General features: G+C 42.8%; 101 protein-coding genes, 3 tRNA genes and 1 pseudogene (2 of these 105 cut by a window edge). 49 read left to right on the top strand and 56 right to left on the bottom strand.

Annotation, left to right across the window (positions count from 1 at the left end; all coding sequences use genetic code 11):
• A protein-coding gene (locus FTU95_RS00775) for an META and DUF4377 domain-containing protein (RefSeq protein WP_218944588.1) crosses the window boundary here: on the top strand, positions 1–704 show its 3' portion. 70 nt of this gene lie to the left of the window's left edge; 704 of the gene's 774 nt are visible here — the last part of the coding sequence; its start codon lies beyond the left edge, outside the window; its stop codon occupies positions 702–704.
• 65 nt (positions 705–769) lie between these two features.
• Here the strand turns inward: FTU95_RS00775 and gdhA are convergent, their stop codons facing one another.
• Positions 770–2113 (bottom strand): NADP-specific glutamate dehydrogenase, encoded by a 1344-nt coding sequence (gene gdhA / locus FTU95_RS00770; protein WP_005096336.1) that lies wholly within the window; start codon positions 2111–2113, stop codon positions 770–772.
• 347 nt (positions 2114–2460) lie between these two features.
• Here gdhA and FTU95_RS00765 point away from each other — a divergent pair, with 347 nt between their 5' ends.
• Both FTU95_RS00765 and nth read left to right on the top strand, forming a co-directional pair.
• On the top strand, positions 2461–3252 hold the full coding sequence (locus tag FTU95_RS00765) for an RnfABCDGE type electron transport complex subunit B (protein WP_005096333.1): 792 nt from the start codon (positions 2461–2463) through the stop codon (positions 3250–3252).
• A gap of 4 nt (positions 3253–3256) precedes the next feature.
• Complete coding sequence (nth, locus tag FTU95_RS00760) at positions 3257–3970, top strand: endonuclease III (RefSeq protein ID WP_100328794.1); 714 nt, start codon at positions 3257–3259, stop codon at positions 3968–3970.
• Between the two features lie 117 nt (positions 3971–4087).
• Here nth and FTU95_RS00755 read toward each other — a convergent pair whose 3' ends face one another.
• From FTU95_RS00755 to FTU95_RS00740, 4 genes are all read right to left on the bottom strand, one after another.
• The gene (locus tag FTU95_RS00755; protein WP_100534398.1) at positions 4088–4303 is read right to left on the bottom strand and encodes a hypothetical protein; all 216 of its coding nucleotides are present in this window, start codon (positions 4301–4303) and stop codon (positions 4088–4090) included.
• 86 nt (positions 4304–4389) lie between these two features.
• Complete coding sequence (gene adk, locus FTU95_RS00750; protein WP_005096329.1) at positions 4390–5049, bottom strand: adenylate kinase; 660 nt, start codon at positions 5047–5049, stop codon at positions 4390–4392.
• A 75-nt stretch (positions 5050–5124) separates the two neighbouring features.
• Complete coding sequence (locus tag FTU95_RS00745; RefSeq protein WP_005096327.1) at positions 5125–6441, bottom strand: hypothetical protein; 1317 nt, start codon at positions 6439–6441, stop codon at positions 5125–5127.
• A gap of 65 nt (positions 6442–6506) precedes the next feature.
• Entirely contained in the window at positions 6507–7025 is a 519-nt protein-coding gene (locus FTU95_RS00740; protein WP_005096326.1) for a hypothetical protein, read from the bottom strand.
• A 238-nt stretch (positions 7026–7263) separates the two neighbouring features.
• On the opposite strand from FTU95_RS00740, the gene mrdA reads away from it, so the two are divergent.
• Positions 7264–9315, top strand: a complete 2052-nt coding sequence (mrdA, locus tag FTU95_RS00735; RefSeq protein ID WP_005171906.1) for a penicillin-binding protein 2 — start codon at positions 7264–7266, stop codon at positions 9313–9315.
• A gap of 1 nt (position 9316) precedes the next feature.
• Positions 9317–9874, top strand: coding sequence for a 16S rRNA (guanine(966)-N(2))-methyltransferase RsmD (gene rsmD / locus FTU95_RS00730; protein WP_180077232.1), 558 nt, complete (start codon positions 9317–9319; stop codon positions 9872–9874).
• Positions 9875–9966: 92 nt separating this feature from the next.
• Here the strand turns inward: rsmD and FTU95_RS00725 are convergent, their stop codons facing one another.
• Complete coding sequence (locus tag FTU95_RS00725; protein ID WP_005171910.1) at positions 9967–10185, bottom strand: hypothetical protein; 219 nt, start codon at positions 10183–10185, stop codon at positions 9967–9969.
• Positions 10186–10430: 245 nt separating this feature from the next.
• Between FTU95_RS00725 and FTU95_RS00720 the strand changes: the two genes are divergently transcribed.
• The 3 genes from FTU95_RS00720 (at position 10431) to FTU95_RS00710 (ending at position 12481) form a co-directional block, all read left to right on the top strand.
• The gene (locus tag FTU95_RS00720; protein WP_005171912.1) at positions 10431–11165 is read left to right on the top strand and encodes a sulfite exporter TauE/SafE family protein; all 735 of its coding nucleotides are present in this window, start codon (positions 10431–10433) and stop codon (positions 11163–11165) included.
• Between the two features lie 99 nt (positions 11166–11264).
• Positions 11265–12026, top strand: coding sequence for a 3-oxoacyl-ACP reductase (locus FTU95_RS00715; RefSeq protein ID WP_180077230.1), 762 nt, complete (start codon positions 11265–11267; stop codon positions 12024–12026).
• A 134-nt stretch (positions 12027–12160) separates the two neighbouring features.
• On the top strand, positions 12161–12481 hold the full coding sequence (locus tag FTU95_RS00710; RefSeq protein ID WP_005096317.1) for a hypothetical protein: 321 nt from the start codon (positions 12161–12163) through the stop codon (positions 12479–12481).
• A 78-nt stretch (positions 12482–12559) separates the two neighbouring features.
• On the opposite strand, the gene FTU95_RS00705 is transcribed toward FTU95_RS00710, so the two are convergent.
• Positions 12560–13108 carry a 1-acyl-sn-glycerol-3-phosphate acyltransferase gene (locus tag FTU95_RS00705; RefSeq protein WP_180077454.1) on the bottom strand — a complete coding sequence of 183 codons (549 nt, stop codon included), beginning with the start codon at positions 13106–13108 and terminating at the stop codon, positions 12560–12562.
• A 440-nt stretch (positions 13109–13548) separates the two neighbouring features.
• Between FTU95_RS00705 and FTU95_RS00700 the strand changes: the two genes are divergently transcribed.
• On the top strand, positions 13549–13842 hold the full coding sequence (locus FTU95_RS00700) for a hypothetical protein (protein ID WP_159516440.1): 294 nt from the start codon (positions 13549–13551) through the stop codon (positions 13840–13842).
• A 170-nt stretch (positions 13843–14012) separates the two neighbouring features.
• On the opposite strand, the gene FTU95_RS00695 is transcribed toward FTU95_RS00700, so the two are convergent.
• Positions 14013–15167, bottom strand: coding sequence for a LuxR C-terminal-related transcriptional regulator (locus FTU95_RS00695; RefSeq protein ID WP_180049624.1), 1155 nt, complete (start codon positions 15165–15167; stop codon positions 14013–14015).
• Between the two features lie 230 nt (positions 15168–15397).
• On the opposite strand from FTU95_RS00695, the gene FTU95_RS00690 reads away from it, so the two are divergent.
• Entirely contained in the window at positions 15398–15892 is a 495-nt protein-coding gene (locus tag FTU95_RS00690) for a copper resistance protein NlpE (protein WP_005096313.1), read from the top strand.
• A gap of 67 nt (positions 15893–15959) precedes the next feature.
• Here the strand turns inward: FTU95_RS00690 and FTU95_RS00685 are convergent, their stop codons facing one another.
• A complete protein-coding gene (locus FTU95_RS00685; protein WP_180077228.1) occupies positions 15960–17651 on the bottom strand; it encodes a YadA-like family protein in 1692 nt (563 codons plus the stop codon).
• A gap of 523 nt (positions 17652–18174) precedes the next feature.
• On the opposite strand from FTU95_RS00685, the gene FTU95_RS00680 reads away from it, so the two are divergent.
• On the top strand, positions 18175–18552 hold the full coding sequence (locus FTU95_RS00680; protein WP_180077226.1) for a hypothetical protein: 378 nt from the start codon (positions 18175–18177) through the stop codon (positions 18550–18552).
• Positions 18553–18982: 430 nt separating this feature from the next.
• Here the strand turns inward: FTU95_RS00680 and groL are convergent, their stop codons facing one another.
• The 4 genes from groL to FTU95_RS00660 form a co-directional block, all read right to left on the bottom strand.
• Complete coding sequence (gene groL, locus FTU95_RS00675) at positions 18983–20617, bottom strand: chaperonin GroEL (protein ID WP_005096312.1); 1635 nt, start codon at positions 20615–20617, stop codon at positions 18983–18985.
• A 66-nt stretch (positions 20618–20683) separates the two neighbouring features.
• Positions 20684–20971, bottom strand: a complete 288-nt coding sequence (groES, locus tag FTU95_RS00670) for a co-chaperone GroES (protein WP_005096311.1) — start codon at positions 20969–20971, stop codon at positions 20684–20686.
• Positions 20972–21139: 168 nt separating this feature from the next.
• Positions 21140–21916 (bottom strand): metallophosphoesterase, encoded by a 777-nt coding sequence (locus FTU95_RS00665; RefSeq protein ID WP_005096310.1) that lies wholly within the window; start codon positions 21914–21916, stop codon positions 21140–21142.
• Positions 21897–22835 (bottom strand): diacylglycerol kinase family protein, encoded by a 939-nt coding sequence (locus FTU95_RS00660; protein ID WP_180077224.1) that lies wholly within the window; start codon positions 22833–22835, stop codon positions 21897–21899. Before FTU95_RS00660 ends, FTU95_RS00665 begins: the two co-directional genes overlap by 20 nt.
• 415 nt (positions 22836–23250) lie before the next feature.
• Between FTU95_RS00660 and FTU95_RS00655 the strand changes: the two genes are divergently transcribed.
• Both FTU95_RS00655 and FTU95_RS00650 read left to right on the top strand, forming a co-directional pair.
• Positions 23251–25080 carry a phosphoenolpyruvate carboxykinase (GTP) gene (locus tag FTU95_RS00655; protein WP_005096308.1) on the top strand — a complete coding sequence of 610 codons (1830 nt, stop codon included), beginning with the start codon at positions 23251–23253 and terminating at the stop codon, positions 25078–25080.
• Positions 25081–25225: 145 nt separating this feature from the next.
• A complete protein-coding gene (locus FTU95_RS00650; protein WP_180077222.1) occupies positions 25226–25648 on the top strand; it encodes a hypothetical protein in 423 nt (140 codons plus the stop codon).
• A 61-nt stretch (positions 25649–25709) separates the two neighbouring features.
• On the opposite strand, the gene FTU95_RS00645 is transcribed toward FTU95_RS00650, so the two are convergent.
• Together FTU95_RS00645 and folD are read right to left on the bottom strand one after the other, a co-directional pair.
• A complete protein-coding gene (locus FTU95_RS00645; RefSeq protein ID WP_180077220.1) occupies positions 25710–26378 on the bottom strand; it encodes a methyltransferase in 669 nt (222 codons plus the stop codon).
• 135 nt (positions 26379–26513) lie between these two features.
• The gene (folD, locus tag FTU95_RS00640; RefSeq protein ID WP_180077218.1) at positions 26514–27362 is read right to left on the bottom strand and encodes a bifunctional methylenetetrahydrofolate dehydrogenase/methenyltetrahydrofolate cyclohydrolase FolD; all 849 of its coding nucleotides are present in this window, start codon (positions 27360–27362) and stop codon (positions 26514–26516) included.
• Positions 27363–27515: 153 nt separating this feature from the next.
• On the opposite strand from folD, the gene FTU95_RS00635 reads away from it, so the two are divergent.
• Positions 27516–27589, top strand: a tRNA-Cys gene (locus tag FTU95_RS00635).
• Positions 27590–27599: 10 nt separating this feature from the next.
• Positions 27600–27685 (top strand) — tRNA-Leu (locus tag FTU95_RS00630).
• 152 nt (positions 27686–27837) lie between these two features.
• Here the strand turns inward: FTU95_RS00630 and FTU95_RS00625 are convergent.
• From FTU95_RS00625 to FTU95_RS00615, 3 genes are all read right to left on the bottom strand, one after another.
• Positions 27838–28740 (bottom strand): YafY family protein, encoded by a 903-nt coding sequence (locus FTU95_RS00625; protein ID WP_100328807.1) that lies wholly within the window; start codon positions 28738–28740, stop codon positions 27838–27840.
• A gap of 153 nt (positions 28741–28893) precedes the next feature.
• On the bottom strand, positions 28894–29097 hold the full coding sequence (locus tag FTU95_RS00620; RefSeq protein WP_159516433.1) for a hypothetical protein: 204 nt from the start codon (positions 29095–29097) through the stop codon (positions 28894–28896).
• 213 nt (positions 29098–29310) lie between these two features.
• Complete coding sequence (locus FTU95_RS00615) at positions 29311–30303, bottom strand: NAD(P)H-quinone oxidoreductase (RefSeq protein WP_180077216.1); 993 nt, start codon at positions 30301–30303, stop codon at positions 29311–29313.
• 127 nt (positions 30304–30430) lie between these two features.
• Here FTU95_RS00615 and FTU95_RS00610 point away from each other — a divergent pair, with 127 nt between their 5' ends.
• Entirely contained in the window at positions 30431–30775 is a 345-nt protein-coding gene (locus FTU95_RS00610; protein ID WP_005171940.1) for a co-chaperone YbbN, read from the top strand.
• A gap of 76 nt (positions 30776–30851) precedes the next feature.
• On the opposite strand, the gene FTU95_RS00605 is transcribed toward FTU95_RS00610, so the two are convergent.
• From FTU95_RS00605 to cysD, 3 genes are all read right to left on the bottom strand, one after another.
• Positions 30852–31121 (bottom strand): hypothetical protein, encoded by a 270-nt coding sequence (locus FTU95_RS00605; RefSeq protein ID WP_005171942.1) that lies wholly within the window; start codon positions 31119–31121, stop codon positions 30852–30854.
• A 145-nt stretch (positions 31122–31266) separates the two neighbouring features.
• Entirely contained in the window at positions 31267–32883 is a 1617-nt protein-coding gene (gene cysN / locus FTU95_RS00600) for a sulfate adenylyltransferase subunit CysN (protein WP_180077214.1), read from the bottom strand.
• Positions 32884–33021: 138 nt separating this feature from the next.
• Positions 33022–33936: a sulfate adenylyltransferase subunit CysD gene (gene cysD, locus FTU95_RS00595; protein WP_005096294.1), complete on the bottom strand. Its 915-nt coding sequence runs from the start codon at positions 33934–33936 to the stop codon at positions 33022–33024.
• 311 nt (positions 33937–34247) lie between these two features.
• On the opposite strand from cysD, the gene FTU95_RS00590 reads away from it, so the two are divergent.
• The 3 genes from FTU95_RS00590 (at position 34248) to FTU95_RS00580 (ending at position 37478) form a co-directional block, all read left to right on the top strand.
• Complete coding sequence (locus FTU95_RS00590; RefSeq protein ID WP_005096293.1) at positions 34248–34790, top strand: hypothetical protein; 543 nt, start codon at positions 34248–34250, stop codon at positions 34788–34790.
• Between the two features lie 308 nt (positions 34791–35098).
• On the top strand, positions 35099–35734 hold the full coding sequence (locus FTU95_RS00585; protein WP_005096292.1) for a YqiJ family protein: 636 nt from the start codon (positions 35099–35101) through the stop codon (positions 35732–35734).
• Positions 35735–35771: 37 nt separating this feature from the next.
• A complete protein-coding gene (locus FTU95_RS00580; RefSeq protein WP_005096291.1) occupies positions 35772–37478 on the top strand; it encodes a flotillin family protein in 1707 nt (568 codons plus the stop codon).
• A 64-nt stretch (positions 37479–37542) separates the two neighbouring features.
• Here FTU95_RS00580 and sucD read toward each other — a convergent pair whose 3' ends face one another.
• The 9 genes from sucD to sdhC all read right to left on the bottom strand — a co-directional run bounded on the left by sucD (position 37543) and on the right by sdhC (position 49587).
• Positions 37543–38433: a succinate--CoA ligase subunit alpha gene (gene sucD / locus FTU95_RS00575; RefSeq protein ID WP_005096290.1), complete on the bottom strand. Its 891-nt coding sequence runs from the start codon at positions 38431–38433 to the stop codon at positions 37543–37545.
• A 12-nt stretch (positions 38434–38445) separates the two neighbouring features.
• Positions 38446–39612, bottom strand: coding sequence for an ADP-forming succinate--CoA ligase subunit beta (sucC, locus tag FTU95_RS00570; RefSeq protein WP_005096289.1), 1167 nt, complete (start codon positions 39610–39612; stop codon positions 38446–38448).
• Between the two features lie 172 nt (positions 39613–39784).
• Positions 39785–41215: a dihydrolipoyl dehydrogenase gene (lpdA, locus tag FTU95_RS00565; RefSeq protein ID WP_005096288.1), complete on the bottom strand. Its 1431-nt coding sequence runs from the start codon at positions 41213–41215 to the stop codon at positions 39785–39787.
• A 95-nt stretch (positions 41216–41310) separates the two neighbouring features.
• The gene (odhB, locus tag FTU95_RS00560) at positions 41311–42525 is read right to left on the bottom strand and encodes a 2-oxoglutarate dehydrogenase complex dihydrolipoyllysine-residue succinyltransferase (protein ID WP_180077212.1); all 1215 of its coding nucleotides are present in this window, start codon (positions 42523–42525) and stop codon (positions 41311–41313) included.
• Positions 42526–42543: 18 nt separating this feature from the next.
• Positions 42544–45366 (bottom strand): 2-oxoglutarate dehydrogenase E1 component, encoded by a 2823-nt coding sequence (locus tag FTU95_RS00555; RefSeq protein WP_005096285.1) that lies wholly within the window; start codon positions 45364–45366, stop codon positions 42544–42546.
• An 821-nt stretch (positions 45367–46187) separates the two neighbouring features.
• Complete coding sequence (locus FTU95_RS00550) at positions 46188–46898, bottom strand: succinate dehydrogenase iron-sulfur subunit (RefSeq protein ID WP_005171970.1); 711 nt, start codon at positions 46896–46898, stop codon at positions 46188–46190.
• Positions 46899–46912: 14 nt separating this feature from the next.
• Positions 46913–48811, bottom strand: a complete 1899-nt coding sequence (sdhA, locus tag FTU95_RS00545) for a succinate dehydrogenase flavoprotein subunit (protein ID WP_005171973.1) — start codon at positions 48809–48811, stop codon at positions 46913–46915.
• Positions 48812–48823: 12 nt separating this feature from the next.
• Positions 48824–49189 (bottom strand): succinate dehydrogenase, hydrophobic membrane anchor protein, encoded by a 366-nt coding sequence (gene sdhD, locus FTU95_RS00540; RefSeq protein WP_005096282.1) that lies wholly within the window; start codon positions 49187–49189, stop codon positions 48824–48826.
• Positions 49189–49587 carry a succinate dehydrogenase, cytochrome b556 subunit gene (gene sdhC, locus FTU95_RS00535; protein WP_074383085.1) on the bottom strand — a complete coding sequence of 133 codons (399 nt, stop codon included), beginning with the start codon at positions 49585–49587 and terminating at the stop codon, positions 49189–49191. The genes sdhD and sdhC overlap by 1 nt, the downstream gene beginning before the upstream one ends.
• 1008 nt (positions 49588–50595) lie before the next feature.
• Between sdhC and gltA the strand changes: the two genes are divergently transcribed.
• The 3 genes from gltA (at position 50596) to FTU95_RS00520 (ending at position 54523) form a co-directional block, all read left to right on the top strand.
• The gene (gene gltA, locus FTU95_RS00530) at positions 50596–51870 is read left to right on the top strand and encodes a citrate synthase (protein WP_005096279.1); all 1275 of its coding nucleotides are present in this window, start codon (positions 50596–50598) and stop codon (positions 51868–51870) included.
• A gap of 151 nt (positions 51871–52021) precedes the next feature.
• Positions 52022–52525, top strand: coding sequence for a hypothetical protein (locus FTU95_RS00525; RefSeq protein WP_074383086.1), 504 nt, complete (start codon positions 52022–52024; stop codon positions 52523–52525).
• A 372-nt stretch (positions 52526–52897) separates the two neighbouring features.
• The gene (locus tag FTU95_RS00520) at positions 52898–54523 is read left to right on the top strand and encodes an NAD+ synthase (protein ID WP_180077210.1); all 1626 of its coding nucleotides are present in this window, start codon (positions 52898–52900) and stop codon (positions 54521–54523) included.
• A 215-nt stretch (positions 54524–54738) separates the two neighbouring features.
• Here the strand turns inward: FTU95_RS00520 and FTU95_RS00515 are convergent.
• Positions 54739–54815, bottom strand: a tRNA-Met gene (locus FTU95_RS00515).
• A gap of 176 nt (positions 54816–54991) precedes the next feature.
• Here FTU95_RS00515 and FTU95_RS00510 point away from each other — a divergent pair.
• Together FTU95_RS00510 and FTU95_RS00505 are read left to right on the top strand one after the other, a co-directional pair.
• Entirely contained in the window at positions 54992–55396 is a 405-nt protein-coding gene (locus FTU95_RS00510; protein WP_005096274.1) for a hypothetical protein, read from the top strand.
• 240 nt (positions 55397–55636) lie between these two features.
• The gene (locus FTU95_RS00505) at positions 55637–56077 is read left to right on the top strand and encodes a universal stress protein (protein ID WP_005096273.1); all 441 of its coding nucleotides are present in this window, start codon (positions 55637–55639) and stop codon (positions 56075–56077) included.
• 53 nt (positions 56078–56130) lie between these two features.
• Here the strand turns inward: FTU95_RS00505 and FTU95_RS00500 are convergent, their stop codons facing one another.
• Both FTU95_RS00500 and FTU95_RS00495 read right to left on the bottom strand, forming a co-directional pair.
• Positions 56131–56427 carry an MGMT family protein gene (locus tag FTU95_RS00500; protein ID WP_100357308.1) on the bottom strand — a complete coding sequence of 99 codons (297 nt, stop codon included), beginning with the start codon at positions 56425–56427 and terminating at the stop codon, positions 56131–56133.
• Positions 56428–56625: 198 nt separating this feature from the next.
• Entirely contained in the window at positions 56626–58125 is a 1500-nt protein-coding gene (locus tag FTU95_RS00495) for a sodium:proton antiporter (RefSeq protein ID WP_180077208.1), read from the bottom strand.
• 229 nt (positions 58126–58354) lie between these two features.
• Here FTU95_RS00495 and FTU95_RS00490 point away from each other — a divergent pair, with 229 nt between their 5' ends.
• The gene (locus FTU95_RS00490; RefSeq protein ID WP_180077206.1) at positions 58355–58909 is read left to right on the top strand and encodes a hypothetical protein; all 555 of its coding nucleotides are present in this window, start codon (positions 58355–58357) and stop codon (positions 58907–58909) included.
• Between the two features lie 35 nt (positions 58910–58944).
• On the opposite strand, the gene FTU95_RS00485 is transcribed toward FTU95_RS00490, so the two are convergent.
• Complete coding sequence (locus tag FTU95_RS00485; protein WP_180077204.1) at positions 58945–59850, bottom strand: neutral zinc metallopeptidase; 906 nt, start codon at positions 59848–59850, stop codon at positions 58945–58947.
• Between the two features lie 48 nt (positions 59851–59898).
• Complete coding sequence (locus FTU95_RS00480) at positions 59899–60825, bottom strand: DUF808 domain-containing protein (protein ID WP_074383090.1); 927 nt, start codon at positions 60823–60825, stop codon at positions 59899–59901.
• Between the two features lie 189 nt (positions 60826–61014).
• Between FTU95_RS00480 and trpS the strand changes: the two genes are divergently transcribed.
• The gene (trpS, locus tag FTU95_RS00475) at positions 61015–62028 is read left to right on the top strand and encodes a tryptophan--tRNA ligase (RefSeq protein WP_005172000.1); all 1014 of its coding nucleotides are present in this window, start codon (positions 61015–61017) and stop codon (positions 62026–62028) included.
• Positions 62029–62380: 352 nt separating this feature from the next.
• Here the strand turns inward: trpS and lysS are convergent, their stop codons facing one another.
• Positions 62381–63910 carry a lysine--tRNA ligase gene (gene lysS / locus FTU95_RS00470; RefSeq protein ID WP_005172002.1) on the bottom strand — a complete coding sequence of 510 codons (1530 nt, stop codon included), beginning with the start codon at positions 63908–63910 and terminating at the stop codon, positions 62381–62383.
• A gap of 382 nt (positions 63911–64292) precedes the next feature.
• On the opposite strand from lysS, the gene FTU95_RS00465 reads away from it, so the two are divergent.
• On the top strand, positions 64293–64787 hold the full coding sequence (locus FTU95_RS00465; RefSeq protein ID WP_180072016.1) for a YqiA/YcfP family alpha/beta fold hydrolase: 495 nt from the start codon (positions 64293–64295) through the stop codon (positions 64785–64787).
• Positions 64788–65147: 360 nt separating this feature from the next.
• On the opposite strand, the gene FTU95_RS00460 is transcribed toward FTU95_RS00465, so the two are convergent.
• Positions 65148–65690 (bottom strand): adenine phosphoribosyltransferase, encoded by a 543-nt coding sequence (locus FTU95_RS00460; RefSeq protein WP_005096259.1) that lies wholly within the window; start codon positions 65688–65690, stop codon positions 65148–65150.
• Between the two features lie 488 nt (positions 65691–66178).
• Here FTU95_RS00460 and rubA point away from each other — a divergent pair, with 488 nt between their 5' ends.
• The 5 genes from rubA to FTU95_RS00435 all read left to right on the top strand — a co-directional run bounded on the left by rubA (position 66179) and on the right by FTU95_RS00435 (position 70380).
• Positions 66179–66343 carry a rubredoxin RubA gene (gene rubA / locus FTU95_RS00455; RefSeq protein WP_005096258.1) on the top strand — a complete coding sequence of 55 codons (165 nt, stop codon included), beginning with the start codon at positions 66179–66181 and terminating at the stop codon, positions 66341–66343.
• Between the two features lie 98 nt (positions 66344–66441).
• Positions 66442–67620, top strand: coding sequence for a rubredoxin reductase RubB (rubB, locus tag FTU95_RS00450; protein ID WP_159516428.1), 1179 nt, complete (start codon positions 66442–66444; stop codon positions 67618–67620).
• Positions 67621–67677: 57 nt separating this feature from the next.
• Positions 67678–68616: an esterase EstB gene (gene estB / locus FTU95_RS00445; RefSeq protein ID WP_005172008.1), complete on the top strand. Its 939-nt coding sequence runs from the start codon at positions 67678–67680 to the stop codon at positions 68614–68616.
• Positions 68617–68629: 13 nt separating this feature from the next.
• Positions 68630–69538: a LysR family transcriptional regulator OxyR gene (oxyR, locus tag FTU95_RS00440; protein ID WP_005172010.1), complete on the top strand. Its 909-nt coding sequence runs from the start codon at positions 68630–68632 to the stop codon at positions 69536–69538.
• 254 nt (positions 69539–69792) lie between these two features.
• Positions 69793–70380, top strand: coding sequence for a response regulator (locus FTU95_RS00435; RefSeq protein WP_180077202.1), 588 nt, complete (start codon positions 69793–69795; stop codon positions 70378–70380).
• Between the two features lie 61 nt (positions 70381–70441).
• On the opposite strand, the gene ppk1 is transcribed toward FTU95_RS00435, so the two are convergent.
• Entirely contained in the window at positions 70442–72523 is a 2082-nt protein-coding gene (gene ppk1, locus FTU95_RS00430) for a polyphosphate kinase 1 (RefSeq protein ID WP_100355284.1), read from the bottom strand.
• Between the two features lie 111 nt (positions 72524–72634).
• A complete protein-coding gene (mtgA, locus tag FTU95_RS00425; RefSeq protein WP_005096252.1) occupies positions 72635–73309 on the bottom strand; it encodes a monofunctional biosynthetic peptidoglycan transglycosylase in 675 nt (224 codons plus the stop codon).
• Positions 73310–73387: 78 nt separating this feature from the next.
• Here mtgA and FTU95_RS00420 point away from each other — a divergent pair, with 78 nt between their 5' ends.
• Positions 73388–74206 carry a rhomboid family intramembrane serine protease gene (locus FTU95_RS00420; RefSeq protein WP_005096251.1) on the top strand — a complete coding sequence of 273 codons (819 nt, stop codon included), beginning with the start codon at positions 73388–73390 and terminating at the stop codon, positions 74204–74206.
• Positions 74207–74257: 51 nt separating this feature from the next.
• Here the strand turns inward: FTU95_RS00420 and FTU95_RS00415 are convergent, their stop codons facing one another.
• Complete coding sequence (locus FTU95_RS00415; RefSeq protein WP_180077200.1) at positions 74258–76750, bottom strand: ABC transporter permease; 2493 nt, start codon at positions 76748–76750, stop codon at positions 74258–74260.
• 1 nt (position 76751) lies between these two features.
• A complete protein-coding gene (locus tag FTU95_RS00410) occupies positions 76752–77477 on the bottom strand; it encodes an ABC transporter ATP-binding protein (protein WP_180077198.1) in 726 nt (241 codons plus the stop codon).
• A gap of 11 nt (positions 77478–77488) precedes the next feature.
• Here FTU95_RS00410 and FTU95_RS00405 point away from each other — a divergent pair, with 11 nt between their 5' ends.
• On the top strand, positions 77489–78118 hold the full coding sequence (locus tag FTU95_RS00405) for an arylesterase (RefSeq protein ID WP_100355288.1): 630 nt from the start codon (positions 77489–77491) through the stop codon (positions 78116–78118).
• Between the two features lie 43 nt (positions 78119–78161).
• On the opposite strand, the gene FTU95_RS00400 is transcribed toward FTU95_RS00405, so the two are convergent.
• On the bottom strand, positions 78162–78776 hold the full coding sequence (locus FTU95_RS00400; protein WP_005096244.1) for a carbonic anhydrase: 615 nt from the start codon (positions 78774–78776) through the stop codon (positions 78162–78164).
• Between the two features lie 257 nt (positions 78777–79033).
• Between FTU95_RS00400 and FTU95_RS14950 the strand changes: the two genes are divergently transcribed.
• The 3 genes from FTU95_RS14950 to FTU95_RS00390 are packed head-to-tail and all read left to right on the top strand — an operon-like array spanning position 79034 to position 81139.
• Positions 79034–79171: a hypothetical protein gene (locus tag FTU95_RS14950; protein WP_257220083.1), complete on the top strand. Its 138-nt coding sequence runs from the start codon at positions 79034–79036 to the stop codon at positions 79169–79171.
• Complete coding sequence (locus FTU95_RS00395; protein WP_257220082.1) at positions 79146–80123, top strand: alpha/beta fold hydrolase; 978 nt, start codon at positions 79146–79148, stop codon at positions 80121–80123. The genes FTU95_RS14950 and FTU95_RS00395 overlap by 26 nt, the downstream gene beginning before the upstream one ends.
• Positions 80124–80137: 14 nt before the next feature.
• Positions 80138–81139 (top strand): hypothetical protein, encoded by a 1002-nt coding sequence (locus FTU95_RS00390; RefSeq protein WP_180077196.1) that lies wholly within the window; start codon positions 80138–80140, stop codon positions 81137–81139.
• A gap of 38 nt (positions 81140–81177) precedes the next feature.
• Here FTU95_RS00390 and FTU95_RS00385 read toward each other — a convergent pair whose 3' ends face one another.
• Together FTU95_RS00385 and nfuA are read right to left on the bottom strand one after the other, a co-directional pair.
• Positions 81178–83277 (bottom strand): TonB-dependent receptor domain-containing protein, encoded by a 2100-nt coding sequence (locus tag FTU95_RS00385; RefSeq protein WP_180077194.1) that lies wholly within the window; start codon positions 83275–83277, stop codon positions 81178–81180.
• Between the two features lie 193 nt (positions 83278–83470).
• Entirely contained in the window at positions 83471–84109 is a 639-nt protein-coding gene (gene nfuA, locus FTU95_RS00380; protein ID WP_005096238.1) for a Fe-S biogenesis protein NfuA, read from the bottom strand.
• Positions 84110–84268: 159 nt separating this feature from the next.
• Here nfuA and FTU95_RS00375 point away from each other — a divergent pair, with 159 nt between their 5' ends.
• Both FTU95_RS00375 and FTU95_RS00370 read left to right on the top strand, forming a co-directional pair.
• Positions 84269–84886 carry a rhomboid family intramembrane serine protease gene (locus FTU95_RS00375; protein WP_180077192.1) on the top strand — a complete coding sequence of 206 codons (618 nt, stop codon included), beginning with the start codon at positions 84269–84271 and terminating at the stop codon, positions 84884–84886.
• A 219-nt stretch (positions 84887–85105) separates the two neighbouring features.
• Positions 85106–86647, top strand: a complete 1542-nt coding sequence (locus FTU95_RS00370) for a hypothetical protein (RefSeq protein ID WP_180077182.1) — start codon at positions 85106–85108, stop codon at positions 86645–86647.
• A gap of 151 nt (positions 86648–86798) precedes the next feature.
• On the opposite strand, the gene FTU95_RS00365 is transcribed toward FTU95_RS00370, so the two are convergent.
• Complete coding sequence (locus FTU95_RS00365; protein ID WP_180077172.1) at positions 86799–88418, bottom strand: inorganic phosphate transporter; 1620 nt, start codon at positions 88416–88418, stop codon at positions 86799–86801.
• Between the two features lie 532 nt (positions 88419–88950).
• On the opposite strand from FTU95_RS00365, the gene metH reads away from it, so the two are divergent.
• Positions 88951–92637 (top strand): methionine synthase, encoded by a 3687-nt coding sequence (gene metH, locus FTU95_RS00360; RefSeq protein WP_180077170.1) that lies wholly within the window; start codon positions 88951–88953, stop codon positions 92635–92637.
• Between the two features lie 211 nt (positions 92638–92848).
• Here the strand turns inward: metH and FTU95_RS00355 are convergent, their stop codons facing one another.
• Complete coding sequence (locus tag FTU95_RS00355) at positions 92849–94108, bottom strand: RES domain-containing protein (RefSeq protein WP_100328830.1); 1260 nt, start codon at positions 94106–94108, stop codon at positions 92849–92851.
• A 299-nt stretch (positions 94109–94407) separates the two neighbouring features.
• On the opposite strand from FTU95_RS00355, the gene dhaK reads away from it, so the two are divergent.
• On the top strand, positions 94408–96138 hold the full coding sequence (gene dhaK / locus FTU95_RS00350; RefSeq protein WP_180077168.1) for a dihydroxyacetone kinase subunit DhaK: 1731 nt from the start codon (positions 94408–94410) through the stop codon (positions 96136–96138).
• A gap of 89 nt (positions 96139–96227) precedes the next feature.
• Here dhaK and FTU95_RS00345 read toward each other — a convergent pair whose 3' ends face one another.
• The 3 genes from FTU95_RS00345 to FTU95_RS00335 all read right to left on the bottom strand — a co-directional run bounded on the left by FTU95_RS00345 (position 96228) and on the right by FTU95_RS00335 (position 99219).
• On the bottom strand, positions 96228–97502 hold the full coding sequence (locus FTU95_RS00345; protein WP_034608631.1) for a glutaminase: 1275 nt from the start codon (positions 97500–97502) through the stop codon (positions 96228–96230).
• Between the two features lie 218 nt (positions 97503–97720).
• On the bottom strand, positions 97721–98527 hold the full coding sequence (locus tag FTU95_RS00340; RefSeq protein WP_074383104.1) for an SDR family oxidoreductase: 807 nt from the start codon (positions 98525–98527) through the stop codon (positions 97721–97723).
• Positions 98528–98547: 20 nt separating this feature from the next.
• Positions 98548–99219, bottom strand: coding sequence for a hypothetical protein (locus FTU95_RS00335; RefSeq protein WP_100534430.1), 672 nt, complete (start codon positions 99217–99219; stop codon positions 98548–98550).
• Between the two features lie 174 nt (positions 99220–99393).
• Here FTU95_RS00335 and FTU95_RS00330 point away from each other — a divergent pair, with 174 nt between their 5' ends.
• Positions 99394–102288, top strand: a complete 2895-nt coding sequence (locus FTU95_RS00330) for a valine--tRNA ligase (RefSeq protein WP_180077166.1) — start codon at positions 99394–99396, stop codon at positions 102286–102288.
• A 47-nt stretch (positions 102289–102335) separates the two neighbouring features.
• Here FTU95_RS00330 and FTU95_RS14945 read toward each other — a convergent pair whose 3' ends face one another.
• From FTU95_RS14945 to FTU95_RS00315, 3 genes and pseudogenes are all read right to left on the bottom strand, one after another.
• Positions 102336–103463, bottom strand: coding sequence for a hypothetical protein (locus FTU95_RS14945; RefSeq protein WP_228151034.1), 1128 nt, complete (start codon positions 103461–103463; stop codon positions 102336–102338).
• Between the two features lie 227 nt (positions 103464–103690).
• Positions 103691–103887 (bottom strand): annotated as a pseudogene (locus FTU95_RS00320) (endonuclease domain-containing protein); the annotation flags it as partial.
• Between the two features lie 103 nt (positions 103888–103990).
• Complete coding sequence (locus tag FTU95_RS00315) at positions 103991–105034, bottom strand: molecular chaperone DnaJ (protein WP_180000645.1); 1044 nt, start codon at positions 105032–105034, stop codon at positions 103991–103993.
• Positions 105035–105196: 162 nt separating this feature from the next.
• Between FTU95_RS00315 and FTU95_RS00310 the strand changes: the two genes are divergently transcribed.
• Positions 105197–105733, top strand: a complete 537-nt coding sequence (locus FTU95_RS00310; protein WP_100357276.1) for a hypothetical protein — start codon at positions 105197–105199, stop codon at positions 105731–105733.
• 50 nt (positions 105734–105783) lie between these two features.
• Here FTU95_RS00310 and FTU95_RS00305 read toward each other — a convergent pair whose 3' ends face one another.
• Positions 105784–106500: a carbonic anhydrase family protein gene (locus FTU95_RS00305; protein ID WP_180000647.1), complete on the bottom strand. Its 717-nt coding sequence runs from the start codon at positions 106498–106500 to the stop codon at positions 105784–105786.
• Positions 106501–106936: 436 nt separating this feature from the next.
• Here FTU95_RS00305 and FTU95_RS00300 point away from each other — a divergent pair, with 436 nt between their 5' ends.
• Positions 106937–107614 carry a DUF421 domain-containing protein gene (locus tag FTU95_RS00300; RefSeq protein WP_180000288.1) on the top strand — a complete coding sequence of 226 codons (678 nt, stop codon included), beginning with the start codon at positions 106937–106939 and terminating at the stop codon, positions 107612–107614.
• Position 107615: 1 nt separating this feature from the next.
• On the opposite strand, the gene FTU95_RS00295 is transcribed toward FTU95_RS00300, so the two are convergent.
• From FTU95_RS00295 to FTU95_RS00285, 3 genes are all read right to left on the bottom strand, one after another.
• Positions 107616–108317, bottom strand: a complete 702-nt coding sequence (locus FTU95_RS00295; RefSeq protein ID WP_180077157.1) for an HAD family hydrolase — start codon at positions 108315–108317, stop codon at positions 107616–107618.
• Positions 108318–108517: 200 nt separating this feature from the next.
• On the bottom strand, positions 108518–109825 hold the full coding sequence (locus FTU95_RS00290) for a DcaP family trimeric outer membrane transporter (RefSeq protein ID WP_180077155.1): 1308 nt from the start codon (positions 109823–109825) through the stop codon (positions 108518–108520).
• A 345-nt stretch (positions 109826–110170) separates the two neighbouring features.
• Positions 110171–111427 carry an MFS transporter gene (locus FTU95_RS00285; RefSeq protein WP_180077153.1) on the bottom strand — a complete coding sequence of 419 codons (1257 nt, stop codon included), beginning with the start codon at positions 111425–111427 and terminating at the stop codon, positions 110171–110173.
• A 132-nt stretch (positions 111428–111559) separates the two neighbouring features.
• Between FTU95_RS00285 and FTU95_RS00280 the strand changes: the two genes are divergently transcribed.
• The 5 genes from FTU95_RS00280 to putP form a co-directional block, all read left to right on the top strand.
• Positions 111560–112189 (top strand): 1-acyl-sn-glycerol-3-phosphate acyltransferase, encoded by a 630-nt coding sequence (locus tag FTU95_RS00280; protein ID WP_180077151.1) that lies wholly within the window; start codon positions 111560–111562, stop codon positions 112187–112189.
• Between the two features lie 63 nt (positions 112190–112252).
• Positions 112253–113170 carry a patatin-like phospholipase family protein gene (locus tag FTU95_RS00275; protein ID WP_180077149.1) on the top strand — a complete coding sequence of 306 codons (918 nt, stop codon included), beginning with the start codon at positions 112253–112255 and terminating at the stop codon, positions 113168–113170.
• A 102-nt stretch (positions 113171–113272) separates the two neighbouring features.
• Positions 113273–113746 (top strand): NfeD family protein, encoded by a 474-nt coding sequence (locus FTU95_RS00270; protein WP_005104688.1) that lies wholly within the window; start codon positions 113273–113275, stop codon positions 113744–113746.
• Between the two features lie 12 nt (positions 113747–113758).
• Positions 113759–114616 carry an SPFH domain-containing protein gene (locus tag FTU95_RS00265; protein WP_005096199.1) on the top strand — a complete coding sequence of 286 codons (858 nt, stop codon included), beginning with the start codon at positions 113759–113761 and terminating at the stop codon, positions 114614–114616.
• Between the two features lie 213 nt (positions 114617–114829).
• A protein-coding gene (gene putP, locus FTU95_RS00260) for a sodium/proline symporter PutP (protein WP_180077147.1) crosses the window boundary here: on the top strand, positions 114830–115343 show its 5' portion. The gene runs 977 nt beyond the window's last position; the window shows 514 of its 1491 coding nt (coding positions 1–514); it begins with the start codon at positions 114830–114832; the stop codon falls past the right edge of the window.

Here is a 115343-nt window from a genome sequence, read left to right as displayed (position 1 = left end):
AGCAGGCTGGAGATCGTACAGTGGCCACCCTACAACAAAAAAGTGCAAATCAGCTTCTTTCTACCTACCACTGGCAACTAGATCGCGGGCTGGAACGACCAATCGTGCTCAGTTTCGATGCTCAAGGCCGCCTGAGCGCCGTGACGGGCTGCAATGGACTCAGTACAAACTGGTCAGTGAAAGATAATATTATCAGCACCAGCGAAGTCATAGGAACCGAAATGGCCTGCGATACCGCACTGATGCAACAGGAACGCTTTGTCAGCCAGCTTTTACAAAAACGTGCAATTCCTTTTGCGCTCAATACCACGAACCTTGACCAGCCGACCCTAACGCTTTCCGCTGCCGATGGTCAAAAATATGAATTTACCGGGAAAATGACTCCGGAAACCAGATATCAGGGGCAAGCTGAAACAATTTTTCTGGAAATTTCCCCAGATACCAAATCATGTACCGGTGTGGCTCAGCAAAGCTGCTTGCAAGTCAAACAGGTTAAATATGATCAAAACGGTCTGAAGACCCAGGTCGATAAGGACTGGACATTATTCTATGACCAGATTGAAGGTTTTCAGCATTCACCGAATGAACGCCAGATTATTCGGCTAAAACGTTTTGAAATTAAGAACCCTGCGGCAGATCAATCTAAATATGCTTATATTTATGACATGGCAGTCGAGCGCGAAGCCGTGAAAGGTTCATTATAAAATATCTATCCATAAAAAAACCGAGGCTATGGCCTCGGTTTTTTTAAAGCGACACTCAATCAGACTTAGAATACGCCTTGAGCAAGCATTGCATCAGCCACTTTTACGAAGCCTGCAATGTTGGCACCGTCTACATAGTTCACAGTACCGTCTTCTTTGGTACCGAATTTTACGCAGTTACGGTGAATTTCTTTCATGATCGCATGTAAGCGCTCATCAACTTCCTCAAAGGTCCAGCCTAAACGCAATGCATTTTGCGACATTTCCAGACCAGAAGTGGCAACACCACCTGCATTTGATGCTTTACCTGGCGCATAAAGCGTTTTCGCTTCAACGAATTTCTCTACAGCAGCCAAGGTTGAAGGCATGTTTGCACCTTCAGCGACACAGATCACGCCATTTGCGAGAAGCTTTTCAGCATCCTCCGCATCCAGTTCGTTTTGAGTCGCGCATGGCAGTGCGATATCACATGGAATACCCCAAGGACGTTGTCCTTCCAGATATTCAAAACCATGTTTAGAGGCAAATTCTGAAATACGACCCCGTTTTACGTTTTTAAGTTCCATCACTTCAGCAAGCAATGCTTCAGTGAAACCGTCTTTGACGTGAACCGTACCCGCAGAGTCAGAAAGTGAAACCACTTTCGCGCCCAGATACAACGCTTTGTCAGCAGCATATTGCGCAACGTTACCAGAACCTGAAATTGCGACAACTTTGTCTTTGAAGCTTTCGCCACGAGACTTGAGCATTTCCTCAGCGAAATACACAGTACCGTAACCCGTTGCTTCCGGACGCGCCAATGAACCACCGAAGGTTAAACCTTTACCGGTGAATACACATGCAGTGTCGTTACTTAATTTTTTCATCATGCCGGCCATATAGCCCACTTCACGACCGCCCACACCAATATCACCTGCAGGGATATCTGTGTTCGCACCCAGGTGACGATATAGCTCGATCATTAAAGCTTGGCAGAAACGCATGATTTCGCCTTCTGATTTGCCTTTAGGGTCAAAATCAGAACCGCCTTTACCACCACCCATAGGAAGTGTGGTTAAAGCATTTTTAAATGTTTGCTCAAAGCCTAAGAATTTTAGGATTGAAAGATTCACGGAAGGGTGGAAACGCATACCACCTTTAAATGGACCGATCGCTGAGTTGTATTGTACGCGGAACGCACGGTTTACCTGAGTTTGACCTTGGTCATCTACCCAAGAAACTCGGAACTGGATCGCACGTTCTGGCTCAACTAGACGTTCTAGCAAACCATGTGCTGCGTATTGTGGATTCTTTTGAATGAATGGCCACAAACTGGTCATCACTTCTTCGACAGCTTGAAGAAATTCTGGTTGGTGTGCATCACGTGATTTTACGTAATCTAGGAACTCATTAAGTGTGTTGTATTTCAACGCTTAATCCTCAGCAGAAAATGGATCAAAATTGGTCAAATTTACAATCAATGTTAAATTTTGGCGCAAAATATTAAATATCTTTTGTAACTAATCTACAATACTTTTTTTGAAAATACTTTAAAATTAATTTGATAACAAATATTTATATTGATTATGAATATTTTTTCTATGTCAGGAAATGCCAATTGAATCAAGGCTTAGATTCAGATTTATGCTTAATAATAAAGCATAACTTGACCTTTAATTGCGCACGACTTAGGAGTTTAAAAATATGTTAAAATGCATAACTCGACATATTTTGTTTCACTTACTGCAAAGCTCAGCATGAGCAGCTCTGGTTATTCATGAATTCGCCAACTTCTCTGGTCCAATCGATTGATGCTTTACTCCCTCAAACCCAATGTGGACTCTGTGGTCATCGTGACGGATGTTTACCTTATGCCCAGTCGATTGCTGAGGGTGAAAATGCCAATAAATGTGTACCAGGCGGACAGCCTGTTGCCGATGCTTTGGCTGCATTATTAAATCGTCCTGAACTTGTGGCAGAAGAAAGTGTCTGGCCCATTCAAGCCGACGGTCGCCCGCAGCGCATCAAAGCCGTAATTCGTGAAGATGAATGTATAGGCTGTACCAAATGTATTAGCGCCTGCCCGGTCGATGCGATTATTGGCGCCGGCAAACTGATGCATACCATTCTGACCGATTTGTGTACTGGTTGCGAACTGTGCATTCCACCGTGTCCGGTTGACTGTATCGATCTGGTCGAAGACCCACAGCCTTTGCCGACTGAAGCACAGCGTATTGCTGAACAGGACGATTTACGTCAGCGCTATTATGCGCATATCCAGCGTGAAGAAAAACGCCGTACTGACCGTAAGGGCCCAGTCGTCCGTGCAGAAATCAATACTGCCCTGTTTGCCCAGTTCTCTGCTTTAAATGAGCAGCTTCCTGTGATTGGAGTTGTGAATAAGCCGGCGAATACTCCGATTACGCTAGATTCTAAAACCACGATTGAACTGGCAAAACTACGCACCCAAATTAAAAAGCTGGAAAAACAGCTTTCGGTTCGTGAAGATGCCAGCAAACGCCTGCAACTGACAGAATTAGCTGAAAAATTACAGACCTTACAGGGATAAGTACATGACCACTGCGAGCACAAAACCTGTAAAAAACATGACCAAAAAACAGATTCAGACCTTTTTTGAACGCCTGCGTGAACAGCGCCCCAATCCGAAAACCGAGCTGAATTATGCCAATCCCTTTGAATTACTGGTCGCCGTGACTCTGTCTGCCCAAGCCACCGATGTCAGCGTGAATAAGGCCACGGACAAACTGTTTCCAGTCGCCAATACACCGGAAACGATTTATGCGCTTGGTGTGGATGGTTTAAAGGAATATATCAAGACCATTGGTTTATATAACTCAAAAGCAGTCAACGTAATTAAAGCCTGTGAGATGCTGATTCAGAAGCACAACAGCGTGGTACCGGATAATCGTGCGGATCTGGAAGCCTTGCCGGGTGTGGGACGCAAAACGGCCAATGTGGTGCTGAATACTGCCTTTGGTCAACCGACCATGGCGGTGGATACACATATTTTCCGGGTTGGTAACCGTACCGGATTGGCTACAGGTAAAAATGTGCTTGAAGTTGAGCATCGACTGGTCAAAGTGATTCCGAAAGAATTTATCATTGATTCTCATCACTGGCTGATTTTACATGGCCGTTATTGCTGTATTGCCCGTAAACCGAAATGTCATGAATGTGTGGTCGCCGATGTGTGTAACTGGCCTGATCGTTTTGAATTTGGTGCAGCGCGCGCAATTGCAGTGAAGAATATCGCTATTTCTGAATAGAATTGCAGAACTAAACTAAGACCGAAAAAAAGGTGATCAATACCTCACCTTTTCTACAATTTTCAACATACCGCTTTTATTTAAAACTGGACTCAGCTTCCACTAAAGCATGCCGAATTATTTATTCTGATCGTGTTCAGCCTGTTCCTGTTCTTTTTTGCGCTGTTCAAGCTCCGCCTGCAATTTCGGGTGCAACTGGCGTTGTGGATGCTTGGCTGCATTTTCTGCACGTTCTTCCTGACGTACTTTATTCAGTATTTTAAAACTCATATAGAACAGACCCACCAACACTGCCAGAAATATAATCATTAACACCAACACGCCAAATTTCATAGCCACAGCACCTGTTCAAATACGCAATAAAAAAGAGCCCTAATATGACTTAGGGCTCTTCGATTGTCAAAATCATCGTTAGCCGATTATTTTGCTTGATCCAGAATCGCGAAAAGCTCAGTCTGAACCTGATCGATTGGACGCAGACCGTTTAACTTGTTGTAAGTCGGTGCATTTTCACCTGATGCTGCACGGCCCTGATAGAAGCCCACCAGTTGCTCAGTTTCAGTATGGTAAGAACCTAAACGCTTACGAATTGTCGCTTCCAGATCATCTGGACGCTGAACCAGATCTTCACCCGTTTCGTCATCTTTACCTTCCACTTTTGGCGGGTTGTAAACGATGTGATACACACGGCCAGATGCCGGGTGCTGACGACGGCCAGAAAGACGTTGTACGATCTCTTCATCTGGAACATCGATTTCAATCACGTGATCGATGTTGATACCTTCGTTTTCTAAAGCCTCTGCTTGAGGAATGGTACGCGGGAAACCATCAAAAATACAGCCATTTACACAATCAGGTTGCGCAATACGCTCTTTGACCAGACCAATGATCAACTCATCAGAAACCAAACCGCCATTGTCCATGACACTTTTAGCTTGTAGACCTAATTCAGTTCCTTCACGAATTGCAGCACGGAGCATATCACCGGTTGAAATTTGTGGGATATTGTAGCGCTTACAGATCAACTGAGCTTGTGTACCTTTACCTGCTCCAGGTGGTCCGAGTAAGATAATGCGCATATATAAACATCCTCATTTAAACAATATGTATGACGCCACGACCACAATCGCCCGATTGTGTCCCCCGGCATCTCATTATAAGAAAGCCACAAACAAATGGATTAAACCCGCGACAAAACCGGTTACCCCACCCAATAAAATCAGAATCCATTCATCTTCCTGAAATGCAGGACGTAACAGATTCTGAAACTCCTTCGGAGTCAACTCGCGTATGCGGTCTCTAAACATTTGATAGATTTTCTGTGCACGGCTCGCATTAAATGCTGGGTCGCATACAGGCACCATCGTAATTTCAATCGAGCGATCGATCAAGTCCGTCTTGAGTTTTGCATACTCTTTTGGCCCTAAAGACAGCTGTAAAGAGGTCCGAACCAGGGGTGTTTCCATAATTTCATTAATATGACGTTTGACAATGCGGCGGGTTTTGTCTTTTTTCCCGCCATACATCATCTCGGTCATGATCGATTTTAACGTAATCAGATCTTCTGTGACTACACTTGCGAAAACATCAGAGACTTCATCCTGACGTTTCATAAATGCGCCTTGTATGTTATAGGTGCCAATACGCGGAATGACAGGTTTAATCCATGGAAACTTGCGACTTGTGGTACGGCTAAAGAATTGCGGGTACTTTACCGGGTGCGGATAGAGCGGGTTGAATACCATCCAGATTGCAATCCAGTTGGTCAAAAAGCCCCAGATGGCAGCCCAGAACGGAACAGTCCAGTGCCAAGGCACCACGAACCAGACAATCATCTGGAAAATACCAAAGAACATGCCGATGAGTGCACTGATATGCCAAATAAAATTGATTTCTTTTTGGCCCACTTTCAGAAACATGCGCACCATTAACCGACGGTCACCTTCCATCTGGCTGACCACCATTTCACGCATATCGACAAGTGACTCGACGTTCATGGTCAGCTCGGTCACCAATTCACGCAAAATTGCCGGCATTTGTTTTTGTGCCTGTGCATAAATTCTGCGTTTGATGGCAAAAGGCAGGTTTTCCCAAAGGACTGCATTACGATCCATCATCACTTCATCAATCAGATGTTCCAGTTCAAAACCAACCTGTTCACCAATGATCCGTGCCATATCATCTGGATCCATGGCCTCTAAAAATTCGCGGATGGAACCTAGTTTAGACAAAGTGTTATCGGTAATAATGCCTGAAATACGGCCAGCTTTGCGTGGCACGATCCCCTGCCAGCCGACAGGTACAGGACCGAGATGGACACCCCAAAAATTGATCGGATAAAACACCATTTTCAGTGCCATCCAGACGTGAGCCCACGTTACAAATGCGGTCACCGGAATAATGCTGAGCACGGCCCAAAAATCCGGGCGATTCACAAAGGTTTGCCACAATTCGTTGACGTACTCAAGCATGCATAAGTTCCATATTTAATTTTTTGTTCACAGAATACACATATTTATAAGGTCAAATATTTTGTCTATAAACCGATACTTAAAGTATAGGAAAATTGTAGTCGCGGTTCAGTTTCGGCCACCACACGACCATTTCGATCTTCAAATTTCTCTCCGGCACCAATGCCGACACTAAAACTGCTGATTCGCTCTGAACTCAACAAAACATAGGCCAAATCAATTCCAGCACCTAAGCGGGCCTTGTATTCATTGTCGACGCGTTTGCTTTCAATATGACCCGCATAGCCTCCGACATAATACCCATTTTTATCCTTGCCGGTCAGATGCGCAGGATAACGAAAGCCTACTTGTCCCCCTATCGTTCGATCATCATCCAGAAAAACCCCACCTTTCACATAAGCAATCCCATAAGGATTAACCCATTCAGTATTTAAATGTACCAGCTTCCGGGTAAAACCAGCCCCAACATTAAAGGCTTTTGCCTGAGTCGCTTCTACTTTATCTGCAGTATTATTGATTTGATCATGTGCATAGGCCCCGTTCGCCCACAATGCAAACGCCAACAAAGGGTAAACCTTGTTCATTCCTTCACCATCTTCCTTAATTATAGTTTTTGGTATAGTCCTATTTTTATTCGATTTTACTGTATCAGAATTATCACAACTCTTATATACAGCACTTTACAATTTTCATGTCTGCAAAGTCAAAGCTTAAAGGAACTGATCGTAATGGCAGTTTTTCATTATCAAATCAAGTCCAGTTGCGTTAGAATATTCCACTTTGATTCTTTCCTCCTTTCCTCAGGTCTCAAGTCGATCGCGTATGAAGCAGCACTTTCCTTTAAAAAATGCACAACAAGAAAAGCGCATCTATCGTAGTCGAGTATGGATTTCTGTTGGAATCGTCATCTTTTTTATGCTGCTGCTGGTCAGCCGCTATGCTTATTTACAACTCTTTAATTTCGAGACCTTCAGTACCGCTTCTGACCAAAACCGGATTCGTCTGCAACCTCTGCCTCCAGCGCGCGGTTATATTTATGACCGTAACGGCGTATTGCTGGCCGATAACTACCCGGTTTTTACCGCAACTTTAAGCCGCGCCGATGTGCAGGATATTGACCAGACTTTGGAACGTCTGAAGCCTATTCTGGAGCTGACCGAAGAAGATATTGAACGCTTCCAAAGCCGGATCAAAACAGCACGTAGAACCGAACGGGTTTCGATCAAGCTCAACCTGAATGAAAATGATATTGCCCGTTTTAGCGAGGTCAAATATCAGTTTCCGGGCGTGAATATTGAAACCCAGATGACCCGCTATTATCCGCATGGCGACCTGTTTGCCCATGTGATTGGTTATGTGGGCCGGATTAATGACAAAGAACTCAAAGCCATTGACAAGGATCTGTATGCCGGGACCAACCTGATCGGGAAAATTGGGGTAGAAAAATCCTATGAAGAACTTCTGCATGGGGTGCCAGGAAATGAATCGGTAGAAGCGGATGCTTTTGGTAATGTGCTACGGCATTTGGGCCGTAAGGATCCGGTGCGCGGTAATGATCTGTTCTTGTCACTGGATTATGGTTTGCAGGTGGTGGCTTCAGAGCAACTGGCTGGACGCCGTGGTGCGATTGTGGCGATGAATCCGAAAACTGGGGAAATTCTGGCGCTGGTTTCCAGCCCAAGTTTCAATCCAAATCTGTTTGTGACCGGTATCAGTCATAAAGATTATAGTGATCTGCGTGATAATCTGGATCAACCTTTATACAACCGCGCCGTGCAAGGGGTTTATCCTCCTGGTTCAACCATTAAACCGATGTTTGCATTGGGCGGCCTGCATTATGGTCTGGTGGACTGGGATACCACTATTTCTGATCCGGGCTATTTCAGTCTGCCGGGCGATAGTCACCGCTTCCGTGACCATAAAAAATCCGGGCATGGCGCAGTCAACATGCACAAAGCTCAGGTCGTTTCTTGTGATACTTATTTCTATGTCATGTCCTACCGCATGGGCATTGAGAAAATGAACACCTGGATGCGTCAGTTTGGTTTTGGTGAAAAAACCGGCGTGGATTTACCAAGTGAAAGCTCAGGATTGTACCCGAACCCGGAATGGAAGATGCGTACCCGTAACGCCAAATGGTTACGTGGTGAAACTATTTCGGTGAGTATCGGTCAGGGGGCTTTCACTTCAACGCCGTTACAACTGGCCATGGCAACGGCCATTACCGCCAACCATGGCAATAAAGTCATTCCGCATGTGTTACGTGAAAGTCGCGGTGCCAAAACGTTCAAGGTACATAATGGTACCCACGGCAAAATCGATTTTAATGGTCAGGAAGAAGACTGGATCAAGATGCGTGATGCCATGGTCGACGTGATTCAATCTGGTACAGGCCGAGGCATCAAAAGTGGCTTACAATATTCCATTGCAGGTAAAACTGGTACAGCTCAGGTGAAGAGCATTGCTCAAGGCAAGCGTTATAATGAATCCTTATTGACCGACCGTCAGCTGGATCATGGCCTGTTTGTCGGTTTTGCACCTGCTGAAAATCCTGAAATTGCGATTGCGGTCATTCTGGAAAATGGTCGTGGCGGTAGTGCAGCCACTGTGCTGGCTCGTCCGATTTTTGATTATTGGTTGCTGCATAAAGATAAGAAGCCGGTACGCCCGCAAGGTCATCAGCTCAGTGGTGGTCTGATGACAGCCGGAATCAAGCCTGCTGAATTGCCAAGTGGTGCAGGCATGTTGAGTCAAGATGCAGCAACTGTAGCTCCAGCCAATATTCAGCCACCAGATCCTGCCACCAATCCATCTGCAAATGCAGCTGCTCCAGCTGTAGCGCCTCCTGCTCCCACACCGGTAGAACGAGACTAAAATGAAAAACCAACTTCGAATTATTGGGGGTGACTGGAAACGTCGTCAACTACCTTTTGCCAGCATTGAGGGTTTACGCCCGACGCCTGATCGAGTACGCGAAACCCTGTTTAACTGGCTTATGTGGGACGTACAAAATGCACAGGTTTTGGACATTTGTGCAGGATCTGGTGCCTTGGCTTTTGAAGCCTTATCGCGTGGTGCGGCCTCAGTCGTCATGATTGAACCAGATCGTACTCAGGCACAATTCCTGACCCAGAATCTTGAACTTTTACAAGTCACCAAAGCACGCGCCCAATTGAAAATAGCAACGGCGCAGCAAGCTTTAACCAGCCTGCAAACACAATTTGATCTGGTTTTTCTCGATCCACCGTATAGCCTGAACTTATGGGAAGAGCTGGCATTACAGGCAGATCATCTGGTGAAAAATAATGCTTATATTTATGTGGAAGCAGACCGTGATCTACAGTCGCTTAAATTACCAGTGTCATGGCGACTCATTAAAAATACCAAAGCCGGCACAGTGCGTGCAGGGCTTTATCAAAAAAGTGTTTCTTAAATAAAGTCACAATTAAGACCCATTAAAAAAGGATTCCGCGATGGAATCCTTTTTTGTCAATAATAGTCAAACTGAAAGATGCGAGAATCATTTTAGTCACGATCACGGCGCCAATCACGGTTGTCACCTCTGTCACGCTTCCAATCCCGATGATCTCTATGCTCCCGATTTTTCCAGTCACGATCCTTGTGGTCTCGATCATAATGTCCGTTGCGATCCCGGTGATCACGAGAACCATCATCCCATGGATCAACCACACAACCAGTTAATGACACTGCCAATACAGAAAGTAAAATCGCTTTTTTAATCATGTCCCTAATCTCTTTACTGCACCCTATCAGTATCAGGCGAGTTCATGGAGACTAAACGAACTCATTGTTGCTCTGTTGTAGTGATTTATGCATTTTTTATGCAGGAATAAAAAACTCATTCCTTATTTTCGCTTTAATATTTTACGCACATTTGAACTTTAATTTGCATAAATACAGCTAACTAAAAGCTTGGCTTTTGCCCTGATCTTTAGAATACTGCTGCCTTTCCTTCTGACCTGACCTTTATGACCTGGCTGTTATTTATTCTTGGTGCAATGGTCGCTGGTTTCGTACAGGGGCTGACCGGTTTTGCCTTTGCCCTGATTGCCATGTCATTCTGGGTCTGGGTATTGGCTCCGCAACTGGCAGCGCCCTTGCTGGTATTTGCTTCCATCTGGAGTCATTTAATTTCACTGACGCAGGAACAGAAGCCACCCATATTATCTAAACAGTGGCTACTGCCTTATTTAGTGGCGGGTCTGATTGGCGTACCGCTCGGCACTTACCTGCTGCACATCATTCAAGCTGATACATTTAAATTAGTTTTGGGCATTTTTCTGGTGCTCTGGTCTCCGCTGATGCTGCTCAATCCACAAATCAAAACCATTCAGCGCTCGGGAAAAATAGCCGACAGTAGTATCGGATTGATGGGTGGAATATTAGGCGGACTTGGTGGTTTTTGTGGAGCCGTCCCTTCAGCATGGGTGATGTTGAAACAACTCCCGAAAGCCCAGCAACGCTATATCTTGAGGCATTTTAATTTTGCAGTTCAGGTCTTCGCACTCGGTACCTATCTATGGCAAGGTATGATCGATCAAAGTCATTTACCCTATATGGCAGTGTTAATAGTTTTTGTCAGTATTCCGGCCATTTTAGGGGCAAAACTCTTCTATAAAATTTCTGAACTGCTGTTTAAACGTATTATCCTAAGTTTGCTGTTCAGCGCCGGCTGTTTTCTTATAGCGTCCCAATTCATTTAAGCCCAATCTCATGCAGAGTTGGTTTACTTTGCCTCAGGCTTGAATCCGCTGACATAACTGCTATGTTAGGGCCAATATTTCGTAATATAGATCATCATTATGCAGATTCGTGATCAGATTGTTCTCGTTACCGGCGGAGCACGTGGCTTGGGTTTGGCGATTACTCAAGCCCTATTGGCAGAAGGTGCTCGCGTCGTCGTCAATTATCATAGCAGTCAGCAAACCGCCGAACAGCTTGCGCAGCAGTATCCCGAGCAGGTCTTTATTTATCAGGCCGATGTCACTCAGGCTGATCAGGTACGGACTTTATTTGCTGCTGCAAAAAAGCATTTCGGGGAAGCGATTCATGCGGTCGTCAATAATGCGCTGATTCAGTTTGAATTTAATGGGGATGATCGTCCTAAGGTTGAAGATTTAACTTGGGAGACCATGTCGCGTCAATTCAGTGGTGCAGTACAGGCCGCCCTCAATACCACGCAAGCCGCACTGGACGATATGAAGCATGCGGGTTTTGGCCGGATCGTCAATATCGGCACAAACTTGGTGCAAAATCCGGTGGTTCCTTATCATGACTATACCGCAGCAAAAGCGGCTTTACTGGCCTTTACCCGCACTACGGCGCAGGATTTGGGACAATATGGTATTAATGTCAATATGCTCTCTGGCGGCCTGTTACAAACCACATATGCCAGTAAAGCCACACCAGACTTTGTTTTTGATCTGATTGCTCAATCAACTCCTTTACGCCGCGTGATAACACCGGAGGAGTTTTCTGCTGCAATCCTGATGTTTTTATCGCCTTATTCACGTGCCGTGACCGGACAAAACCTGATTGTGGATGGCGGCTTGGTTAAAGGTTAACTGACCAGAGAATAGACCGGGATTTTTAGATTCTATTGTTCTATTTTTTGACCATCTGGTAGATTAAAAAGGTTTTGTGACCGGATTTTACTTCTACAATACGGTGTTCCCATAAAACCTTTTGTCTATTTTCTATGAAATTTATCACGACATTGCTCAGTACCCTATTGCTGGCAGGTTGTATGTCTAGCGATCTGAAAAAATCGGAACAGCTGCTGCAAAATTTCCAGTGCTCCCAGATCGAGATGTCACAGATGTCGCATACCAGCATGACCGATTATTATCAGCATTCGCTCTATAGCACAAAATCCAAGGCCGAAGCGTATATCGAGCATTATCACCAAGGTGAAAAATTATTTGATATTCCGTTATCGGAAGTTGTGCAACAGCAATATGAGCTGTATAAAAGTGCCTGTCAAAGCCTCGGTGGAATTTTACCCGCTTCTGAAAACTAAGTAGTATTTGTCTGATATTCTTAATTCTTAGGCAATAAAAAAGCAGGGAAAATACCCTGCTCTTTTTACAACGCAATTTTAATTCTGATAATAACGCTGATCGACACTGAAACATTCAGGGAATTTTGGCTGAATATCTGCATAAAATGCCATGATTTCCCCCATATCTTTTTCATAATCCCCTGTCGGATAAACAATTTTACCTACACCAGTTTTTTTCTTAGCATAGTCCATATAAGCCAAAGCAATCGGTACACCCGCATTGATCGCAACATGATAAAAACCGGTTTTCCACTGTTCCTGTTTGGCACGCGTTGCTTCTGGTGTGACCAGCATGACCAGTTTGGGATGGGTCTTAAATAAATCCGTCATCACCTGTACCATGCTCGGACGCGGTTCACCCGGCTGCTTAGGTCGACGGTCAATCCCGATTCCGCCCATCGCCCGTACAAAAGGCCCCAATGGAAATTTCATATAACTGTCTTTAATGGTTAAGCGAACATTCACACCTAACGCTTTCAAAGCCAGACGCGCATAGAGTGCATCCCAGTTACTGGTATGAGGAGCAGCAATCATGACACATTGCTCTAAATCTAGTGGCCAGTGATTATCAATTTCCCAACCCATCATGTTCAGACTTTGTTCTGCTAACTTCTCAAACACCTTATGCACCAGTTCTATTCAAATCTGCGCAGATTCTAGCAATCTAAGCAAATATAGATAGTGCAAATTGCACAACAAATAACCAATTAATCTATATTTGTATAATTAGATTTTTCAAATAAAAAATGAATTAAACACTTATACATTTCAACTTAATTTACCCATCAAGCAGCACTCAGGTTTGACTACCTCGCTCCATCAACGATGATTGTGAAATAAATTCAAGAGCTTATTCACTAAAATGCTCCTACCCTCCTCATTTTGGGATATGGCAAAACATCACGTCTTTTTATACTTCCCTGACATTATAATTTCAGCAAGATTCTGATGAAAAAGACTTTAATTTGTCTTGCTTTAACGGGGTTAATCACGGCATGTGGCGGTTCGGACAATGATTAAGCCATATGAAAATATTCTTCGACAGCACTCAATTAAAAATTTCGGAAGCCCAAAATCCAGATGAAAGTGCAATTTTTACGAAAATTACCCTTCATAATTCGGGAATTATAGGTGCCTGGAGCTCAGGTTCGGGTAAACAATTATTCGTTTTCAAGGCAAATCATACATATACGCTAGTTGATGCTATCGGGCATGATCAAGTCGAAGCTGGAGACACATCTTGTAGTGGAGCGGGAATCGAATATGGTAACTACCAGATCCGAGATAGTAAATTATTTGTAGATTGTTCAGATCATTGATACCAACGGTTGTACAGGTCTTTCCGAGACTCATGCACATTTAGGTTTGTTAGGTACAATTGATGCTATTACCCTCACATTGACGGGAAGTGGCGAAGGTGGTTTTACACTCTCTCGACTCAACTAAAATAAAATCAACTCAGATAATCCCATCAGAAGATGGCGTTATCTTAATCAATATGTTCAAACTGAATCGTACATCCCATTAATAAGTGCATCAGCTCAATTTGTGAGGTGCAGTTGGTCTTTTCATAAATATTTTTAAAATAGGTGCGAACTGAACTTAGGGTAATACCACATTGCTCTGCAATATCTTCCAGCTTATAGCCATTAATTAACAATTCACATAAATCAAACTCTCGCTTTGACAGATGGTAGCACTGCTGTAGATAAGCTCTGGACAGTGAGTAATGCTGGTTCTTGTCGGTCATAAATAATGCAATCTGGTGCTGATCCGCTTGTAAAAGCTGCATATTTCTTAATTTTTTAAACGGCACGATTGTGAGCATTAATTGAGACCCTGTACTATCACTCAGTGCCAAGACTCCACCGACCTCAGCCTGAACCGTTGTAGCATCCAGTAAAGCACTTTCTAACAACTGATCAAGACGTGCCTGCTGAGAAGGATGGGTTTTTAGATGATTATGTCTATCCAGATCCAGACATGAACTTTGCTGAATCATCTGCTGTGCAACAGGATTGGAATAGCTTAAACACAAGTTTTGATCAAGCAGCACAATCCCTGTTTTTAAACCCTCCAATAGCGTATACAAGTTTAAATTATCTTGTTGAATCAAGCTGATTTGTCGGTGAATTTGTAAAGCCCGGCGTAAATGAATACTGATTCGTCGGAGAAAATCCAGCTCTGCCTGTTCAAAAGGCTGCACCTCAGGCGCACGATGGATACCGAGTACGGCCCAGCGATAATGACCTTGATCGAGCAACACGCCTGCCAGATAGCAGACACCTGTTGGCTTTAAACATTTTTCATAAAATACATAATGATCCGTACCGGGCCGCTCTGCATAATGCTGACAATTCTGATTTAGCGCATCCCCCATCTCAATATCATTCCATAAGGGCATATGGAGCTTCATATCAATCACTCTGATACGCTCATCCTGATAGGCAGCCAAACTTTCATTCGGGATATTATACGTGTGAACAAAATCATAGCCTGGATTAAGCTGATCCAGACCGGTAAAGATTGCACTCTTACTTTTAGTGTAGCTCACGATATCTTCGATCACCTCCAGCCACAAAGCTGGCAATAATGCAGCATCATAAATTTTTGCAATAAGATTATTTTCTTGTTCTAATTTCATTGCTGCCTCATTTTTTATAGTTCTTTCTTAATCATAGCGCCAAGCAGCCCTTGGTGAAACGACATAAAATACCTTTAATATTTTATGAAAATCCCTGAAGTCTATTGATTGATGAATAACTTTGATCTGATTCACCTAATGAATCAAACTTTAACAAGATTGCTCTATTTATCTATACAGACTGCTTTTTAATGTAATTAGCTAACAAATAAATCCATAGGATCAAAACAATGAAGAAATTTATATTCACCGCTGCGATGGCAGTCGCTATTTCATCAACGTTGACAGCATGTTCAAAACAGAATGACAATGAGCCAATGAATCATAATGCACCATCCAGCCCAGCGATGACGGAGCAAAATAACCCCGGTACCAATCTGACTCGGGCTGATAGCGCAGAGACCTCATTAGATTGGGCAGGTGAATATGAAGGTGTATTTCCTTGTGCCGACTGTGAAGGCATTAAAGTCGAGTTACAGCTTAATTCAGATAAGACTTATGAACTGAGTGAAGAATATTTAGGGAAAGCTAATAATAATGAATTTGAACTCAAAGGCAGTTTTAGTTTTGATCCTCAGGATCCATCACTCATCACATTAGATAACAAAGCTGAAAACCGTAAATTCTTTGTTGGCGAAAATTTTATCGAAGCACGTGATGTTGAATCAGGTAAAAAAATTGAGAGTAATTTAAATTACAAATTAGTTAAAAAGTCTTCATCATAATTTTGTAAAGACATAAAAAACCCCCGCATATTGCGGGGATTTTTTTATAGCTCAGTATAAGGAGTAATTACTTACCGCCAAATACGTATGATACACCTACACGGCCACCAACTTCGTTACCGCCAGCGAAACCAAGAGCAGCACTTACAGAAGTACGGCCATCAGCAAACACGCTTGCAACACCTAGAGCACCAGCAGACTCACCTTCATAGTGACCTACACCGCCAAATACAGCGAATTGACCAGCACCGATGTTAGGAATTTGTTGTTGAGCAGCTAATGCAATTGCCACACCACGGTAAGCAGTTTTTTCTACGTCATCAACACGTGAATTCAACTGATCTACACGGCTATTTAATTGACCAGCTGTAGTGTTGAATTGAGTCAAACGAGAATCAACTTCAGTAATTTTGGCATCGATTGCTTTATTAGCATCAGCAACTGCAGTATCAACAGTAGAAGTAATGCTTTGGCCATTTACAAGGAAACCAGCAGCATCGATTGTACCAGTAGTTTTGATACCATCTGCTGTAATAGTGGTTTTAGCATCTGTGGTACCATTTGCATCGGTTGTAGATTTTTTAACTTCTAAACCATACACATTACCGCCTTCTGAATCAGTAGCGATAATACCAGTTTCTACACTTTGAGACTTAGTTGTAGTTGGACCATTTGTACCAACCTGGAAATCTGTACCTGCTGGAATTACACCTGCAGATGCATTGGTATCACTACCACCCACTAAAATTTGACCAGCATTGTCAAAAGATTGTACCGATTCACCGTAAACAGTTTTGGTAGCACCTACAAATGCTGTTGAATTAATTTGGTTTGTAACACCACCAAATAAGCCTGAAGCTGCGCCAGCACCTACTAATGTAAGGTTTTCGATTGAGTCGGCAGTTGTTTCAGTAAGTTTCTTATCAGCAGAAACTGAATAATATTTACCATTAAACTCAATAATTTGTGCATCACGAACACCAGCTTCACTAATTGTACCATAAGCTTTTAGCGGTGTAGTATCTACAGCTGTGCCACCAACAATTTGCTGTGATGTCAAAGTACCTGTTTCATAATTAATAGAAACATCACCATTCAAATTTTCTGGGTTAACTTTAATTAATGTTAAACCATGTGCATTAAGTGCAGTCTCAGCAACAGTAGTTGTACCATTTGCAGCAACAAGCACCTCTGTTGAAACTAGACCAAGGTTGTTACCATTCGAACCGTCAAAAGCACCTACAGAAAGATTTTGGAATTTACCATTGCCAACAATAGAGCTATCTGCTTCTTGCAATAAACCATCAATCGGTTGCTCATCACCTTCGATTTCGCTGGTTACGTTACCAGAAAATTGAACTTCATCGCCTATTACAGTTGTATTAGAAGATAATGAATATTCCCAAGTATGAGCTTCACCTGCAATTACTTCTGTAAGTTGAGGTTGTTCAGGACCACCGACAATAGTTTCAGTACCTACTAAACCACCACGTACAAACGTATAACCTTCTGCCTTAATAGTTGCAACTGACTGATTTGCTAATTCATTAAATTTATAGTCAGTAGTAGAACCATCAATTAAGTCACGTGTATAAACTTTGTTACCAATTGCATATACATAAGTTGGCTCTGTCGCACCTTCTTCAGTGAATGCATACTGATCGACAACTTGCTCACCTTTTTTTGGCTCAGCCGCATTCGCCATTGTGAATGAAGCTAAAGTTAAAGCAGCTGCTAAAAGAGTCTTTTGAAATTTCATGTAAATTTCCTTCAATTTTTATAAAAAGACTGGTCTACCCTAGGATTGATGTAAACCAGCAAAACTGAGTTGAATGTCTGGTTGTTCTGGAGACTGCCATCCACTACCTGCCGCTGCTAGAGCGGACCTGAGGCAATAATATACAAAACGAAACAAAGATATCAATCAATATTTGATTTATTTTTAAATTTAAAATTGATTTTAAGGGTGAAAATAATATGAAATTAACTTAAGATTTTGTTTTAAATAGCAATTTAAGAAATAAAAAATGATAAAGTAACCTTGATTAATTAACAGATTGATTACCTGATATTTGTATTAAGCTAAACTAAACATAAAATATAGAAACAAATAATAATTACAAATAATTACAACAAGATAGGCTAAAAAACTTTGTTACAATTGAAATATGAGTCGAGTTTTCTTAAAATTATGCTCTTAAAATCATTGTAGTATTTTTAAATACATTTTTAAGATAAAACTTATAAAGTGTATGATGAGATAGAAAGAGAGAACTTAATTTATGAGCAATCAACAAGAAAAAAAATTATTTGCTGAACGATTGAAACAAGCTTTACTGGATGCTGCACACCCTATTAGCCCTACTTTTTTATCTAGGGAATTCAATCACCGTTATGACGGCAGCCCAATTTCAGTACAATCTGCAAATAACTGGTTATTAGGTAAGGCCATCCCTAGCCAAGATAAACTTTCTATTTTAGCAATCTGGCTAAATGTATCTAATCAATGGCTAAGATTTGGAGACCAGGATATTAGTCCGAGTGCTCAGATTTCAGAACATGATATTGGAGATCTAGACTATTATCTGAAGTTTCGCGCTTTAAAAAATCATCATAAAGATATCATTAAAAAGTTGATTGATGAGTTAAATCAATTGTAATTTTTATGCGTGAAATAAGCTAAAATTTTTTTATGCTCATGCTCATACCTCTGTAAACGATCTTCATATTCCTTTAATTTTCGGTATAAAGACTTTAATTCACATTTACTAATCAATACCAGTTCAGAATGATCCTCTGAACTTTTCCCCTCATTATTTATAACTGTACTGTTCATATAGCCGCACATCAATTATATTTTGATTAAATCATAAATCAAAAATTTATATATTCCAAGATCAAATGTTACAAAAATAAACATTAATCAATTTTTTAATAAAAAATGATACCCTGTTTGCATTTTTTAATCTAGATCAAACTTATGTCTCAAATTTTACTCTATTTTTTATTGAAATCGTACTTTTTTATCAAGAAATAAAAAAAATCCCTACCTGAGGTAGGGATTTTTCAAGATCAAATGATCAACATGAATTACATCATGCCGCCCATTCCACCCATGCCGCCCATATCAGGCATTGCAGGTTTGTCTTCCGGGATATCAGTGATCATACATTCAGTTGTCAGCATTAAAGCAGCCACAGAAGCAGCATGCTCAAGTGCAGAACGCGTTACTTTTGCCGGGTCAAGAATACCCATTTCAAGCATATCGCCATAAACACCAGTTGCAGCGTTATAGCCGAAGTTGCCTTCGCCATTTTTCACAGCGTTGATTACGACTGAAGGTTCATCACCTGCATTCGATACGATTTGACGAAGTGGTGCTTCGATTGCACGACGAAGGATGTTGATACCTACATTTTGGTCATCATTCGCGCCAGTTACGTTATCCAATACTTTCGCTGCACGTACAAGTGCAACACCACCACCTGCAACCACACCTTCTTCAACCGCAGCACGCGTTGCATGAAGGGCATCATCTACACGGTCTTTCTTCTCTTTCATTTCAACTTCAGTCGCAGCACCGATTTTGATCACTGCAACACCGCCTGCCAATTTAGCAACACGTTCTTGAAGTTTTTCTTTGTCATATTCAGACGTAGATTCTTCAATTTGCGCACGGATTTGCTGAACACGTTCAGAAATTTGACCTGCATTACCCGCACCATCCACAATCACTGTGTTTTCTTTAGATACAGTCACTTTATGTGCAGTACCTAAATGTTCAAGTGCAGTTTGATCTAGCTGCATGCCAATTTCTTCAGAAATCACCGTACCGCCAGTCAAGATCGCAATGTCTTGCAGCATCGCTTTACGACGATCACCAAAACCAGGTGCTTTAACTGCACATACTTTGATGATGCCGCGCATGTTGTTGACAACCAAAGTTGCCAACGCTTCGCCTTCAACATCTTCAGCGATGATCAAAAGCGGTTTACCTGTTTTCGCAACAGCTTCAAGTACAGTGATCAATTCACGAATGTTGCTGATTTTTTTGTCAACCAGAAGAATGAACGGATTTTCAAGCTCCGCAGTTAACGTGTCTTGCTTGTTTGCGAAGTATGGCGAGATGTAACCGCGGTCAAACTGCATACCCTCTACCACATCTAGAGAATCTTCAAAGCCTGAACCTTCTTCTACAGTGATGACGCCTTCTTTGCCCACTTTTTCCATTGCTTGCGCAATCAGTTTACCTACAGTGGTGTCAGAGTTTGCAGAGATCGAACCGACTTGTTCAATCGCTTTAGAATCAGACGCAGGTTGAGCAGTTGCTTTAATTTCAGCAACCAAAGATTTAACAGCGATATCGATACCGCGTTTCAAGTCCATTGGGTTCATACCCGCTGTAACGGACTTGATGCCTTCGTTCAAAATTGCTTGAGCCAATACAGTTGCAGTGGTTGTACCGTCACCTGCGATGTCATTGGTTTTTGAAGAAACTTCTCGAACCAGCTGAGCACCCATATTTTCGAATTTATCTTTTAGGGTGATTTCTTTGGCAACCGTTACACCATCTTTGGTGATGTGTGGCGCACCGAAAGAACGGTCGATCACAACGTTACGGCCTTTAGGACCTAGTGTTACTTTCACTGCATCTGCAAGGATATTCACACCAGCAATCATTTTGCTGCGCGCTGAATCACCAAATTTTACGTCTTTAGCTGACATTTTTGACTCCAAATACTTTTAATATCTTTTAAATTCTGATGAACATAAGACGACTTTAAACGGAAATTAAGCAAATACCGCTAAAATGTCAGATTCTTTCATAATAAGAAGTTCTTCGCCGTCAACTTTCACAGTTGTACCCGCATACGTACCGAACAATACTTTATCGCCAACTTTTACATCTAGCGCACGTACACCATTGTCAGTGATTTGACCATTACCTACAGCAATGATTTCACCTTGAGCTGGTTTTTCTGCAGCAGAACCAGGAAGTAAAATACCGCCAGCTGTTTTAGTTTCTTCTTCAACACGACGAATAACAACGCGGTCATGTAATGGACGAATGTTGCTCATATTTAACTCCATCAGACTAAGTCTTTTTTAGGTCACTGATGACGACTTAATTATTCCATGGGTCATCATCAAAAATTTTTGATGTCACTTTTATGGAGATGGAATAAAACGCTTCAAGGGCAAAAATGAAAAAAAATTGCTTTTTTTTAACGAATACTGATTTTTCGTCTATTTATTCAACATATCAGGCTTTAACAGAAAGGACTGGGTCACATCATCGAATAAATACTGGGAAATTTTTCCTGATGCATCAATCAGATTAAAACTATTTGGCTCTTTTTTATGTAGCCGATGCGAGGCTGAAGTACCTGCATGTACATCATAAACAGGATGATCTGCCCCCAACTCAAAGATCAGGTTCAAATCATAAACCGCAGGTTGATGCAGATGTCCATGCAAGACTGCAAACAGGCCATGTGCTGCCCAAGCCTCTAAAGCAATTTTGGCCATCAATGGACTATCCTTAAAACCGCGCTTATTTTGAAAAGGCACATAGAACGGTTGATGGCTGACAATAATTTTTAATTTGGAAGAAGGCGCTTGGCCTAATTTCCGATCAATACGCTGAATCTGCTCAAGCGATAAATGCCCTTTGGTGTGATAGCGGCGCCGGATTGAGTTCACCCCCACCAGATAAAAGTTGTCTGTTTCAAGTGTGGGTTCAAGTTCACCAAAAAAAAGCTGATAACGGGTAAATGGATTGAACAGCCGATTCCACAAATGATAGAGCGGAATATCATGATTACCCGGAATTACCAGATAAGGTGTCTCAAGCTGATCTAAAAACCGCTTACAGGCCAAAAACTGACTTAAACGTGCGCGTTGGGTCAGATCACCACTGACGACGACCGCTTCCAGAGGATGAGTCTGACAGAACTGTCGAATTGCCTCTAAACACTCGGGTTTTTCTGTCCCAAAATGCAGATCAGACAGATGCAGGATCATGCGGCACCCTTACACTCAGGCTGTTTTTTAAAACAGAAATATTGAGGGGCGGCGCCATTTCTACGATTTCGCCATCAATCGCCACCATCAATTTCTTGGATCTAGATTCGATACGGACTTGATCGGCAGCAAAACTGTAAACATCCGAAGCCTGATCAATCTTGCCACGAACCAACTGATACACAAGCTTAAATAAAGTTAGCTTATCACTTTTAGAAACCACTACTCCTGCGACTTTACCCTGCTCTGCTGCTTTGGCAATCTGCATTTTCATATCTGCCAGTTGCAAGGGATTGTTGCCAAAAAAGATCAGGGGTGTTTTTACCGGATATTTCTTGTGATCTACCCAGATTTCCAGTTTCAGTTCCTTACGGTCGCGAATCAGCACATCCAGTGCGGAAGTATAGGCATGTAACGGCAATCGACCAAACCGCCGGTTATAATCTTCACGTTTTTTGATAAATAAGGGATACAGGCCCAAACTGGCATTATTCAGATAAATATCCTGATTAATTTGGGCTACATTGATACGTTTAGATTGTCCCGTGGCAATCACTTTAGCGGCTTCAATTAAATCCAGGGGAATATCTAATAATTTGGCTACATAATTAAAAGTACCCAAGGGTAAAATTCCGACAGAAATTTGCGTATTTAATAAATGCTTGGCGACTGTATTTAAAGTACCATCCCCACCTGCTGCCACCACGATGCCTGCTTCATCCGACGCTAAATGTCGTGTCAACACCTCCGCCATAACATGATCAAATTGCTGTGAATCATTGATTTCATAGGCTTTAGTCTGATAACCTTGCGCTGAAAATATTTCAGTCAGTTGTTCATAGATCCCTTCTGGCCCTTGTATGCGAAAACCAGCATTATGATTATAAATAAGCGATAAGGGTTTAGATTGATTAGACATTTTTCGCACAACTTTATGAAGCCTATTGGCATTTTGTCCAATTCATAGACAATTAACAGTAGCTTTATGTAAAATTCAAATGGCAACCATTTATTTAATCAATAACGAATATGAGACGTGCTATAAAATTAATAAATTGATTTTATTAATAATTTTTAAAATAAATACCAACCATAATTAAAATAAATAACCAAGGTAATTCAAATATTTAGTTTTATCTTATTGTTTTCATTATATTTAAAAATAAAATAGCATTATATACCAAAAGAAATCTAGTGCTTCTTTGGTCTTATTTTTTTTATCATTTTATGCTTTAATACAGCCACTTTTTTTCATATATCATCCGGGCAACATTTTTATTGCTCGGATTGTACTTTGTACATCCTTTTTGTACACATTTGAGATAGGCCTCACCATGACCCAAGTGAACGCACCAGAATTCGTTCGTCACCCTAAGCTTATTGCTTGGGTGGAAGAGATTGCTAAATTAACAAAACCAGCAAAAATTGAATGGTGTGACGGTAGCGCAGAAGAATATCAACGTTATATCGACTTGATGATCGCTAACGGCACAATGCAAGCACTGAATCAAGAAACTCATCCTGGTTCTTATCTTGCGAATTCTGATCCTTCTGACGTTGCTCGTGTTGAAGGTCGTACTTACATTTGCTCTGAAAACAAAGAAGACGCTGGCGCAACCAACAACTGGGAAGCACCTGCTGAAATGCGCGCTCGCCTCAACGGTTTGTTTGATGGTTCTATGAAAGGTCGTACTTTGTACGTTGTGCCTTTCTCTATGGGTCCTTTAGGTTCTCATATTGCACATATCGGTATCGAATTAACAGATTCTCCTTACGTTGCTGTAAGCATGTCTAAAATGGCTCGCATGGGTAAAGCTGTTTATGACGTTCTAGGTACTGATGGCGAATACGTTCCATGTGTACATACTGTGGGCGCTCCGCTAGAACAAGGCGAAAAAGACGTTGCATGGCCTTGCAACCCTGAAAAATACATCGTGCATTATCCAGAAACTCGTGAGATCTGGTCTTACGGTTCTGGTTACGGCGGTAACGCATTGCTTGGTAAAAAATGCCTGGCTTTACGTATTGCATCATTTATGGGTCGTCAACAAGGCTGGTTAGCTGAACACATGCTGATCCTTGGCGTAACGAATCCACAAGGTGAAAAACACTACATCGCAGCTGCATTCCCGTCTGCATGTGGTAAAACAAACTTCGCGATGTTGATTCCACCAGCGGGCTACGAAGGCTGGAAAATTGAAACTGTAGGTGACGATATTGCTTGGATCAAACCAGGTGAAGATGGTCGCTTATATGCCATCAACCCTGAAGCTGGTTTCTTCGGTGTAGCGCCTGGTACAAATACCAAGACCAACCCGAACTGTATGGCAACATTAACTAAAGATGTGATCTATACCAACGTTGCTGTAACTGACAACGGCGAAGTATGGTGGGAAGGTCTTTCTAAAGAAGTACCTGCTAACCTGACCAACTGGAAAGGTCAACCTCACACTGGCGAAGAAAAAGCTGCGCATCCAAATGCTCGCTTCACTGTTGCTGCTGGTCAATGCCCTTCGATTGACGCTGACTGGGAAAATCCAGCAGGTGTTCCAATTTCTGCGTTCATCTTCGGTGGTCGCCGCGCGGACACAGTGCCTCTAATTTCAGAAGCATTTGACTGGGTTGATGGTGTTTACAAAGCTGCAACCATGGGCTCTGAAACCACCGCTGCTGCTGTTGGTCAACAAGGTATTGTTCGTCGTGACCCGTTCGCAATGCTTCCTTTCGCTGGCTACAACATGGCGGATTACTTCACGCACTGGTTAGAAATGGGCGAGCAAGTTGCTGAGAAAGCTGAAGCTGCTGGCAACAAACTTCCTGGGATCTATAACGTGAACTGGTTCCGTCGTGACGCTGAAGGCAACTTCGTATGGCCTGGTTTCGGTCAAAACATGCGCGTTCTTGAGTGGATCATTGACCGCTGTGAAGGTCGTGCAACTGCTGTTGACACACCAATTGGCCGCGTTCCAACTTATGAACAGTTGAACTGGACTGGTTCTGACTTTACTAAAGAACAATTTGACCTTGTGACTGCTCAAGATAAAGATCAATGGATCAAAGAACTTGAAAGCCACACTGAATTGTTCGACAAACTTGGTGGTCGTTTGCCAGAAGCGTTAAAACAACGTCAAGCAGAATTAATTGCTGCGGTTAAATCTGCTTAATTGCTGATTTGATTCAAAAAAGGTCGCGTAAGCGGCCTTTTTTATTAAATGGATAAACAATTGATCACAATTGACCACAATTGACCAGAGCAGCAGTTGAAGCAAACTATGGCATAATTAGCGCAAGACTTTAGGAACTATAAAGATGAAAAGAACAACAGTCATTTTAGCTCTGGCTGCAAGCAGCTTCATGTTGAGTGCGTGTCAGACTGCACCACATCAGTTCAACGGAAAAAGTGGCTATGAAATTCTGGAACGTTCAGGCAATACAGCAACCTTGAGCTATACGCTTTCAGGACGGCCTAATCAGGATGAAAGAAGATTACAGGCAGCCTGTCAACAGACTTTGGGCGGTTCAAAAACCTATAATATTCAGATTTTAAGCACTAATGAAATTTCTAATCCACTTGCGGAGCAGGAACAATATGGCCGCCAATTAGGTAATAGCCGCACGCAAATCAGCTTAAGCAATACCCCAGATCTATATAATAGCGAGAATCTCGGTGCACGCGAAGCCTTAGACGCCCGCCCAACCACGATGCGTGTCATTCGTTATACTTGTTCTTAATATCCGATATATTCAAAGCAACACAATAAAAAGGGCTTATTGCCCTTTTTATTTTTCAAATTCAACGTGTTTTATAAAAATTGACATTACGAAATTCTGGTGATTCATCCAGGTCTGGCCAGGTCGTCGCGCTACGTTCATCCAGCTTTATATACTTTGGATGACTAAAATTTTTGACTCGACTGTCTGCTACCCATACTTCAGGTGCGAATTTTAAAAATTCATCCAGGAAGAAACGGTTGCATTGATCATAGAGCACATCTGCGGCTAACAGAATATCTAGCTGCTCTGCCTTATACAGATCATCCAAATATTCAAGCTCGACACTATTCAGCTCTGCATTGGCACGACATGCATCCAGACTGATCTGGTCGATATCACAGCAAATCACCCGTTTTGCGCCTGCCATTTTCGCTGCGATCGCCACTACACCCGAACCCGCACCAAAATCCAGTACCACCTTGTCTTTGACATGCTGTGGTTCAGCCAATAGCCATTGAGCCATAGACAAGCCAGACGCCCAACAAAAGATCCAATACGGCGTATCATTCCAGATACGACGAATCACTTCATCATCGAGTTTATCTGTTGGAAATACCGGTGGAATGAGCCATAAAGAAATAGGCGTATCGGGAAGCTGCTGCGCCTGTAATTCACAATGTGGAATCACATCATGTAAGGCTTTTAGCAGATGCTGAGGGGCTTTAGGCAATTGAAAGGTACAGCTCATTGGGTTTTCTTTTAATTTATATCTATATATTCAAAAAATCCCCCCCAACCCCTCTTTAGGAAAGAGGGGAACTTCCATCTAAAAATTGATGATTAGCTTTCCTTCTTTGAAAAAGGAGGGTCAGGGAGGATTTAATTAACCAAGCGCTTTTTCAGCAGCTTCTACCGTTTGACGAATCAAAGTGGTGATGGTCATTGGCCCTACACCACCCGGAACCGGAGTATAAGCAGACGCAATGTCCTCAATGCCTTGCAACTGGATATCACCTACCCCACCGCCATCCCGTGGATGGAAACCAGCATCAACAACCACCGCGCCTGATTTGATCCAGTCTTTTTGAATCAGTTCAGCTTTACCTACTGCACCGACAATAATGTCAGCTTGCTTAACAAAGCTTGCAAGATCTTGAGTACGTGAATGGCAAATGGTTACGGTTGCATTCGCTTCTAGCAGCATCGCAGCCATTGGTTTACCCAAAATTGCAGAACGACCTACAACCACCGCATGTTTACCAGCGATTTCGATGTTGTTTTCTTTCAAAATGGTCATAATCCCAGCAGGCGTCGCTGAACCATAGGCTGCTTCGCCCATTGCCATACGACCGTAGCCCAGACAAGTCACACCATCTACGTCTTTTTCAAGCGAAATTGCATCAAAACAGGCACGTTCATCAATTTGAGCCGGAACCGGGTGTTGAAGCAGAATCCCGTGCACATCTGGATTGGCATTTAACTTTTCAATTTCAGCCAATAATTCTTCAGTGGTGGTTTCTTTAGGAAGTTCCACTTTGAGTGAATCCATACCAACACGGCGGCAGGCATTACCTTTCATGCGAACATAAGTTGCAGATGCGCCATCGTCACCTACCAAAATCGTCGCAAGAATTGGAGTACGACCTGATTTTGCTTTCAGCGCTTCTACGCGAGTAAACAAGTCAGCTTCAATTTGCTTCGCCAATGCACGACCGTCTAGAACTAATGCCACGGCACTTCTCCCAAGTGTTGATATGAATCAATTTTGCACATTCTACATGAATAATTTAAATATTTTCCGCCAGATGATGTTTTTATGCGCATACAGATGAATACACTATTGTTTTTTTTTCTGAGCTTGATAATATACGCATCAACAAGACGCGGCGGGGTGGCAGAGTGGTCATGCAGCGGACTGCAACTCCGTGGACGCCGGTTCGATTCCGACCTCCGCCTCCATCTTGTTAAAGCCCGAGTGGTGAAATCGGTAGACACAGGGGATTTAAAATCCCCCGCCCACAAAGCGTGCCAGTTCGAGTCTGGCCTCGGGCACCATTCTTCTACTATAGAAAGATGGTGCAAATAAAGAACCCAGCGAAAGCTGGTTTTTTTATGCCTGTAATTTAGTAAATCAAAAAAATAAGTAAATTAAATTTCCATTTAAAGCATGATCATTAATTAAGCTACCCTGCTCTACTTTCTCAATATCATCCAGCAGTGCGCAAATATCCCTGCAAATCCTGTTCCAGTTTCTGCTGAAAATGAATCGGCTCAATAATTTTCACATAAGGCAACCAGTAACGCACCAAAGGCAATAACTGCATTTCGTGACGGATCTGGCAACTGATGAACAACTCTCCAGCCTCGGTTTCCTGCTCGATCTGCTGTTCTGGAAATAAATGGCGTTCTTTAAAAAATACCGCAACTTCAGGTTGCACCTTGATTAAAACCTGCTGTTTTTGCCGCCCAAACCAGATGCTGTCTTCATCTGCCAACATTTTCAGCACTTCAGGATCATGCTCAAAGCTCTCCTCCTCAGAAACCAGGTTGAGCTGTTGCAACTGGCTCAAGCGATAGGTGCGCAGCTTGTCGTGATCTACCCCCGCCAGATACCAGATGCCATGATGGTGAATCAAACGATAAGGCTGAATGATCCGCAATTGATCGGCATAAAGTAATTCAATCTGCTGACGTTTATAGATTGCACCTGCCAGCAGCTTGAAATGCTCGGCAAACTGTTTGGCATCTTCAAAATGATAGCCTTTGGCAGAAAAAACCAGATTGGCGCGATCATCCAGCAATTCACGTAAAAAGGACATATCTAGTGCGGGATACAGCTCACTGATCCCGGAAAGCTGGGCAAAGGTCTGAATATCCTGCAACTTGAACCGCCCCAAATAAGAGGGATCCAGATAATATCGTTTCTGTTGATCTTGGCGTAAAGGCAGATAAGAGTTTAATCGGTCAAAATCACGTTCAATGGTGCGGCTACTGACCTGAAATTCTGCAGCTAGCTCTGCAGCCCGGAGTTGATATCCGACATTTAATTTGGTCAAAATTCTGGCTAAACGCTCTGCAAGACGCTCATGTGTTGAAGCTGGGCGCTTCATAAATCCCCACTTAATACATTCACATGTACTTATTTATCGCTAGATACTTAATGATTATACTAAATACCAATAAGTGAATCATATTAGGATAAAGTCTAAGATATTCTTTTACCTCAGATCTTGACCCTTTATTCATCCCAAAAATACAAGACCTTATTTGGATTTTCTGGATGCTTTCTTGCTTAAAGGACGATTCTGGAGCGTTAATCTTTCCATATAACGCTCCAGATGCAGCATCGCTCGATACATTTTATGTAACTCTGCCCAACTCATGCTTCCGCGAATAATCATTTTATGAATACGATGCAATGCTTTTAAACTATGTTTTGAACTATATACTATTGGAATAATTTTCATCTTATTTTCCCTCTCACATTCATGTGAATGTTGAACCAATTAGTCGGAATTATCGATAGATGCAATTTACGTAGCATTCTTGACAGGTTGTGTCGAACAGTTAACATTTTTTAATTTTTATTCAAAATTTTATATATTTATTTGTAATAAGATTTTACTCAAAATTAAAAAAGCCAGTAAAATTACTGGCTTTTTTAAATCATTTATCTCGTATTAAATAATTTCAACCACAACTTTACCCACATGTTCTCCCGTATCCATTGCGGCATGGGCATCTTGAATTTGATCAAACTTAAACGTTTTATAGATCATCGGCAAACATTCGCCTTTTGCCCATAATGGTGCAATCTGCTCTTTCAGACCTTGTGCAATTTCCGCTTTTTCAGCGGTGCTTCGTGCTCGCATGGTCGAACCGGTAATGGTCAGACGTTTCATCATGATAGGACCTAAATTAACCTCTTTGGCTTTACGACCGCCCAAAAAGGCGATATACACCAGACGTCCATCACGACGCAGCAAACTCAGGTTCCGCTCTAAATATGGCCCACCCACCATATCCAGAATGACATCGACCCCGCCATTGTCAGTTGCTTCATTAATCACTTGCTCAAAGTCTTGCGTTTTATAGTTAATCGCATAAGTTAACTCTGAAATAGCTGCAACCTTGTCATCCGTACCGACAGTCGCAAAGCTTTTGATTCCGAGTGCTTTACATAACATTAAAGCAGTAGTGCCAATGCCGCTGCTCCCGCCATGAATCAGCACGGTTTCGCCTGCTTTGGCCTGCCCCATCTGGAACACATTGGCCCACACGGTAAAAAAGGTTTCAGGAATGGCTGCCGCCTGTGTAAAGCTTACACCTTCCGGAATATTCAAGGTCTGGCTTTCTGGTACGACACAATATTCTGCATAACCGCCACCATTGGTCAGGCCACAGACTTTATCACCAACTTTAAACTGGCTTACCTCAGTACCGACTGCAATCACTTCACCCGCGACTTCAAGACCCGGGACTGGTGTTACGCCTTTCGGCATTGGATACAAACCTTGACGTTGCAAAATATCTGGACGGTTAATTCCGAAAGCATGGACTTTCACCAGAACTTCATCTGCTTTGGCTTCGGGGATTGCAACCGTTTCATAAGCTAATTTATCGATATCGCCCGGTTCTGTAATAATGACCTGTTGCATGGTTGCTTGTGACATATATTTCCCTGCTTATTGAATATTCAAGATACTTGGCTTTATTTGAACATAGTTAAGCTGAGGAATGAAGCCAAGTCGGACTTATGTATAATCAAGTCACTATTCAAAAAATTGATAGGAGATGGATATGAGCGAGATCATTGAGTATAACGAAAATAATTATAGTAATTTTGAATGGTTCGAAGGTTTTGCAGTCATTCGCTTTTATGCCGAATGGTGTAAGCCTTGTATTCAGAATTTTCCGGTCTTTAATGAACTGGCAGCGCAATATGCTGAAAGCAAGCCCGAAATCAAATTTGGCAAAGTAAATATCGACCAATCTCCAGTATTAACCTTGCGCTATCATGTTTATGGTCTACCTTCTACGCTGATTTTTAAAAATGGCACAATCATTAAAAGGATTGCTGGCGCAAAAAGTCTAACGGAGATAAAGACGATTCTATCTCAATCCCTAACTGATTTTTCTGAATAATTGAAGCATACATATCTGAAGATAAACTGTAGAGAAAATTTCGTTTTTACCCCTCGGTAAAATCCGGACTTGGTAATTAACCACGGCTTTTATACTCTTTGACCATCCGATCACTGACATCTTCCGGATAACACAAAGGTGCATGCCCACCCGCCCGATTATATGCACTACGTTTACCACAGCGACTGCCATTACTGGCCGTATTGTAAGGACATGGACAATTCCCCGGATAACGATCAATCGACTGCTGGATAATTTTTTGCTTAATTGCATCTGTACTGGTCGCCTGTTTAGCGTCCACCCCAAAAGCCAAACACAACCCGATTAAAATAAATATTTTTTTCATAAACACCCCTCAATATTTGTATTATATCGAGAAGAAATTTAAGTGAAAGTTCAACATTCACACGGCTGCACATTATTTACATACTTAAAAAGTATCCAAATAAAAAAAAACCGCTTTACAGCGGTTTTTTTAAATCGACTCAGTCTTATAATCGAACCAATTCTACAATTTTCTCAGCAAGCTCTTCGACTGCTTCCACAATTAAAGTGGTGTCCGTACCTTCAGCAGTATCGGTAATCACCACCACACCTGTTTCACGAAGCAATGCAACTTGTGCAGCATCAAGACCCGCTCTGGCAATTGCCACGATGCCTTGCTGAATCAGTAAACTTTCAAGTGCCTGAGCATTTTCCAAAGCTTTTGCCGAGACAGTCAGCGCAGCAGGTTTTTGCCCCAAACGCGCAGCACGCACTTCAGCAGTCACAGGCTCATCATGTGCAGACCATTCAACTGATTCTTCCACCATACCTGCACCAATCGTCACGTTATTTAAACGATCAATGAAGATAAATGAACCGGTATAACGGCTGTCTTGATAACGGTCAAAGACCACGGGCGCATCAAATTCAACAGTCACATTGGCAATCGCATTCAGCTCAAGATTTTCGACCTGAACTTTCTCCAATGTGTTGACGTTGGTACGGTAATGAATCGCTGTCACTTTTGCAGGAACAGTCTGTGTACCAATCTTAATGTTGTACAGCTTGCCAATCACCAGCGCTTGATCCGACATCCACACCACAGTCGCTTGAACTGAACGAGAAATATTTGGAACCGCTTGATCGGCACGAATTAACACGTTACCACGTGAAATATCAATTTCATCGTTGAGCGTTAAAGTCACAGCTTGACCTGCAACAGCACGTTCAAGGTTGCCATCAAAAGTAACGATTTCTTTTACTGTTGATGATTTACCTGATGGTAAAGCCGTTACGGTATCGCCAACGTTGATATCACCAAGTGCGATCGTGCCGCAGAAACCACGGAAATCGAGGTTTGGACGGTTGACATATTGCACTGGGAAACGAAAATCTGCTTTTGCCGAAGTACGGTTAATTTCTACCGACTCAAGCGTACCCATTAACGTTTCACCGGTGTACCACGGCGTATTGGCGGACTTGTTCACCACGTTATCGCCATTCAATGCAGAAATTGGCGTAAAGATGATGTTCGATGGTTTGCGATCGCCCAACTGCGCAACGAATGCTGCATATTCTGCCCGAATTTCATTGAAGCGGGCTTCAGAGAAGTCCACCAGGTCCATCTTGTTGATCGCAACAACAATATTTTTAATACCAAGTAAGCTTGCAATAAAGGTATGACGACGGGTTTGAGTTTGCACACCATAACGCGCATCAATCAAGATAATCGCAAGGTCGCAGGTCGATGCACCTGTTGCCATGTTACGGGTGTACTGCTCATGTCCCGGAGTATCGGCAATGATGAACTTACGCTTTTCAGTCGAGAAATAACGATAGGCGACATCAATGGTAATGCCCTGCTCACGTTCTGCCTGCAGACCATCTACCAGAAGTGCCAAGTCAGGTGCATCGCCTGTGGTACCGACTTTTTTCGAGTCACGGGTGACGGCTTGCAATTGATCTTCATAAATCAATTTTGAATCGTAAAGCAGTCGACCAATTAGAGTCGATTTACCATCATCTACGTTACCGCAAGTCAGGAAACGCAACAGGTCTTTATTTTCATGTTGTTTCAAATAGCCCAAAATATCTTGGCTAATCAGTTCTGATTGATGAGACATTGCCCAAAGCTCCACATATTCTTTAGAAATCGGTTTTGAATCCCTCTAAATCTCCCTTTATAAAAGGGAGACTTCCTCCACTTTTAAGCCCCTCTTTCTCAAAGAGGGGTTTGGGGAGATTTTTAGGGGGAGATTAAATTAGAAGTAGCCTTCCTGCTTCTTCTTCTCCATCGAGCCTGCTTCATCATGGTCAATCATACGACCCTGACGCTCAGAGCTGGTTGCCAAGAGCATTTCTTGGATAATTTCCGGCAAGGTATCTGCAGTTGATTCAACTGCACCTGTTAATGGATAACAACCTAAAGTACGGAAACGTACCGATTTCATTTGTGGAACTTCACCTTCTTTTAAAGGCATACGTTCGTCATCAACCATAATAAGTGTACCGCTACGCTCAACCACAGGACGTTCTGCAGCCAGGTAAAGTGGCACAAGTGGAATACTTTCCAAATAGATGTATTGCCAGATATCCAACTCGGTCCAGTTTGATAACGGGAATACACGAATACTTTCACCTTGATTCACTTTACCGTTGTAAAGGTTCCAAAGTTCAGGGCGTTGGTTTTTGGGATCCCAACGATGTTTATCATCACGGAATGAATAGACACGCTCTTTGGCACGAGATTTTTCTTCATCACGGCGCGCACCACCAAAAGCAGCATCAAACTTGTATTTATTTAAGGCTTGTTTTAAACCTTGGGTCTTCATGATGTCAGTATATTTTGAACTACCATGATCGAAAGGATTGATGCCTGCCTCGACTCCTTCTTTGTTTTGATGCACGATCAAATCAAAACCATGTTTTTTTGCCATGTTGTCACGGAAAGCAATCATGTCTTTAAATTTCCAACCCGTGTCTACATGCAGTAGCGGGAATGGAAGTTTGGCTGGATAAAACGCTTTCAGTGCAAGATGCAGCATGACTGCTGAATCTTTACCAATGGAATAAAGCATGACTGGATTTTCAAATTCAGCTGCTACTTCACGGATAATATGAATACTCTCAGCTTCAAGCTGTTTGAGATGAGTAAGTCTTTCCTCATTTAACGACATGGACAACACCAGCTTAGAAAAACGTGTACTTATGACACTTTTGAAAATTTATATTCATTATAGTGATTTACTTATCTTAGCCATTGCTTGTTTTATGATATTGATATATCAAAAGCTCATATAAAAATTCACTAATAACAAATATCAGTTTTTATGAATCAATAATGAACGTCACCACATCTGACTATTTTTGCTGTATTAATTTTTAAAATCACCCATAAAAGTATAGATAAATAATCTAAAGTAGTGGTTTCCAAGATGCTGAAAAATTAATAGAGTAGGCTAAATTCTCCCTTTGATATATTTTGCTTATGGCTTATAGCGCTTTTGATCTCTCCACTCTAAAAACTCGCCTGGAACAAGCAGAGCTTGCAGGTTACATTTATCAGCATCAACAACACATTTTAGTCTTACAAGAACCTTTCAGTGAAGACGGCAAGCCTTTAAATATCTATTTGCAACATGAATTGACTGCCGACCAGATCGGATTACAGTTTGGTCTGCGTTTGCAAGAAGGTCATTGGGAATTCTTATTGGGTGTGACGTATAGCAACCAGAATGCAGCTTATGAAATCGGTGCGGGTAATCTTAAAGGTGATCAAAAAGCCTTTAACTTACTCTATGCATTTTACAATTACCCTAAAGCATTCTATCTGGTGGCATTGCCTTTAACCAGCAATAGCCAGATGCTGGAGCAGACTTTGGGACAGCAACTTTTCAGTCAGCCGGATCTGCATTTTCTGGATACTGCGATCAAGGTGAACCCGATGGGTGAACAGATCACATGGATAAAAAACTATATTCTGCAACAGACTCTGGATATGAAAGTCCGGATTCAGACTGCCTTACTCTAAGTCTTTAAGAAAGAAATATAGAGATACTAAGGCACAGTATTTCTATATTTCTCAGAAAAACCAATCCACACAACCTTAAAATTTACACAACATATTGAAAATAATTAATTTTTTAGCAGATCCTAAATAAACTTATAGTTTACTATTAACTTTAATAGTTCAATAATTATTAAATACATAATATATTCAATCCTTGTTTATAAGGTTTTTTGTTATTTTTTTGCATACAAAATTAATAATTACTGCTATCGTTATAGCATCAGAGGCTTCCTTACACTTTTCCTAAAACATAATTATAGAGATAAAAAATGTGGGAACTGTTTACTCATCCGTCAAATATCGTATTTAGTATCAGCCTGAGTCTGATGCTGATGTTTGCTGCACTGGAATGCATATTACTGCTGCTCGGTGGCGGCTCGCAGAATATGTTAGAACAGTTTTTGCCTGAAGACCCCCTGCAACCAGAAATTAATCCAGATCAACATCCCGGCTTTTTCACCAAAGTATTTGACTGGTTATATCTGGGACGTCTGCCTTTATTTATCTGGCTCATCATTTTTCTGACCAGTTATGGCCTGAGTGGCTTATTGATTCAGGGAATATTTGAACGCCTGACCAGCCAGCTCTTCAATGTATGGCTAATTTCCCCAGCCTGTCTGTTTCTGTGTATGCCGATAGTGCGCTGGCTTGCCATGGCTGCCAGCAAGCTTATGCCTCAAGATGAAACTTCTGCCATTTATAGTGACGAGCTTATTGGGCGTACCGCAATCATTATTCTGGGTGATGCCAAAGTCAACTCTCCTGCACAAGCCAAAGTCCGGGATCAGCATGGCCAGACCCATTATGTTTTAGTCGAACCAGAAACCAATCAAATTTTAAATCAAGGTCAGAATGTCGTACTGACCCATAAAACCAAAAATGGCTTTCAAGCCACTGCACTCTAATTTTATTCAGCCAGAACCAAACTGAGACTTTATAACAATGTTAACTTTTGATTTATATAATATTTTAATTATTTCTGGAATTATTTTTGCAGCACTGGTGACCTTCGGTCTCATCATTGCGCGCCTATACCGCCGCTCCAGTAAAGAAATCTCCTTTGTGCGTACCGGTTGGGGTGGTGAAAAAGTGATTTTGGGTGGAGGAGCAATCGTGCTCCCAGTCTTGCATGAAATCATTCAAGTCAATATGAACACCCTGCGTCTTGAAGTGCGCCGTGCAGATGATCAGGCACTGATTACCCGTGACCGTATGCGCGTGGATGTCATGGCCGAATTCTATGTGCGGGTCAAACCTACTGCTGATTCAATTGCAACAGCTGCACAAACGCTCGGGCAAAAGACCATGTCACCGAATGAATTAAAAAATCTGGTCGAAGGCAAATTTGTCGATTCACTACGCGCAGTAGCAGCAGAAATGGCCATGGAAGAACTGCATGAAAAACGGGTCGACTTTGTACAAAAAGTACAGCAAGTGGTTTCAGAAGATTTGCATAAAAATGGTCTGGAATTGGAAACCGTTTCCCTGACTGGCCTGGATCAAACTGGATTTAAATATTTCAATCCACAAAATGCCTTTGATGCTGAAGGCTTGACCAAGCTCACTGAAACCATTGAAGATCGTCGTCGCAAGCGAAATCATATCGAGCAGGATACCGACCTGGCGATCAAAACTAAAAATCTGGAAGCAGAACAGGCGCGCCTGCAAATCATTCGTGAAGAAGAATATGCCAAGCTGCAACAGGAACGCGAAATTGCCATTCGCCGTGCCGAGCAACTGGCTGAAATTTCTGCTCAGGAAGCCGGTAAAAAACGTGAAGCAGAAGAAGCACAAATTGCTGCTGAACGAGAAGTCGACCTCAAGCGTATTTTAGCGGCCCGTGATGTAGAAAATGAGAATATCCAAAAAGCGCAGCTGATTCAAAAAGCCCAAGTCGAACAAAAGAAAACTATTGAGCTGGCCGAACAGGATCGTGCCATTGCCATTGCAGAAAAATCTCGCGCCGAATCTGAAGCCAAAGCGCAAGCCGATCAGGCACGTGCACAAGCGGTAAAAGCGGAAGAAGAAGTCATCACTGTACGCCAAATCCAGCAGGCAGAGCGTCAAAAAGCGGTTGAGCTGGTCGCAGCCAAAGAACACGCGGAAAAAGATGCAATTGCGATTACGGTTGCCGCTGAAGCCGGAAAACAAGCCGCAGCAGATGATGCCGAAGCAGTACGTATTGCTGCTGAAGCTGAAGCCGAAAAGGTTCGTCTTAAGGCCAAAGGTGAAGCGGACGCAAAAATTCTACTGGCTCAGGCGATGGAAAAACAGTATCAGGTCGATGCAGAAGGTACCCGTGCAGTCAACGAAGCCAATAATGTGCTGTCACCTGAACAGGTCGAAATGCAGATTCGCCTAGCCATGTTGAAATACTTGCCTGAAATTATCCGGGAAAGTGTTAAACCGATGGAAAATATTGATGACATCAAGATTCTTCAGGTCAATGGCCTGCATGGCAGTCATGCCGGTTCCTGTCAGACAGATGCACATCATGAAAATGGCAATGTTGCCCTGTCAGATCAGGTGGTAAATAGCGCCCTGCGTTATCGCAGCCAAGCACCCTTAATTGACAGCCTAATGAATGAACTTGGTATTCAGGGTGGTGATATTAATGGCATGACCCAGAGTCTGAAAGCTAAAACTTAAAAATAGAATGAGATATAAAAAAGCTCCCAACTGGGAGCTTTTTAGTGCATGTTTAATCTATAAATCAAACCAAACCTTTATCTTTCAATACTTGCAACATGGTTGAACCAAGTTCCGCAGGACTGCGGGTATATGCCATACCCGCACGCTCAAAGGCAGCAAATTTTTCTTCAGCAGTTCCTTTACCACCTGAAATAATTGCACCCGCATGCCCCATACGCTTGCCTTTAGGTGCGGTAACACCTGCAATATAACCGACCACAGGCTTGGTGACATGAGCCTGAATATATTCCGCTGCCTCTTCTTCTGCGGTACCACCAATTTCACCAATCATAATAATAGCTTCAGTCTGAGGATCGTCTTGGAACAGTTTCAAGCAGTCAATCTGGTTCATGCCCGGAATCGGATCTCCCCCGATCCCGATACAGGTCGACTGACCCAGTCCAAGCTTGGTGGTCTGCGCTACGGCTTCATAGGTCAAAGTCCCTGAGCGCGAGATAATTCCAATTTTACCCGGCTGATGAATATGACCGGGCATGATCCCGATCTTACATTCACCCGGCGTAATAATGCCCGGACAGTTTGGCCCGATTAAACGCGTGCCATTACCATTGGTTTCCAGATAACGCTTGGCTTTAAGCATGTCGATGGTCGGTACACCTTCAGTGATCACCACAATTAACTCAATGCCCGAATCAACCGCTTCAACAATAGAATCCAGCACAAATGGTGCAGGAACATAAATCACCGAAGCATCTGCGCCAGTTTCTTTCACCGCTTCGCGCATGGTATTGAATACTGGTAATTCCAGATGGGTTTGACCACCCTTACCCGGTGTTACACCACCGACAACTTTGGTGCCGTAAGCCAAAGCCTGCTCAGAATGAAATGTGCCGTTTTTTCCTGTAAAGCCCTGTACCAATACTTTGGTGTCTTTATTCACTAATACGCTCATGATTGATACTCCTTAAGCTTTTACAGCAGCAACGATTTTTTCTGCAGCGTCAGCAAGACCATTTGCAGAAATCAATTTCAAACCTGATTCATCCAGTAATTTTGCACCCAGTTCCGCATTGTTGCCTTCGAGGCGAACAACCACAGGAACGGTCACATTTACTTCCTGAACCGCCGCAATAATTGCTTCTGCAATCATGTCACAACGTACAATTCCACCAAAAATATTAATCAACACACCCTGCACAGAGTGATCTGCCAAAATAATTTTAAAAGCTTCAATCACGCGCTCTTTGGTCGCACCACCACCGACATCGAGGAAGTTGGCAGGTTGACCACCATAAAGCTTGATAATATCCATGGTTGCCATCGCAAGACCGGCACCATTCACCATACAGCCAATGTTCCCTTCCAATGCCACATAGTTCAGATCAAATTCAGATGCTTTGAGTTCACGTTCATTTTCCTGAGACTTATCACGTAGCGCAGCCACTTCAGGCAAACGGTACAGTGCATTCGAATCAATCCCGATTTTGGCATCCACACACAGAATATCGCCATTTTCACGTACCGACAGCGGATTGATTTCAAAAAGTGCAAAATCATTGTCTACAAATGCCTGATAAGCAGCAGTCATGACTTTAACAAATTGATTAATTTGGCCATCTTTGAGTTTTAGGGCAAAAGCCACTTCGCGAGCCTGAAATGGCATGAGCCCCACTAAAGGATCAACTTCAACTTTAATAATTTTTTCAGGGGTTTCTTCGGCCACTTTCTCAATTTCAACACCGCCTTCAGTCGATGCCATAAAAGTAATGCGGCGGGTTGAACGATCGACCACCGCACCCAAATAAAGTTCGCGCTCAACAGGATAAACATCCTCAGATACTAAAATGCTATTTACCGGCTGACCATTGGCATCGGTCTGATAAGTTACCAGGTTTGAACCGATGATCTGGTTGGCATATTCAGCAGCCTCGGTAGCCGATTTAACGACTTTTACACCACCGGCCTTCCCACGACCACCTGCATGCACCTGAGCTTTCAGTACTGCGAACTTTCCACCTAACTGCTCAAAAGCATGTACCGTTTCATCGGCATTGGTGGCAAGTATCCCTTCCTGTACCGGCATACCATATTTTTTTAATAGCGCTTTTGCTTGATACTCATGTAAATTCATTCAATAACCTTTTATTACTTCTTTGCCTTGTTATAAACCCACCAGTACCCAGACGTCCGTCAAAGCAGTACCAGCATTTCTTAAAATCGTTATCTTTATTTTTAGATGATTGTTCCCATAAAAACAACCATGAAATGTAAAAAGAGCGACCTAAGCCGCTCTTTTTTTAATTTTATTTACGTTTGCGTTGAATCGCATGAATGGCACGACCATCGACCGCAAGTGCAGCTTCGTGTACCACTTCAGAGAAAGTTGGATGACCAAAAGTCATCAACTGTAGATCTTCAACTGAAGATACAAACTCAAGTGCAATCATACCTTGATGTACGATGTCAGACGCAGCAGGTCCAATCACGTGCATACCCAATAGACGATCTGTTTTCGCATCAGCAACAAACTTCACAAAACCAGCATTTTCGCCAGCAGCCATCGCACGGCCGTTTGCAGCAAAACCGAATTGACCGGTTTTCACTTCGTGACCTTTGTCTTTGGCTTGCTGTTCTGTTAAACCAACCCACGCCGCTTCCGGATGGGTATAGATGACAGAAATAATGGTGTCGTAGTTGACTTGAGCGGCATGACCGTGAATACGTTCAACTGCCATTACGCCTTCTTCCATGGCTTTATGCGCAAGCATAGGACCACGAACCAAGTCACCAATTGCGTATACGCCGTCCACAGACGTTGCACACCAATCGTTCACTTCAACCAGACCACGCTCAGTCAGTTTAATGCCGCAATCATCCGCCAATAAACCTTCAGCATAAGCACGACGGCCTACACATACGATTAACTTGTCGAAAGTTTGAGTCTTGTCTTCACCGCCCTGAGTGTACTTCACAGTCACTTCAGAACCGTTCACTTCAGTACCAGAAACTTTCGCACCAACGCGAATATCAAGACCTTGCTTAGTCAACAGTTTTTGGTAGTCTTTTGCCAAGGCTTTATCAGCCATTGGTAAGAATGCATCCATTGCTTCAAATACAACAACTTCAGCACCCAGACGACGCCAAACTGAACCAAGCTCAAGACCAATGACGCCTGCACCAATTACGCCTAATCGTTTCGGTACTTCTTGGAATTCAAGTGCGCCAGTTGAGTCAACAATAATGTTTTGATCAACAGGTGCAGATGGGATATTGATTGGCACAGAACCAGTCGCAAGAATCACGTATTTCGGTTCTAAAATTTGAGTTTCGCCTTCATGAGAAACGAACTCAACTTTTTTACCGGCAAGTAATTTACCTGTACCTTTTAACCATTCAATGCCATTGCCTTTCAGCAAGCCATCAATACCCATGGTCAATTGGTCAACGATTTTGTCTTTACGCGCTAAAAGTTTAGCAAGATCAAATTTCACTTCACCCGTGGTAATACCGTGATCATCTAGATGCTGCACTGTATCTTCGTAACGGTGAGAAGAATCAAGCAAAGCTTTAGACGGGATACAACCCACGTTTAAGCAGGTGCCACCTAAAGATGGCTTGCCTTTATGAATACGTTTTTCGATACACGCAACTTTGAAACCAAGTTGAGCTGCACGAATTGCTGCTTCGTAGCCGCCCGGGCCACCACCAATTACGACTAAATCGAATTGAGACATGTTTATCTCCAAATAATCCCCTTTAATCTCCCTTCAAAAGGGAGACCTAAGCCCTCTTTTTAAAAAGGGATTAGGGAAGATTCTTAATAAATAAATTACAGATCAAGGATAAGACGCGCTGGCTCTTCTAACAATTCTTTGATTGTTACAAGGAAACCGACTGCTTCTTTACCATCGATTAGACGGTGGTCATAAGACAATGCAAGGTACATCATAGGCAAGATTTCTACTTGACCATTCACTGCCATCGGACGTTCCTGGATTTTATGCATACCCAGAATCGCAGTTTGTGGCGTGTTCAAGATCGGAGTAGATAACAATGAACCGAAAGTACCACCATTGGTAATCGTGAATGTACCGCCAGTCATGTCTTCGATGCCTAATTTGCCATCACGCGCTTTCGCAGCGTATGCACGAATACCGTTTTCAACTTCGGCATAGTTCATGCGGTCTGTATCACGAAGTACAGGAACCACCAGACCACGCTCAGATGAAACTGCAACACCAATGTCATAGTAACCGTGATAAACAATGTCATCGCCATCGATTGATGCGTTCACTGCCGGATAGCGTTTTAGCGCTTCAGTTGCTGCTTTAACAAAGAATGACATGAAGCCAAGACGTGCACCATGACGTTTTTCAAACGCATCTTTGTATTGAGCACGCATTTCCATGATTGGTTTCATGTTCACTTCGTTGAACGTGGTCAACATTGCAGTTTCTTGAGTCGCTGCAAGTAAACGTTCAGCAACACGCTTACGAAGACGTGTCATTGGAACACGTTTTTCGATACGTTCGCCCACAGCAACGCTTAATGGCGCAGCAGCAGGAGCAGCTGGTTTCGCTTGGTGGTTTGCCACATCTTCTTTGGTGATGCGACCGCCACGACCTGTACCCGCAACATCAGCTGCTGCAACACCAGATTCAGTCAATGCTTTACGCACTGCTGGCGCTTGGTCTTGTACTTGCTGACGTTCAACGATTGGTGAATTACCTGCTTCAGTATTCGCCGCAGCTTGTTCAACTTTCTCTTCAGACTGAACTGCTTGAGTTTGAGCAGCGCCAGAAACAGCACCTTCTTTAAACTGTGCAATGACTTCAGCTGAAAGTACAGTGTCGCCTTCATTTTTAATGATAGAGGCAATTGTACCGTCTGCAGGAGCAACAACTTCTAAAACAACTTTATCAGTCTCAATATCACAGATCACTTCATCACGTGATACTGCTTCACCTGGTTGTTTGTGCCAAGTTGCGATCGTACCGTCCGCAACTGACTCTGGGAATACCGGTGCTTTAATTTCGGTTGCCATTACTTAGAATCTCCTGGATTATTCAGCGTCGATCGCAAGCGCGTCGTTGATGAGCTGAGCTTGTTGTTTTGCATGCAAATATGGTGAACCACAAGCCGGTGCAGCAGATGCTTCACGGCCAGCGTAGCTAATACGGACTTGTTTACCCGCTTTCATCACATCGTCATATAGACGCGGAGCGATGAACAACCAAGCACCTTGGTTTTTAGGCTCTTCTTGTGCCCAAACCAGTTCTTTCACATTTGGATATTGTGCAAGGACTTCTGTCAGGCGTTTTTCTGGGTATGGATATAATTGTTCAATACGCACAATCGCAGTATTGTTCAATTCTTTTTCACGACGTTTTTCAATCAGGTCGTAATACACCTTACCACCACACAGAACCAGACGGGTTACATCTGACTTGTTGATGTTGTCCACTTCATCAATCACGGTCTGGAAGCTGCCGTTTGCAAGTTCTTCTAGCGTAGAAGTTGCAAGTTTGTGACGAAGAAGAGACTTCGGTGAAGTCACGATCAATGGCTTACGGATTGGGCGAATCGCTTGACGACGTAAAGCATGATAAATCTGTGCAGGCGTGGTCGGTGTGATCACTTGCATGTTGTCTTCAGCACATAGCTGTAAGAAACGCTCTAAACGTGCAGATGAATGTTCCGGACCCTGACCTTCAAAACCGTGTGGAAGAAGCATGGTCAAACCACAGACACGTTCCCATTTGGTTTCACCAGACGAGATGAACTGGTCAATTACAACCTGTGCACAGTTCGCGAAGTCACCGAATTGCGCTTCCCAAATGATCAAGCTCTTAGGAAGAGTCGTCGCATAACCATATTCAAATGCCAATACCGCCATTTCTGACAACAATGAGTCATAGATTGCAGTACGCGGCTGGTTTTCTTTCAGGTTACACAGCGGAAGATAAGTTGAACCATCGACCTGGTTATGCAGTTTTGCATGACGGTGCGAGAAGGTACCACGACCTACGTCTTCACCGGTTAAACGAAGCAAGTAACCATCATCTAGTACAGTTGCATACGCCAGAGTTTCAGCAGCACCCCAGTTCAGTGGCATTTCGCCCGTTTGCATTTTCAGACGGTCATCGATCACTTTCGCAACCTGACGCTGCATCACGAAGCCTTCAGGAAGCTCGCGCATTTTCGCGCCAAGTTCTTTTAGACGCTCGATCGGGAAAGTCGTATCCCATTCGTCTGTGTAGTCATGACCCAAGTAAGGCGTCCAGTCCACAAACATTTTCTTGTTCGGTTCAAGTACCAGCGCATTGGCAACGTGATTACCCGCTTCCAGATCTGCACGGTAATTTTCAACCATTTGATCTGCATTTGCACGATCAAGAACACCCTGTTGTACCAGTTGATCCGCATAAAGCGTACGCGTGGTCGCTTTCTTGCTAATCACTTGATACATCATTGGTTGAGTTGCAGCTGGCTCATCCGCTTCGTTATGACCACGACGACGGTAGCAGAACATGTCAATCACAACGTCTTTACGGAAAGTATGACGGAAGTCATGTGCCAATTGTGAAATGAACACCACAGCTTCAGGATCATCCCCATTGACATGGAAGATCGGCGCCTGAATCATTTTCGCGATATCAGTACAGTATTCTGTAGAACGCGCATCACGTGGATCAGAAGTGGTGAAACCCACCTGGTTATTAATCACAATGTGCACTGTACCACCCACGGTATAACCGCGAGTTTGTGACATCTGGAAAGTTTCCTGGTTGACGCCCTGACCTGCAAATGCAGCATCACCATGTACGATTAATGGCAATACGTCATCGCCGCCAATGTCTTTACGACGTACTTGACGTGCACGTACCGAACCCTCAACCACAGGGCCAACGATTTCCAAATGTGACGGGTTAAACGCCAATGCCAAGTGAACTTCGCCACCTTGGGTCATCACGTTTGAAGAGAAGCCTTGATGGTACTTAACGTCACCAGAACCTTTCTTGTGAATCGATTTACCTTCAAACTCACCAAACAGGTCAGCCGGGTTTTTACCCATGATGTTAACCAGAAGGTTTAAACGGCCACGGTGAGGCATACCGATTACAACTTCTTTACAGCCAACAGAACCTGCACGCTGAATAATTTCGTTAACCATCGGGATGAATGATTCACCCCCTTCAACGCCAAAACGTTTTGCACCAACAAACTTATTACCTAGATATTTTTCCAGGCCTTCAGCTGCGGTTAAACGTTCAAGGACATGTTTCTTTTGTTCAGCATTAAAACCATATTGACCGCGTGCACTTTCCAGACGTTGTTGAATCCAACGTTTCTCTTTGGTGTCCACGATGTGCATGTATTCAGCACCGATTGAACCACAGTAAGTGGCTTCCATTGCCTGAACCATCTCAGCCAAAGTCGCTTCTTCTTTACCGATCGCCAGGTTGCCAGTATTGAATACCGTATCTAGGTCCGACTGAGTTAAACCATGCGCAGCAAGATCTAGATCAGGCACAACTTCACGTTTCGCCAAACCCAATGGATCCAGTTTTGCTTTCTGGTGACCACGATTACGGTATGCAGCAATCAGCTGTAACACGCCAATTTGGCGACGTTCATGCTCTGAGCTGACAGTTGATTGAACAACAGGCTGAATACGGCTTGAATTACGACCTAAAAGTAGGAATTGCTCACGTACATTACTGTGTGGTTGATCACCTTTTGGGAATTTACCGAAGTATTCTTGCCAGTCAGCACCTACTGAATCCGGAGCCGTCAAATACTGCTCATAAAGTTCTTCAATATACGCTGCACTATCAGCGCTAAGTTCAGTGTCAAGACGCAGAGCGTCAGCAACTTCTTGCATTTGTGGACCCATTTCCTATTGCAAAAACATTTTCAGGATGCTTTTTAAGCAAAACCCAGGATTATTAGTGTCAGATTGGTAATATGACACTAGTCCCCCATAAGGCATAAGCCATGAGGCGTTATCACCACACCAAGAAAATCTTGATATGTTTAATGAACAATAACACCCCTCAGCGGTATCATTACTCATTGAATACCCGATCGAAACCGGGCAATTTTTTGCAAATCGACTTAGAAAAAACAAGTAGGAACAAAGATTTTTTCTAAAGCGACTCAAGCCTACCTTTATATACCAGTCCCTGGTTATGCAATGTTTAAAAAATGTACCTAAAATGGCATTTTCTAAAGATAGTCATAGGCTAAATGCTAACATGTTCTCAAGTTTTCAATTGATTTTTTTGACACATACCTTTCATAAATTGGCTAAATACAGTTCAGATATTTTACTCTAACCTATGGTGCTTTATCTCAAAAATAGATTCAATGTAGACTTAAGTCCTAAGCATTTCCGATAAATAAAAAGAGAGCAAACCTTTCAATCCACTCCCTCCTTAAATTTCCGTTATATAATAACATCGTTCTTGTTATTTTTCAGGTCAGTTTTACAGCTAAAAATCATAAATACCCCAAATAATTACATGTTCTTGTTCTATGGCACTTAACATCACCCGTCATTTCCTGACTACCTGACTCAACTTTATACATTTTAAGTATAGTATCTTTATTTTTATCCGATGATTTTTTATTTTGCTTCAATGGTTTGCACAAAAAAAGCACACCTTGTGGTGTGCTTTTTTCCAAACTGCTATCAGCAGCCTATTAACCTGCCATATCTAAAAGCATATTACGGATGTGACCGATTGCTTTAGTTGGGTTCAAACCTTTAGGACACACAGATACACAGTTCATGATGCCTTTACAACGGAACAATGAGAATGGATCGTCAAGACGAGCCAAACGCTCTTGTGTTCCAGTATCACGCGAGTCAATGATGAAGCGGTAAGCGTTCAACAATGCTGAAGGACCTAGGAACTTGTCCGGATTCCACCAGAATGACGGGCATGAGGTTGAACAACATGCACATAGAATACATTCATACAGACCATCAAGATGCTCACGCTCTTCAGGAGACTGTAAACGTTCCTTTGGAGGCGCAGGCTGGTTGTTGATCAAGAATGGATGGATCTTGTTGTACTGATCGTAGAACTGGTTCATGTCAACCACCAGATCTTTCACTACAGGAAGACCAGGCAATGGACGAACAGTAATTTCATTTGGTAAATCGTTCAGGTTCCAAAGACACGCCAAACCATTTTTACCATTGATGTTTACACCATCAGAACCACAAATACCTTCACGACATGAACGACGGAACGTTAAAGATTCGTCTTGTACTTTTAATGCTAGAAGTGCATCAAGCAACATACGGTGCTTGTCAGTCAATTCCAGTTTAAAAGTCTGCATGTACGGTGCTTTATCCTTGTCAGGATCATAGCGGTAGATATGAAATGTACGAGTACCTCTACTCATCTGAATTCTCCTGATTAGAATGTACGTGGTTTAGGTGGAATCGCGTCAACCGACAATGGACGGTAACGAACTGGCTTGTACTCAAGACGGTTGTCCACAGAGAACCATAATGTGTGCTTCATCCACTCATCATCACGACGACCATATGGATAATCCGCATGATCTGGTGACAATTCGAAATCTACCACAGTATGCGCACCACGACATTCTTTACGCGCAGCAGCTGAAATTAAGGTCGCTTTTGCAACTTCATACAAGTTTTCAACTTCTAATGCTTCAACACGTGCAGTGTTAAATACTTTAGATTTGTCTTTCAAATGAATATTACGAACACGTGGCTCAATTGCAAGAATCTGCTTTACACCTTCCTCAAGTAGTGCCGATGTACGGAATACACCTGCATGATCTTGAACGATGTCACGAATCGCATCTGCAACTTCCTGAGCATTCTCACCTGTTGTGGATTCGTCAAGTTTACGAATACGCGCAACCGTTTGCTCAAGTACAGTTGTTGGTAGTGGCTCGTACTCATCACCGTGATGCTTAGTCACATAATCGATGATGTGTTTACCCGCAGCCTTACCAAATACCACCAAGTCAAGCAGTGAGTTGGTACCTAAACGGTTTGCACCATGTACAGATACACATGAACATTCACCAATTGCATAGAAACCTTTCACTGGCTTAGTGAAATCACGTTCGGCTGCATTGGTCGAATAAACATCGGTATCCTTGTTGTAATGTGCCGCCAGCGCTTCAGTTTCGCGTGACTCAGGCACAACAACCTGACCATGAATATTGGTTGGAATACCACCCATTTGGTAATGGATTGTTGGTACTACTGGAATTGGTTCTTTGGTGATATCCACGTTCGCGAATTTCTTGCCAATCTCGAATACCGATGGCAGACGCTTCATGATCGTATCCGCACCTAAATGCGTCATATCAAGCAGGATATAGTCACCTTTAGGACCACAACCACGACCTTCTTTGATTTCTTGGTCCATAGAACGTGATACGAAGTCACGTGGCGCCAAGTCTTTCAAAGTTGGAGCATAACGCTCCATGAACGGTTCGCCATCTTTGTTACGAAGGATTGCACCTTCACCACGACAGCCTTCAGTCAACAATACACCTGCACCCGCAACACCCGTAGGGTGGAACTGCCAGAATTCCATATCTTGCAATGGAATACCTGCACGCGCCGCCATGCCAAGACCGTCACCAGTATTGATATAGGCATTGGTAGATGCACGGTAAACACGACCCGCACCACCGGTAGCAAACAATGTGGCTTTACCTTGGAATACAGCAATTTTACCAGTTTCCTGGTCAATTGCAGTGACACCAAGTACGTCGCCTGCTTCGTTACGGATCAAATCAAGTGCGATCCATTCTACGAAGAATTGTGTACCCATTTTCACGTTGCTTTGATAAAGCGTGTGAAGAAGTGCGTGACCTGTACGGTCGGCAGCAGCACATGCACGTGGCACCGCTTTTTCACCGTAGTTCGCAGAGTGGCCACCGAATGGACGCTGGTAAATTGTACCATCAGCGTTACGGTCAAATGGCATACCCAAGTGTTCTAATTCGTATACCACTTGAGGTGCTTCACGCGTCATAAATTCGATTGCGTCTTGGTCACCTAACCAGTCCGAACCTTTTACTGTGTCGTAGAAATGGTAGTGCCAGTTATCTTCTTGCATATTACCAAGAGATGCACCAATACCACCCTGCGCTGCCACAGTGTGAGAACGGGTTGGGAAAACTTTGGTCAGTACCGCAACTTTCAAACCAGCTTGAGCAAGTTGGTAAGATGCACGCATACCTGAACCACCACCACCCACGATGACTGCATCGAAGGTTTCGTGTGGAATATTTGTGTAATCTTCTTTAGGGTTTATAGCGCCCATGATTGTTTCCTATCAATTCGCCCAAAAAATCTGGATCGCCCAGATTGCATATGCCAACACAGCAATAATCACTGCTGAAGTCAGTACAATACGCAAACCATTCGCCGAAGGACCCATTTGACGAGTCGTCACATAGTCTGTGAAAACTTGCCACATACCAATCCAAGCGTGTGCAACAAGAGATAAGACTGACAATAAAGATAGAATCTTCATTGGAGTTGTCATCATGAAGCCATACCATTGTTCATAGCTGAATCCACTGTTACACAGGATCCAACCTAAAATAACAACGGTATAAACAGCCAAAATAACAGCACTAACACGTTGGAGAAACCAATCGCGAGAACCTGAACCTGTTAAACCAGTAGCGCTTTTCATTAGAGTACGATCCATACAAATGCTGCAACAATACCGATTGCAGACAAGATTAATGCGATAGTAGATGCGACACGGCCACTTTCTAATTCTTCAGCAACGCCAATGTCAGCAAGTAAATGCTTAACACCCGCAATAAAGTGAAAAATCAAGCCGGCGACAAATACCCATACAATGAAGCGAACAATGAAACCATTCATGATTTCTTGAACTTGCGCAAAACCTTCAGGTGAAGACAGTGATTTGTCTAAAATCCAGAGAAGGACCGGTACGAGTAAGAATACGATAACACCTGAAAGACGGTGTAGAATTGATGCAATAGCCACGGGCGATTTTAAGTTTACTTCTAAAACTTGACCCATGGACAAATTGACAGGTCTGTTGCTTTTCACAGCGGGCATCCTGTAAGTAAAAACTCCATCCGGAGTTTGTTGGAATTAATTCGAAGGAAAGCTGGCATTCTTAGGCAAATACATGCCTAAAATCAAAACGACACTGAATTATAAAACGTCAACTATTAAAACACAAACAGATGGATTTGGCTTTTTCAAGAAAAACCCTTTAAATAAGAATCATTAACAACAACATATGAGGTTCTTTAGTGACTAAGAATCCACTAACTTTCATCTATATAATTGTTTTTAAATAATTAACTTGATCAATTTACTCTGTTATTCTTTTTAAAGCCAATTCCCGCTATTTAGACTAAAGATGCACAGTTGCAGCACAAATCTTATTTAAAATCTCGATTTAATTTAAATGGAAATCAAGCTCATACAGGTAGTGCAGCAGTTATTAAGATGGGTCTGCTTTCAGGTATAATTATAACCTGAGCTTAAAGAGTCACTTAGACTGCACTCGATGATGGATTTTTTGATCGCTTTAGAGGATTTGGATTCGAAAAATCACTCATTTATTTTTAGACTGGGGACCTTTGCTGCAAAGTTGGCCATTTATTAAGCTATTTTTTAATCAATTGAATCAAGTCAAAAATTTAATTAATTGCTTTTATTTATAATTCTGCATGTGCAAAGGAAATGAGTAAAAACCATGTAAGTTATGAGATTTATATAGTTTTAACAACTCCCAATAAGATCAGCGATACTTTTTCGCAGCATTTCTTAGTCTGAAAAAATGCTTACAAATAATTCAGGCCCTCTATTTTTTTCTGCACCTCTGTTTAAATTTGACTTATTATAGAGGTTTGATGCTGTGATTTTACTGAACTTTTTATACCAAGATGGTGTGACTAAGCCGCTGTGCAAGCGTCATTTTTTCATCCATAAGTATAATTGACAAAATTTCAGTACTCACTAATCTTATAGCAAATTTTTGATCCATCCGTTTTGTGCATTAAAAGATTGATAGACAACTCGGATATACATTCACCAGGACAGGAGATCTATTGAATGTCTGAAGCAACTGGCAAGAAAGCCGTTTTACAGCTTGATGGCAAAGAAATTGAACTACCAATTTACAGCGGCACATTGGGCCCAGATGTAATCGACGTTAAAGATGTGTTGGCTGCAGGTCACTTTACTTTTGATCCTGGTTTTATGGCAACAGCGGCGTGCGAGTCTAAAATCACCTTCATCGACGGTAACAAAGGTGTACTTTTACACCGTGGCTACCCAATTGATCAATTGGCGACTAAAGCTGATTACCTAGAAACTTGCTATTTACTTCTTAATGGCGAACTTCCGACTGCTGAGCAAAAAGAAGAATTCGACGCTAAAGTACGTAACCACACAATGGTTCACGACCAAGTTAGCCGCTTCTATAACGGTTTCCGTCGTGATGCGCATCCTATGGCGATCATGGTGGGTGTTGTTGGTGCGTTATCTGCATTCTACCACAACAATCTGGACATCGAAAATGTTGATCACCGTGAAATCACAGCGATCCGTTTAATTGCGAAGATCCCTACTTTAGCGGCTTGGAGCTACAAGTACACAATCGGTCAACCGTTTGTTTACCCACGTAACGACTTGAACTACGCTGAAAACTTCCTTCACATGATGTTCGCGACTCCTGCTGATCGTGATTACAAAGTTGATCCTATCCTTGCTAAAGCAATGGATCGTATCTTCACGCTTCATGCTGACCATGAACAAAATGCCTCTACGTCTACAGTACGTTTAGCTGGTTCTACTGGTGCTAACCCGTATGCATGTATTGCTGCTGGTATCTCCGCACTTTGGGGCCCTGCTCATGGCGGTGCGAACGAAGCTGTTCTTAAGATGCTTGATGAAATCGGCTCTGTAGAAAACGTTGCTGGCTTCATGGAAAAAGTGAAGACTAAAGAAGTTAAACTGATGGGCTTCGGTCACCGAGTTTACAAAAACTTCGATCCACGCGCGAAAGTCATGAAAGAAACTTGTGACGAAGTTCTTGGTGCGCTTGGCATCAACGATCCACAACTTGCTTTGGCTATGGAACTTGAACGTATTGCGCTTTCTGACGAATACTTCATCAAACGTAACCTATACCCGAACGTAGACTTCTACTCAGGTATCATCCTTAAAGCGATTGGTATCCCGACAGAAATGTTTACTGTGATCTTCGCGCTTGCACGTACTGTTGGCTGGATCAGCCACTGGTTAGAAATGCACAGCGGTCCTTACAAGATCGGTCGTCCTCGTCAGCTTTATACTGGTGAAGTTCAACGCGATATCGCTCGTTAATTCGAACGGCGTTGCAAGACAGAAAAACCACCCTTTGGGGTGGTTTTTTTAGTGCTGACAAAATCCTACATATAGCCTCTTTAATCCATTTTAAAATGCATGAACCTCGACCATATTCATAGATTGAAAACTTGAACAGGATCTGTGCTTGATGTTGTTGTATGCCCTACCGTTTATTTTAAGATTCATCCGTTTTGAACAGTTTAAGTGCCGTAACTTAACGGCCGGTGAAATCAGAATCTGTCAGCAGGTATTTGGCAATCTGATTGACTATTCGGCAGTCAGAATCATGAATCACCCTTATTTACCCTGGCAATCCAGCCATGTGATTATGGCGCCCAGTGGTTATATCCATGCACGAAATTTAAATTATCGGGAAGACTATTCATGTGAAAGCTTGGCCTATCAGGCACTGTTTATTCATGAGATGACCCATATTTATCAATACCAACAGCAGATTAATGTGGTTTTAAAAGGCGCATTTCTACAAAGTGCTTATTTTTTAAGCTTAGGGAAATATAATCCTTACAAATATCAATTTAATCCCAACAAATCATTTTCACAGTATAATATTGAACAACAAGGTGATATTGCCCGAGATATTTTTCTTAAAAAAATACCCAATATTATTTTAGATAGCCAAACAATTGTTTGATATATAATCATTTTTATTCAAAATATCATCTTGATTTGGCATTTTGAAAATTAAGGCCATGAATAAATGATTTAAATCCTGAGATTTATTCATGTGCAGAAAACCTACATATTCTTTATTTTTGGATAATAACTTTTCATTTCAACATTCATTCTCGCAAAACAGCTCTAGCTTCTGGATTAAATTTCGATAAAATAACCCAAGTATGATATTTTAGCTCGCAGATCAAGATTTAACGATCATGTGATAAAGACGTTTTTTCTTTTGCCATTTGGCATTTTTTTAAGTATCAAAATGCACTCAGCTGGATAATTAGAATTATAAAAATCAGTGATTTAGTGTATTAACCTATAGGAATAGGATTTAATTGGAATGAAAAGTTTTAAAATTGCGATTGCTCAGTTCTCTCCACATGTGGGCAATTTGGATGCAAATACTCAAAAAATGATTGATCAGGCCAATCAGGCTAAAAAAGATAAGGCTGATCTGATTATCTTCCCTGAGCTTGCAATCTTGGGCTACCCTGCAGAAGATCTATTAATTCGTCCAAGTCTGGCCAAACGCACCAAAGCTGCTTTTGAAAAACTGACTGAAGTCAAAGATATTGTGATGGTCTTCGGTTTTGTAAATCAAACTGAAGATGGCCAGCGTTATAACTCAGCAGCCGTCATGAAAGATGGTGAGGTGCTGGGTATTTATAACAAACAGGTGTTGCCAAACTATGGTGTATTTGATGAAAAGCGTTATTTCAGTGAAGGTCATCAACATCTGGTATTTGAATATCTCGGACACAAATTTGGTGTGCTGATTTGTGAAGACGCATGGTCTTTAGCTACTGTACAGCAGCTGGCAAAACTCAATATCGAAACTGCTCTGGTACTGAATGCCTCTCCATATGAAGTGGGTAAACCACAACACCGTATCGAGACCATGGCAGCTCTGGTAAAACAATTGAATATCAATCTGGTCTATTGTAACCAGGTCGGTGGTCAGGATGATCTGATCTTTGACGGTACCAGCTTTGTGTTAAATAAATCTGGCGAAGTCGCGCTACAGGCCCCAAGTTTCCAGGAAAGCCTTTCTATCGCAGAATATGATGCTGAACAGCTTCAATTTAGCAAAGGTACAATTACACCTGCGCTGGACACCATGGCTGAGATCTATCAGAGCCTGGTGATGGCAACCCGTGATTATGTACAGCGTTCTGGCTTCCCCGGCGTGATTCTGGGCCTATCGGGTGGGATCGATTCTGCCCTGACCCTTGCGATTGCTGCAGATGCCATTGGTGCAGACAAAGTTCAGGCGGTCATGATGCCTTATACCTATACCGCGCAAATCAGCGTAGAAGATGCGGCTGAACAAGCAAAAAATATGGGTGTAACTTTTGGTATTGCCGAAATCAATCCGGTAGTAAACGGCTTTATGCAGGTACTCTTCCCGTTCTTTGGAAGCGCCCCGGCAGATGCGACTGAGGAAAACCTGCAAGCACGTTCGCGTGGCACCTTATTAATGGCGCTTTCCAACAAGTTCGGCAATCTGGTGCTTGCGACCGGAAATAAATCTGAACTGGCTGTAGGTTATTGCACACTGTATGGTGACATGGTCGGTGGCTATGCCGTCTTAAAAGATGTGTACAAAACCATTGTATTTGAACTGGCGAAATATCGTAACAGTATTTCAGAAACACCCGTGATTCCAGAACGTGTTATTACTCGTCCACCATCAGCAGAACTGCGTCCAGATCAGGTCGATCAAGACTCTTTACCTTCGTATGACATTCTGGATGCCATCCTGTATTCATACATCGAAGAAGACATGAGTCAAGACGATATTATTGACAAAGGTTTTGATGCCGAGGTGGTGAAAAAAGTCATCCGTCTGGTCGACATGAATGAATACAAGCGCCGCCAAGGTGCAATTGGACCACGAATCAGTTCACGTTCTTATGGGCGCGAACGTCGTTATCCAATCGTCAATGGCTGGAAAGCAGGTAACTAAGCCCTTTTCTTAGTTATTTAAATCGAATCGCCCGAGTGAATACTGGGGCGATTTTTTTATATCGACGCTAAAAGTAGAAAATTAATCAACAATCACAGAAAAATAATTTTGGAAATATCTGAAAATTTACTGGATGCTTCAAATAATTTTTATCATGCGCCATACTTTTTAAAAGACAAAAAAAGAGACCAAGCTGAGAGCTTGGTCTTTTAAAATGGTGGCTATGACGAGACTTGAACTTGTGACCCCCGCATTATGAGTGCGGTGCTCTAACCAACTGAGCTACATAGCCGTAAACTGTGTGCGCATTATCGTAATTTCAGGTGCTATCGTCAAGCATTTTAAAACACAAATGTTCAGTCTTTATGCAAATGAAGAATAAACTCTTAAACTTTAAACAATATTAGATTTTTTATTTGGTATTTCACATATTCTTATGAAGAACTTTAATGATTGGAGCTTTCACCGATGTACAAAATTAACATACTGATTCTTTTGCTCAGCACTTTAGCAATCACCGCCTGCCAAGTGATTTCTCCTATTTTTGTCAACTACAATGGAGTACGTCGCGATGTGGCACAGTGGATTAATCATCAACAATTCATGAGCATGCAACAGAAACGCACCTTGGCGCAATTAAGTCGGGCTCAACAGCAAATCAAGCGTTATCCGGAATATGATCAGACTCAACGACTGGCCATTGCCAAAGAAAATCAGATTGCATTCTATTGTGCACGTTTGCATGTGAACGAACATAAAATCCAGCAACTGCAACAACAAATTTTCGCACCTGAGACGCATTCGATTTTAAATCAATATGAACAACTGGCACCACAAATCAAATTGGACCCGGCATCCATTCAATGTGATTGACAATCAGCTTGAATATTTCTATAAATCCATATAATTCAATTATTTAAAATAAATAAACCATGAAACTTAAAACTCAGAAACCTGCGTTTAAATGTTTAATCTATTAGACATTATACCTATGTATTTACTTGGTTTTATTTTTATACAATACAGGCTATGATCAAAGTATAAACAACTATTCGTACTCGGTTTAACGTGTCATCATTTTTATAACACTTAATTCCCAACAGGAGAATTCTAATGCCTTTTGAACATATTTTAGTCCCTATTGACGGTTCGGAAACATCTTATGCTGCCGTTGATAAAGCAGTCGAAGTTGCCAAAGCATTTAACAGTAAAGTGACAGTGGTACAGGTACTGACACTCGACCCTTATATTGCTGCGGAATATATCTCTGCAGCGCAAACCAACGACCTGATTGAACGTGCCCGCACCTCGATCTTAAAAACTCTGGATGAAGCTAAAGCAAAATTCTCTGGTGCAGGTGTTGAAGTAGATACCCAGCTACTTGAAGGCCAGGTGATTTATAGCGAGATTGTCAAAGCAGCGAAAGATTTAAATTCTGACCTGATCATAATTGGTTCACATGGCCGTACTGGCTTCAAGAAACTGTTCCTGGGCAGCGTAGCTCAAAGCATTCTAGGTCAGGCCGATATTCCAGTGATGGTTATTCGCAAGTAATCCGTACATCAAACTCAAAATCCCCACTTTCTAAAAGCGGGGATTTTTTATATCTAGACCCAACCATCCCACTGATAGCGTTTTAAATCCACACGATCACCGTCAAGTACAATCCCTTCCTGTATCAGCTTTTGTTGCTGAATATTCTGGCCAGATGAATCAAGCTTGTTCAGACTGATTTTAGCTTGTGCATTGATCACCCGATACCAGGGAATGTCGGTATTTTCTTCCAGATGACTTAAAACCCGACCCACTAAACGTGCATGTTGAGGTAAACCGGCCAGTCTGGCAATCTGCCCATAGGTTGCAACTTTTGCATAAGGGATCCGACTGACCACAGTCAAAATCATCTCTGCCATTTCCTGACTGGCTGAACTTGTCTTGCTGCATTTCATCTGTTCAATAGTACCTTTAAATAAAAGATCACGCCCTGATCCCCCTATTAACAGCTATAGGAAAATAATCACGCCTGATTAAATGCTGAGTCAAGCGATCTCATTTCACTATTAAACATAATCCAGTAGCGCTTTATCTTCTGGATTTTATCTTTAGAAATTATCTGGATTTTCCAGCCGTTTTACCTCTTGAACTTTGTCTGGATGATGTACGGTAGCAACACCATCGATATCTTTCTGATCAATCAGAATCTCTGGCTGAAAAATAGTGATGGTTTCATTTCCTTTGACATCTTCTCCGACAATATATTGAAAACCCTTACGGTTCAGCTTGTGGCACATACGCTGGTACCAGCCTTTAAAGCCCTGTATGTCTTCCTCGGGATTATAGTAAAAAGCATTCATAACCGCAGGTAAGCCCAGACCACACACCAGACCCGACAAGAGCACCACAATAAAGGTATAGCCCACCAAGATACTGCTATAAGCCTCTAGCTGAGGAATATTGGCCACCGCCAGAATAAGCGCCAGGGAAATCCCGCCACGCACACCGCCCCAGGACAAAATCGTTAAACTGCCGTTATAGCTTTTTCGGCGTATTTTGGGGAACATGGCAAATGCCAAGTGATTGGCAGCAAAGCGCGCTAAATGTAAAATAATAAATGCCACAATCCCGCCCAAGACCAGACTGGTACTCAGGTCAAGAATAAACAACTCCAAGCCAATCAGAGTAAACAGGAAGGAGTTAATAATCCCTTCAACCGTATGCCAGAAATGGTTCACGTCACCAATATCGGCATCGGCCAGAATTTCTTTCCATTTATTACCGACGATTAAGCCACCAATGACACAGGCAATCGGCGCTGAAGCATGGGCCAATAAAGCAATAAGATAAGAGCCACATGCCAATAAAGCAGTGGTCAGAATCAGTGACTCCATTTCATGCTTGCCACGCAAAATTCTTAATATTGCAAAGCCAAATCCCAGACCAATCAGTACGGCCACCACAATCTCATACAATAAAGTTTGCATGACAGCCAGTACCGTAAAGTTTTCGCCTTGCAGAACATTGAGCAAGGTCATAAATAAGGCGATACACATGGCATCATTAAATAACGATTCGCCTTCCAGCTTGACAATCAGATGATGCGGTGCGCGAACTGAACTCAATACACCTTTAATGCCGATCGGATCAGTCGCCCCCAAAGCCGCACCAAGTAATAACAACACCAGTAAATCCACATGATTACCAATCAGGAACTGATAGCCATATAAAACTGCACCAAAGAACACCGCGCAAAAAACCAACGCTAAACTTGCCAAAATACCAATCGGTCGCCAATGATTACGTAAATCTGAAACCTTAAACTTCAGTGCAGATGAGGTCAGAATAAAGCAGATCACCCCATTGATCAGAAAATCATAAAAATCGATGTTACGAACAGCCTGCTCGATATTGTCAATATTAATACTAAAGAATGGATTACCTTGTAATAAACTGGCGCCCCATTGCAAAATAAAAACAAAGATGGCCGAAACAATCGGAACACCGATCGCTTGCGGAAAACCTAAAACACGCTTATTAAACATAGTGGTGGCAATGGAAAGTGCAAAGACCACCGTGAGTAGCTGAAGAAAAAAGAAATTTCCCATTCGGTTTCCTAAAGTCGGGCGAGATGGAGCAATATGCGCCGAGCGGCATGGTCAAAATAGAGATTTGAATAGCAGAGCATTAATAAAAAGGCATTCTAGCAAAACAAGTTTAATCCTCTTTTTATCGAATTGAGTTAAGTTTCTTTTCAGTATTTCCGAATGATGATTTAACATACAGATCAGCACTCGGCTTTTGCTTTCCCATCTTTCTATTTTGAATTTTTCTCCCATGCACCAAACTGTCAAAACCATTTTTCGTCTTTGTTTTGCGAGCGTGATTTTTCTGATCACCTTGTCCTTATGTTTTACCTGCTTTGCTAAAATTCAGGAAATTTTGCAAGCAGAACAGCATTATCAGCAGGCCACCAGCATCCCCCTAAAAAGTACAACTGGCGAACAGTATGTTTTGGTGTCCAATAACCAGCGACCAGACAATGCCATTTTTATTCTGATTGCAGGAAATGGTTATGTGGCCAAGATCAACTGTGAACATTACAACACTTTATGTAGTGATGATTATAATCAATCGCATACCCGCCAAATCCAGAGCGTTGACTTAATTAAAGCAGGTAATCTGTTTTATATTGAAAAAATTCAATTTAGAGATAGCCGGACTGGCAAAGTCACGGCTCTCGAATATACCAACCATGATATGCAGCAGTTCTATCAAAATGACATCAACAATCTCAAATATACGGTCTTTGCCATTGCCTTGTTTGCTTTGGCTGCATTGTTTGTCAGCATCAAGATAATAAAAAATTTCCGCCGCTTTCTGCATAAATAAAAAAAGGAGCATCAGCTCCTTTTTATAAAATTAAGTTAAATATTCTGATTAAAGGTATCGCAATTTGCAACCTGACCAGATTTCAAGCCGGTATTAAACCACTGCACTCGCTGGGCACTGCTGCCATGGGTAAAGCTATCCGGCACCACCTGCCCGCGAGCACGTTTCTGTAAATAGTCATCCCCAATTTTATGTGCCGCATCCATTGCTTCCTGTACATCGCCCTGTTCCAGAAATTGAGTACGCTGATGATTATGGTAAGCCCAGACCCCAGCCAGACAGTCGGCCTGCAATTCCTGACGCACTGAGAGCTGATTACCCTGCACTTCGCTTGCCTGCTGACGAGCCTGCTGTACTTGGGAAGAAATACCTAAAATTGTCTGGATATGATGTCCCACTTCGTGCGCTACGACATAGGCCAGTGCAAAGTCCCCAGCCTGATCATTACGGGAGAGTTCGGTGGCATTCTGTTCTCCACCAATCCCCATCTGAGTACGCATATCTTTAAAGAATGCGGTATCGATATAAACTTTCTGGTCTGCCGGACAGTAGAAAGGCCCCATCGCCGCCTGAGCCGTACCACAACCCGAATTCACAATGCCATTGAACAAAACCAATTTCGGGGGAACATACTGCTGATTTAACTGCTGCTGAAACACCTGAGTCCAGGTATCTTCAGTATCTGCCAGTACGGTGCCGACAAAATCAATCGACTCCTGCTGTTCCGGCGTAGGATTTTCCAGACCCCGTGTTTCCGCCGTACCCGATACGCCTTGGGTGACCTGTTTGGTGGTTTGATAAGCTTGCTGTGGATCGACGCCGAAGAATTTCCAGGCCACAAAAGCCACAATCAACCCAATAATACTGATTCCGCCAGCTTTGGCACCACCACCGCGACGGTCTTCTACATTACTACTGACACGACGACCTTTCCAACGCATAGTTTTTTCCTTTTCCTCATCTGCTCAATTTGCAGATATTTTTGCATCTTAAGCTTTTGATGATTTGGGCCAGATTTTTTTAATCAGGCTGATGACCAGCATCACCAGCAGACCCGCTAAAATTCCCACGGCGAAATTAATCAAGGTCGGTGTTACAGCACCTACAATATTTCCGATACTGGGAATATCCTGTACATAGCTAACACTATCTTCAGTAAAGTGGTGAATAACAGGAATAGCATGATTAATAATTCCCCCACCGACCAGGAACATCGCTGCAGTTCCAACAACTGATAAAATTTTCATCAGAATCGGGGCAAATGCCAACAAGCCGCGTCCTATTTGTTGCTTAAAATCGGACTGCTGCTCGGTCAGATGCAGACCAATATCATCCAGTTTTACAATCAGGGCAACAAAACCATAGACCCCGATGGTCATCACGATCGCGATCAGGCTTAAAACGGTAACTTTGGTCAGCATAGAGGCTGCTGCTACCGTCCCCAAGGTAATCACGATAATTTCAGCCGACAGGATAAAGTCGGTGCGAATCGCGCCTTTGACTTTTTCATTTTCAAACTGGTGCAAATCTGTTTCAGTCTGGATCAGTTGCTCACGGGCCTGTTCAGCATCCTTGGCCTTCGGTGTATGCAAGGTGTGTACGATTTTTTCCACGCCTTCATAACACAGAAACAAACCACCCAGCACCAATAAGGGGTTAATCAGCCAGCCGGCAATAAAGCTGATTAACAAGGCCAGCGGCACTAAAATCAGCTTATTGACAAAAGAACCTTTGGCCACTTTCCAGACTACCGGCAATTCACGATCTGCCCGTACGCCTGACACTTGCTGTGCATTTAAAGCCAGATCATCACCGAGGACGCCTGCTGTTTTTTTGGCTGCCATTTTACTCATCACAGCCACATCATCCAAGACCGTCGCAATATCATCTAATAATAGTAATAAACTGCTCGCCATATTTATTATCCTTATCATATTTCAGTTTATTTTAATCAAAATTCTTAAAAATATTGTATTCACTTGTTTAATTAATAAGATTTTTTTAATACAGCTTTTTTTCTGGCTGACAATCAAAAACAGAATACCGTACAATGTTGCCATTCGTTAAAATACAGCTGTAGTACTGACTACCCTTTGGAATAAATAATGAGTAATCAAGATAATCGTCCAGTGATCTTGACGGGCGACCGTCCTACCGGACAACTTCACCTCGGCCACTTTGTCGGTTCATTACGCTCTCGTGTAGGCCTGCAAGATTCTCACCATCAACACTTGTTACTTGCTGATGCTCAAGCACTCACCGATAATGCCGATAATTTTGAAAAAGTACGTCGTAACATTATTGAAGTGGCAACGGATTATCTGGCTGTCGGTATTGATCCAACTAAAACTACAATTTGTGTTCAGTCATGTTTACCTGCCTTAAACGAACTGACGATGCTTTACCTCAATTTCGTGACTGTTTCACGTCTTGAGCGTAATCCGACCATTAAATCTGAAATCCAGATGCGTGGTTTTGAGCGCGATATTCCAGCAGGTTTCTTGTGTTACCCGGTGGCTCAGGCTGCCGACATTACAGCATTCAAGGCCACTGTTGTTCCTGTGGGTGAAGATCAGATTCCAATGATCGAACAGACCAATGAAATCGTGCGTCGTCTGAACCGTCAAATCGGTCATGACCTGTTACCAGAATGTAAAGCGCTACTGTCTAATGTCGGCCGCCTCCCTGGTTTTGATGGCAAAGCGAAAATGTCAAAATCTTTGGGCAATACCATTGTGCTGGATGCGACAGATAAAGATATTAAAAAAGCCGTCAATGCCATGTATACCGATCCGAATCATCTTCGTGTGGAAGACCCAGGTCAGGTTGAAGGCAATGTAGTATTCACTTATCTGGACGCCTTTGATCCAAACAAAGAAGAACTGGAAGAGCTTAAGGCATACTACCGTCGTGGTGGCTTAGGCGATGGTACAGTGAAAAAACGTCTGGAAGGCATTCTCAAAGAATTGATTGGCCCAATCCGTGAGCGCCGTATGGAGCTTGCTAAAGACCCTGACTATATTATGGATATTTTAAAGACCGGAACAGATAAATGTCGTGATATTACCCAGGCGACTTTAGATGAAGTGAAAACCGGTTTAGGTGTATTCCGTTTCTAAACATAAAATGACCACCTAAAGCTCTTCATATGAAGGGCTTTTTTATTGCGAGGTGTTTATGCACGATAAAGCAGCAAACTCGCCCATAGAATCTCCATAGTTTTAACCTTAATTAACATCTATTAACATGAATACTGCTGAGTCAAGCCTTACCGGGTCGTATTATAGCTACATACAGTAAGGAATCAAATTTAACTCTCTCCACAGTTAAGCTTGATGTAGTTTGAAAAAACATTCCTTTTTCTACGCAATGATCACCCCAATCATTGCGTTTTTTTTGTCTTTAATTTTTTAGTATAGCGATTTAAAGCATAAAAAAACCCGCCTAAGCGGGTTTTCTAAAATTCAGCACTTATGCATTTTTATGACGCATATGCGGGAACAAGATCACATCACGGATACTTGCTGCATTAGCAAAGATCATCACCAGACGGTCAATACCAATACCTTCACCGGCTGTTGGCGGTAGGCCATATTCCAGTGCTTCTACAAAGTCTGCATCATAATGCATCGCTTCATCATCACCCGCATCTTTTTCCGCAACCTGTGCCTGGAAACGTTCCGCCTGGTCGATTGGATCATTTAATTCCGAGAAGCCATTTGCCAGTTCACGACCACCAATAAAGAATTCAAAACGGTCGGTGATGTGCGGATTATCATCATTACGACGTGCCAATGGAGAAGTTTCCGCTGGATATTCCGTAATGAATGTTGGTTGACGCAGTTTGGTTTCAACTGTTTCTTCAAACACAATCGTTTGCAGTTTACCCAGACCAAAACCTGGCTTCACTTGCTCTTTCAATTCTTCTTGAAGGAATTTTGCCAGGAACTCACGGTCATTGACATTTTCCGGAGTAAATTGCGGGTTATTTTCCAGAATTGCATCAAACATTGAAATTTTCTTGAATGGCCCTTTGAAGCTATACACTTCATCACCATAAGGCACATCAGTCGAACCCAAGATATCCAGCGCCAGTTTTTCCAGCATCTGCTCGGTCAATTCCATCAGATCTTTATAATCTGCATAGGCTTGATAGAATTCAATCATGGTGAATTCTGGGTTGTGACGCGTAGATACCCCTTCGTTACGGAAGTTACGGTTAATTTCGAACACACGTTCAAAACCACCCACTACCAAACGTTTTAAATAAAGCTCTGGCGCAATACGCAAGAACAATGGCATGTCCAGTGCATTATGATGCGTTTCAAACGGACGCGCAGAAGCACCGCCTGGGATCACATGCATCATTGGCGTTTCAACTTCCATATAGCGTTTTTCAGTCAGGAAGGCACGAATACCTGCAACCACTTTGGCACGAATTTCAAACGTTTTACGGGTTTCTTCGTTCACGATCAGATCAAGATAACGTTTACGATACTTTACTTCAGTATCATTCAGACCGTGGAACTTGTCTGGCAGCGGACGCAATGATTTGGTTAATAATTCAAAATGTTCGATGTGTACATACAGATCGCCTTTGCCTGAACGACCGATATAACCTTCGATTGCAATAATGTCGCCAAGGTCTAAACCTTTGATGGTCGCAAGTACATCTGCAGCGAGTTCTTTACGGGCGACATAAAGCTGGATACGACCTGTCATGTCCTGGATCACAATAAATGAACCACGGTTTAACATCACACGACCGGCAACTTTGACGTAGACCTTTTCGCCTGCTTCAATTTCTTCTTTAGATTTATCAGCGAACTGGTCTTGTAAATCTTGGGCATAATGCTCACGCTTAAAGGTATTTGGCCATGGGCTTTTACCAGTTTCTTGTGCCTGAGCTTCGATTTGCTTTAACTTGGCATGACGCTGTGCAATTAAATCGTTTTCGGAAATGATTTGTTCAGAAGTCGATTGAGCGTTAGTTTGCGTCATCTCTGCCTCGAATAAGATTAGTTAAAAAATAGAAGTTGCATAGAATAGCAGAAATCCTACCCAAATCGTAGCTTAAACACTCTCAGGAAGCGGCTTTTCTTTGGAAAAATCCACTATCTTGGCATTTTCCCAACCTTATCCCGTCAATCTAATCCACTCTACCAATACAATTCAGCTCGATTTGGGACCGATTATGCGATTACTTAGATGAAAGTCCTAGTGTGTGACGAGGTAGAGCAAATCACTGCGCAGAAAAATGCTGGCTTAGACCAATAGCTAACTGCCTTGAATGTCCACACGTTCTACAATGATGCTCAGATTGAAGATGATGTGCCAATCAATAAATACCAATATGGCATGCCCCATAAAAATGAGTAAGATTATGTCTAAGATTTTGTTTTTACATGGCTTAGATTCCTCCAGAGAATCCACCAAGTTTCATGCAATTAATGTCGTGCATAAATATTGTATTGATGTCGATTATCGTAATCTGAGCTATAATTCGGTCGCCAATTTTTATCATGAGATGATTGAAACCATCAAACCAGATATTCTGGTGGGCCATAATCTTGGCGGCTATTGGGCATTGAAAATGTCGCAGGCTTATCACCTTCCCTGTGTGGTGGCGAATCCCATTTTGCAACCCAATTTCAGAGATGATTATCCGGAAATTTGTCATGGCGATTTACAGCATGACATTCCGCAGTTTGCCTATCTCGAACTGGGCGATGAAATTCTGGATATGCATGCAGTTCAGGCACAGCTTGAAGACTATATGCAAATTCAGGCAGTTGATGGCGGCCATCATCGACTAGAACATCCTGAACAGATTAATACGCTGATTCAGGAAATTGAACATCATTTTATCAGACAATAAAAAAGCCCCGATATTGAGGTAATGCTGATCAGTTAAGGAGTTTAGAAATAGACTCTTTAACTTTTTAGTCATTCACGGCGGAGTCTTAACTTTATAAATCAAATACTTGAAAATAATTTGTTACTTTGGTTTCGCCCAAAGTAACCAAAGGCATTTGTCGTCCGCAAAACTCGTCAGCCACCATCGACTAGTAAATTTGTCGCAGAAACAATCATTTTTAAATCTAGTCCTGCCTCAAACAGTTGCGGATGACTTTTCTACTTGTCAAATATGATCATGAATTTAAAAAAGAAAATGCCAGTCAATTTCTTAACTGACCGGCATTACCGATATTGAGGAGCTTTTTTTTAAATCTACAATTTAGGCAACCGCAGCTTCAGGCTGAGATTTATCATCCAGTACTGACCAGATATCCAGACCTAATTCAGCATGCAAATCAGGAAGGTCAAGAAAGATACTTGCACCTAGTACTTCATGCTGACATTTGAGTGCCAATTCATTTACCGCTTTTAAAGTTCCGCCTGTTGCCAGAACATCATCAACAATGATAACTTTCTGAGACTGAACTTCCGCAGACATTTCTAAACGATCCAGACCATATTCCAGGCTATAACCGACACCCACGACTGGAGGCGGCAATTTTCCTGCTTTACGCACCAATAACAAGCCTTTTCCGGTACGTTGTGCCAACAGGCTCGCCAACACAAAACCACGTGCCTCCACTGCGATAAAGCTTTCTACTTCTGCTAGTTTGTCAGCAGGAATGCTGGCAATCAGGGCATCAGTCAATGGACCAATATTGCTCATGAAAAGTGGGGTCAAATCATAAAAGCAAATTCCTGGTTTTGGAAAATCTTGGACCGTACGAATGTGAGACCACAAAGAAGTAGATAAATTGCTCATGGGAGATCTTAAAAAAAGAAAAGGAATATGCGAATTTTAAACCTATTTCCAGCCAATGAACAAGCCGAGCTGTATAATAAAAACTCAATATTTAAGCACAAGTTATTGATTTTATTAAATTCATTTATTATAAAAATATTTAATCCAGACTTTACTGATTCTAAATTATATAAAAACCTCAGTTTTTACTGCACGACTTTGGTCTATAACGCCTCATTTAAGCTAAATTTTGCCACAGCAGCCGCTTCATCACTCCACAGCATTTGCCAGCAAAGCCGATTTGACTCATTTTCAGAGAAATACTGAATCCCAAAGTCATTCTGCTGCTAATTTCGCTGATTAAGCTTTTATTCACTTTACTTTCTGAATAGAACTGCGTAAAAATTTAGCCAAATATGTTCACTGTTAAAAAGTCATATTCTTTTAGAGTCTTGCCATTTTATGGATTTTAAGCTGACGGTTACACTTGCTCAGTTTTGGAGAGTTACATGAAAAAGTATCAATGCATCGTTTGTGGATGGATTTATGACGAGGCGGAAGGTTGGCCTCAAGACGGCATCGTGGCGGGAACCAAATGGGAAGATATCCCGGATGACTGGACCTGTCCAGATTGTGGCGTGTCTAAAGTCGATTTCGAAATGATCGAAGTCTGAGCACGCCCAGTTAAAGACCATGTCGATATGGTCTTTTTTTATGTCCTTTTTATCCTCATATAAAACAGCATGGAGAGCCCTACAGCATGGAAACGACTATGCATCCTATCGTTATTATTGGTTCAGGTATGGCAGGTTATGCTGTAGCACGTGAATTTCGCAAACTTAATCCAGAGCATGAACTGCTGATGATTTGCGCGGATGATGCGATAAATTATGCCAAACCTACCCTTTCCAATGCTTTGGTTGGCAAAAAAGCGCCTGAACAGATTGCATTGGGCGATGCTGCAAAAATGTCGGCACAACTGAATATGCGGATTGAACAGCAGACTTGGGTCAAAGCCATTCATCCGGAAGATCATCAGCTGGTACTTGAGAAAGATGGTCAGGAAAGCACACAGAATTATTCCAAACTGGTCTTGGCGGTCGGTGCCAACCCGGTACGTTTAGCCATTTCCGGTGATGCCAGTGATGACATTCATGTGGTGAATAATTTAAGTGACTATAAGACGTTCCGCAGCAATCTGGCGGCACGTGAAGATAAACGCGTGGTGATTTTAGGCGCAGGCCTGATTGGTTGCGAATTTGCCAATGACCTGCAAAATACCGAGCATCAGGTCACAGTGATCGATCTGGCACCTCAACCGCTGGGCCGTTTATTACCTGAACATGTTGCAACGGCCTTCCAGAAAAACCTTGAAGAAACCGGCATTCATTTCGTCTTGGGCACCACGGTCGAGAAGGTCTCTCGTGCTGAAAATGGTGACTATTTGGTCATGCTGGCCAATGGTCAGTCTCTCGTTGCTGATGTGGTTTTGTCTGCGGTAGGTCTACAGCCGAATATTTCTTTGGCCAAACAGGCAGATGTTCATACCAGTCGTGGAATTTTAACCACGGCGCAACTGGAAACCAATCATGCCGATATTTATGCCGTAGGTGACTGTGCTGAAGTGAATGGTACCTTATTGCCTTATGTCATGCCCATCATGCAACAGGCGCGCGCGCTGGCAAAAACCCTGAATGGCGAACATACGGCTGTACATTATCCGGCTATGCCTGTGGCAGTGAAAACGCCTGCTGCACCTTTAACTGTCCTGCCTGCACCAGTCGATGTTGAGCTCACCTGGGAAACTGAAGAGCTGGAAGATGGCATGCTGGCCAAAGCCATCGACGGTAACGGCACTTTACGTGGCTTTGTACTCTTGGGTGCAACTGCGGGCAAACAACGTCTGTCTTTGACCAAGCAGGTTCCTGACTTGATTCCTGCTGTGGTTTAGAGGTTTAATACTCAGGATATTTTTTAAACAAAATATCCTTTAATTAGGACAGCAATTATGCACAGCGCATTACAGTTTAATCTTTCTCCATATAGTTCTTTCATGCGTGAAACCAGAGTTGATCTGGGTAATGGTGTGGAATTACATGTCGAGGTGGGCGGAAATCCGGAAAATCCTACGCTGCTCCTGATTATGGGACTGGGTGCGCAGGTGCTGTACTGGCCTGACTTTTTTTGCAAATCATTGATTGATCAAGGTTTCCATCTGGTACGTTTTGATAATCGCGATATTGGCCTGTCTTCAAAAATCCATAACAAGGGTCCACGCCTGAACACCCTGAAAATGATGAGCCGTTTTGTGCTCGGTCTGGGCAATCAGGGTGCACCTTATGACCTGTATGATATGGCTGAAGATGTCAGTCTGCTGATTGAAAAAATGGGGCTGGATCAGGTTGATGTATTGGGTGCATCCATGGGTGGCATGATTGCCCAGATTCTGGCGGCACGCTATCCGGACAAAGTCAAAAAACTGGGTTTACTGTTTACCAGCAACAATCAGCCGCTGTTGCCACCGCCCTTTCCCAAGCAACTCTTTAGTTTGATTGACAAACCGGCTTCAACAGATGAAGATGGTATTGTAGATCATAGTCTAAAACTGTTTAACATCATCGGTTCGCCAGGTTATGTCAATCATCTGGAAGCGGTGCAGACCGCACGTAAATTATATAAACGAAGTTACTATCCTGCCGGTGTACTTCAACAGTTTTTAGCAATATTATGTACAGGTTCATTGCTGCAACTGAACAAGCAAATCAAGCAAGAGACCCTGGTGGTTCATGGTGCTCGTGATCGATTGCTGCCTCCTAGTCATGGCAAGGCCGTTGCAAAAGCGATTCCAGGGGCTAAATTTGAATTAATTGATGGAATGGGGCATGATATCCCACCGCATTTTATTCCATATCTTAGCGAATTATTTGCTGATCATTTTAAATCATAAACATTAGGACACTATGGCTGCACTACCCTCCTTAAGACAGCTGTCATACCTCGTAACACTGTCAGAGACGCTACATTTTACAGAAGCTGCTCGCCGCTCATTTGTCACCCAGTCAACTTTGTCTGGCGGCATTATGGAGCTGGAGCGTTTACTCGGTGGCGTACTTGTTGAACGCGACCGCCAGAATGTTCGTTTAACGCCTCTTGGTGAACAAGTGGTTGCACGCGCACGTGTTCTACTGGCTGATGCTCAGGACTTGATGCGCTTAAGTCGTGAGATGAGTGAACCCTTAACCGGTGATTTACATCTTGGCGTGATTCCTACGATTGCTCCCTTCCTGCTGTCACAGCTGCTAGAAGAAGTGCATAAACAATTACCAAAAATCCAGTTGCATCTGCATGAAGCACAAAGCGAGAAAATTGTAGAAAAACTGGAACATGGCAACCTGGATATGGTGGCCTTGGCGCTACCTTTCGATACACGTGGCCTGAAAGTGGCCGAGATTGCCAAAGAGAATCTGTATCTGGTTTATCAAAAATCAGACCAACACGCTGCACAAGCGAATTCTCTGGAAGATCTTGATCTGTCTCGCCTGATGTTACTTGAGGAAGGTCATTGCTTACGTGATCATGCCCTGAGTGCCTGCCCGATTGGTGAGCGTAAAAATGATCATCGTTTAAAAGCCAGCTCTTTGCCGACTTTAATCGAAATGGTCTCTGCAAATCTTGGTTTTACTTTATTGCCAGAAATTGCGATTTATACCAATATGATCAAAGCCAACCCTGAGATTCTGGTCAAGCCAATCAACTCTGCGCCAAGTCGCACCCTGGCATTGGTGACGCGTAAAAGTACGCCGCTACAAAGCGAGTTTGATGTGTTATTACAGATTTTCCAAAAAATCACTCAGCACAATGCTGCTTGAGCTAAAATTTTAGATGATTAAAAGGAGCACACCCGTTGCTCCTTTTTTTATATCTCAAAGTGGATATAACCAACCATCATAGACCTGCTAAAGTCTCAAGCTGACTGTTAATGTCATCGGTTTTAATCTGTAATAAATGCTATTTAAGACGAAGATGAGGTGATTATCGTTAAATCCCTATTTTTTGGGATATTCATTTTATTTTGCTTCATCCACAGTATAGCCTTCTCTTAGAATCAACAGGATTGAGCTTATTGGCTGCCCTCTTGCCTGCACCGGTTTTAGTCATCGCTTCATTTACTGACCTGAACCTGTCCAAAACTCAGACTGTACTGCAACAACTGGGCTATCAACCAGATATGCTGCTGTATGCAGACAATTTCCAATCTGCACAAGAGATGATTGCCGAACATCTGCCTAACTTGATTCTTTATCACCTGACAGAAGCCTCACAGATTCATTTCATCGGCCAGATGAAACGGCATAACCCAAATACACCTGTAGTTGCCGTATTCAAGAGTGAATCCACAGCACTCATTTATTCAGCAATCTTATCTGGTGCAAATAGCTATATCCAACCTCAGGCTTCATTCATCCAGTTTGCTGAAAGCCTGAAAATTGTCTTGCGTGGCGGTGCCTATATCCATGCTGAACTGGCAGAACATATCCTGTACCAGCTCACTGACAAAACCTGTCTCAAGGTAACCGAATTGCAGCTCTTACACTTACTCAGCCAGCAAAAAACCCCAGTAGACATACAGCACCAGCTCCAGCTGACTGACTATCAGATGTATGCTCAGGTCAAACAGATCTATCGCAAACTGCTGATATCCTCTGATTAAAACCCTTGAATGCTATTTTCTGGATAGAAAAGAGGCTGAATTTTCAGCCTCTTGAGAGCATTTATTTAAACAAGTCCAATAAAATGCGTTGAGCATTATGTGGCTTTTCACCTTCTTGCAGCTGTGCCCGCAGCCAGGTTCCATCCCCTTGTAATAACCAGGATTGCTGATTATCTTTCAGATAGTTAAGCAGCCCCTGTTGATAGATGCGTTTTTTCAACGCTTCATCTTCTACCGGGAAGCAGGCTTCGACCCGGTTAAACAGGTTGCGATCCATCCAGTCTGCACTTGAACAGTAAACCCGTGCATTACCGTTATTGCTGAAATAATACACGCGGGTATGTTCTAGGAAACGCCCGACAATCGAACGTACCCGAATATTTTCAGACAAACCTGGCAATCCCGGACGCAAACTACAAATCGAGCGGATAATCAGGTCAATCTGTACCCCGGCCTGAGAAGCTTCATAGAGTTTATTGATCAACTGCATCTCGGTCAGCGCATTAACTTTGACAATAATCTGCGCCGGCTTGCCTGCTTTGGCATTCACGATTTCATTATCAATATAATTAATGAGTTGGGTATGTAAGGTAAATGGCGCATGTAACAGCTTTTTCAGCTTGGCCATTTTCCCCATACCGGTCAGCTCCTGAAAGATACGGTGCACATCTTCACACAGGTCTTTATCCGTGGTGAGCAAACCATAATCAGTATAGATTCGCGCATTACCGGCATGATAGTTGCCGGTTCCCAGATGTACATAGCGCACCAGTTTATTATTTTCCCGGCGTACCACCAGAATCATTTTGGCATGGGTTTTATAGCCAACGATGCCATAGACCACCACCGCACCGGCTTCTTGCAGGACATTGGCCACTTCGATATTGGATTCTTCATCGAAACGTGCACGCAATTCAATCACGGCCGTGACTTCCTTGCCATTGCGGGCAGCTTCCGCCAGCACCTGCACGATTTCAGAATCCGGGCCACTGCGGTACAGGGTCTGTTTGATCGCCAGCACTTGTGGATCACGTGCAGCTTCACGCAACAATGAAATGACCGGTGCAAAAGACTCAAACGGATGATGCAGCAAGATATCCTGTTTTTGCATGGCACTAAAAATATTTTCAGATTTTTTCAGTACTTTGGGAATGATCGGGGTATGTGAATCATAGCGTAAATGTGGGCGCTTGAAATTAGACAATAAGCGCGCCAGATTGACTGGGCCTGCGACTTTATAAAGCTGCTCTTCTTCCAGATCAAATTCATTCAGCAGATATTCATAAATATGCTGCGGACAATTTTCTGTCACTTCCAGACGTACAGCACGGCCAAAACGGCGTGAACTGAGTTCGCCTTTAAGCGCCTTAGCCAAATCTTCAACATCTTCATTCAGGGCCAGATCGGCATTCCGCGTGACACGGAACTGATAGCAACCGGTCGCTGTCATGCCTGGGAACAGATCCGAAACATGTTCATGAATAATCGCGGATAGCATCACATGATGCTCTTTGCCATCAGTTAATTCATCTGGCAGACGTACCACGCGTGGTAACGAACGTGGCGCTGGCACCACAGCCAGATCAATCTGACGGCCAAAGGCATCTTTACCTTCGAGAGTCACAATAAAGTTCAGTGATTTATTCACCAGACGTGGAAACGGATGTGCAGGGTCTAGGCTAATTGGCGTCAGGACGGGCGCAACCTGTTCCTGAAAATATTTTTTCACCCAGGCCGATTGTGCCGGAGTCAGTTCACCACGGCGCAAGAAACAGATATCTTCCTCACGCAGTTTTGGCAAAATTTCTTCATTTAAAATACGGTACTGGCGTTCAATCGCAGCATGTGCAGTTTTGGAAATCTGTTCCAGCACCTGCTTTGGGGTCAGGCCATCCGGACTGCGACTTTCATTGTCCAAATCTAACTGTTCCATCATTCCTGCGACCCGAATCTCAAAAAATTCGTCCAGATTACGCGAGAAAATTAACAGGAAATTCATGCGTTCAAGCAAGGGATGTAAAGGATCGACAGCCTGTTCCAGGACGCGTAAATGGAAGTCTAAAATAGACAGTTCACGATTTATATAACGATCATTATATGTATATTCGGGCTGTGCTGAAGTAGTGCTGGCTGCCGTATTCATATCAAACCTATGCGGATTTAAAATTGTGCTTATCAGTTCAAGTATGCTTCAAATTGATGACAATTTCATAAAAAAAAGCCCAAAAACTGGGCTTTTTCTTTAAATAATTATTTAAGGCAATTCTGCATAACGCATATAACGCTGAATCATGCGCTTGCGTGCATTTAAGGCAGAGGAGTTGCGATGATCCTGAAAATATTTTGGATTGGTCAGAATGGCCGCCAGAAAGATCGCTTGATCCTGAGTCAGGCTTTGCGCAGTTTTGCCAAAATAATGTTTGGCTGCGGCTTCTACGCCATAGATATTGTCACCAAATTCAATCGAGTTTAAATAGACTTCCAGAATCCGCTGTTTCGACCACATGCGTTCCATCATCCAGGTGGCCACCGCTTCCTGGCCTTTACGTACAAATGAACGCTTATTAACCAGAAATAGGTTTTTCGCCAATTGCTGGGAAATGGTAGACCCCCCAGCCACCACCCGGCCCTGATCCCGGTTTTTATTCAGCGCAGTTTGAATGCCGTCCCAGTCAAAACCATGGTGATGAATGAATTTTCCATCTTCTGCAGTGACAATGGCACGTTTCAGATTCAGGCTGATCTCATCATAGGGACGCCATTGATGTTGAATGGCTTTGGAAGGTTCCGTCCAGTAATCAATCCGCATCATCATGGTGGTATTGACCGGATTGGTTCGCCACCAGGCCAGACTGGCAAAGATCCACAATTGAATCAGTAAAATCACACTGACGATGACTAATATCGTGCGGATCAGAAAGGCTTTCATGTCAGTGCGTTACTCCTGAAAATTTGATTTTTCGTGTTAAGCTTATTCGAAATATACAATCACAGCAAAAAAAATAGCATGTCTAAATACGCTCCCCCTGTCGTACACCGCAAACTTGAAATGCAGCTCTGGTGGATCACGGCCATTTTAATCGCGATTAATGTCGGATTATTTGGCTGGCAGGCCATCAATGGTATGGATATCAGCCAGCCGAGTACCCGAGATGCGATTCTCTGGGGTGCCGATTATGCACCTTTAACCTATTTAGCGGAACCCATGCGTTTGTTTAGCAGCATGTTTTTCCATTTTGGCCTGATTCACCTGATGTTGAATATGTGGGCCTTGTATATTTTTGGTAGTGTTGCCGAACAACTGTTTGGCCGGATGTATTTTATTGGCTTATACCTGTGTGCCGGCTTAATGGGCAGTTTGCTCAGTGGCTATATGAACATTCAGGACAGCTATGATCTGATTGCAGGGGGTGTGGCCAACCCAAGTTTATTGCCGGCGGTCAGTGCCGGTGCATCCGGTGCGGTGATGGGACTCGGCGCTTCACTGACGGTATTGGCCCTGTTGCCGATGCTGCCCCAGCAACGTTTTATTCTAGATAAAAAGACCTTGGTGATGGTGATGGGTCTGAACCTGGCCATGGGCTTTATGATCAGCGGAATCAACAATGCCGCACATATTGGTGGCATGTTGATGGGCGCTTTTTTAACCTTGCTGTGGTATGCCGGACAAAAAATGCAGCGTAGCCGCCTGATCAACCTGATCGCTTTAGTGATTGGTTTTGGCCTCTGTGTGCTGCTTTATCAACATAACTTGGCCTTGATCGAAGCAATTCGCCCACTGTGGCAAGAGATTCTCGACCTGATGCGACAACAATTGCAGCTTTAAATCATTGCCGCTTTAAATACCAGCGAATTTAAAAAGCCATGGAGATGAATCTTACTGATTCATCTCGCGCAAGCTTTGTAAGGGCGGAATGTCCGACAGATAGCTCAGACGATAACGGCCAATCAGCGCACATAACACAGTCATGAAAATCGGCAGGATAATCCAGATTTCCCAGTGTGGCTGAATCATTAAATCCATACGATAACTGGCGATTGCGCTAATCACTTCGGCAAACAGACAGGAAACCACTCCGGCAAACAGTCCGATAAAACCAATTTCCAGACTCATCATGGTTTTCAGTTTTTGTTTGGAGCTGCCAAATGACCGTAGCAAGGCCACTTCACGTTTGCGTTCATCCATGAGCAGGTTCAGACAAGCCATCAGTACCAGAAAACCGGAGATACTAACCAGCACGGCCAGAATCGTCACGATCTGCACCAGTACATTCACAATACGCTTGATCTCTTCCAGAATCAGGCTGACATCAATAAATACCGTATTGGAAAATTGCTGGATCACAGACACCAGTTTGTCCTTATCTTGTTCCGGCACATAGAAACTGCCTAGATAACTTCCGGCATTGGCATCCATGCTATTCGGGGCAAAAATAAAGAAGAAATTCGGACTAAAACTTTCCCACTCGACCGTTCTTAAATTGATGACCTTCGCTTCCAGCACACCTTCAGGCAGACTGAAACTGAGCTTGTCGCCAATATTGATACCTAATTCTTCAGCAGTATTGGCTTCGACCGATACCGTGCCGACCTGTTGCAAAACTGCGTCACCACGAATAATCACATTATCCTGTGGATAGCTGTCGGACTGGGTCAGGTTCAGCTCGCGTTTTAAAGTATTATTGCTTTTGACTAATTCTGGAGCAAAAGGCTGATCATTTTTAGCCACCAGACGCCCACGAACGTTCGGATAAAGTGGTGTACTTTTCCAGCCATTCTGCTCAATTTGAGCTTTTAGGTCTGGCATGTCAAACGGCGGCAAACCATACACAAACTGATTTGGTGTACCTTGCGGCAACTGTTGCTGCCAACGCTCTAATAGGTCTGTGCGCAATACGGCTAATACTGTAATCAGACTGAGACCCAAGGCCAAAGCGGTAATCTGTAAGGCTGTTTGAGATGGTGTTCGTACATAGGCTGACAGATTCAATTTCTGATTGCGCAGCAGTTTTAAGATCAACCATACCGTCAGATACAACACTGCACATAACACAATAATCGCGCCAATTACCCAGGCAGTCAGGAGCAGATTTTCGGTTAGAATCACGCTAAAAATAATCAGGCTCAGCGTTCCGGTCAGCAGCATCCACAGCATGGATTGCACTGATTTTTCCTGCTGGCGGATTACTCGAATTGGTGGCGTGTTCAACAGTTGCAATAGGCTCGGCATGACAAAGCCCAACAGCACCACCGCACTGGTCAGCATCGCGACTGGTAATGGCCCGAGCAGCATCGCCATAGCAGAGAATTCAATTTCTAAGTTGGGAATCAGTTGCAGCATTAACTGTAATAACCCATAACCCAGACCAATGCCGACCACCGTACCAATCGACATGGCAATCAGCAGTACTGTACCGAGCAAGGCCAGATAAGCCGATAAAATCTGCTGTTTGGTCGCACCGATACAACGCATCAAGGCAATATGATCTTGATTCTGCTGGACATAACGCTGCGCAGTGAGAGCAATCGCGATACCACATAATAAAATGGTCAGAATATTGGCCAGTTGCAGGAAGGTATCCAGGTTGGCAATCGGCTTCATTAAGCGGGTATTGCCCTCACTGGCATTGCGTAACCGGAGACTGCTTTGCTCCTCAAATTCCTGTCCCTGCACTTCTGCTGGCGTTTCAGCCGAGCCGTTTTCGGACTTGAGCTGCTGCTTGAACAAGGCTTCATATTGTTGGGTATCGTCTGGACGGCCAGCCATGAGCAAGCGATATTCAATCCGGCTACCCACCTGAATCGCATTGGTGCGTGCCACATCCGCCTGAGATATAATCACCGTTGGCGAAAAGCCAGAAAATCCGAGCTCCTGATTAGAATCCTGTTCAATCTTGGCTGTGACTTTAAACGCCGCATCGGCAATATTCAGCTGATCGCCCAGTTTGACTTTGAGCAGGTCCATAGCCCGTGGACTGAGCCAGATTTCACCCGATTGAATCTTCGTTTTTGCAGGTTGCAGCTGCAGCTCGCCACGCAAGGGAAAAGCCTGATCAATGGCTTTGACATTGACCATGACAAACTGTTCATCGGTATAGGCCATGGTGCTAAAGAAAGTGACTTCTGACTGCTGTAAATCCAGCTGTTTGGCCTGATCACGCCATTCTTTTGGTAGAGGCTCATTGTCCGAAAGTACCAGATCACCGGCCAGCATTTCTGCGGCCTGCAAGGCCACTGCATTTTGAATCTGTTCATTGCTAAACTTGAGCGCTGTTGTTGCACTAATCGCCAAAGTTAAGGCAATAATTAACAGATAAATTCCGGTACTTTTAAAACTTTGTGTGAGTAGAGGACGAAATAAAGGGGTCATCTCATCCTCCACTCGGATGTTCAATCAGCTGGCCATTCAGCAGTTCAAAATGTCGCTGGCATTGCTGTGCCAGTTTGCGGTCATGCGTCACCAGCACCAAGGTCGTACCCAGTTCCCGATTCAACTGAAACAAAAGCTGTTCAATTTCCTTGGCAGTTTCACCGTCGAGATTGCCTGTCGGTTCATCGGCAAAAATAATTTTCGGTTCACTGACCAGTGCCCGGGCAATCGCGACACGCTGCTGCTCCCCGCCAGACAGGACTTTCGGGGTTTGTTGTGCCTGTCGATCCAGACCAACTTTATGCAGTAGCGCCAAGGCTTTTTGTTCAGCTTCTGCATATTTGAAACTGGGCTGTAAACGTAATGGCAGCATGACATTTTCAAGAGCAGTCAGATGTGGCAAGAGCTGAAAAGACTGAAACACAAACCCGATATTTTTCAGGCGCACCAACGCACGTTGTTCTTCATTCAATGTAGAAACCGACTCGCCACTGACGATGAGCTGGCCTGAACTGGCCTGATCCAGCGATGCCAGAATGCCTAGCAATGTGGACTTTCCCGAGCCGGAACGACCGGTAATTGCCACCTGCTCGCCTGCCATAATCTCCAGATCAAGATCCTCAAAAATAGTCAGCTGTTTTTGTGAAAGTTGTATCTTTTGTGTCAATTTCTGGGCAGAAATAATCGCCTGTGGCATGATGTTCGAATCGTTGCTACTTTGAATCATACGTGTCCTATATGAAAGATCTTAATCAGAAAACTCGGGTATTGTCTTACTTGTTTTTGCTCAGTCTGTGCCTGTTACCGCTCGGGGTATCAGCAAAGTCGATTATGATTTTAGGTGATAGTTTAAGTGCTGGTTACGGTATTCAGCCACAACAAGGCTGGGTACATTTATTACAAAAGCGTTTAGAGCAACAGTATCCGAAACAGCATAAAGTGGTCAATGCAAGTGTCAGTGGAGAAACCACCAGTGGAGCGCTAGCCAGACTGCCGAAACTGTTGCAGACGCATCGTCCAGACCTTGTGGTGATTGAGTTGGGTGGTAATGACGGCTTACGCGGACAGCCGCCGCAAATGATTCAAAAAAATTTAGCCAGCCTGATTCAGCAAAGCCAGAAAGCCAAGGCCAAAGTCGTGGTATTTGGTATGAAGATGCCGCCTAATTATGGACAGGCCTATAGCAAGGCCTTTGAAAATAATTATAAGGTAGTGAGCCAGCAATATAAGGTGAAATTGTTACCGTTCTTTATGCAGGGTGTGGCCGGCAATAAAACCCTGATGCAAAAGGATCTGATTCATCCAAATGCCAAGGCACAAACCATCCTGCTAAATAATGCCTATCCATACATTAAAGGCGCTTTATAAAGCGCCTTTAAGTTATTTTAGATTGTATTTAAATAAATTTTGCCTAAAAATCAAAGAACAATACTTCACCTGTTTCCAGTGAATATTCAGCACCGACCACTTTGAGTTGTCCTTGACCAATCAGATTTTCTAATACTGCTGAACCATGACGTAGTTGGTTAACCGATGCAAATACATTAGAACGCACGGCATGCTTGGACAATTTTGCCAAATCATTTTTCAGTTCAGTTTGCATTAAGGTTTCAACTGAAGGACGTACTCGATTCACAATCGACATCAGGTTTGCCGACGGCGGGCAATCTGGGCACATTAAGGTATCAATGGTGGCCTGGATCGCGCCACAATGACTATGACCTAAGACTACAACAATAGCGCAGTCATAGCGTTCCGCCGCAAATTCAACACTCCCGACCTGTGATGGAGCGACAATATTGCCTGCAACACGAATCACAAAAAGATCACCGAGACCCTGATCAAAAACCATTTCAGCTGGGACACGCGAATCTGAACAGCCCAGTACAATTGCAAATGGGTTCTGATCCTCTGCCATTTCTGCGCGCTGTTGGTGGCTCAGTTGTTTTGGATGCGAGGTATCACCGCTGACAAAACGTTGGTTCCCTTGTTTAAGACGTTCTAAAGCTTCTTGAGCTGTGAGCATTCTTTTCTATCACCGATGTTTTAGTTGCAATATTTTACTGCCAGTTTTTTTGAATGTCACTTGCAAAAAATCTTAGCTGCTTAAATTTTTAACATTTATCTAATTTCATTTCAGCAGGGATTTTGTGTGCAGCACATCACATTTTCAAATCATTCAATGCTGTTCAGCAAAAAACTAATGGGTGACAAGCGCCAGGATTGATTTAAAATAGAATGAAGAATAATGTTTTTATTTGACTGAAATAGCAAATTTACAACATGGAAGTATTTGAGCAATTTGCTCGCTGTGTATTTTTTGGGGAATGTGCCAATGAAGAAAATAATAAAGTTGCGCTCGAAAATAATCTGCTCGACCTTAGTCGCGTTTACGATGGCATTGCCGAGCTTTGCACATAGTCAATATATGTTTAGCCAGCCGAATGAAAAGCCTGCCAAAATATTACAACAACATCTGCTGCAGGAACGAACACAAGCTGGACTTCAATCCAAGACACTTAAAATCGGTGATGTGACCTGGAGCTATAGTGAAGGTGGTGCCAAGAACAAGCCTTCAATTCTGCTGATTCACGGTCTGGCAGGAACGCGAGATAACTGGAATCGGGTCGCACAGTTTCTGACTCCACATTATCATGTGATTATTCCTGACTTGCCGAGCAACGGCGATACCAAGGTTCCAGAGAGTTTCGATGTTTCTGTGCCCAATGTGACTTCTCAGATGCGTTTATTCATTGAAACCTTAAATGTAGACGAGAATTTACATATTGCCGGACATTCCCTGGGGGGATCGATTGCCACGGTCTATGCCTCACAATATCCATTCGATACGCAAAGCCTGTTTTTAATCAATAGTGCCGGCCTGTATAAAATGGGCAATACGCCCTATACCAAAGACCCGCAAGCCCTAAAAGACCTGATCGTCAGCAAGCCCGGTGATCTGCAAGATGTCTCCAGACAGCTGATGCAGAACCCGCCGGTGATTCCTTATCAGCTCCAGTATGCACAGGAAAAACTGCTAATTTCACGTTCTGAGCAGACCAGTAAATCGATTGATCAGGTCGTGATGCTGAACCGGATTTATACACCGGAAACCTTTGCCCGCCTGACCCGCACAGTTGAAGCACCGACCTTGATTTTATGGGGCAGACAGGACCGGATCATCAATGTCGAAGTGGTTAAAGAACTGCATGCCCTGTTGAAACGTGCCGAAACGCCGGTGATTCTGAACAATGTCGGGCATATGCCGATTCTGGAAGCAGAAAAACAGGTGGCACAACATTATTTGCCTTTTCTGGCCAAGACCCAGACCCTAAAAAACCCGCTTGCTGATAAACTCATTCCTTTAAATTAAGTTTCAGAGCCGTTATGCAGAAACACCCGATGATTGAGCAGTTGATCGATGCTCAACTTGATTTTCTCGATCAGGCATTTTCTCAATCTGAAACGATTCAAACTGAATTTCATGCGTTTTATCTGTGGTTGCGTAAACAAAACCTGAAAGATCTATGGAGCTGTGATCTGATTCATCAGCTTTTGCAAAAACAGATTCTGGATACTGCTGCCAGCAGCTTTCTGATTGAGCAGATTGCTGAGCATATCCGTTTTGCACTGGTGCATCCGGCCAACGATACGACCAAAATTGCCGATGTGATTCCAGTCCTGACCGTGGATAAAATCGCACAATATGTTGCCAGTAAAAGTGGCCATCGTCAGCGTCTGATTAAGACCGTCGTGAATAATCCGGCATTTTCGGCCATGATCACGCAACTGATCCAGCATTCCATTCAGGATTATCTGGATAATTCTGTCATCGCTAAAAGCGTGCCCGGGGTTTCCCGTTTTATGAAAATGGGCAAGTCGGTACTGGAAAATGTCACCGATACGGATCTGGACAGTACTATTGCGCGTTATCTGCAAAAGAATATTTTAAAACTGAGCCAGATGAGTGAACATGTGCTGAACCAGCACTTTGATGATGAAAAACTTTATCATTTTCAGGCCAATCTCTGGCATAAAATCAAAGATATGCCGGTATCGGTATTGAAAAATTATATTGAGCTTCAGGATTTAAATCAGACAGTCGGTTTAGGACATGAGATCTGGGATCATTTGCGTCAGACGGATTATCTAAAACAGCAAGTTCATGATGGAGTTCATACCTGGTATGTACGCAATCAGGAACATACTTTTGACAGCTTGCTGCGTGATCTGAATATTGATGAAGCCTTAATCCAGCATGAGTTACAGCAATTGTTGAACCCGATCATTCAACAGATGGTTTCACAAGGTCATTTACGTGAACGTGCCCGCATCTATCTGGAACAGTTTTATTATTCAGAAGATACTTTGAAGATTCTTAAAGTATAAAGCTTAAAAAGCCGCTCGAGAGCGGCTTTTTAAATTGTTTAGAAGTTATAGGTCAGTCCGACAAAGACTTCCTGACGATCCAGATAATAATCATTTGAAGCATTTACTAATTTTTTATCAAATAAATTATTGAGACCACCTCTAACAGTCACTTGATCGTTCACTTCATAATTCGCAGATAAGTTAAATACCGTATGTGGTTTTTGCATCACCATCGTATCTTCAATACTTGCCGTATATTGTTCACCGGTATATTGCGCTGCAAGTTCCAATGAAAGTGGATCAGTGGGAGTCCAGTTGAGTGCACTATAAACGGATAACTCGGGAATCGTTGAAAGATTTCTGCCAGTCACTAAGTTTTTTGATTCAAAATAATAGGTTGCATTGGTCTTCCAGCTTAAATTCTCTAAGAGTGGTAATGCCACACTTGCTTCCAAGCCCCGTACACGCGCTTTTTCAGCATTTTGATATTGTGTCCACCACACCCCATTAATTTCTCCTAAAGCACGATATTCAATTTTATTTTTAAAATCTGTGTGGAAATAAGTTAAACCGAGATCAAAATCATTTTGAGCAAAATTAAATCCAAGTTCATAGTTGATACTTTCTTCAGGCTGCAGGTCTGCATTACCCGCCATATAACATCCGCCCGATACATAGCCTAAAGGTTTCAAGGATGTACATCCATTCCCCCCTGAACGCGTCGCTGCACCTGCAGTATTCTCTTTGAGTGAAGGAGCTCTAAAGCCCTGAGCAACACCACCTTTAATGGTCAATGCATCATTTGGTTGCACCACCAAATAAGCACGTGGACTATTATGTGTGCCAAATTTATCGTGATGATCAAAACGATTACCAAGGGTCAAATTGACTTGATCATTAAAAACAATTTTATCTTCAACGAACAATGCCCAAGTATCTCCTTCTAGCTCTGAACCATATTCTTTGCCGTCATAACTTGGAATAGCCAGCCCAATATTACGGGTATTAACCAGTTCTTCTGATTTCCATTGACCTCCCACTGTCGCAACATGCTCCACACCTAATTTAAACGGAATATTGAGATTAGCTTCTACAATGCTTTCCTTGGATTTTTGTGTGGTCGGCCCAGTCTCTGTCACCTGACTTTGATCATAATCATTGTAGTAAGCCGTAATTTTTGAATCACCGAAACCCCATTGAGCATCATGTGATAGAGACACTGAACGATGTTCTAACTCAGATGGACCCCATGCTAATAAAGCCTGTTCTTTACCATCCACCACCTGAGGCGTGGTCGAGGCATTATTCTCTTGCAAGCTATAACCCAGCTCTAAAGATAAGCTATGAATATCGTTCGGCGTATAATCAAACTTTAAGTTCGCATTCTGATCACGACTACCCGATTGTCCGGTTGCTTTACTTCCTGCCATTCCGGGAAGATTACGGTCAGAGGTTTGATAGCCTTGATCCGCTTCCTGTTCAGTGATCCCGACTGTGGCACGCATACCTAGTGTATCGGTTAAAGGGCCATATCCCACGAGTCCTGATTGAATGGTTCGCCCTAAATCCGAAGATGTCGTTGGCATGGTATGGTTTAAGGTCAATGAGCCACCCCATTCTGAAGGGATTTTTTTGGTAATGATGTTGATCACTCCACCCATCGCATCAGAGCCATATAAAGAAGACATGGGTCCACGTACAACCTCAATACGTTCAATCATTTCTGGTCTCACCCAGTTTAGATCTTGATGTCCTAGGTTTGCACGATAATTGGTATCTCGAGAAGAGCCCACACGTTTACCATCAATTAAGATCAGCGTGTAATTGTCAGGCATCCCGCGTAATTGTATTTTTGAACCTGCCCCATTTGAACTTAGGCCCCCTGTTACGCCGGGCACGCGTTTCAAGATATCGGCCAGACTTGAAACAGGCTGTTTCTGTATGTCTTCTGCCGTAATGACACTAATTGAAGCTGGCGCAGATTTAACATCAACTGCCTGTCCACTCGCAGTCACCACAATCGTTTGTAATTTGGTCGCATCAGCCTGTACGATTCCCTCTTTTTCTTCAGTAACTTGGTCTTGCGCTTGGACTGAAACAGTCATTGCTGTAAATACTGCGAAAGCTAAAGTTGTTTTTAAGAAGGGCTTATTCATACCTTGCACGTCCTAAGAGTTATGAAGAGATCATGTTTATTCGGTTGCGAAGTGTAACAGGGATTTCCACAAATGCAATTACTATTGATAATTATTATCATTAACATTTATTAAACTTAAAGCCAGATATAAAAAAACCTCGAAAGTTCGAGGTTTTTTAGAATGCGATAAATGAACTGTTCTATAGAACAGCTTATTTCATATACGCACCTTCAGATTGGCTATGATCCGTTTCATCAACGACATGCATCAATTCAGGAATATGCTGCTTTAGCGTGGTTTCTACCCCTTGTTTCAAGGTGATATCAATCGCTGAACAACCCTGGCAACCACCGCCAAATTTAAGCACCGCTGTTAAGCCATGCTCTGGGTCTTCTTTGACTTCAACCAGTGCACAGTTACCGCCATGCCCTGCCAGACCCGGGTTAATTTCAGACTGCAATACATAGGTAATACGCTCTTCTACCGATGCATCTGGCCCCACACGTGGCACTTTAGAGTTCGGTGCACGGAAGGTCAGCTGACCACCAAAACGGTCTTTGTTGTAGTCAATCACGGCATCAAGTAAATACGGAATAGATGGCGAGTCGATAAAAGCAGGGAACTCAGGATATTCCTGCTTATAATCTGTCGGCACAACTTCATCAGGTGCACTATAGGCCATGCAACATTCAGCGCGAGGAGTACCCGGATGTTCTACAAAAACACGCACACCAATACCCGGGGTGTTCTGTTTATCCAGTAAATCCTTTAAATACTCTTGTGCTGTTGGTGTAATCAATAAGTTGGGAATTTCACCAACAACTGGAGTGCTGCTGTTCTCAGTCGACATAACAATAATTTCCTCAAGCTCAGACGGCTATTTTAACTGAAGATCGGGGGGAATTTTTAAAAATCAACTAAAATTGTCGGATTTATTATAAAAGTACAACTTTAGTGCAATTTTAATGGCATGATAATTGGCAAATAGGCACCATTAGAATTACTTTATATGCTTGATTTACCTTTTAATCACACCGTTACCATTATTCTGATCACCTGTATTGTGTCCTTTATTGCCTTCTCTAAAGAGACGGTGATGAATCGCCTGATTTTCTGGCCACCGGCACTGCAACGTGGACAATATGACCGCTTTATTAGCCATGGTTTTATTCACGCCGATGGAACTCACCTGCTATTCAATATGATTACCCTGTTCTTTTTTGGCAGTGTGATCGAGAGCTTTTATCGTCAGTATTTATATGATCTGGGTTTTATTCTGTTCTATCTGGGCGGTCTGATTGCAGCTATTATTCCAAGTTATCTGACCCATAGAAATAATCCGCGCTGGGCCAGCCTTGGTGCATCAGGTGCAGTCTCTGCGGTGCTGTTTGCCTATATTCTGTTTGAACCGTGGAAGCTGATTTTCGTGTTCTTTATACCGGTTCCTGCGATTATTTTTGCCGTGCTCTATGTGGCTTATAGCATCTGGTCAGGCAAAAAAGGCAATAGCAACATTAATCATAGCGCGCATTTGTGGGGAGCAGCCTACGGCGTGATCATGACCATTATTCTGGAGCCACGCCTGATTCCGCATTTCCTGAATAAACTGATGCAGGTTCCGTTTTAATCAGGGTTATTGAAGGCTAGAGAAATAAGGCTACATATAAGATAAGCTTGATATTTCCGCTAAAAATAAATGAGAGCGCCATGGCTCTCTTATTTATTTGAAACATCTCGTAATATATTAAAAAGTCATGATGTCACTTATTGCCAATCTTGGAGTGAATTTTGCAGCGATAATGTATACATCTGTATATTAATTACTGTCATTTACGAGATATTTTGCATGTCCACTACACCAGACGGTCTTCAATTTCCGCTTCAGTCCAATCAACAAAAACCAAGTAGCTCAAAAACAGGACGCACGATCATCGCAGCAGCTTTGTCCAATGTGAATCAGCACAGTGCTGCACAGGCACAATCAGAAAAAAACTGGCGCAAACAATATACCGTGCATTTTAAGCAACTGGTCGAGCAAGGACTAAGCTCGCCTGAAGCCAGCCTGAAAATTGCTGAAGATGGTCTGGCACAGGCACATCAGACCTTTGAATTTTACCGTGATGGCCAGAAGCATTTACTGAAAGATACCCTCACCTTGCCAGCTGATCAACTACATAGCTTTAAATTGACGGGAAGCAGTCAGGCTGCACCAGAATGGTATGTGCCCTACCACGGCCAGAAGCTGCAAGGCTATGCCTTATTGGAGCAGATTGAACGTTGGGAAAACCAAGGTATTATGGAAAGCAGCCATGCCAATGCCCTGCGTGAATGTGTGGCGCGCCCAGAATGGTTTGATTTGTCAGATCGAACCATGGTGCTGTTTGGTGCTGCATCTGAAGCTGGCCCTTTGACCTGGCTGGCAAAATGGAAAGCCAATATTGTGGCGATTGACCTGCCCAGCACCCGGGTCTGGGGCAAGATTGTCGATACCATCAGCCAAGGCAATGCCACGCTGTATGCACCCTGTACTGAAGCACTTGCAGAAGATACGCCTGACGATGTTCTAAAAGAAAAACTCGGTGCCAATCTTTTGACTCAGATTCCCGAGATTGCTAAATGGCTATTACAGTTTGAGCCGGATCTGGATCTGGCCGCAATTGCCTATCTGGATGGCGAGAAGCATGTCCGTGTTTCGATGGCGATGGATGCCATCATGAAATATGTCAGCGAACAAAAAGCCAATACCAGCCTGATGTATATGTGTACCCCGACCGATGTCTATGCGGTTCCAAGTGAAGTGATTGAAGCATCAAAAGTGAAATATGCGGAGCGCTCGAAAGCACAGACACTGATTTCCAAAGGTGTATCGACTGTAAGCCGCAAACACTTTTTTCAGAAAAATGCGCATGAGCTGATTCAATCTGGTGACCAGTCTTATGGGATTTGTGACTGTCTGGTGGTAGAACAAGGTCCAAACTATGCACTAGCCAAACGCATTCAACAATGGCGTGCTACTTTAGCTCGCGCTCAGGGTCAACGTGTCAGCATCAATATCGCTCCATCTACAACCACGTATTCAGTCACCAAGAATCCGCTATTAAAAGCCGCGTTCAACGGTGCCAGTCTGTTTGATGTCGAAGCTTTTGCACCTGAAACCACAAATGCACTGATGGCAGCCCTGTGGATTCATGATCTGCGTAATGCTACCTCTGTGGCCAATCCTGAAGTGAAGCTGAATCATCCACTGGAATTGATGATGCATGGCGCCAATCATGGTGGCTTGTGGCGAGTGGCTTATCTGGCGCGAACTGCATTACCTTTTGCTGCCCTATATGGTTTTGCGACAGAGAAGTTACCCAAGGGATTATTGAGTAAGCTTAAGAAGTAATTTATTTCCTTCACTCTACCCTTCTCCTAGAGTCAATATTATTTTTATTCAAAATTCTCCCCCTCACCCCAACCCTCTCCAAGGGAGAGGATTTTAAAAAACTTCATAAAAAAACGCTGCAAAAGCAGCGTTTTTTACTTATCTAATAATATTAGAAAACTTTAAGTAACAACCAGTACAAAGCACCTGATAAACAAATTGTGGCGGGTAAAGTGAAAACCCAGGCAGACAGAATGGTTTTCACCATCTGGAAGTTCAGACCTGACTTATTCGCCACCATGGTACCTGCAACCGCAGAGTTCAATACATGAGTGGTCGATACCGGCATCCCGAAACCATCCGCAGCCGCAATGGTCGACATCGCCACCAGTTCAGCAGACATACCCTGACCATAGGTCATATGCTGCTTACCAATACGCTCACCGACTGTCACCACAATACGCTTCCAGCCAACCATAGTACCCAGACCCAGCGCCAGAGCAACGGCCACTTTCACCCAGGTCGGGATGTATTGCAAGAATGAATCCAGACTGTCACGGTATTGATCTACCGTTTTGTCCTGTTCAGCCGTCATTGCAGGTAAAGCTTCTGCTTTGTCCAAACGCTTGAAAGCTGTGGTACTTAAGTACATGTCATTCCGGAATTCTGAAACCTGTGCTTCAGGCACTTCCCTAATGCTGCTATAGCTACCGACTTTTTCACCTAAATGATCTGTGAGGCTCGCCAATGCAGGCACCACTTCAGGGGTGATTTCTTTGGTTTGGATATAAGTCGTGATGATCTGACGCGCTTTGTCATCTTCAATATCCGCATGGTCTGGATAAATCGCATTGGCCGTTTGCGCAGACAATTGACCAAAAGTCTGGATATGCTGTTGATCTAGGTTTTTGTTGAGTGAGTACGCCATTGGTACACAGCCAATCAAAATCAACATGATCAGTCCCATGCCTTTTTGACCATCATTTGAACCGTGCGCAAAGCTGACACCGGTACAGGTAAAGATCAAAATGGCACGAATTAAAGGGGGTGGCGGTTTATTACCTTCAGGTGGCTGGAACAGCTCCACCTGTTTCTTGAAGATTTTTTTCACCAGCAAGAACAGCACAGCGGCAAATGCAAAACCGATTAAAGGCGAAAATAACAGCGCCTTACCGACTTTCATTACCTGCTCCATGTCTATACCCGATGCACCGCTACTCGCGTGCAGAATGTAGTTCATGATACCCACACCCAGAATCGAACCGATCAGGGTATGTGAGCTGGATGCAGGAATACCAAGAAACCATGTTCCCAGGTTCCAGACAATCGCAGCGATCAGCATGGCAAACACCATGGCAAAACCTGCTCCGGAGCCGACATTCATGATCAGCTCAACAGGTAACAGTGCAATAATACCGTAAGCCACCGCACCACTGGCCACCATAACCCCAAGGAAGTTACAGAAACCGGCCCACATTACAGCGACAGGCGCAGAAAGTGCATTGGTATAAATGACCGTGGCAACCGCATTGGCAGTATCGTGGAAGCCATTGACGAATTCAAAGCCCAGCGCAATAAACAATGCCGTCGCCAGGAGAATAATTGAATATAAACCCAGTGCAGGAACATGCGCTAAATCGGCAGACAATTGAAAACCGATATAAATAAGAGTAGAGATAATGACAGTTAGAAAAACTGGCATAAAGAATTTTGGTGTCGGCACGTGAACATTGGTCGACTTGTGCGAAGCCGACTCGTGTGCTGAATCTATGGGAGTTTGATTAGGATTCATGCAAGCAGGAATAGAGGATTCAAGAATTCCCCTATTGTTCAGTTAAATTGTGACAATTATATGACAAACTGCTGTCATATGAAGCAATAATTTAGATTTTCTTACTGCTGTTCGTCCTGTTTAATCCCGAGTAAAACACTGCTGTTTGATTCAATAAATCATCAACTTAAGATAAAATTCCAGCTTTTCAGAACTCAGAAACGTGTCCTGTTTTTGCGCTTAAAGCTTTGAAACTCCATCTACGCTTAAGATGACCATAATTTCTATGTACAGAGCATAGTCAATAAATATGACAATTTCATGAATAAAAGCATCAGCTTAATTTTTCAAATATATTTTTGCCAGTTTTAGCCAGATCCCATTTTAAAGCTGAATACTGCAAGACCGGATAACAAAAACCTGTCTTGTTCTAACTGACTTATCAAATTTTCATATCATGTATATCCATCATTCTGAGAAAGGAGGCGCAGAATTCAAGCATTAATTCTGCTAATATGGCCGATGTTTTTTGATTTCTACTGAGAAAGTTTGAATGTCGACACTTGCCACCTTAAAAGAACTTCTTGCCAAGAAAATTTTAATTATCGATGGTGCGATGGGTACCATGATCCAGCGCCATAAACTGGAAGAAGCCGATTACCGTGGCGAGCGTTTTGCTGATTGGGCTTATGATCTGAAAGGCAATAACGACCTGCTCGTTTTGACACAACCACAAATCATTCAAGGTATTCATGAAGCTTACTTGGAAGCTGGCGCCGACATTATTGAAACCAATACCTTTAACGGTACGCGGGTTTCGATGTCTGACTATCATATGCAAGATCTGGTTCCCGAGATTAACCGTGAAGCCGCGCGTCTGGCCAAAGAAGCCTGTGCCAAATATTCAACCCCAGAAAAACCACGTTTTGTGGCAGGTGTGATTGGTCCGACATCACGTACCACGTCTATTTCTCCAAACGTCAACGATCCAGCCTTCCGCAACATCACTTTTGATGCCTTAAAAGTGGATTATATTGAATCAACCAAAGCGCTGATTGAAGGTGGTGTCGACATCATCCTGATTGAAACCGTATTCGATACTTTAAATGCCAAAGCTGCGATCTTTGCGGTGAAAGAAGTCTTTAAAGAACTGGGCTATGAACTGCCAATCATGATTTCAGGCACCATTACCGATGCATCTGGCCGTACCTTAACCGGTCAAACCGCAGAAGCGTTCTGGAACTCGATGCGTCATGCAGAACCGATCTCGATTGGTTTTAACTGTGCGCTTGGTGCAGATGCGATGCGTCCACACGTCAAAACCGTGTCGGATGTAGCGGATACTTTTGTTTCAGCACATCCTAACGCTGGCTTGCCAAATGCCTTCGGTGGATATGATGAAACACCGGAAGAAACTGCAGCTTTCATTAAAGAATTTGCGGAAAGCGGCCTGATCAATATTACCGGTGGTTGCTGTGGTACCACACCGGATCACATCCGCGCAATTGCACAAGCAGTGGAAGGCATTAGCCCGCGTCAAATTCCTGAGATTGCGCCAGCTTGTCGTTTAAGCGGTTTAGAACCATTTAACATCACCCAGGATTCATTGTTTGTGAACGTCGGTGAACGTACCAACGTCACTGGTTCGAAAAAATTCCTGCGTCTGATTCGTGAAGAAAACTTCGCCGAAGCACTCGATGTTGCCCGTCAGCAGGTTGAAGCCGGTGCACAAATTATCGATATCAACATGGATGAAGGCATGCTGGATTCACAAGGCGCCATGGTGCACTTCCTGAATCTGATTGCGTCTGAGCCGGATATTTCACGTGTGCCGATCATGCTCGATTCTTCTAAATGGGAGATTATCGAAGCAGGTTTGAAATGCGTGCAAGGTAAAGCCGTGGTGAACTCGATTTCCTTAAAAGAAGGTTATGACGAGTTTGTCGAACGTGCCCGCCTGTGCCGTCAGTACGGTGCCGCAGTGATTGTGATGGCATTTGATGAAGATGGTCAGGCCGATACAGCCGCTCGCAAAAAAGAGATCTGTAAGCGCTCTTATGATGTGCTGGTCAATGAAGTGGGCTTCCCTGCTGAAGATATTATCTTTGACCCGAACGTGTTTGCGATTGCGACAGGGATTGTAGAACATAATAACTATGCGGTTGATTTCATTGAAGCGACTGGCTGGATTAAAGAAAATCTGCCCCATGCCATGATTTCAGGTGGTGTCTCTAACGTCTCGTTCTCATTCCGTGGTAATGAGCCAGTACGTGAAGCGATTCACTCAGTATTTTTGTACCATGCCATTCAAAAAGGCATGACCATGGGGATTGTGAATGCCGGTCAAATGGCGATTTATGATGACATTGATAAAGAATTAAAAGCTGCCGTTGAAGATGTGGTTCAAAACCAGAATCAAGGCGAAAGTGGTCAGGATGCAACAGAACGGCTGCTGGCTGTCGCTGAAAAATATCGTGGTCAAAGTGGTACGCAAAAAGCCGAAGAAAACCTGGAATGGCGTAATGAGTCTGTTGAAAAACGTCTTGAATATGCACTGGTCAAAGGCATCACGACGTATATTGACCAAGACACTGAAGAAGCGCGTTTAAACTCTACACGTCCACTGGATGTGATTGAAGGCCCATTGATGGCAGGTATGAACGTGGTTGGCGACCTGTTTGGTGCCGGTAAAATGTTCTTGCCACAAGTGGTAAAATCTGCGCGTGTGATGAAGCAGGCAGTGGCTTGGCTGAATCCGTTTATTGAAGCTGAGAAAACCCAAGCTGAAGCCAAAGGTAAAATCCTGCTGGCGACGGTAAAAGGCGATGTACACGACATCGGTAAGAACATTGTCGGCGTGGTGCTGGGCTGTAACGGTTATGACATCGTGGATCTGGGCGTGATGGTGCCGTGCGAGAAAATCCTGCAAACCGCAATTGATGAAAAAGTCGATATTATCGGTTTGTCTGGTTTGATTACGCCCTCTCTGGACGAGATGGTCTTTGTTGCCAAAGAAATGCAGCGTAAAGGCTTTAACATTCCACTAATGATTGGGGGTGCGACCACCTCTAAAGCCCATACCGCTGTAAAGATTTCACCGCAATATCAAAATGATGGTGTGTACTACACAGCTGATGCTTCACGTGCAGTCGGTGTGGCAACACAATTGCTTTCTGCCGAGATGAAACCAAAACTGGCAACGGACTATGCGGCGGATTATGAAAAAATCCGTACACGTTTAGCCAATAAACAGCCGAAAGCCGCCAAATTGTCTTATGCAAAATCAATTGAAAATGGCTTTAAAATTGATTTCGGTGCACACACTCCAGTAAAACCTAACTTCATTGGTTCGGAAACTTTCACCAATTATCCACTTGAAACCTTGGTGGAATATTTTGACTGGACACCGTTCTTTATTTCTTGGAGTCTGGCGGGTAAATTCCCGAAAATCCTGGAAGATGACGTAGTGGGCGAAGCAGCACGTGACTTGTTTGAACAAGCACAAATTATGCTGAAAGATATCATCGAGAATAAACGTTTCGATGCGCGTGCCACCTTCAGCATTTATCCTGCCAACCGTGTGGCAAGCGACACTGTTGCTGTGGCAGATGAAAATGGCAATGTGACCCATACTTTTGAACATCTACGTCAGCAGTCGGATAAAGTGACAGGCAAAGCCAACTATTCTTTGGCGGACTTTATTGCACAGAAAGATGTGGCTCAGGATTATTTGGGTGGTTTTACAGTTTCAATCTTTGGTGCGGAAGAGCTGTCGCAAGAATACAAAGCCAAAGGCGATGATTATTCTGCAATTATGGCGCAGGCTTTAGGTGACCGATTTGCTGAAGCATTTGCTGAACATTTGCACCAGCGTATCCGTAAAGAATTCTGGGGCTACCAAGCAGATGAACAATTGTCGAATGAAGATTTGATTAAAGAGAAGTATGTCGGTATTCGTCCCGCACCGGGCTACCCTGCGTGTCCTGAACATTCTGAAAAAGCGCCACTCTTTGACTGGTTAGGTACAACCGATAAGATTGGTACGTACTTAACGACAAGTTTTGCAATGTGGCCACCTTCATCAGTGAGCGGTTTCTATTATGCAAACCCTGAAACTGAATACTTTAACGTAGGCAAAATCTCTGGCGATCAGTTGGAAGATTATGCGAAGCGTAAAGGCTGGACCTTGGATGAGGCGAAACGCTGGTTAGCGCCGAATTTGGATGATTCGATTTCTTAAGCTCCCCCCTTGCGAAACTTAGTTTCTCACCTTTGATAAAGGGGGAAGAATCCATTCGTATCGAATAAAAAATCCCCTCGAGTGAGGGGATTTTTTTGTTTTGAACCTTTGAATCCCCCTAAATCCCCCTTTTTTCAAAGGGGAACTTTGTCATGTGATTAAATGAATTGCGTGACCACTCCTCCCTTTTTTAAAGGGAGGTTGGGAGGGATTAAATCCAGTCGGACGATTCTCTCATTCGCGGATGAGATATATATTCAATTTCAGTTTTAATTTCTATTGATTTAACTTTTGAAATACTGAGACCATACATTGCAGCCGTATTCCATGAGAAATAAATTTTATTATTTCCTGTTGTAATTGAACTATCTATTCCTTTAGAAGTAATCTCTGGAAATAAGATAATATTGTCAGCAGTAGGTAATTGTACTGACTTTAAGAAAATTCCTTGAACTTCATCTCCAAACTTTACTCTTAGGTACTCAAAAAAATATTGGCTTATTAAATAATCAAATTTACCACTTTCAAGCTTAGGCTTAGCAATATTCGCTATTAGCTTCTTAAAAAATATATAAATATCCAATTTCTCCAAATAGCTTTCATCTAAATGATGAGGATATAGACCCTGTGCTAATTTATTTAGATTTAATAATTTTAATTCTACTCTATTAGAAAATTGAGCAATACCAACATATTGCCCAACTAAGGCTCTTATTTCAGCTACACATGCCATTTTATCCGTCGACAAATAAAGAGCTGAAATTCCAAAAGGTGTCATTCTTTGATCACTAGCTAAGAATGATGGCACCAACCCAAATTTATCTCGAATATTTTTTGCAATATCTTCATTTTCTTTTTCAAATTCAAATTCAAATGTCAGATTATTTTCATTAATTTCTTTCAATAATGCATTACTACTATCGAAACTTCTTCCACGATATAAAATGGTATTCGGTGTAATAATGCTTAAAAGTGAATGTTGGATTTTATTATTATCTAGCAAGTATTCAAAAGTATGATCCAAGAATTCCTTTAGTCTTGGATTAAAAAACCTAAATTCATGTTTAAAACTTTTCTGGATTTTTTCCCACTCACGTTCTTTATGACAACCATCATATTCCTCTAAAGAATCATCATAAAGTACTAATAACTCATCACCAAATATATCATCTGCATCTTCAGCTAATTTTTCTGTTAGTTCCTCATTTAACTCCAACCATTCAATTAAATTATAAAAATTGCTCACACCCTCCTCATCATGTGCTTCATAAAACCAACCTGCTCTATCTGGCAAATCCCTCAAAAATTTATAATTAGTAGATATGACCTGAAATAATTTATTTTTAAAGATTTTATAATCCAAATGCTCAGTTTCGCTTTGACACTCTGTACAAAACTGAATTTCAAAATTTTCTTTATTGTATGTATAAGGTGGTAACTTTTTGTCAATACAACTTTTACAAATCAACATTTATAAGTCCAAATATTCTTATTAAAAATCAGCATACTATAAACTAAAATCACTTTGATTTCTTAACACTCCCTTCCTCCCCTTTAAAGAGAGAGGGACAACATGAATCAATAACCGCTATAAAATTCGTGGCAAGTTCCCCTTTATTAAAGGGGGGATTTAGGGGGATTAGAATCGCCCCTTTTCTAACCCATTAATCCATAAAAAACCATTTTTACATTTTTAAGTCAGCAAATTTTAAACATTTCCATAATAATAAGACTTTAGACCTCTCCCAGAATACGTGAAGGCCCTCCTCCATGAAAAAACTCATCAACAACCCTGAAAACCTGGTTGTCGAAATGTGCAAAGGCTTTGTCCTTGCCCACCCTGAACTGACATTTACCGAATCACACAAAATCATTTCGCGTAAACAAAAACACAATAACGTGGCACTCATTAGTGGTGGTGGTTCAGGTCACGAACCTGCACATGCAGGCTTTGTCGGTACTGGCATGTTAGATGCTGCCGTATGTGGTGACGTATTTGCATCGCCTTCTCAAATTCAGGTCTATAAAGCATTGCAGCATGTCGCAACAGACAAAGGCGTGCTGATGATCATCAAGAACTATTCTGGCGATATGATGAATTTCCAGAATGGTGCAGCGCTTGCAACAGATGACGGCATTAACGTGGATTACGTCAAAGTAGCAGATGACATTGCAGTCAAAGACAGCTTATATACTGTCGGTCGTCGTGGTGTTGCCGGTACAGTATTGGTACATAAAATTGCCGGTGCTGCAGCATCAAAAGGCTTAGAACTTCCTGAAGTCAAAGCTGTGGCTCAAAAAGCTGCGGACAATGTCATTAGTCTTGGTTTTGCTTATAGCTCATGTACCGTTCCTGCCAAGGGCACTCCAACCTTTACTCTTGCCGATGATGAAATGGAATACGGCGTAGGCATCCACGGTGAACCGGGAATTCGTCGTGAAAAAATATTGCCATCAAAAGAACTGGCTCAACGTATTGTTGATGACCTGTTTCTTGACCGTCCTGACCTGACTGAAGTAGCGGTATTGGTCAATGGTTTTGGTTCAACGCCAATGCAGGAGCTGTATGTCTTTAACAACGATGTTTGCGAACATTTGGCACGTAAAGGCATCAAAATTTATCGTACTTTTGTCGGTAACTACATGACCAGTATCGACATGAACGGTGCATCGGTATCTTTACTTGCTCTGGATGCTGAACTGAAAACCTATTTAGATGCAGAAGCCAATACCCCTGCATTTAAAACGGATGGTTCACCTGCACTACCTTTTGAATTTGCAGCAAAAAATGCAGCAGCTGAACGCAGCGCCAATACCGAAGTTGAAACCCAACCTGAACATGCAATAATCAGCAATGAGCAATTCACGATTGAGAATATGCGTTATGTCGTCGATGTCATGGCGGCTTGCATTATTAAAAATGAAGTGCCTTTCTGCGAGCTAGATGCGCATGCCGGCGATGGTGATTTTGGCATGAGCGTGGCCAAAGGCTTTAAACAGCTAAAACGTGAATGGCAAAGTCTGATTCAAGCACAGCATATGGATGAATTCATGCTGAACTGCTCAATGATCATTATGGAATACTGTGGCGGCGCATCAGGTCCAATCTGGGGTTCAGCCTTCCGTGCCGCGAGTAAGGCCATTCAAGATAAAACCAGTTTAACTGTCGCTGACTTTGCTGAAATGTTGCAGGCGGCAGTCAAAGGCATTCAAGTGACCGGTGAGCGTTCATTTGGTCGTGGTGCCGTGGTGGGGGATAAAACCCTGATTGATGCCCTAGTACCATGTGCAGATTCATGGTCTGCCAATACCGGCAAGACTTTTAAAGAAAACTTTGTCTTGGGTGCAGCGGCTGCGGTAAAAGGTGCAGAATCGACTCAAGAGATTGTGGCACGTATGGGCCGTGCCGGTACGGTCGGTGACCGTAGCTTAGGCTATCCGGATGCCGGTGCACATGGTTTAGGTGTGATCTTTAGCGACATTGCAGCACATATTAAATAAATCATTTATTAAAAAAGCCTCGAATCATCGGGGCTTTTTTTATTTCCGGGTATACAGCTGGTGCTCAAGCAAGACAGCAGAAAAAGCGTCTATTGAAATTTTTCTAGATACTTGTTCAGGTTTTCTTTGACCACGACTCTTTTATTACCCTTCATCTGTGCTTCACTCAAAATTCCTTCCGAGTCAACCACCACAACAGGATGACCATCCTTTTTCAAACGCGCCACGCCTTCAAATAACATGCGGGCGCCGACATTATGAATTAGGGTCAAATTGGTCAGATCCAGTACAATTCGTTTTTTGCCTTCCGGTTCATCTTCCAAAATACGCAGCAGCATTTCCGATTCAGTAAACTGCAATACGCCACGCAGTTCATACACCACCACATGATCGCGTTTTCCAGTGAGATAACGGTTTTGTAAAATGGTTTGTGCCGACGGCGTTCCTTCCATTAAATGTAGCCCCATTTCCCGGGATATACGTTCAAAGATATCGACCCCACGCGCGCTATGCCCATGTTCATCAATTCGTGGAGAAAATACGGCGATGCCCACCTGTCCAGGCAATACGCCAATAATGCCGCCTGCGACCCCACTTTTTGCCGGAATGCCCACCGTGGTCAGCCAGTCACCGGCAGCATCATACATCCCGCAAGTGAGCATCACGCTCAGGACTTGCCGCACCACAGAACGATCCAATAATTTTTTACCGGTCTGCGGCTGAATCCCACCGTTGGCGAGTACCCCGGCAATCATCGCCAGGTCTTTGACCGTCACCTTGATTGAACATTGCTTGATATAACCATTGACAATCGCTTCTGGATCTTCTTCCAATACTCCTACTGTACGCAGCATATAACCCAAGGATCTGTTACGAAACGCCGTTTTCAGTTCAGAGGTATATACATCGGTATCAAAACTCAGTTCACGTCCAGCCAAACCGCTTAAAAAACGGCGCAACTGTTCCGCCCGGGATACTGTGCGTTTATAGGGAATCAGGGAATGGGCAGTAATGGCACCCGAATTGATCATCGGATTTTTCGGAATATTGGTGTCTTTCTCCAGTGAAATCTGGTTAAAGGCCTCGCCCGAAGGTTCCACGCCCACTTTTTCCATGACCTTGGTCAGGCCGACTTTCTGCAAGGCCAAGGCATAGGCAAAAGGCTTGGACATGGACTGCATGGTGAACTCAACCTCGTCATCACCGGTGGAATAGATCGTGCCATCTACGGTGGAGAGTGCCAAAGCAAACTTCTCTGGATCGACTGCTGCCAGCTCAGGAATATAGTCGGCCAAGGCCCCTTTATCATTGTCTTGGCAGGAGCTTAAAACATGCTTGAGATAATCTGGCACCGGTGTTTTCATCGAATGAGCGTATTCCAATTCACTATTATTTTTAACTAACATAGCGGTTTTTGACTTAAGTACCAGAGTGAAAAGGTAATTTTCTGCATATCTGTGTGATGGGTTGTGCACACTTTGCGTCAGCTCCTTCAGAAATTAAATTGTAGGTTTGTTTTAATTTTCTTTTTCAGAGCGATCAAAAAAGGGCAATACTGCCCTTTTTATTGAGTCTGGATGATCTATTTCACCTTGGTTCTGCGAATCATCTTGTACAGGACTTTTGGCGAAATACGCGACACCAGTACCCCGAGTTTTTCTTTCTTGCCGCCAATCACGATATATTCTTCGCCACTCTGCAAAGCTTGTACAGTTTGACGGGCAAAATCTTCTGCGGACAGACCATTTTCAATCGCTTCATCTGCATGCCCTTGCGGCTTCCCTTGACCATTTAAAGCGTTCAGGGACACATTGGTTTTAACAAAACCGGGGAAAATCACCGATACGCCAATCCCCTGATCTGCCACTTCAGCACGCAGGCTGTTGGCCCACATATGAATTGCTGCTTTGGCTGCGGAATAAGACGCGCGATATTGTGTACCGAGCAAACCTGCAACACTGGAAATAAACACGATACGGCCGGATTTTTGTGCCAGAAAAGTTGGCAGTACGGTTTTGGTCAAAAATACCTGCGAGAAATAATCGACTTCCATAATGGCGCGTTCAGTCTGCATGGTGGTTTCTGCAATCAGGGCACGCTGACTGAGTCCGGCATTATTGATCAGCCAGTCAATCCGGCCTTTTTGTTGCACAACCTGCTCATAGGCATGGCGAACCTGACTTTCATCGGTGATATCAGCCGTGATGGAAATATGTTGATCCGGATTGATCAGGCTTTGGCGCACATTTTCCAGTTCTTCATGACGGCGCGCAGTCAATATCACCTGCGCTCCCTGTGCGGCACATTGCTGTGCAATCGCCTTGCCTATCCCTGAAGATGCGCCAGTAATCCAGACCACTTTTCCATTTAAACTTTCAACTTTCGCCATGAAATCCTGTTTCCTTTGTTTTAATAAATATGGTGCGGCCTTTCATCTTCCAGAAATGCCAGTAAATGCTCGAAATAATAACGCATCGTATCAGCATCATAGATATTACCGAGTTTATCAAAACGTTTATAGCCGAGCTGGGTGGTTAGGTGAATCACCCCATTTAAGGTTTTATCGACCACAACATTAAACTTCAACAGGTTTTTCGGTTCACGGATCAGACAGGTCACGCCCTGATCAACGACCTGGGTAAAGGCTTTGAGTGCCGGCGAGACATATTGATGATTGCCGGTTTTCATCTGATCCACACAACCCAGTAACTCCATCACCAGCATCTTTTCCACCGGATAACGCACAAAAACATCGCCGTCATGCGTATAGGTCATGCGATGCAGATAATTCACCATGGGCATGAGCCGTTCATTGCCAAATAAGGAAACCGACCAAGGCATATATTTACGTGTCGTCTCAATAATGTGCTGAATCACTTTTTCAGATTCACTGTCGGGAGATTTCGCGATCTGCACCATCTGACCAAAAATCTGGTCAATAATTTCACAGGCCATATCGGCCAGATTTTCACCGAGCGGTTTAGCCAGACTGTCTGGATCACCGGCATTTAATCTAGAATGAAGGTCGATAAAGCGCTGATGGGTTTCAGGCTGGATCTTCAGGGAAATGCTATAGCTCATCTTGTTATCCTTTTTAATCTTCTGCGATGAGTCGCGTTTTTTATCTTTGCATCATACGACGAGTTGCTCTGCATGCCAATTGTCTAAAGTTTGCATTTGGTTAAGCTGCCGCATCCACTATTTTTTTTGCTACAATAGATCCAATTTTTCATCTACTTTTGATCTGTTTAGACTATGACTGATTCAGCGCAAAATATCGCGACAACCTACGATCCGACCGAGATCGAGAAAAAATGGTACCAAACTTGGGAAGAGCGCGGCTACTTCAAGCCCTCTGAAAAAGGCGAATCATTCTGTATCATGATTCCGCCGCCAAACGTCACTGGTAACTTGCACATGGGTCATGGTTTTAACAATGCCATCATGGATGCATTGACCCGTTATAACCGTATGTCAGGTAAAAATACGCTTTGGCAACCGGGTACTGACCACGCCGGTATTGCCACCCAAATGGTGGTAGAACGTCAGCTTGGTGCAGAAGGCATTAGCCGTCATGACTTGGGCCGTGAAAAGTTCATCGAAAAAGTCTGGGAATGGAAAGAACAGTCTGGCGGTAATATTACCCGTCAAATCCGTCGTTTGGGTTCTTCTGTAGACTGGTCACGTGAACGCTTCACTATGGATGATGGTCTATCCAATGCGGTCAAAGAGGTATTTGTAAAACTGCATGAACAAGGTTTGATCTACCGTGGTAAACGCCTTGTTAACTGGGATCCAAAATTACAAACGGCGCTTTCTGACTTAGAAGTTGAGTCTGATAAAGAAGAAGCAGGTTCATTGTGGCATCTGAAATATTTCTTTGAAGATAAATCATTGCGCACGCACGATGGCAAAGATTATATCGTGGTCGCAACAACACGTCCTGAAACATTGCTTGGTGATACTGCGGTTGCAGTTGCCCTTGATGATGAACGTTATGCAGACTTGGTGGGTCAAAATATTATCTTGCCAATTACCGGTCGTAGTGTTGCCATTGTCAAAGACGAATATGTCGATAAAGAATTCGGTACCGGCTGTGTAAAAATCACCCCTGCACACGACTTCAATGACTATGAAGTAGGTAAACGCTGCGAATTGCCAATCATCAACATCTTCAACAAAAATGCTGAAGTGCTTGCTGAGTTTGAATATATCGCCAAAGCCGGCGAGCAAATTTCTAAAACCATTCCTGCACCTGCAGAGTACATTGGTTTAGAGCGTTTTGAAGCACGTAAGAAAATTGTTGAACAGGCCGAAGCTGAAGGCTGGTTAGAACAAATTCAACCTTACACATTGAAGCCACCTCGCGGTGACCGTTCAGGTGTGATCGTTGAGCCGTTACTGACAGACCAGTGGTATGTGAAGATTGCCCCTCTTGCTGAACCTGCAATCAAAGCAGTGAAAGATGGCGACATCAAATTTGTACCTGAGCAATACAGCAACATGTACATGGCTTGGATGAACAACATTCAAGACTGGTGTATCTCTCGTCAATTGTGGTGGGGTCACCGTATTCCAGCTTGGTACGATGTAGATGGTAATGTTTACGTAGGTCGTGACGAAGCTGAAGTGCGTGAGAAAAATGGCATCCCTGCTGATGTTCAATTAAACCAAGACGAAGACGTGTTAGATACCTGGTTCTCATCGGGTCTTTGGACGTTCTCAACTTTAGGTTGGACTGGCGATGAAGCCAAAGATAAAGAAAACTATTTCTTAAATACTTTCCACCCGACTGATGTACTTGTGACTGGTTTTGACATCATCTTCTTCTGGGTTGCCCGCATGATCATGATGACCATGCACTTCATGAAGAATGAAGATGGCACACCACAAGTACCGTTTAAAACTGTGTATGTACACGGTTTGGTACGTGATGGCGAAGGTCAGAAAATGTCTAAATCTAAGGGTAACGTGCTTGACCCATTAGATTTGATTGACGGTGTTGATCTTGAAACTTTAGTACAAAAACGTACCACTGGTTTGATGAACCCGAAACAGGCAGCAAAGATTGAAAAATCAACGCGTAAAGAATTCCCTGAAGGTATTCAATCTTACGGTACAGATGCGGTTCGTTTTACTTTCTGTGCGCTTGCAAACACGGGTCGTGACATTAAGTTCGACATGAAGCGTGTTGAAGGTTACCGTAACTTTGCCAACAAAATCTGGAACGCTACCCGTTTCGTGATGATGAACTGCGAAGAGCAAGTGATTGGTCAAGACGTTCGTCAAGACCTTTGGGAATTGCCTGAACAGTGGATCGTAAGCCGTTTACAAAAAGCAGAACAAGCAGTGCAAACTGCATTTGCTACTTACCGTTTAGACTTGGCTGCACAAGCGATTTACGAGTTCATTTGGAATGAATACTGTGACTGGTATGTCGAGCTGACTAAGCCTGTTTTGAATGATGAAAATATCTCGGTAGAACGTAAAGCTGAAATCCGCCGTGTTCTTCTTGCTGTGATGGAAGCGTCTTTACGTTTGGCACATCCGTTGATGCCTTACTTGACAGAAGAAATTTGGCAAACGCTTGCGCCGAAACTGAACATTTCTGGCGAAACAATCATGTTGGCTCAGTACCCTGTTGCAGATGAAGCGAAAATCAACGAACAAGCTGAAGCAGATATGCAATGGCTTCAAGGTTTGATTGGTGCGGTACGTAACATCCGTGGTGAAATGGGTCTAGGTAATTCGCGTTTGTTGCCTGTTCTGCTTCAAAACACCACTGATGCTGAAAAAGCACAGATCGCACGTATTGAACCGTTGTTTAAAGCATTGGCGAAAGTTGAGAGCATTACTTTCCTTGCGGACGGTGAACAACCGCCATTGTCTTCTTCATCTGTAGTGGGTCATGTGTCTGTATTCGTTCCAATGAAGGGCTTAATTGACCCTAAAGCGGAATTGGGTCGTCTACAAAAAGACTTAGACAAGGTTCAAAAACAGCATGACCAAATTGCAACTAAACTTGGCAATGAAGGTTTTGTGGCGAAAGCGCCTGCTGCGGTTGTTGAAGGCGAGAAAGTGAAACTTGCTGAGTTTGCTGATCAGTTAGCGAAGATTAAAGCAAATATGGAGCAGATTGCGGCGCTTTAATGCTGTAATTTGATTCAAAAAATCCCCTCAAATGAGGGGATTTTTATTTACTCTTCTTCCCAATCAAAATCCTCATCCTCCCAATTGATATAAGAAGAATCATCTAAATAACGAGTAAAAGTGAATTCATTTAAATTTTCATAAAAATGAATTAATTTATTTACTTCTCGATCGACTATATTTTCTTGCTCTAATGTTAATTTTGGCAAATGTATATCATGACGACCACTTTCGGCTGCAAAAATATTACCCTGATCATATATTGCTTCTGTCTTGTAATTACCTTGAGCTAAATCATGACCAAAATAATGAGCAAATTTTTGCCATTTCCATGCTTCAATCAAATCATTCTCTTTTAATTTTTTGATTTCATCGAATCCATCACAGACGATTCGATCAAATATATCTCTTAGGCATTCTTCATTACCACGCTTTGCTAATTCCAATTCTATATCTGATGGATAATTTGAATGACTATAGTCATACATATCTTCATCAAAATCGTCGTCATCAACGTAATGATCATTATCTCCAAATTGATAAAGTTCTAGCTGAGCAGGAAAACTTCCTAAATCAGCAGCAATTTTTAAATACTTTATATAGTTATCTTTATATTCATCATTACGTTCTTTTTCTTTAATAAAATTATCTAAGCCTGCTTTCCAAGTTGGACTAATTTCTTTACCTTGCAAATATCTATGATAAAGATAATTCATATCTTTATTCTGCTCATCAAAATCACTTTCACAATCACTATAAAATTGTGCAATCAAATATGGATAAATAGAAACCTGAGGGAACTCTATAAAGGTTTTTTTCAGCCGTTCTAAAACATTGTCATGCAGTGAATCATCATCCAAAGCATGTCTAACAAGCTGACTCATTTCCTCATTTGTTAAATATAAAAAATGATAATTTGAAAGATGCTTTTGAAAAAAAGGTGCTAGCGCAATTGAGACGTTTAATTCCTCACAGCGATTTTCAAATAACTCTCCATCCAACTGGTCATCGATTGAATCTGTAAAAATTGGGTAAGAACTTAGTTTTAAACTATTAAAAGTTTTAAATCCAAAAAGTGCTGCAACTATTTCATTTATATAAGAACGTTTAATCTCAATATCATGAAATTTAGTAGTTTGCTGTATTTCAAAAGCTAATGCGCTGATCGTAGACATGTTTATCCTTAAAGTTGTTTCTTAGAATCAAATTTGGACACACGTTTAAACTTTTGAATCTAATAGTGAAACAAAATAAAGAAAACATTAAGAAGAATAGACTATTCAATATAAAAATAGATTTTTGTCTTTTTTACTCGTGTGTAAGTAAGGTGGACACCTATATTTGATAATAGCAATCAAAATTTAAAAATCAAGTTTTTTATGATTTCTCAATTTTACTTACTCTCAAACTCAATCACCAAACCAATTTCATGGCAGTAAAATCCACAATATAAGGTTTGATCACATGCTGACGGCGAAATTTAAGATTCATAAATCGCTTGGCACGTAGAATTTGCCACATCAGGTGTTCTGCATCAGTAGCGGTGTGGCGCATTGATTTAGCGAATATGAGTAGTTGGGGATCGAGTTTTTTGTTCATGTTGAATTTAATTTTATCTTTGATGATTATAGCAGATAGCCCTCTCCCCCTTGCGCACTCAGAATATATTCTGAGGATGCTCATCTCCCAAAGGGAAAAAATCTTAAAGCATCCCATGCCTTAAAAACATCTCCAAGCCACTCACCTTTTTGATATACATCAACCGTTCTTTTTCCACTTTAATCTGCTGTTTGATGGCTGCAGTATCTTCATCAATCTGCTTATACAGGTCAGCAATTTGAACTTTCCCTTTCGCCTTTTTCACAGCAATTCTAGTTTTCGATGACCAGACCAATCTATGGATCAAGGCATCAATCTGTTCTTGTAATTTCTCGCTCTGTGCATCCAAAGCGAGTTGATAAAACTTGAGTTGCTCTGCACTTAAACCTTTTTGTGAAACATCCTGATCTTGTTCAATCTGCAGTTGCATTCTCAGTAACGTAAACAGATCCTGCTCTGCATAAGCCTCATTGGCACGTTGTAATAATTCAGTTTTCTTGATTTTTTTGACATCATTCACTTCACGGTCAGGATGAATGGCCGCCGCAATTTTTAAATACACGGTTTTCAATGACTGCTCTGCCAGCATTGCAGCCTGCGCTTGTTTTTCCTGCTGGCGTTTTAATCTGGCTTGCTCACGTACGTGTTGAAAATGTTTACTATTCCATTCTTCAAATCTATCTGTGTCGGCCTGATCTATGTCATTTTGATCTTCGGAAAACCCTTCTGATGCATTGGTCTTTTTCTGATTTTTTCTGAGTTGGATATGTTCATTGAGCTGCTGATAGTAACTATCAATTTCATTGACCTTATGCGCTTCCTGCACCGACATTGCCTGTGAATCTTTTAAATAAGCCGCCAGGGATTGAATTTTTTCATCCAGTACGACGATCTCGGCCTTGGAAAATTCTGCCTCATGCAGATGCTGCCACAATTGTTCAAGCTGCTCAAACAAAACACCATGCAATTCATGATAGACCGGTATGAAATTTTGCTGTGTATATTGTCGAATCTCTTCTTCAGCCTGCTGCCACTGTGCCAGCTCAAGCTTCTGCTGTTCAATTCTATCAATCAGGCGATCCAGCTTTTTCTGCTGTGTCGAAAGCGCTGTGAATGGCTGAATGATGGTTTTTAAATTGAAAGACATGATATTCAAAATAAGCAGGACAGATTATTAAGTTTAACGGTTTTATGAGACAGGTGTATGCCAGTTATCGACACAAATATACACCTTATGCAAATAAATTTTGTTTAATATCAAACAATATAACAATAACTTAATTTGTCACTGTGCTGAAAGGAGATTCAGATGGCAACTCAGGCAGATTTAATCTTTAATCAGGAACTCGCTGCATGGGTACAAGCGCTAGGATCTGTGTTTGCAATTTTTGTCGCCATTAGTGTGCCCTTATATTTAAATCATTTGGCACAAAATCGTGATAATGCCTTACAAGACATGCAAAAACAAAAATTCTTTGTCACGATGCTGCCGACACTTTATCGTATTCGCCGTTATAGTGCTGACTTCATTGAACAAATGCAGTTACATCAGCAAAGTACTCAAAATATCTTACATACGCTAGAAACCGAATATCTGGAATTGATTCCGGTCTTTTCTAAAGAACTGCATATATTTGTACATAGTCAAATTTATGACCCAAACCTGAATCAATTGGCATTTGAACTGTTTCATTCCGAGGAAATTCTGCAACAACATTTATTACAGCCTAAAAACCAGAAACAGCTCAAGCATCAAGCTTTACTGACCCAACATAGCCAGTATATTCATGATGCGAGCCATCAGTTAATTAAACAGATTGAAAAGAGCCATCACCTACAACCTTAAATTGCCTTTTCAGGCCATCAATGTGTAGGCAAATGGCGCAAACAAAATGATTATTCAACAATGACACGACCATTTAATGGCTGTACCGGACGATTATTCGGATGCCCCATTAATTTGGAAAATTCAGCAATCTGTTTGGCTGAAGCCTGTTGGATCTCTTTTAAAATGAGCCAGCGCACACCCTCTGAACAAGGTGGGGTGGTCAGCGAGCCACTAAAGCGATAATAATCCAGATTTTTAGGCAGCAACTGATTGACAGGCTGTGGTGTCTTTAACACGACTTTTTCACCCTGCTTTTTCGGCAAACGTTTCCACATCTGTTTTAGCATCTGGCTGTCCTGCCCCTGCTCAAACATCATGCCAACCACTGCCAGCTCACCATCAGCATTGGCATGGACAAAATGAATCTCTAAAGGATAACTTTTACCTTGAATCAGGTTCTCACTCGGACTATGCAAATGGAACTGTTTCAGTTCAAAACGCTCCCCATCCAGCTCCAGCTCACCACCTTCGGCAAAGTCCACCTGAATGGTATGACCTTTATTTTCAATGGCGTGAATCATGGTGTTATAACTAAATTTCAGCGGTTCCAGTTGTGCTTTTACCGTCCGCTCAATATTAATTGGTGACTGATTCGCACCATCACAGGCAGTATATTTCTGGCTTAAATTCGACCATTGTTCAGGCTGCATATAGCCCCAATTGGCATCTGCATAGCCTGCCGTACTCAAACCAAGCACTGTTAAAAATGTGAATATTTTTTTCACAATAATTTTCCCTCTTAGAACCGTAATCAATAATTTTTCATTTAGAAAACAAATTTTTAGGCTTATGACTGCCTCATTTTTCAGAGCACAAACTACAGATTTTTAATTAATTTTGGTGAATTACTTACAAATTTCCAAACACTTAAGCCTATGAAAAGATAGAGTATTTATAAATTATTATTTAAATTTCAATAAGATAATCATTTTAGTGTGTTAAACCAACTTAGAATAAAGTGTGAGTTGAATCACAATTAAAATGATGAATATTTATGCAATATTTACATGAAACTTCTAGTTAGCTCATAAATAAATCTGATTATAAATTCGCTCTATTTTCAATAATATATTTTATATTCAAAAGCTTACATAAAAACAGCAGTAAATAAACCTGCCGCATTGCTAGACTCAGCTCAACACGTTATATAGGAACAGCTTAATGGATTGGGTCTCGATCTTTATTCATGATACGACTTGGAGCTTTGCATCAGAGATTTTGCTGCGTTGTATAGTCATGTACATCATGATTATCCTGTTTTTACGTCTGACAGGAAAACGTGGTGTGCGGCAACTTTCGATCTTTGAAGTTGCGATCATCCTGTCCTTGGGCTCAATTGCCGGCGACCCGATGTTTACTGAAGATATTCCCCTGATTCAGGCAGTTCTGGTCATGTCGGCGATTATCTTGATGTATCGCCTGACCACCTGGCTGATGATGAAATATCAATGGTTTGAAGACCTACTGGAAGGCAAACCAATTTATATCGTGGAAAATGGTGTACTGGTCATCGAAGAGATTAAAAAAGGTAAAATGTCACATGATGAATTCTTTGCCGAAATGCGCCAGCAAGGTGTTGAACATCTCGGTCAGGTACGTACCGGATTACTGGAAACCGATGGTAAATTCAGTGTGTTATATTTTAGCGATGATCAGGTGAAATACGGCTTGCCGCTATTTCCTAAAACCTGCTCGATCGTCGAACAGGTGCAAGCAGAGCGTTTATATGCCTGTATTTACTGTGGTCATGTTCAAAACCTGGTCAAAGCGACACAACAATGTCCTCGCTGCGACTCCCCGCAATGGGCTGAAGCGATGAACTGTACACGTATCACTTAAATTAAACCTGATTCAGGCGTTGTAAATGTGTGAAAATTTCAGGTAACTGCTGAATTTTATATTGTATTTCTTCGGCATCAGGATGAAAACCCTGCATCCACAAGGCATGCATTCCGGCATTTTTTGCCCCTTGTATATCATTCACCGGATGATCGCCAATATATAAACAATGTTCAGGCAAGACGCCTAAACGTTGTGCAGTAATCTGGAAAATTTCTGGCTGTGGTTTGCTAAAACCGACTAAACCCGAACTGATGATTTCCTCGAAATAATCGGCAATGCCCAAACCTCGAATGGTATTTAAACGGGTGTCATGTCCACCATTCGAAACAATTGCCAATTGATAGCCTTGAGATTTTAACTGCTCTAGCACCTGCTTGGCATCCGGCATTTCTACGGCGAAACGGCCAAACTGGCTAAACCAGAACTGGGCTAGTTCTTCTATGCTAGGAGGATTTAACCAGTGTAGTTCCTGCAATAATGCATAAGCAGCCGAAGCCCCGATACCACTATGGGTCAGCAATTCTTTTTTAGGATAACCACCATTATCGATGCGCCTTACAATCTCGATAATTTTGTCAGGCTCGACCTGTGCCAATGCTGGCGCATAATATTCTGCCAGATAGCAGCTATAGGCTTGGGCCGTTAGATCACGATGGGTCAAGGTATTGTCGAGGTCAAATAATACAGCTTGAATGTTCACATGCAAATCCAAACATAAAATTAAGCTTATGTTAGCAAGTTTCACACAATACACCTCTATTCATCAGTACTAAGCTTGGTATAAAAAGGGATAAACTGTAGCAGCAAGAATTTGCTTGAATATTCATTATTTTTGTCGAATATTTATATAAAAAAATCCCACCAAGTGGTGGGATTTTTTATTAAGCGTTATATCATCAATTAGAAGCTATATTTGCTCATTAAACCAATACGGTTATCCTTGAATTTATCATTATTAAAGTCTTTACGCTCACCATTGACATACTCAACACCAAACTCAAGTGGTTTAACCGGTGAATACACCAAGTTTAACCACGCTTGTTGTACCTTTTTGTTTGCAGTAGCATTGATGAGGTCTGCATAGTCTGAATCTTTATCAGCAAACAATGCACCATAACCAACTGAGGTTTTTAAGTTAGGTAAAATACTATACGTTAAGCCTGTTTGTACCGCCCAAATTTCATTTTGTTCGATATTACGATTATCTGCATCATGTACAAATGCTGCATTCGCGTTGGTACCATACAGAATACCGTTCACACCTTGCGTATAGCTCACATCAATCGTCGCTTTTAAAGGCTCAAGCACTTGATAGGTTGTACCTGCAGCTAGACCCCAACCTGCTTTACGGTCATTAACGCTTTCATCTTTAGTAACTTCAACTAAAGCACGTGCAGATGCATTGCCTTTTTTATCATCAAAGTTATGAACTAATTTAGCAGTCAAAGTTGGTGCACTTGATTTGTTATATTCAACACTTACTGTTTCACCCTTCGCATTTAACTCATTGTGCCCAGCACTTGAGTTTGGCTTTTCTGCAGCCAGGAACAACTGTGTTGCAGGAGATAAATCAAAACCATAACGAATCATTGGTAGACGGGTAGTACCCCCACCGACGTTGGTGCTGAAGTCAATCATAAACGGTGCATGATTTGACAAGAAGGTAGATTGTGTTTGACCAATTAACCAATTTTTATAGGTTAAATATGCTTGACGTACACGGAATGAATCGTTAGTACCTGCAAAATCACTTTCAAGTTTACCGCCAATTTCTGCACCTTCAACATTGGTTTTAAAATCTAAACCTATTCGTGTTGTTTTTGCTGTTGCAACGAACTTGTCATTCGTTTGACCATTGGTTTTTGCAACATCAGAGAAGTCACCTGCTGAACCTTCAATGATATAGTTCGCATCACCACGAACGAAACCATATAGCTTCACTTCAGTATCTGATTTTGTACTTAGGGCTTTCGGTGCAGCTGCTGATTGTTGTGGGGTTGCTTTGACTTGTTCTATTTGCACTGCTTGAGTTTGCTGAACTTGTTGCTGCTGTAATACTAATGTTTTTAGTGCTTCAATTTCTTGGCGCAGCTGCTTAATTTCTTTTTGCTCTTGTGTTTCAGCATGTGCAACAGTCCCCAGCATCAATGTTGCTACTGCCACTGCTAATCCTTTAGCTAAAAACTTTCTTGTTAAAACTTGACTCATTACATTCTCCATAGTGAACAAAGTTCACTGGCATTGAAAGTTCGGTGATTTCAACTGAAACCTATACCGTGTGGAATATCTATAATTATGAAATAGCTTGGTTGTGATCTCGAAAGATAACTCACGCAATATATGTCGAGTTAAAAGCTCAGGCATCATGTCACGTATTTGACTGCACTTACATTTTTAACCCTAGCTACACAACAAGCCACTTGAAAACATCAAGAATTTAACAACTTTCGAATCAGTTTGAAATCATTTTTATCTCATACTTTTATCTATAATATGTATTAACCATACTTTTAAAACAGATAGCTTCTTTTTCAGCCAGCTTTAATTCATATTTCATAATGACTGCGATTGTTGATCTATTCTTCCCCAAAATAGGATAGGCAATAAAAGCACTATGCTGATACAGACAATATAAGTTAAATATTTTGCATAGCCTAAATAATCCCCCAATATCCCACTCAACATATACAAGCCACCACTTACCGTCGCCATAATTGAAACTTGAAAGGTAAAATCAGTCCCGGCCAGACGCTTACGGCTGTATTGCATAATGAGCGTCAGCATTACCACCAAGAGCATTGCCGAAACCAGATCTTCTGCTGCATTAATAGTATAAATCAGCCAGTTTTCGACTTTAAGCTGGGCTTCATATTGTGCTGCCAGCCAGGCATAGGCCATTAAGCTCAGTATTTTGAGAATCGAAAAAGACATCAAACAAGAGCGACGCGAAAAAAACTTCAGGCAATAACCTGCCAAACCGGCCCCAATCAAGGCAGCACCTGCACCCAGCATAGTCACATATACACCGATCTGGCTGAAACTCAGACCGAGATCGACCATTAAAGGCTTCAGCAAAGGGCCAGACAGCCCATCTGCAACTTTAAATGTCAGCAAGACCAGCAACCAGCAACGCAAGCCTGGATGTGTATAAAAGTACTGAAAATAGGCTTTGATTTTTATTTTACTGGAAGCTGTAATTTGCTCAGATGCGATCGAGCGATGCTGTGGCTCTTTAAATTTTAAAACAGGCAGTGTGTTTATAAAAACCAGTGCAGCCAAAAGCAAAAAAGTGCTTTGCCACTGCAACAGATCTAAAAACAGTAAAATCGCACCACCACCGACAATGAAACCCAAACGTGATCCAATCACCTGAAAGGTATTGCCCCAGTGCTGCTGTTCATTTTTCAGAATATTGACTGCCAGTGCATCGGTGGCAATATCCTGTGTCGCCCCCACCCCATTCATAAATAATAACGCAATAAAAAAGGCCAATAGATAAACCGGCTGATCTAAAGCCTGAATGGGCAAAAAGGACAAGGCGATCAGCACTGCCACCGAGAGCAATTGCAGCGGAATAATCCAGCTTCGATAATGCCCTGTGGCTTGAGAGCCATAACGATCGACCAATGGCGCCCAAAACACCTTGATTGACCAAGGCAGCATGAGCAGGCCAAAACCACCGATCTGTGCCAGCGACACTCCTTCTGCCCGTAAGATCACCGGCAAAGCATGAGTCATAAATCCGACCGGCAATCCTTGCGCCCAATACAGGGAAAACAACACAATGTAAGTATTCCGCATATTCGGCATGCTGGGTCCTTAATAGGCAAAAGAAGCAGAAATCATTCAACAAGCTGGACATTTTGCCAATGAAAAAACCAAAGTAAAAGCCTAATATCATTAAAAATAAAGAAAAATATGTGTCAGGAAGAGACTTTAAGCATGACCAAAAAGCACTTTCCAGAATTACCTCCCTTGGTGCCCAGTCGAGGCAATCGACTCAGCCGTTATTTTTTTAAACGGATCTTTTTAGCGCAGGGCTGGCAGCTTGAAGGTGAGTTTCCCAACTTACCAAAAGCCGTTGCGATTATTTCTCCACATACGTCCAATATTGATGCCTGGCATGGTTTTATTGCACTCTTAGCTATCGGGTTAAAGGTCACTATTTTTGGTAAAAACAGCCTGTTCCATACCCCATTAAAGCCCTTACTTGAATGGATTGGGGTGATTCCGGTGGTTCGGGATAGTCCACAAGGACATACCCGACAGATTGTAGACATCATTGAAAAATCGCAGCAGATCTGGGTCGGTATGGCACCGGAAGGTTCACGTAAGGTACCGGATAAAATTCGCAGCGGTTTTTATCATATTGCCAAGGCAGCCCATTTGCCGATTGTGATGTTTTCCTTTGATTATGATATCAAGACTATTCATATCCTGGGCGTGTACCATCTGACCGGTGATTATGAATACGACCTGGAACAGATTTATCAGCATTATCAAGGTAAATTCTCGGCCAAAAATCCAGACTGGGTGGCCAAGCCGTTACAAAAGCTTTTGAAAAAAGACTAGGCAAATACGGCTTTTTTTGATGTGATAGCCTGAATTTTGTTGATTTAATCACCAGTTTTTATAATGAAATTAGCCCGTTATGCCTTAATTGGCTGCCTTGGTTTCAGTCTTGCAGCCTGTGACAAAGCTACTAAAACACCTACGCCTGCCACGCCATTAAAAGCCCGTGAACCTGTCGTCGCCATTGCCCTCGGTGGTGGCGGTGCCAAAGGTTTTGCCCATATTGGCGTCATTAAAGTGCTCGAATCACACGGCATCAAACCGAAGATTGTCACCGGCACCAGTGCCGGCAGTTTTGTCGGCAGCCTGTATGCCAGCGGCAAATCCCCTTATCAGTTACAGCAGATTGCCCTGAATTTTAAAGAATCCGATATCCGCGATTTAACCTTGAACCGACAAGGGATTATTGCCGGACAAAAATTGCAGAATTTCGTCAATAAAAATGTGGCGAACAAACCGATTGAACAATTCCCAATTCGTTTTGCTGCAGTTGCCACTCGCCTGGACAATGGGCGTAAAGCTGACTTTATTAAAGGCAATGCCGGACAGGCGGTTCGTGCTTCCTGTAGTATTCCGAATGTATTTGTGCCTGCCGTGATTGGCGGCATCAAATATGTCGATGGCGGTCTGATTAGCCCAATTCCGGTCAAGACCGCCAAAGATATGGGAGCAGACATTGTCATTGCCGTGGATATTTCTGCCCGTCCGGATGGTAATAAAGCCTTGAATATGTGGGGCGTACTGGATCAGACCCTAAATATTATGGGACAGCAAAGCATTCATGAAGAGTTGAGTCAGGCCACTGTGGTGATTCAGCCCAAAGTCGGCCATATCGGTACTTTGGACCTGAAAGCCAGCAATGCCACCATTCTGGAAGGTGAAAAGGCGGCTCAGCTGAAAATCCGTACTATTGAAAAAGCTATTAGCAACTTTAAGCAGTCGCCAGCGGCATTTAAACCGCCCCGTCAGGCAAAATTTTGATGCATGAATTTTTTATATTCATCTGCTGCCGCATCTGCTACATTGAAGATCAATCATATAAAGATGATGATTAATTAAATACTTAGCGATATAGGTCACGATATGGAATTAGTTCTTGAACCTTGGCACTGGTTTGTATTAGGCATCCTTCTGATTCTGTCGGAATTACTGCTGCCCGCATTTGCTGCCCTGTGGTTCGGGATCGGTGCCATCATGGTTGGCGTCCTGTACTGGATGTTCCCGATGATGGGACTGACGACCCAGCTCCTGACCTGGATCGTTCTTTCTGTTCTGTGTACGCTGCTCTGGTTCAAGTTTATCAAGCCACTTTCCATTGACAAGACCAAAGCCGGTCTATCGCGTGAAGCGACCATTGGTCAGGTGGGCATGGTGATTCAGACTAATCTGGATCATGGGCAAATCCGGGTGCGCTTTCCGATGCCAGTTTTAGGTTCGGATGAATGGGAATGCCGAACTCTAGACCCTGTTCAGGTCGGAGACCGCGTTCGCGTCGTGGATATTCTGGGTAATGACCTGGTCGTACAACCTCACAGCACGAATTATCAAAATCAATAAGGTGAATAAGATATGTCTGGTGGAACTATAATTGTTATCGCATTTTTGGCCTTTGTGGCGATTACAATTTTTAAAGGGGTACGTATTGTCCCGCAAGGTTATAAATGGATCGCACAACGCTTGGGCAAATACCATACGACGCTGAATCCGGGTCTGAATTTTGTCATTCCGTATATTGATGAAGTGGCTTATAAAGTCACCACCAAAGATATTGTGCTGGATATTCCTTCACAGGAAGTGATTACCCGTGATAATGCCGTGTTACTCATGAATGCGGTGGCCTATATCAACCTGACCACACCTGAAAAAGCGGTCTACGGCATTGAAAACTATTCTTGGGCAATTCAAAACCTGGTACAAACCTCATTACGTTCGATTGTCGGTGAAATGGATCTGGATGATGCACTATCATCACGTGATCATATTAAAGCACGTTTAAAATCCAGTATTTCCGATGATATCTCGGACTGGGGTATCACGCTTAAAACCGTTGAAATTCAGGATATTAAACCTTCAGTCACCATGCAAACCGCGATGGAAGAACAGGCCGCTGCTGAACGTCAACGTCGTGCGACCGTGACCAAAGCGGATGGTGAAAAACAGGCTGCCATTCTGGAAGCGGATGGTCGTCTGGAAGCATCGCGCCGTGATGCAGAAGCACAGGTGGTTCTGGCTGAATCTTCACAACGTGCGATTGATATGGTGACTTCGGCAATTGGTAGTAATGAAATTCCGGTTGCCTATTTACTCGGTGAGCAATATATCAAGGCCATGCAAGATATGGCCAAATCACCGAATGCCAAAACGGTGGTCTTGCCTGCAGACGTGCTGAACACGATTCGAGGCGTGATGGGTCGTCCGCCTCAGTAAAAATTTTCATTTTCAAATCCATAGGCAGCGTATTCGCTGCCTATTTTTCGTTTAAACACGAAAATCTCAGCAAAGATTTGGAATTTATGCTTAAATTTCGCGTTATTTTTTGAAATCCTTTGGGCTTTGATGCCAGATCTGTGTTTCGCCACAGCATTTATCATCAACATAAGTCCTTATTCGATTACTGTCCAACTCGAAAATGGATACCGTATGAGCTCCCTAAATCCAACGTTAATTACCTTTCTTTTTTATATTGTCGCCATGGTGGTGATCGGCCTGATGGCTTATCGTGCGACCACAAACTTTTCCGATTACATTTTAGGGGGCCGTCGTTTAGGTAGTTTTGTTACTGCACTTTCCGCTGGGGCTTCCGATATGAGTGGCTGGCTGCTGATGGGCCTGCCCGGTGCAATTTATCTTTCCGGTTTGTCGGAAATGTGGATTGCCATTGGTCTGATTATTGGTGCCTGGTTAAACTGGTTGCTGGTGGCTGGCCGTTTACGGGTACATACGGAAGTTCAGCACAATGCCCTGACCCTTCCAGATTATTTTTCCAATCGTTTTAACGACCAGAAGAAAATTTTACGTATTGTATCGGCTTTTGTGATTCTGATTTTCTTTGCGATTTACTGTGCCTCAGGCATGGTAGCAGGTGCGCGCCTGTTCGAAAGCATGTTTGAAATGTCCTACACGACGGCGCTCTGGATCAGTGCCATTGCCACCA

Source organism: Acinetobacter sp. YH12208, assembly GCF_013418055.1.
Classification (GTDB): domain Bacteria; phylum Pseudomonadota; class Gammaproteobacteria; order Pseudomonadales; family Moraxellaceae; genus Acinetobacter; species Acinetobacter pseudolwoffii.
This window is presented reverse-complemented; position numbering and strand designations above follow the sequence as displayed.

Excerpts from the sequence above, each read along its gene's own strand:
- FTU95_RS00415 (WP_180077200.1), bottom strand. The coding sequence starts at position 76,750 with ATGACCCCTTTATTTCGTCCTCTACTCACACAAAGTTTTAAAAGTACC.
- nth (WP_100328794.1), top strand. The coding sequence starts at position 3,257 with ATGACCACTGCGAGCACAAAACCTGTAAAAAACATGACCAAAAAACAG.
- FTU95_RS00300 (WP_180000288.1), top strand. The coding sequence starts at position 106,937 with ATGGATTGGGTCTCGATCTTTATTCATGATACGACTTGGAGCTTTGCA.
- FTU95_RS00645 (WP_180077220.1), bottom strand. The coding sequence starts at position 26,378 with ATGAGCTGTACCTTTCAATTGCCTAAAGCCCCTCAGCATCTGCTAAAA.
- FTU95_RS00605 (WP_005171942.1), bottom strand. The coding sequence starts at position 31,121 with ATGAAAAAAATATTTATTTTAATCGGGTTGTGTTTGGCTTTTGGGGTG.
- FTU95_RS00680 (WP_180077226.1), top strand. The coding sequence starts at position 18,175 with ATGAGCAATCAACAAGAAAAAAAATTATTTGCTGAACGATTGAAACAA.
- sucD (WP_005096290.1), bottom strand. The coding sequence starts at position 38,433 with ATGAGCGTATTAGTGAATAAAGACACCAAAGTATTGGTACAGGGCTTT.
- dhaK (WP_180077168.1), top strand. The coding sequence starts at position 94,408 with ATGAAAAAACTCATCAACAACCCTGAAAACCTGGTTGTCGAAATGTGC.
- FTU95_RS00615 (WP_180077216.1), bottom strand. The coding sequence starts at position 30,303 with ATGTCACAAGCAACCATGCAACAGGTCATTATTACAGAACCGGGCGAT.
- odhB (WP_180077212.1), bottom strand. The coding sequence starts at position 42,525 with ATGGCAACCGAAATTAAAGCACCGGTATTCCCAGAGTCAGTTGCGGAC.
- FTU95_RS00315 (WP_180000645.1), bottom strand. The coding sequence starts at position 105,034 with ATGTCTTTCAATTTAAAAACCATCATTCAGCCATTCACAGCGCTTTCG.
- FTU95_RS00490 (WP_180077206.1), top strand. The coding sequence starts at position 58,355 with ATGCACCAAACTGTCAAAACCATTTTTCGTCTTTGTTTTGCGAGCGTG.
- estB (WP_005172008.1), top strand. The coding sequence starts at position 67,678 with ATGCACAGCGCATTACAGTTTAATCTTTCTCCATATAGTTCTTTCATG.
- FTU95_RS00655 (WP_005096308.1), top strand. The coding sequence starts at position 23,251 with ATGACCCAAGTGAACGCACCAGAATTCGTTCGTCACCCTAAGCTTATT.
- FTU95_RS14950 (WP_257220083.1), top strand. The coding sequence starts at position 79,034 with ATGGAAGTATTTGAGCAATTTGCTCGCTGTGTATTTTTTGGGGAATGT.
- FTU95_RS00390 (WP_180077196.1), top strand. The coding sequence starts at position 80,138 with ATGCAGAAACACCCGATGATTGAGCAGTTGATCGATGCTCAACTTGAT.
- FTU95_RS00745 (WP_005096327.1), bottom strand. The coding sequence starts at position 6,441 with ATGCTTGAGTACGTCAACGAATTGTGGCAAACCTTTGTGAATCGCCCG.
- FTU95_RS00265 (WP_005096199.1), top strand. The coding sequence starts at position 113,759 with ATGTCTGGTGGAACTATAATTGTTATCGCATTTTTGGCCTTTGTGGCG.
- mrdA (WP_005171906.1), top strand. The coding sequence starts at position 7,264 with ATGAAGCAGCACTTTCCTTTAAAAAATGCACAACAAGAAAAGCGCATC.
- FTU95_RS00275 (WP_180077149.1), top strand. The coding sequence starts at position 112,253 with ATGAAATTAGCCCGTTATGCCTTAATTGGCTGCCTTGGTTTCAGTCTT.
- rubB (WP_159516428.1), top strand. The coding sequence starts at position 66,442 with ATGCATCCTATCGTTATTATTGGTTCAGGTATGGCAGGTTATGCTGTA.
- FTU95_RS00460 (WP_005096259.1), bottom strand. The coding sequence starts at position 65,690 with ATGAGCAATTTATCTACTTCTTTGTGGTCTCACATTCGTACGGTCCAA.
- FTU95_RS00280 (WP_180077151.1), top strand. The coding sequence starts at position 111,560 with ATGACCAAAAAGCACTTTCCAGAATTACCTCCCTTGGTGCCCAGTCGA.
- FTU95_RS00580 (WP_005096291.1), top strand. The coding sequence starts at position 35,772 with ATGTTAACTTTTGATTTATATAATATTTTAATTATTTCTGGAATTATT.
- gltA (WP_005096279.1), top strand. The coding sequence starts at position 50,596 with ATGTCTGAAGCAACTGGCAAGAAAGCCGTTTTACAGCTTGATGGCAAA.
- rsmD (WP_180077232.1), top strand. The coding sequence starts at position 9,317 with ATGAAAAACCAACTTCGAATTATTGGGGGTGACTGGAAACGTCGTCAA.
- FTU95_RS00710 (WP_005096317.1), top strand. The coding sequence starts at position 12,161 with ATGAAATTTATCACGACATTGCTCAGTACCCTATTGCTGGCAGGTTGT.
- lysS (WP_005172002.1), bottom strand. The coding sequence starts at position 63,910 with ATGACGCAAACTAACGCTCAATCGACTTCTGAACAAATCATTTCCGAA.
- sdhA (WP_005171973.1), bottom strand. The coding sequence starts at position 48,811 with ATGGGCGCTATAAACCCTAAAGAAGATTACACAAATATTCCACACGAA.
- FTU95_RS00485 (WP_180077204.1), bottom strand. The coding sequence starts at position 59,850 with ATGCGTTGGAAAGGTCGTCGTGTCAGTAGTAATGTAGAAGACCGTCGC.
- groL (WP_005096312.1), bottom strand. The coding sequence starts at position 20,617 with ATGTCAGCTAAAGACGTAAAATTTGGTGATTCAGCGCGCAGCAAAATG.
- FTU95_RS00330 (WP_180077166.1), top strand. The coding sequence starts at position 99,394 with ATGACTGATTCAGCGCAAAATATCGCGACAACCTACGATCCGACCGAG.
- cysN (WP_180077214.1), bottom strand. The coding sequence starts at position 32,883 with ATGTCTCATCAATCAGAACTGATTAGCCAAGATATTTTGGGCTATTTG.
- sucC (WP_005096289.1), bottom strand. The coding sequence starts at position 39,612 with ATGAATTTACATGAGTATCAAGCAAAAGCGCTATTAAAAAAATATGGT.
- FTU95_RS00395 (WP_257220082.1), top strand. The coding sequence starts at position 79,146 with ATGGCATTGCCGAGCTTTGCACATAGTCAATATATGTTTAGCCAGCCG.
- FTU95_RS00620 (WP_159516433.1), bottom strand. The coding sequence starts at position 29,097 with ATGAAAATTATTCCAATAGTATATAGTTCAAAACATAGTTTAAAAGCA.
- FTU95_RS00690 (WP_005096313.1), top strand. The coding sequence starts at position 15,398 with ATGAAGAAATTTATATTCACCGCTGCGATGGCAGTCGCTATTTCATCA.
- FTU95_RS14945 (WP_228151034.1), bottom strand. The coding sequence starts at position 103,463 with ATGTCTACGATCAGCGCATTAGCTTTTGAAATACAGCAAACTACTAAA.
- FTU95_RS00345 (WP_034608631.1), bottom strand. The coding sequence starts at position 97,502 with ATGAAAACACCGGTGCCAGATTATCTCAAGCATGTTTTAAGCTCCTGC.
- FTU95_RS00270 (WP_005104688.1), top strand. The coding sequence starts at position 113,273 with ATGGAATTAGTTCTTGAACCTTGGCACTGGTTTGTATTAGGCATCCTT.
- FTU95_RS00370 (WP_180077182.1), top strand. The coding sequence starts at position 85,106 with ATGTCCACTACACCAGACGGTCTTCAATTTCCGCTTCAGTCCAATCAA.
- sdhC (WP_074383085.1), bottom strand. The coding sequence starts at position 49,587 with ATGCCCGCTGTGAAAAGCAACAGACCTGTCAATTTGTCCATGGGTCAA.
- FTU95_RS00410 (WP_180077198.1), bottom strand. The coding sequence starts at position 77,477 with ATGATTCAAAGTAGCAACGATTCGAACATCATGCCACAGGCGATTATT.
- FTU95_RS00355 (WP_100328830.1), bottom strand. The coding sequence starts at position 94,108 with ATGTTGATTTGTAAAAGTTGTATTGACAAAAAGTTACCACCTTATACA.
- mtgA (WP_005096252.1), bottom strand. The coding sequence starts at position 73,309 with ATGAAAGCCTTTCTGATCCGCACGATATTAGTCATCGTCAGTGTGATT.
- FTU95_RS00340 (WP_074383104.1), bottom strand. The coding sequence starts at position 98,527 with ATGGCGAAAGTTGAAAGTTTAAATGGAAAAGTGGTCTGGATTACTGGC.
- trpS (WP_005172000.1), top strand. The coding sequence starts at position 61,015 with ATGAGTAATCAAGATAATCGTCCAGTGATCTTGACGGGCGACCGTCCT.
- FTU95_RS00510 (WP_005096274.1), top strand. The coding sequence starts at position 54,992 with ATGTACAAAATTAACATACTGATTCTTTTGCTCAGCACTTTAGCAATC.
- FTU95_RS00695 (WP_180049624.1), bottom strand. The coding sequence starts at position 15,167 with ATGAAATTAGAACAAGAAAATAATCTTATTGCAAAAATTTATGATGCT.
- FTU95_RS00705 (WP_180077454.1), bottom strand. The coding sequence starts at position 13,108 with ATGGGTTGGGAAATTGATAATCACTGGCCACTAGATTTAGAGCAATGT.
- FTU95_RS00755 (WP_100534398.1), bottom strand. The coding sequence starts at position 4,303 with ATGAAATTTGGCGTGTTGGTGTTAATGATTATATTTCTGGCAGTGTTG.
- FTU95_RS00765 (WP_005096333.1), top strand. The coding sequence starts at position 2,461 with ATGAATTCGCCAACTTCTCTGGTCCAATCGATTGATGCTTTACTCCCT.
- ppk1 (WP_100355284.1), bottom strand. The coding sequence starts at position 72,523 with ATGAATACGGCAGCCAGCACTACTTCAGCACAGCCCGAATATACATAT.
- FTU95_RS00585 (WP_005096292.1), top strand. The coding sequence starts at position 35,099 with ATGTGGGAACTGTTTACTCATCCGTCAAATATCGTATTTAGTATCAGC.
- nfuA (WP_005096238.1), bottom strand. The coding sequence starts at position 84,109 with ATGTCGACTGAGAACAGCAGCACTCCAGTTGTTGGTGAAATTCCCAAC.
- FTU95_RS00725 (WP_005171910.1), bottom strand. The coding sequence starts at position 10,185 with ATGATTAAAAAAGCGATTTTACTTTCTGTATTGGCAGTGTCATTAACT.
- FTU95_RS00555 (WP_005096285.1), bottom strand. The coding sequence starts at position 45,366 with ATGCAAGAAGTTGCTGACGCTCTGCGTCTTGACACTGAACTTAGCGCT.
- FTU95_RS00400 (WP_005096244.1), bottom strand. The coding sequence starts at position 78,776 with ATGCTCACAGCTCAAGAAGCTTTAGAACGTCTTAAACAAGGGAACCAA.
- FTU95_RS00385 (WP_180077194.1), bottom strand. The coding sequence starts at position 83,277 with ATGAATAAGCCCTTCTTAAAAACAACTTTAGCTTTCGCAGTATTTACA.
- FTU95_RS00665 (WP_005096310.1), bottom strand. The coding sequence starts at position 21,916 with ATGATCCTGCATCTGTCTGATCTGCATTTTGGGACAGAAAAACCCGAG.
- sdhD (WP_005096282.1), bottom strand. The coding sequence starts at position 49,189 with ATGAAAAGCGCTACTGGTTTAACAGGTTCAGGTTCTCGCGATTGGTTT.
- FTU95_RS00405 (WP_100355288.1), top strand. The coding sequence starts at position 77,489 with ATGAAAGATCTTAATCAGAAAACTCGGGTATTGTCTTACTTGTTTTTG.
- FTU95_RS00495 (WP_180077208.1), bottom strand. The coding sequence starts at position 58,125 with ATGGGAAATTTCTTTTTTCTTCAGCTACTCACGGTGGTCTTTGCACTT.
- FTU95_RS00520 (WP_180077210.1), top strand. The coding sequence starts at position 52,898 with ATGAAAAGTTTTAAAATTGCGATTGCTCAGTTCTCTCCACATGTGGGC.
- FTU95_RS00550 (WP_005171970.1), bottom strand. The coding sequence starts at position 46,898 with ATGAGTAGAGGTACTCGTACATTTCATATCTACCGCTATGATCCTGAC.
- FTU95_RS00365 (WP_180077172.1), bottom strand. The coding sequence starts at position 88,418 with ATGAATCCTAATCAAACTCCCATAGATTCAGCACACGAGTCGGCTTCG.
- FTU95_RS00610 (WP_005171940.1), top strand. The coding sequence starts at position 30,431 with ATGAGCGAGATCATTGAGTATAACGAAAATAATTATAGTAATTTTGAA.
- FTU95_RS00285 (WP_180077153.1), bottom strand. The coding sequence starts at position 111,427 with ATGCCGAATATGCGGAATACTTACATTGTGTTGTTTTCCCTGTATTGG.
- metH (WP_180077170.1), top strand. The coding sequence starts at position 88,951 with ATGTCGACACTTGCCACCTTAAAAGAACTTCTTGCCAAGAAAATTTTA.
- FTU95_RS00500 (WP_100357308.1), bottom strand. The coding sequence starts at position 56,427 with ATGATTTTGACTGTGGTCAGTCGGATCCCTTATGCAAAAGTTGCAACC.
- rubA (WP_005096258.1), top strand. The coding sequence starts at position 66,179 with ATGAAAAAGTATCAATGCATCGTTTGTGGATGGATTTATGACGAGGCG.
- FTU95_RS00715 (WP_180077230.1), top strand. The coding sequence starts at position 11,265 with ATGCAGATTCGTGATCAGATTGTTCTCGTTACCGGCGGAGCACGTGGC.
- FTU95_RS00650 (WP_180077222.1), top strand. The coding sequence starts at position 25,226 with ATGAAAAGAACAACAGTCATTTTAGCTCTGGCTGCAAGCAGCTTCATG.
- FTU95_RS00590 (WP_005096293.1), top strand. The coding sequence starts at position 34,248 with ATGGCTTATAGCGCTTTTGATCTCTCCACTCTAAAAACTCGCCTGGAA.
- FTU95_RS00335 (WP_100534430.1), bottom strand. The coding sequence starts at position 99,219 with ATGAGCTATAGCATTTCCCTGAAGATCCAGCCTGAAACCCATCAGCGC.
- FTU95_RS00505 (WP_005096273.1), top strand. The coding sequence starts at position 55,637 with ATGCCTTTTGAACATATTTTAGTCCCTATTGACGGTTCGGAAACATCT.
- adk (WP_005096329.1), bottom strand. The coding sequence starts at position 5,049 with ATGCGCATTATCTTACTCGGACCACCTGGAGCAGGTAAAGGTACACAA.
- oxyR (WP_005172010.1), top strand. The coding sequence starts at position 68,630 with ATGGCTGCACTACCCTCCTTAAGACAGCTGTCATACCTCGTAACACTG.
- groES (WP_005096311.1), bottom strand. The coding sequence starts at position 20,971 with ATGAGCAACATTCGTCCATTACATGACCGCGTTGTTATTCGTCGTGTT.
- FTU95_RS00525 (WP_074383086.1), top strand. The coding sequence starts at position 52,022 with ATGTTGTTGTATGCCCTACCGTTTATTTTAAGATTCATCCGTTTTGAA.
- FTU95_RS00480 (WP_074383090.1), bottom strand. The coding sequence starts at position 60,825 with ATGGCGAGCAGTTTATTACTATTATTAGATGATATTGCGACGGTCTTG.
- FTU95_RS00740 (WP_005096326.1), bottom strand. The coding sequence starts at position 7,025 with ATGAACAAGGTTTACCCTTTGTTGGCGTTTGCATTGTGGGCGAACGGG.
- lpdA (WP_005096288.1), bottom strand. The coding sequence starts at position 41,215 with ATGTCTCAATTCGATTTAGTCGTAATTGGTGGTGGCCCGGGCGGCTAC.
- FTU95_RS00700 (WP_159516440.1), top strand. The coding sequence starts at position 13,549 with ATGAAAATATTCTTCGACAGCACTCAATTAAAAATTTCGGAAGCCCAA.
- FTU95_RS00465 (WP_180072016.1), top strand. The coding sequence starts at position 64,293 with ATGTCTAAGATTTTGTTTTTACATGGCTTAGATTCCTCCAGAGAATCC.
- FTU95_RS00375 (WP_180077192.1), top strand. The coding sequence starts at position 84,269 with ATGCTTGATTTACCTTTTAATCACACCGTTACCATTATTCTGATCACC.
- FTU95_RS00290 (WP_180077155.1), bottom strand. The coding sequence starts at position 109,825 with ATGAGTCAAGTTTTAACAAGAAAGTTTTTAGCTAAAGGATTAGCAGTG.
- FTU95_RS00685 (WP_180077228.1), bottom strand. The coding sequence starts at position 17,651 with ATGAAATTTCAAAAGACTCTTTTAGCAGCTGCTTTAACTTTAGCTTCA.
- FTU95_RS00420 (WP_005096251.1), top strand. The coding sequence starts at position 73,388 with ATGTCTAAATACGCTCCCCCTGTCGTACACCGCAAACTTGAAATGCAG.
- FTU95_RS00720 (WP_005171912.1), top strand. The coding sequence starts at position 10,431 with ATGACCTGGCTGTTATTTATTCTTGGTGCAATGGTCGCTGGTTTCGTA.
- FTU95_RS00660 (WP_180077224.1), bottom strand. The coding sequence starts at position 22,835 with ATGTCTAATCAATCTAAACCCTTATCGCTTATTTATAATCATAATGCT.
- FTU95_RS00310 (WP_100357276.1), top strand. The coding sequence starts at position 105,197 with ATGGCAACTCAGGCAGATTTAATCTTTAATCAGGAACTCGCTGCATGG.
- cysD (WP_005096294.1), bottom strand. The coding sequence starts at position 33,936 with ATGTCGTTAAATGAGGAAAGACTTACTCATCTCAAACAGCTTGAAGCT.
- FTU95_RS00625 (WP_100328807.1), bottom strand. The coding sequence starts at position 28,740 with ATGAAGCGCCCAGCTTCAACACATGAGCGTCTTGCAGAGCGTTTAGCC.